Origin of the sequence: Flavobacterium panici (genome assembly GCF_024499525.1) — a bacterium.
Taxonomy (GTDB): Bacteria; Bacteroidota; Bacteroidia; order Flavobacteriales; family Flavobacteriaceae; genus Flavobacterium; species Flavobacterium panici.
Genome location: NZ_CP100437.1, coordinates 1,038,088 through 1,153,430, shown reverse-complemented (window position 1 = coordinate 1,153,430; position 115,343 = coordinate 1,038,088). Strand labels below are relative to the sequence as shown.

Annotated in this window: 115 protein-coding genes (2 of these 115 only partly in view); 48 read left to right on the top strand and 67 right to left on the bottom strand. The window is 34.1% G+C overall.

Features of this window, described 5'->3' with window-relative positions; genetic code table 11:
• From NLJ00_RS05260 to NLJ00_RS05220, 9 genes are all read left to right on the top strand, one after another.
• Window positions 1-245 carry the final stretch of a pirin family protein gene (locus NLJ00_RS05260; RefSeq protein ID WP_256636480.1) on the top strand. 454 nt of this gene lie to the left of the window's left edge, so the window shows 245 of its 699 coding nt (coding positions 455-699); the start codon falls outside the window, past its left edge; it ends in the stop codon at window positions 243-245.
• Window positions 246-752 (top strand): hypothetical protein, encoded by a 507-nt coding sequence (locus NLJ00_RS05255; RefSeq protein ID WP_256636479.1) that lies wholly within the window; start codon window positions 246-248, stop codon window positions 750-752.
• Between the two features lie 176 nt (window positions 753-928).
• Complete coding sequence (locus tag NLJ00_RS05250) at window positions 929-1,336, top strand: XRE family transcriptional regulator (RefSeq protein ID WP_256636478.1); 408 nt, start codon at window positions 929-931, stop codon at window positions 1,334-1,336.
• 96 nt (window positions 1,337-1,432) lie between these two features.
• Window positions 1,433-1,834, top strand: a complete 402-nt coding sequence (locus NLJ00_RS05245; RefSeq protein WP_256636477.1) for an XRE family transcriptional regulator — start codon at window positions 1,433-1,435, stop codon at window positions 1,832-1,834.
• 276 nt (window positions 1,835-2,110) lie between these two features.
• A complete protein-coding gene (locus tag NLJ00_RS05240) occupies window positions 2,111-3,298 on the top strand; it encodes a phosphoglycerate kinase (protein WP_053474372.1) in 1,188 nt (395 codons plus the stop codon).
• A gap of 110 nt (window positions 3,299-3,408) precedes the next feature.
• Window positions 3,409-5,262 carry a LysM peptidoglycan-binding domain-containing protein gene (locus NLJ00_RS05235; protein WP_053474373.1) on the top strand — a complete coding sequence of 618 codons (1,854 nt, stop codon included), beginning with the start codon at window positions 3,409-3,411 and terminating at the stop codon, window positions 5,260-5,262.
• 46 nt (window positions 5,263-5,308) lie between these two features.
• On the top strand, window positions 5,309-6,277 hold the full coding sequence (locus NLJ00_RS05230; protein WP_180856232.1) for a DUF4837 family protein: 969 nt from the start codon (window positions 5,309-5,311) through the stop codon (window positions 6,275-6,277).
• Between the two features lie 239 nt (window positions 6,278-6,516).
• Complete coding sequence (locus NLJ00_RS05225; protein WP_256636476.1) at window positions 6,517-7,158, top strand: DUF1579 domain-containing protein; 642 nt, start codon at window positions 6,517-6,519, stop codon at window positions 7,156-7,158.
• A 234-nt stretch (window positions 7,159-7,392) separates the two neighbouring features.
• Window positions 7,393-7,839, top strand: coding sequence for a GNAT family N-acetyltransferase (locus NLJ00_RS05220; protein ID WP_256636475.1), 447 nt, complete (start codon window positions 7,393-7,395; stop codon window positions 7,837-7,839).
• A 65-nt stretch (window positions 7,840-7,904) separates the two neighbouring features.
• On the opposite strand, the gene NLJ00_RS05215 is transcribed toward NLJ00_RS05220, so the two are convergent.
• From NLJ00_RS05215 to NLJ00_RS05185, 7 genes are all read right to left on the bottom strand, one after another.
• Complete coding sequence (locus NLJ00_RS05215) at window positions 7,905-8,405, bottom strand: hypothetical protein (RefSeq protein WP_256636474.1); 501 nt, start codon at window positions 8,403-8,405, stop codon at window positions 7,905-7,907.
• Between the two features lie 145 nt (window positions 8,406-8,550).
• Window positions 8,551-9,354 (bottom strand): OmpA family protein, encoded by an 804-nt coding sequence (locus NLJ00_RS05210; protein ID WP_256636473.1) that lies wholly within the window; start codon window positions 9,352-9,354, stop codon window positions 8,551-8,553.
• A 4-nt stretch (window positions 9,355-9,358) separates the two neighbouring features.
• Complete coding sequence (locus NLJ00_RS05205) at window positions 9,359-10,996, bottom strand: S41 family peptidase (protein ID WP_053473164.1); 1,638 nt, start codon at window positions 10,994-10,996, stop codon at window positions 9,359-9,361.
• A 2-nt stretch (window positions 10,997-10,998) separates the two neighbouring features.
• The gene (locus NLJ00_RS05200) at window positions 10,999-11,823 is read right to left on the bottom strand and encodes a DUF4349 domain-containing protein (RefSeq protein WP_256636472.1); all 825 of its coding nucleotides are present in this window, start codon (window positions 11,821-11,823) and stop codon (window positions 10,999-11,001) included.
• 80 nt (window positions 11,824-11,903) lie between these two features.
• Window positions 11,904-12,308 (bottom strand): ribonuclease P protein component, encoded by a 405-nt coding sequence (gene rnpA, locus NLJ00_RS05195; protein ID WP_256636471.1) that lies wholly within the window; start codon window positions 12,306-12,308, stop codon window positions 11,904-11,906.
• Window positions 12,309-12,310: 2 nt separating this feature from the next.
• Window positions 12,311-13,063 carry a zeta toxin family protein gene (locus tag NLJ00_RS05190; protein ID WP_256636470.1) on the bottom strand — a complete coding sequence of 251 codons (753 nt, stop codon included), beginning with the start codon at window positions 13,061-13,063 and terminating at the stop codon, window positions 12,311-12,313.
• Window positions 13,051-13,320, bottom strand: coding sequence for a hypothetical protein (locus NLJ00_RS05185; RefSeq protein ID WP_256636469.1), 270 nt, complete (start codon window positions 13,318-13,320; stop codon window positions 13,051-13,053). Before NLJ00_RS05185 ends, NLJ00_RS05190 begins: the two co-directional genes overlap by 13 nt.
• Window positions 13,321-13,526: 206 nt before the next feature.
• Between NLJ00_RS05185 and NLJ00_RS05180 the strand changes: the two genes are divergently transcribed.
• From NLJ00_RS05180 to NLJ00_RS05170, 3 genes are all read left to right on the top strand, one after another.
• Entirely contained in the window at window positions 13,527-14,273 is a 747-nt protein-coding gene (locus tag NLJ00_RS05180) for a lysophospholipid acyltransferase family protein (protein ID WP_053473161.1), read from the top strand.
• Between the two features lie 45 nt (window positions 14,274-14,318).
• Window positions 14,319-15,311, top strand: a complete 993-nt coding sequence (locus NLJ00_RS05175) for an acyl-ACP desaturase (protein ID WP_256636468.1) — start codon at window positions 14,319-14,321, stop codon at window positions 15,309-15,311.
• Window positions 15,312-15,510: 199 nt separating this feature from the next.
• The gene (locus tag NLJ00_RS05170; protein WP_256636467.1) at window positions 15,511-16,164 is read left to right on the top strand and encodes an HD domain-containing protein; all 654 of its coding nucleotides are present in this window, start codon (window positions 15,511-15,513) and stop codon (window positions 16,162-16,164) included.
• 409 nt (window positions 16,165-16,573) lie between these two features.
• On the opposite strand, the gene NLJ00_RS05165 is transcribed toward NLJ00_RS05170, so the two are convergent.
• The 5 genes from NLJ00_RS05165 to NLJ00_RS05145 all read right to left on the bottom strand — a co-directional run bounded on the left by NLJ00_RS05165 (window position 16,574) and on the right by NLJ00_RS05145 (window position 20,940).
• A complete protein-coding gene (locus NLJ00_RS05165; protein WP_073486019.1) occupies window positions 16,574-16,696 on the bottom strand; it encodes a FeoB-associated Cys-rich membrane protein in 123 nt (40 codons plus the stop codon).
• 6 nt (window positions 16,697-16,702) lie between these two features.
• Window positions 16,703-18,802 (bottom strand): ferrous iron transport protein B, encoded by a 2,100-nt coding sequence (gene feoB, locus NLJ00_RS05160; protein WP_256636466.1) that lies wholly within the window; start codon window positions 18,800-18,802, stop codon window positions 16,703-16,705.
• A complete protein-coding gene (locus tag NLJ00_RS05155; protein ID WP_053473157.1) occupies window positions 18,802-19,041 on the bottom strand; it encodes a FeoA family protein in 240 nt (79 codons plus the stop codon). The genes feoB and NLJ00_RS05155 overlap by 1 nt, the downstream gene beginning before the upstream one ends.
• 104 nt (window positions 19,042-19,145) lie before the next feature.
• Entirely contained in the window at window positions 19,146-19,811 is a 666-nt protein-coding gene (locus NLJ00_RS05150; RefSeq protein WP_053473156.1) for an SCO family protein, read from the bottom strand.
• Window positions 19,812-20,016: 205 nt separating this feature from the next.
• Window positions 20,017-20,940 carry a DMT family transporter gene (locus NLJ00_RS05145; protein WP_256636465.1) on the bottom strand — a complete coding sequence of 308 codons (924 nt, stop codon included), beginning with the start codon at window positions 20,938-20,940 and terminating at the stop codon, window positions 20,017-20,019.
• A 202-nt stretch (window positions 20,941-21,142) separates the two neighbouring features.
• Here NLJ00_RS05145 and NLJ00_RS05140 point away from each other — a divergent pair, with 202 nt between their 5' ends.
• Complete coding sequence (locus NLJ00_RS05140; protein ID WP_256636464.1) at window positions 21,143-23,203, top strand: M13 family metallopeptidase; 2,061 nt, start codon at window positions 21,143-21,145, stop codon at window positions 23,201-23,203.
• Window positions 23,204-23,262: 59 nt separating this feature from the next.
• Here the strand turns inward: NLJ00_RS05140 and NLJ00_RS05135 are convergent, their stop codons facing one another.
• From NLJ00_RS05135 to hemA, 14 genes are all read right to left on the bottom strand, one after another.
• A complete protein-coding gene (locus NLJ00_RS05135) occupies window positions 23,263-23,661 on the bottom strand; it encodes a c-type cytochrome (protein WP_256636463.1) in 399 nt (132 codons plus the stop codon).
• Between the two features lies 1 nt (window position 23,662).
• Complete coding sequence (gene hemB / locus NLJ00_RS05130; RefSeq protein WP_053473151.1) at window positions 23,663-24,655, bottom strand: porphobilinogen synthase; 993 nt, start codon at window positions 24,653-24,655, stop codon at window positions 23,663-23,665.
• Window positions 24,656-24,773: 118 nt separating this feature from the next.
• On the bottom strand, window positions 24,774-25,670 hold the full coding sequence (locus NLJ00_RS05125; protein WP_256636462.1) for a fructose bisphosphate aldolase: 897 nt from the start codon (window positions 25,668-25,670) through the stop codon (window positions 24,774-24,776).
• Between the two features lie 22 nt (window positions 25,671-25,692).
• A complete protein-coding gene (locus tag NLJ00_RS05120) occupies window positions 25,693-26,619 on the bottom strand; it encodes a DUF4421 family protein (protein WP_256636461.1) in 927 nt (308 codons plus the stop codon).
• A 2-nt stretch (window positions 26,620-26,621) separates the two neighbouring features.
• Window positions 26,622-27,524 carry an oxygen-dependent coproporphyrinogen oxidase gene (hemF, locus tag NLJ00_RS05115; protein ID WP_256636460.1) on the bottom strand — a complete coding sequence of 301 codons (903 nt, stop codon included), beginning with the start codon at window positions 27,522-27,524 and terminating at the stop codon, window positions 26,622-26,624.
• Between the two features lie 4 nt (window positions 27,525-27,528).
• Entirely contained in the window at window positions 27,529-27,813 is a 285-nt protein-coding gene (locus NLJ00_RS05110) for a hypothetical protein (RefSeq protein ID WP_256636459.1), read from the bottom strand.
• Between the two features lie 158 nt (window positions 27,814-27,971).
• Window positions 27,972-28,523 carry a GNAT family N-acetyltransferase gene (locus NLJ00_RS05105; RefSeq protein WP_256636458.1) on the bottom strand — a complete coding sequence of 184 codons (552 nt, stop codon included), beginning with the start codon at window positions 28,521-28,523 and terminating at the stop codon, window positions 27,972-27,974.
• A 2-nt stretch (window positions 28,524-28,525) separates the two neighbouring features.
• Complete coding sequence (locus NLJ00_RS05100) at window positions 28,526-28,903, bottom strand: hypothetical protein (RefSeq protein WP_256636457.1); 378 nt, start codon at window positions 28,901-28,903, stop codon at window positions 28,526-28,528.
• Window positions 28,904-29,022: 119 nt separating this feature from the next.
• Window positions 29,023-29,574, bottom strand: coding sequence for a transposase (locus tag NLJ00_RS05095; RefSeq protein WP_256636456.1), 552 nt, complete (start codon window positions 29,572-29,574; stop codon window positions 29,023-29,025).
• A gap of 128 nt (window positions 29,575-29,702) precedes the next feature.
• Window positions 29,703-30,728, bottom strand: a complete 1,026-nt coding sequence (hemE, locus tag NLJ00_RS05090) for a uroporphyrinogen decarboxylase (RefSeq protein ID WP_053473145.1) — start codon at window positions 30,726-30,728, stop codon at window positions 29,703-29,705.
• Between the two features lie 103 nt (window positions 30,729-30,831).
• Window positions 30,832-31,497: a uroporphyrinogen-III synthase gene (locus NLJ00_RS05085; RefSeq protein WP_256636455.1), complete on the bottom strand. Its 666-nt coding sequence runs from the start codon at window positions 31,495-31,497 to the stop codon at window positions 30,832-30,834.
• Complete coding sequence (hemC, locus tag NLJ00_RS05080) at window positions 31,497-32,423, bottom strand: hydroxymethylbilane synthase (RefSeq protein ID WP_256636454.1); 927 nt, start codon at window positions 32,421-32,423, stop codon at window positions 31,497-31,499. Before hemC ends, NLJ00_RS05085 begins: the two co-directional genes overlap by 1 nt.
• 100 nt (window positions 32,424-32,523) lie before the next feature.
• A complete protein-coding gene (locus NLJ00_RS05075) occupies window positions 32,524-32,928 on the bottom strand; it encodes a GxxExxY protein (protein ID WP_053473142.1) in 405 nt (134 codons plus the stop codon).
• Between the two features lie 139 nt (window positions 32,929-33,067).
• Entirely contained in the window at window positions 33,068-34,318 is a 1,251-nt protein-coding gene (hemA, locus tag NLJ00_RS05070) for a glutamyl-tRNA reductase (RefSeq protein WP_256636453.1), read from the bottom strand.
• A 226-nt stretch (window positions 34,319-34,544) separates the two neighbouring features.
• Here hemA and NLJ00_RS05065 point away from each other — a divergent pair, with 226 nt between their 5' ends.
• From NLJ00_RS05065 to NLJ00_RS05040, 6 genes are all read left to right on the top strand, one after another.
• Window positions 34,545-35,417: a helix-turn-helix domain-containing protein gene (locus NLJ00_RS05065; RefSeq protein ID WP_256636452.1), complete on the top strand. Its 873-nt coding sequence runs from the start codon at window positions 34,545-34,547 to the stop codon at window positions 35,415-35,417.
• A 231-nt stretch (window positions 35,418-35,648) separates the two neighbouring features.
• Window positions 35,649-36,662, top strand: coding sequence for a ferrochelatase (gene hemH, locus NLJ00_RS05060; protein WP_256636451.1), 1,014 nt, complete (start codon window positions 35,649-35,651; stop codon window positions 36,660-36,662).
• Window positions 36,663-36,744: 82 nt separating this feature from the next.
• Complete coding sequence (locus tag NLJ00_RS05055; protein ID WP_053473139.1) at window positions 36,745-37,293, top strand: CopD family protein; 549 nt, start codon at window positions 36,745-36,747, stop codon at window positions 37,291-37,293.
• Window positions 37,294-37,573: 280 nt separating this feature from the next.
• Entirely contained in the window at window positions 37,574-38,989 is a 1,416-nt protein-coding gene (locus tag NLJ00_RS05050; protein ID WP_053473138.1) for a sensor histidine kinase, read from the top strand.
• Window positions 38,990-38,999: 10 nt separating this feature from the next.
• Window positions 39,000-39,782 carry an enoyl-CoA hydratase/isomerase family protein gene (locus NLJ00_RS05045; protein WP_053473137.1) on the top strand — a complete coding sequence of 261 codons (783 nt, stop codon included), beginning with the start codon at window positions 39,000-39,002 and terminating at the stop codon, window positions 39,780-39,782.
• A gap of 168 nt (window positions 39,783-39,950) precedes the next feature.
• A complete protein-coding gene (locus NLJ00_RS05040; RefSeq protein ID WP_053473136.1) occupies window positions 39,951-40,349 on the top strand; it encodes a hypothetical protein in 399 nt (132 codons plus the stop codon).
• A gap of 163 nt (window positions 40,350-40,512) precedes the next feature.
• Here the strand turns inward: NLJ00_RS05040 and NLJ00_RS05035 are convergent, their stop codons facing one another.
• The 3 genes from NLJ00_RS05035 to NLJ00_RS05025 form a co-directional block, all read right to left on the bottom strand.
• On the bottom strand, window positions 40,513-41,166 hold the full coding sequence (locus NLJ00_RS05035; protein ID WP_053473135.1) for a metal-dependent transcriptional regulator: 654 nt from the start codon (window positions 41,164-41,166) through the stop codon (window positions 40,513-40,515).
• Window positions 41,167-41,266: 100 nt separating this feature from the next.
• Window positions 41,267-43,135, bottom strand: coding sequence for an Nramp family divalent metal transporter (locus NLJ00_RS05030; protein ID WP_053473134.1), 1,869 nt, complete (start codon window positions 43,133-43,135; stop codon window positions 41,267-41,269).
• Between the two features lie 74 nt (window positions 43,136-43,209).
• Window positions 43,210-43,602 (bottom strand): Fur family transcriptional regulator, encoded by a 393-nt coding sequence (locus NLJ00_RS05025; protein ID WP_053473133.1) that lies wholly within the window; start codon window positions 43,600-43,602, stop codon window positions 43,210-43,212.
• A gap of 94 nt (window positions 43,603-43,696) precedes the next feature.
• Here NLJ00_RS05025 and NLJ00_RS05020 point away from each other — a divergent pair, with 94 nt between their 5' ends.
• The 7 genes from NLJ00_RS05020 (at window position 43,697) to NLJ00_RS04990 (ending at window position 50,540) form a co-directional block, all read left to right on the top strand.
• On the top strand, window positions 43,697-44,050 hold the full coding sequence (locus NLJ00_RS05020) for a MerC domain-containing protein (protein WP_053473132.1): 354 nt from the start codon (window positions 43,697-43,699) through the stop codon (window positions 44,048-44,050).
• Between the two features lie 11 nt (window positions 44,051-44,061).
• Window positions 44,062-44,982 carry an NAD(P)/FAD-dependent oxidoreductase gene (locus tag NLJ00_RS05015; protein WP_256636450.1) on the top strand — a complete coding sequence of 307 codons (921 nt, stop codon included), beginning with the start codon at window positions 44,062-44,064 and terminating at the stop codon, window positions 44,980-44,982.
• Window positions 44,983-45,248: 266 nt separating this feature from the next.
• A complete protein-coding gene (locus tag NLJ00_RS05010; protein ID WP_256636449.1) occupies window positions 45,249-47,510 on the top strand; it encodes a TonB-dependent receptor in 2,262 nt (753 codons plus the stop codon).
• Between the two features lie 188 nt (window positions 47,511-47,698).
• On the top strand, window positions 47,699-48,163 hold the full coding sequence (locus NLJ00_RS05005) for a thioredoxin family protein (RefSeq protein ID WP_256636448.1): 465 nt from the start codon (window positions 47,699-47,701) through the stop codon (window positions 48,161-48,163).
• Between the two features lie 18 nt (window positions 48,164-48,181).
• On the top strand, window positions 48,182-49,363 hold the full coding sequence (locus NLJ00_RS05000; protein WP_256636447.1) for a lycopene cyclase family protein: 1,182 nt from the start codon (window positions 48,182-48,184) through the stop codon (window positions 49,361-49,363).
• A gap of 207 nt (window positions 49,364-49,570) precedes the next feature.
• Complete coding sequence (locus NLJ00_RS04995) at window positions 49,571-50,002, top strand: ArsR/SmtB family transcription factor (RefSeq protein ID WP_053473128.1); 432 nt, start codon at window positions 49,571-49,573, stop codon at window positions 50,000-50,002.
• A 127-nt stretch (window positions 50,003-50,129) separates the two neighbouring features.
• On the top strand, window positions 50,130-50,540 hold the full coding sequence (locus NLJ00_RS04990; RefSeq protein WP_053473127.1) for a BrxA/BrxB family bacilliredoxin: 411 nt from the start codon (window positions 50,130-50,132) through the stop codon (window positions 50,538-50,540).
• Between the two features lie 402 nt (window positions 50,541-50,942).
• Here the strand turns inward: NLJ00_RS04990 and NLJ00_RS04985 are convergent, their stop codons facing one another.
• The 3 genes from NLJ00_RS04985 to NLJ00_RS04975 are packed head-to-tail and all read right to left on the bottom strand — an operon-like array spanning window position 50,943 to window position 56,608.
• Entirely contained in the window at window positions 50,943-52,307 is a 1,365-nt protein-coding gene (locus tag NLJ00_RS04985; RefSeq protein WP_256636446.1) for an efflux transporter outer membrane subunit, read from the bottom strand.
• Entirely contained in the window at window positions 52,304-55,450 is a 3,147-nt protein-coding gene (locus NLJ00_RS04980) for an efflux RND transporter permease subunit (RefSeq protein ID WP_256636445.1), read from the bottom strand. Before NLJ00_RS04980 ends, NLJ00_RS04985 begins: the two co-directional genes overlap by 4 nt.
• Before the next feature lie 3 nt (window positions 55,451-55,453).
• On the bottom strand, window positions 55,454-56,608 hold the full coding sequence (locus tag NLJ00_RS04975) for an efflux RND transporter periplasmic adaptor subunit (RefSeq protein ID WP_180856165.1): 1,155 nt from the start codon (window positions 56,606-56,608) through the stop codon (window positions 55,454-55,456).
• A gap of 281 nt (window positions 56,609-56,889) precedes the next feature.
• Here NLJ00_RS04975 and trhO point away from each other — a divergent pair, with 281 nt between their 5' ends.
• From trhO to NLJ00_RS04955, 4 genes are all read left to right on the top strand, one after another.
• Window positions 56,890-58,248, top strand: coding sequence for an oxygen-dependent tRNA uridine(34) hydroxylase TrhO (gene trhO, locus NLJ00_RS04970; protein ID WP_180856163.1), 1,359 nt, complete (start codon window positions 56,890-56,892; stop codon window positions 58,246-58,248).
• Window positions 58,249-58,272: 24 nt separating this feature from the next.
• The gene (tnpA, locus tag NLJ00_RS04965; RefSeq protein WP_180856161.1) at window positions 58,273-58,707 is read left to right on the top strand and encodes an IS200/IS605 family transposase; all 435 of its coding nucleotides are present in this window, start codon (window positions 58,273-58,275) and stop codon (window positions 58,705-58,707) included.
• A 677-nt stretch (window positions 58,708-59,384) separates the two neighbouring features.
• Window positions 59,385-60,626: a peptidase U32 family protein gene (locus NLJ00_RS04960; RefSeq protein WP_256636444.1), complete on the top strand. Its 1,242-nt coding sequence runs from the start codon at window positions 59,385-59,387 to the stop codon at window positions 60,624-60,626.
• A complete protein-coding gene (locus NLJ00_RS04955) occupies window positions 60,626-60,856 on the top strand; it encodes a ferredoxin (protein WP_256636443.1) in 231 nt (76 codons plus the stop codon). The genes NLJ00_RS04960 and NLJ00_RS04955 overlap by 1 nt, the downstream gene beginning before the upstream one ends.
• 109 nt (window positions 60,857-60,965) lie before the next feature.
• Here NLJ00_RS04955 and NLJ00_RS04950 read toward each other — a convergent pair whose 3' ends face one another.
• The gene (locus NLJ00_RS04950) at window positions 60,966-61,778 is read right to left on the bottom strand and encodes a hypothetical protein (RefSeq protein WP_256636442.1); all 813 of its coding nucleotides are present in this window, start codon (window positions 61,776-61,778) and stop codon (window positions 60,966-60,968) included.
• A 339-nt stretch (window positions 61,779-62,117) separates the two neighbouring features.
• Between NLJ00_RS04950 and NLJ00_RS04945 the strand changes: the two genes are divergently transcribed.
• The 7 genes from NLJ00_RS04945 to NLJ00_RS04915 all read left to right on the top strand — a co-directional run bounded on the left by NLJ00_RS04945 (window position 62,118) and on the right by NLJ00_RS04915 (window position 71,804).
• Window positions 62,118-63,497 carry a PSP1 domain-containing protein gene (locus NLJ00_RS04945; RefSeq protein WP_180856156.1) on the top strand — a complete coding sequence of 460 codons (1,380 nt, stop codon included), beginning with the start codon at window positions 62,118-62,120 and terminating at the stop codon, window positions 63,495-63,497.
• Window positions 63,481-63,960, top strand: a complete 480-nt coding sequence (locus NLJ00_RS04940) for a gliding motility lipoprotein GldH (protein ID WP_053473118.1) — start codon at window positions 63,481-63,483, stop codon at window positions 63,958-63,960. Before NLJ00_RS04945 ends, NLJ00_RS04940 begins: the two co-directional genes overlap by 17 nt.
• Before the next feature lie 10 nt (window positions 63,961-63,970).
• Window positions 63,971-66,277, top strand: a complete 2,307-nt coding sequence (locus NLJ00_RS04935; protein WP_256636441.1) for a penicillin-binding protein 1A — start codon at window positions 63,971-63,973, stop codon at window positions 66,275-66,277.
• A 413-nt stretch (window positions 66,278-66,690) separates the two neighbouring features.
• Window positions 66,691-67,392, top strand: a complete 702-nt coding sequence (locus tag NLJ00_RS04930; RefSeq protein WP_256636440.1) for a CoA transferase subunit A — start codon at window positions 66,691-66,693, stop codon at window positions 67,390-67,392.
• 96 nt (window positions 67,393-67,488) lie between these two features.
• A complete protein-coding gene (locus NLJ00_RS04925) occupies window positions 67,489-68,142 on the top strand; it encodes a 3-oxoacid CoA-transferase subunit B (protein WP_256636439.1) in 654 nt (217 codons plus the stop codon).
• A gap of 127 nt (window positions 68,143-68,269) precedes the next feature.
• Complete coding sequence (locus NLJ00_RS04920) at window positions 68,270-68,707, top strand: hypothetical protein (protein WP_256636438.1); 438 nt, start codon at window positions 68,270-68,272, stop codon at window positions 68,705-68,707.
• A gap of 325 nt (window positions 68,708-69,032) precedes the next feature.
• Window positions 69,033-71,804 carry a M4 family metallopeptidase gene (locus NLJ00_RS04915; protein WP_256636437.1) on the top strand — a complete coding sequence of 924 codons (2,772 nt, stop codon included), beginning with the start codon at window positions 69,033-69,035 and terminating at the stop codon, window positions 71,802-71,804.
• 397 nt (window positions 71,805-72,201) lie between these two features.
• Here NLJ00_RS04915 and NLJ00_RS04910 read toward each other — a convergent pair whose 3' ends face one another.
• Window positions 72,202-74,856 carry a TonB-dependent receptor gene (locus tag NLJ00_RS04910; protein WP_256636436.1) on the bottom strand — a complete coding sequence of 885 codons (2,655 nt, stop codon included), beginning with the start codon at window positions 74,854-74,856 and terminating at the stop codon, window positions 72,202-72,204.
• Window positions 74,857-75,046: 190 nt separating this feature from the next.
• On the opposite strand from NLJ00_RS04910, the gene NLJ00_RS04905 reads away from it, so the two are divergent.
• Window positions 75,047-75,934, top strand: coding sequence for an SAM hydrolase/SAM-dependent halogenase family protein (locus NLJ00_RS04905; RefSeq protein WP_256636435.1), 888 nt, complete (start codon window positions 75,047-75,049; stop codon window positions 75,932-75,934).
• An 82-nt stretch (window positions 75,935-76,016) separates the two neighbouring features.
• Here NLJ00_RS04905 and NLJ00_RS04900 read toward each other — a convergent pair whose 3' ends face one another.
• Complete coding sequence (locus tag NLJ00_RS04900) at window positions 76,017-76,547, bottom strand: DUF6646 family protein (protein WP_256636434.1); 531 nt, start codon at window positions 76,545-76,547, stop codon at window positions 76,017-76,019.
• A gap of 47 nt (window positions 76,548-76,594) precedes the next feature.
• The gene (locus NLJ00_RS04895) at window positions 76,595-77,329 is read right to left on the bottom strand and encodes a metallophosphoesterase family protein (protein WP_053473109.1); all 735 of its coding nucleotides are present in this window, start codon (window positions 77,327-77,329) and stop codon (window positions 76,595-76,597) included.
• Between the two features lie 138 nt (window positions 77,330-77,467).
• Between NLJ00_RS04895 and dinB the strand changes: the two genes are divergently transcribed.
• Both dinB and NLJ00_RS04885 read left to right on the top strand, forming a co-directional pair.
• Entirely contained in the window at window positions 77,468-78,550 is a 1,083-nt protein-coding gene (dinB, locus tag NLJ00_RS04890) for a DNA polymerase IV (protein ID WP_256636433.1), read from the top strand.
• A 106-nt stretch (window positions 78,551-78,656) separates the two neighbouring features.
• Window positions 78,657-79,157, top strand: a complete 501-nt coding sequence (locus NLJ00_RS04885; protein WP_256636432.1) for a PAS domain-containing protein — start codon at window positions 78,657-78,659, stop codon at window positions 79,155-79,157.
• 127 nt (window positions 79,158-79,284) lie between these two features.
• Here the strand turns inward: NLJ00_RS04885 and NLJ00_RS04880 are convergent, their stop codons facing one another.
• From NLJ00_RS04880 to NLJ00_RS04835, 10 genes are all read right to left on the bottom strand, one after another.
• Window positions 79,285-80,889 carry a fumarate hydratase gene (locus tag NLJ00_RS04880; protein WP_073485910.1) on the bottom strand — a complete coding sequence of 535 codons (1,605 nt, stop codon included), beginning with the start codon at window positions 80,887-80,889 and terminating at the stop codon, window positions 79,285-79,287.
• A gap of 320 nt (window positions 80,890-81,209) precedes the next feature.
• Window positions 81,210-81,671, bottom strand: coding sequence for an IS200/IS605 family transposase (tnpA, locus tag NLJ00_RS04875; protein ID WP_256636431.1), 462 nt, complete (start codon window positions 81,669-81,671; stop codon window positions 81,210-81,212).
• A gap of 283 nt (window positions 81,672-81,954) precedes the next feature.
• Window positions 81,955-82,698 carry a hypothetical protein gene (locus NLJ00_RS04870; protein WP_256636430.1) on the bottom strand — a complete coding sequence of 248 codons (744 nt, stop codon included), beginning with the start codon at window positions 82,696-82,698 and terminating at the stop codon, window positions 81,955-81,957.
• 183 nt (window positions 82,699-82,881) lie between these two features.
• Window positions 82,882-84,321, bottom strand: coding sequence for a nucleoside recognition domain-containing protein (locus tag NLJ00_RS04865; RefSeq protein WP_256636429.1), 1,440 nt, complete (start codon window positions 84,319-84,321; stop codon window positions 82,882-82,884).
• A gap of 110 nt (window positions 84,322-84,431) precedes the next feature.
• A complete protein-coding gene (locus NLJ00_RS04860; RefSeq protein ID WP_256636428.1) occupies window positions 84,432-85,505 on the bottom strand; it encodes a winged helix DNA-binding domain-containing protein in 1,074 nt (357 codons plus the stop codon).
• 136 nt (window positions 85,506-85,641) lie between these two features.
• The gene (locus NLJ00_RS04855) at window positions 85,642-86,355 is read right to left on the bottom strand and encodes a 3'-5' exonuclease (protein WP_256636427.1); all 714 of its coding nucleotides are present in this window, start codon (window positions 86,353-86,355) and stop codon (window positions 85,642-85,644) included.
• Window positions 86,356-86,539: 184 nt separating this feature from the next.
• Complete coding sequence (locus NLJ00_RS04850; RefSeq protein WP_180856138.1) at window positions 86,540-87,016, bottom strand: methylated-DNA--[protein]-cysteine S-methyltransferase; 477 nt, start codon at window positions 87,014-87,016, stop codon at window positions 86,540-86,542.
• Window positions 87,017-87,222: 206 nt separating this feature from the next.
• Complete coding sequence (locus tag NLJ00_RS04845) at window positions 87,223-88,056, bottom strand: NAD-dependent epimerase/dehydratase family protein (protein WP_256636426.1); 834 nt, start codon at window positions 88,054-88,056, stop codon at window positions 87,223-87,225.
• Window positions 88,057-88,209: 153 nt separating this feature from the next.
• Window positions 88,210-88,662, bottom strand: coding sequence for a GNAT family N-acetyltransferase (locus tag NLJ00_RS04840; RefSeq protein ID WP_256636425.1), 453 nt, complete (start codon window positions 88,660-88,662; stop codon window positions 88,210-88,212).
• On the bottom strand, window positions 88,647-89,549 hold the full coding sequence (locus NLJ00_RS04835) for a LysR family transcriptional regulator (RefSeq protein ID WP_256636424.1): 903 nt from the start codon (window positions 89,547-89,549) through the stop codon (window positions 88,647-88,649). Before NLJ00_RS04835 ends, NLJ00_RS04840 begins: the two co-directional genes overlap by 16 nt.
• A gap of 146 nt (window positions 89,550-89,695) precedes the next feature.
• On the opposite strand from NLJ00_RS04835, the gene NLJ00_RS04830 reads away from it, so the two are divergent.
• Window positions 89,696-90,091, top strand: a complete 396-nt coding sequence (locus NLJ00_RS04830) for a rhodanese-like domain-containing protein (protein ID WP_256636423.1) — start codon at window positions 89,696-89,698, stop codon at window positions 90,089-90,091.
• Window positions 90,092-90,241: 150 nt separating this feature from the next.
• On the opposite strand, the gene NLJ00_RS04825 is transcribed toward NLJ00_RS04830, so the two are convergent.
• From NLJ00_RS04825 to NLJ00_RS04810, 4 genes are read right to left on the bottom strand one after another with little or no spacing between them, the layout of a single operon-like run.
• Window positions 90,242-90,661 (bottom strand): SRPBCC family protein, encoded by a 420-nt coding sequence (locus NLJ00_RS04825; RefSeq protein WP_256636422.1) that lies wholly within the window; start codon window positions 90,659-90,661, stop codon window positions 90,242-90,244.
• A gap of 19 nt (window positions 90,662-90,680) precedes the next feature.
• The gene (locus tag NLJ00_RS04820; RefSeq protein ID WP_256636421.1) at window positions 90,681-93,077 is read right to left on the bottom strand and encodes a M28 family peptidase; all 2,397 of its coding nucleotides are present in this window, start codon (window positions 93,075-93,077) and stop codon (window positions 90,681-90,683) included.
• A 9-nt stretch (window positions 93,078-93,086) separates the two neighbouring features.
• Window positions 93,087-93,434 (bottom strand): hypothetical protein, encoded by a 348-nt coding sequence (locus NLJ00_RS04815; protein WP_256636420.1) that lies wholly within the window; start codon window positions 93,432-93,434, stop codon window positions 93,087-93,089.
• Between the two features lie 3 nt (window positions 93,435-93,437).
• Window positions 93,438-94,961: a carbon-nitrogen hydrolase family protein gene (locus NLJ00_RS04810; RefSeq protein ID WP_053473171.1), complete on the bottom strand. Its 1,524-nt coding sequence runs from the start codon at window positions 94,959-94,961 to the stop codon at window positions 93,438-93,440.
• 175 nt (window positions 94,962-95,136) lie between these two features.
• Here NLJ00_RS04810 and NLJ00_RS04805 point away from each other — a divergent pair, with 175 nt between their 5' ends.
• Window positions 95,137-95,466 carry a single-stranded DNA-binding protein gene (locus NLJ00_RS04805; protein ID WP_154785089.1) on the top strand — a complete coding sequence of 110 codons (330 nt, stop codon included), beginning with the start codon at window positions 95,137-95,139 and terminating at the stop codon, window positions 95,464-95,466.
• 107 nt (window positions 95,467-95,573) lie between these two features.
• Here NLJ00_RS04805 and NLJ00_RS04800 read toward each other — a convergent pair whose 3' ends face one another.
• From NLJ00_RS04800 to metG, 12 genes are all read right to left on the bottom strand, one after another.
• Window positions 95,574-96,266 (bottom strand): DUF2461 domain-containing protein, encoded by a 693-nt coding sequence (locus NLJ00_RS04800; protein WP_256636419.1) that lies wholly within the window; start codon window positions 96,264-96,266, stop codon window positions 95,574-95,576.
• An 89-nt stretch (window positions 96,267-96,355) separates the two neighbouring features.
• Window positions 96,356-96,541 carry a hypothetical protein gene (locus tag NLJ00_RS04795; RefSeq protein ID WP_053473091.1) on the bottom strand — a complete coding sequence of 62 codons (186 nt, stop codon included), beginning with the start codon at window positions 96,539-96,541 and terminating at the stop codon, window positions 96,356-96,358.
• Window positions 96,542-96,622: 81 nt separating this feature from the next.
• Window positions 96,623-97,141 carry a ferritin gene (locus NLJ00_RS04790; protein WP_053473090.1) on the bottom strand — a complete coding sequence of 173 codons (519 nt, stop codon included), beginning with the start codon at window positions 97,139-97,141 and terminating at the stop codon, window positions 96,623-96,625.
• Between the two features lie 94 nt (window positions 97,142-97,235).
• Entirely contained in the window at window positions 97,236-98,693 is a 1,458-nt protein-coding gene (locus tag NLJ00_RS04785; protein WP_256636418.1) for a hypothetical protein, read from the bottom strand.
• A gap of 156 nt (window positions 98,694-98,849) precedes the next feature.
• The gene (locus tag NLJ00_RS04780; protein WP_180856125.1) at window positions 98,850-99,980 is read right to left on the bottom strand and encodes an OmpA family protein; all 1,131 of its coding nucleotides are present in this window, start codon (window positions 99,978-99,980) and stop codon (window positions 98,850-98,852) included.
• A 108-nt stretch (window positions 99,981-100,088) separates the two neighbouring features.
• A complete protein-coding gene (locus NLJ00_RS04775; RefSeq protein WP_256636417.1) occupies window positions 100,089-100,721 on the bottom strand; it encodes a chloramphenicol acetyltransferase in 633 nt (210 codons plus the stop codon).
• Window positions 100,718-101,428 carry an HAD family hydrolase gene (locus NLJ00_RS04770; RefSeq protein ID WP_180856122.1) on the bottom strand — a complete coding sequence of 237 codons (711 nt, stop codon included), beginning with the start codon at window positions 101,426-101,428 and terminating at the stop codon, window positions 100,718-100,720. The genes NLJ00_RS04775 and NLJ00_RS04770 overlap by 4 nt, the downstream gene beginning before the upstream one ends.
• A 200-nt stretch (window positions 101,429-101,628) precedes the next feature.
• Window positions 101,629-102,513: a DMT family transporter gene (locus NLJ00_RS04765; RefSeq protein WP_256636416.1), complete on the bottom strand. Its 885-nt coding sequence runs from the start codon at window positions 102,511-102,513 to the stop codon at window positions 101,629-101,631.
• A 259-nt stretch (window positions 102,514-102,772) separates the two neighbouring features.
• Window positions 102,773-103,051 carry a hypothetical protein gene (locus NLJ00_RS04760; protein WP_256636415.1) on the bottom strand — a complete coding sequence of 93 codons (279 nt, stop codon included), beginning with the start codon at window positions 103,049-103,051 and terminating at the stop codon, window positions 102,773-102,775.
• Window positions 103,052-103,297: 246 nt separating this feature from the next.
• On the bottom strand, window positions 103,298-103,720 hold the full coding sequence (locus NLJ00_RS04755; protein ID WP_256636414.1) for a hypothetical protein: 423 nt from the start codon (window positions 103,718-103,720) through the stop codon (window positions 103,298-103,300).
• 43 nt (window positions 103,721-103,763) lie between these two features.
• Window positions 103,764-103,967: a hypothetical protein gene (locus NLJ00_RS04750; RefSeq protein ID WP_256636413.1), complete on the bottom strand. Its 204-nt coding sequence runs from the start codon at window positions 103,965-103,967 to the stop codon at window positions 103,764-103,766.
• Between the two features lie 100 nt (window positions 103,968-104,067).
• Entirely contained in the window at window positions 104,068-106,125 is a 2,058-nt protein-coding gene (metG, locus tag NLJ00_RS04745; protein ID WP_256636412.1) for a methionine--tRNA ligase, read from the bottom strand.
• Between the two features lie 385 nt (window positions 106,126-106,510).
• Here metG and NLJ00_RS04740 point away from each other — a divergent pair, with 385 nt between their 5' ends.
• The gene (locus NLJ00_RS04740) at window positions 106,511-106,738 is read left to right on the top strand and encodes a CDGSH iron-sulfur domain-containing protein (protein ID WP_035632488.1); all 228 of its coding nucleotides are present in this window, start codon (window positions 106,511-106,513) and stop codon (window positions 106,736-106,738) included.
• Between the two features lie 55 nt (window positions 106,739-106,793).
• Here the strand turns inward: NLJ00_RS04740 and NLJ00_RS04735 are convergent, their stop codons facing one another.
• From NLJ00_RS04735 to NLJ00_RS04715, 5 genes are all read right to left on the bottom strand, one after another.
• Window positions 106,794-107,288, bottom strand: a complete 495-nt coding sequence (locus NLJ00_RS04735) for an SMI1/KNR4 family protein (RefSeq protein WP_256636411.1) — start codon at window positions 107,286-107,288, stop codon at window positions 106,794-106,796.
• A 3-nt stretch (window positions 107,289-107,291) separates the two neighbouring features.
• Window positions 107,292-108,194, bottom strand: a complete 903-nt coding sequence (locus NLJ00_RS04730) for a PhzF family phenazine biosynthesis protein (RefSeq protein WP_256636410.1) — start codon at window positions 108,192-108,194, stop codon at window positions 107,292-107,294.
• Window positions 108,195-108,357: 163 nt separating this feature from the next.
• A complete protein-coding gene (locus NLJ00_RS04725; RefSeq protein WP_256636409.1) occupies window positions 108,358-108,915 on the bottom strand; it encodes a YdeI/OmpD-associated family protein in 558 nt (185 codons plus the stop codon).
• 19 nt (window positions 108,916-108,934) lie between these two features.
• Window positions 108,935-109,213 (bottom strand): hypothetical protein, encoded by a 279-nt coding sequence (locus NLJ00_RS04720; protein WP_256636408.1) that lies wholly within the window; start codon window positions 109,211-109,213, stop codon window positions 108,935-108,937.
• Window positions 109,210-109,608, bottom strand: coding sequence for a hypothetical protein (locus NLJ00_RS04715; protein ID WP_256636407.1), 399 nt, complete (start codon window positions 109,606-109,608; stop codon window positions 109,210-109,212). The genes NLJ00_RS04720 and NLJ00_RS04715 overlap by 4 nt, the downstream gene beginning before the upstream one ends.
• Before the next feature lie 409 nt (window positions 109,609-110,017).
• Between NLJ00_RS04715 and NLJ00_RS04710 the strand changes: the two genes are divergently transcribed.
• From NLJ00_RS04710 to serS, 5 genes are all read left to right on the top strand, one after another.
• Window positions 110,018-110,560 (top strand): DMP19 family protein, encoded by a 543-nt coding sequence (locus NLJ00_RS04710; protein ID WP_256637458.1) that lies wholly within the window; start codon window positions 110,018-110,020, stop codon window positions 110,558-110,560.
• A gap of 325 nt (window positions 110,561-110,885) precedes the next feature.
• Window positions 110,886-112,436, top strand: coding sequence for a patatin-like phospholipase family protein (locus tag NLJ00_RS04705; protein ID WP_256636406.1), 1,551 nt, complete (start codon window positions 110,886-110,888; stop codon window positions 112,434-112,436).
• Between the two features lie 91 nt (window positions 112,437-112,527).
• Complete coding sequence (locus NLJ00_RS04700) at window positions 112,528-113,421, top strand: hypothetical protein (RefSeq protein ID WP_256636405.1); 894 nt, start codon at window positions 112,528-112,530, stop codon at window positions 113,419-113,421.
• A 24-nt stretch (window positions 113,422-113,445) separates the two neighbouring features.
• Entirely contained in the window at window positions 113,446-114,840 is a 1,395-nt protein-coding gene (locus tag NLJ00_RS04695) for a tetratricopeptide repeat protein (protein ID WP_256636404.1), read from the top strand.
• Window positions 114,841-115,019: 179 nt separating this feature from the next.
• On the top strand, window positions 115,020-115,343 hold the 5' portion of the coding sequence (gene serS / locus NLJ00_RS04690; RefSeq protein WP_256636403.1) for a serine--tRNA ligase. The gene runs 948 nt beyond the window's last position; 324 of the gene's 1,272 nt are visible here — the first part of the coding sequence; it begins with the start codon at window positions 115,020-115,022; the stop codon falls past the right edge of the window.

Genomic DNA, 115,343 nt, shown 5'->3' with positions numbered 1-115,343 from the left:
TTGAAATTGAAAATGCATTTGGATTTATTGGTATTTATGACGGAAGAAAAGAAGGAACCTTTACTTTAAAGAATACTGATAACGGCTTTTTCGTCTTCGTAATTAACGGCGCTTTTGAAATCGAAAACCGACTTCTGGAAGCAAAAGATGGTTTAGCAATCTCCAAAACAGAAACTATAGAATGGGAATCGTTGTCGCAAAATGCGATGCTGCTTGTAATTGAAGTTCCTCTAAATTCAAATTAAATGAAAATAACGAAAATAAAACTCGCTTATCGTATCGTAATAGACAGTTCGTCAACTTTGCTTTGGGATAAATATGTTTTTGAAGATACGTTCAAAGAATACCAAATGCAGTCTCAGCAGTTTAATTCAGGATCGAATCCAAAAAACACATTTAGAGAATTATTAAGTGAAAACGAAAAAGCAAATCAACTACATTTTCTAACCGGAATCGCTGCCAGCGGTTATGTAGAGCAGTTAAAAGGAAATTTCCATCGTGTAACAGATGTTTTAGGAAACAACTATTTTCCATTTATCAATTATCAGTTAGATATTATTAATACAGACATAACTGATGCATCAAAACATAGAATCGGGATCACATTTTATTCGCCTTTATTAAATTACTTCGGAATTATTGAAGGCAATTATCTCATTTCAAAAAATACCGAAAACTCAAATGAATATGAAACTATTATGTTTCCCGTTCAGCATAATTTGTCTATTTGTTACATTCAAACAGAAGACTAATTCAAGATCCAAAAACAAAAAATAATCTAATTCATTTTTTACCTTTTCTGTTTTTCTGTTAACAGGAAAGGTTTTTTTATAAAATGGATTTTTGCAGGATATTTTTTATCTTTGAAATTCGGGCTTTTAATCCAAATGGCTTTATCTTTGAGCCTTTAGAAAAATTGATATTCATTATGGAACAGAAAATTCATCAGGGAAGAAATGTGAAACGTTTCAGAGAAATGCTTAATATAAAACAGGAAGGATTAGCTTATGATCTGGGAGAAGACTGGAATCAGAAGAAGATTTCTTTGTTAGAACAAAAAGATGTAATTGAAGACAACCTGCTTAAACAGATTTCTGCAGTTCTGAATATTCCTGTTGAAGCTTTTAAAAATTTTGATGAAGAACAAGCGGTGAATATTATTTCGAATACTTTTAATATTGAAAAAGATGCTTACATAGGGAACGCTAAACCTGTATTCAACATCAATCCATTGGAAGAATTAAAAAAACTGCACGAAGAAAAAATTGCATTATACGAGCGTATGTTGAAAGAGAAAGATGAAATGATGTTGAGGCTTGAAAAATTAATTAAATAAACCCTTATCTCTCCGACTTTAAAAACGATTTAGAAATAAGCGACTTTTTAATCCAAATGGCTTTATATTTGAGCCTTTAGAAAAATGACACTCATTATGGAACAGAAAATTCATCAGGGAAGAAATGTAAAACGTTTCAGAGAAATGCTTAATATAAAACAGGAAGGATTAGCTTATGATTTGGGAGAAGACTGGAATCAAAAGAAGATTTCTTTGTTAGAACAGAAGGATGTAATTGAAGAAAACTTGCTGAAACAAATCTCTGCAGTTCTTAAAATTCCTGTTGAAGCTTTTAAAAATTTTGATGAAGAGCAAGCGATAAATATTATTTCTAATACTTTTCACGATACTCAAGGTTTGATAAATTATAACCCAACTTTTAATAATGAACCAATCGACAAATTGATTCAACTTCACGAAGAAAAAATTGCTTTATATGAGCGAATGTTGAAAGAGAAAGATGAAATGATGTTGAGGCTTGAAAAATTAATTAAATAAACCCTTATTCTCTCCGAGTTTAAAATGATTTAGAAATAAACGACTTTTTAATTCAAATAGATTTACCTTTTCTGTTAACAGAAAAGGTTTTTTTCATTTCATCAGGTATTAAATTACTATTGATAATTGTTTTTAATCCTTAATAAACCAATTTATTTGTGAATTTATAACGTTTTCGTTGTTTTTGTTGTCTCTTTTTTAGTTTATCCGAATTTATTAGTACTTTAAAAGTCCTATATTTGTTTTTCTTTCTAAAAAAACTAAAAAAAATATCAAATGAAAACTTTAAACGATTTCGACTTTAAAAATAAAAAAGCAATTATCCGTGTAGACTTTAATGTGCCTTTGGATGAGAATTTTAATGTAACTGATACGACACGTATTGAAGCTGCAAAACCAACTATCGATACTATTTTAGCTCAAGGCGGAAGTGTAATCTTAATGTCGCATTTAGGAAGACCAAAAGGTGCTGAAGAAAAATACTCTTTAAAACATATTTTAAAAACAGCTTCAGAAATTTTAGGAGTACAAGTTAAGTTTGCTGAAAACTGCGTTGGAGAACCAGCTCAAACAGCTGCTAAAAACTTACAGCCTGGAGAAGTTTTATTACTTGAAAATTTACGTTTTCACGCAGAAGAAGAAGCTGGAGATGTTGCTTTCGCAAAAGAATTAGCTTCACTTGGAGATATTTATGTAAACGATGCTTTTGGAACAGCACACAGAGCGCACGCTTCAACAACAATTATTGCACAGTTTTTTCCAAACGATAAAACTTTTGGAACTTTATTGGCAAAAGAAATTGACAGTTTAAACAAAGTACTTAAAAATAGCGAAAAACCAGTAACAGCAGTTTTAGGAGGTTCTAAAGTTTCTTCTAAAATCACTGTAATCGAAAATATCTTAGACAAAGTTGACCACATGATTATTGGCGGCGGTATGACTTTTACATTTATTAAAGCTCAAGGCGGAAAAGTAGGAGATTCAATTTGCGAAGATGATAAACTAGATCTAGCACTTGAAATTTTAAGATTAGCAAAAGAAAAAAATGTTCAAATTCATATTCCTGTTGATGTAATTGCTGCAGATGATTTCTCAAATTCAGCAAACACACAAGTTGTAGACGTAACTGCAATTCCTGATGGATGGCAAGGTCTTGACGCAGGTCCAAAATCATTAGAGAACTTCAAAAAAGTAATTTTAGAATCAAAAACTATTCTTTGGAACGGTCCATTAGGAGTTTTTGAAATGGAAACATTCTCTAAAGGAACAATTGCATTAGGAGATTATATTGCAGAAGCAACTGAAAAAGGAGCATTTTCTCTAGTAGGAGGAGGGGATTCTGTTGCAGCAGTAAAACAATTCGGTTTTGAAGACAAAATGAGTTATGTTTCTACTGGTGGAGGCGCAATGCTTGAAATGTTAGAAGGCAAAGTTTTACCTGGAATTGCTGCAATTTTAGACTAAAAAATCACAATTAACATTTTTTTGCGTATATTTAAGCCTTAAACTTTTTAAGTTTGCAAAAATAATGATTCTATAATGAGTTGATTTATAGAATTTTAAAAAAATGTTATATGATTGTAAAGAAAATATCATTAGCGGTAACCGTTTTGTTTTCTCTATCGATGTTCTCGCAGGAAACTGCAGAAGTATCAAGAGAAATTAAGCCCGAAGTAAAGCTGTCTTATTTAGATTCTATCAAAAGCACATTCAAGAAAGATGATCTGGCAACAAAAGTTGACAGCCTTTGGATGAATGAGTTAGTAAGTTTAGATATCTACGATGATTTGACAAAAGATATTCAAACCATTAACAAGGACGTTACGGTTGATGAAGAATTGCCAACAGAACTGCTTAAGCAGCGTTTGGCGGCAATGAATGCAAAATCGCCTTTTGAAATTGAATACAATCAAGGATTAGAAAACATAATAAAGTCATTTCTTAAGAATCGAAAAAAATCGTTTTCCCGATTAATGGCTTTATCAGAATACTACTTTCCAATATTCGAGGAAACTTTCGCTAAAGAGAAAATCCCGTTGGAAATAAAATATTTGGCCGTTGTAGAATCTGCTTTAAACCCTAAAGCAGTTTCTCAAATGGGCGCTACCGGACTTTGGCAGTTTATGTACGGAACCGGAAAACAATACGCTTTAAAAATCGATTCTTATATCGATGAAAGAAGTGACCCTCTTAAAGCTACAGCTGCTTGTTCAAATTACATGACAAAAATGTTTAATGTATTTAATGACTGGGAACTTGTTTTAGCATCTTATAATTCAGGTCCTGGAAATGTAACAAAAGCAATTCGTCGTTCTGGCGGAAAAACAGGTTACTGGGATATTCGTAATTACCTTCCAAAAGAAACTCAAGGTTATGTTCCGGCATTTTATGCTACAATGTATCTTTTTGAATATCACAAAGAACACGGAATCAACCCTGAAAGAGCGGTTATTAAAAACTTCGAAACAGATACAGTAGCGGTTAAAAATCAAATGTCTTTTAAACAAATTGCTGATTTGTTAGACATGCCGCAATCACAGTTACAGCTTTTAAATCCATCTTATAAATTAAATGTGGTGCCGGCTTACCAAGGAGAACAAAATTTCCTTCGTTTACCAAAAGATAAAATCGCAACCTTTGTTTCAAATGAAGACAAGATTTATGCTTACGTAAAACACGAATCAGAAAACAGAACTATTCCAACACGTTTAGCAATGAAAATTGCTCCAAAAGGAAAACCGGTTAGAGATACTAAATCTCTGGAAGTATCTAAAGATAAAGAGATTAAAGATATTCAGTTCTATAAAGTTCAAAAAGGAGATAACTTAGGCAGTATCGCAGATAAGTATAATGTGAATATTTCAGATTTAAAAAAATGGAATAACCTTAAATCAAATGCAATTGCGTTAGGAAAATCTTTAAAAATTAAATCAGATGTTGATACTTCTGCCAAAGTTATTAAAGAGCCGAAAGTATTACCTGCTGTAGAGAAAAATACAGAAGAAGCAGTTGCTTCTGCAGAAGATAATGATAAAGTTTCAATACAAACTGTAGAGTACGTTGTATTGGCCGGAGACAATTTAGGAAGCATTGCTAAAAAATTCGGTACGACTATTGCGGACTTAAAAGAGTTAAATGATCTTAGCTCTAATAATATTGGTTTAGGAAAAACATTAGTAGTTTCTAAAATAGTTACAGAGATCCACGAACCGGTTTCTACTGCTATTGCTTCTACTTCTGTTGACTCTTTCAAAAAGAAAGCTCCTTCAGCAAAAACTGCAGCGGAAGATTATTACGTTAAAAAAGGTGATTCTTTATACAGTATTTCTAAAAAATATCCTGGAGTAACAATTTCAGATATTAAAAAATGGAATGGTATTAAAGATGAAGATATAAAACCCGGAATGAAACTTAAAATAAACGGATAATAAAAAATCTTATTTAAATTTGGGTTTTATTTCATAAATTAAGAAAATGAATAAAACCCATTTTTTATTTATAATACTTCCGTTTCTATTGATTTCTTGTTTAAAAACAGATAAACAAGAAGAACCTGTTTCCGGAAAAACAAATACAATTTCCATCATCATCGACGATCAGTTGTGGTATGGAGAAGTTGGCGACAGTATCCGAAATAAATTTGCATCGCCAGTTCTGGGCTTAACTCAGGAAGAACCTCTGTTTACAATCAATCAATATCCTGCCAAACTTCTGGAAGGATTTGTTACCGACAGCCGAAGCATTATCGTTGTTAAAAAATCAGCTGTAGATAAGTTTGAAATAACCCACAATAAATCACTGCCGCACAACACTTTTCGTATTTACGGAAAATCTGTTGATGACATTATTTGCAGTATCGAATTGAATTCGGCACAAATCATCAAAATGATTCGCGATGCCGAAATCGAGAAAATTCAGGAAGACAACAGTGCTTCACTTTTAAATCCGGCTGTTATCAAAAACAAATTCCATATTGATATCCAGATTCCAACCGGATATGAATATATGCTTCACAAAAAGAATTTTATCTGGCTCAAAAAAGATATTATTAGTGGAAACACCAGTTTATTAATATACCAGATTCCGCTGCACAACTTCAAAAGCCGTGGGAATGTGGTTGGCAATATCATAAAAATGCGCGACTCAATTGGTTACTACATCAAAGGAAGAGAGCCAAAAACCCGAATGATTACCGGAGAAGCGTATGCACCGTATTTTTCGAATACTTCATTAGACGGAAAAGAAGCTTTTGAAACCAAAGGAACATGGGAACTGAAAAATGACTTCATGGCCGGACCTTTTATTAACTACGCAATTGTAGATCCAGTCTATAACCGAATCCTGGTTATCGAAGGATTTTGCTATTCACCCTCAAACCAAGAACGCGACTTAATGTTCGATCTCGAAGCCATAATTAAATCTGTGAAAATAGATAAACGATAAAAAGTTTATTTCAAGTTTCAAGTTTCAAGTTTTCTAAACGAATATTAAACCATATAAGTATATAAGATAATTTAAGTCAGGTTCTTAAAAAATAACTTTGCGTTTCTTTGCGTAACCTTAGCGAACTTTGCGGTAAAAACCACATAGCATAACCTGAAACTTGAAACTTTAAACCTGAAACAACTCTAGTTATTATTTTTCTTACTTTTGTTTTATAACAAACATAAAAACAAATACTTATGAAAAAGGTAACCACAACATTAGTAATTATTGCATTATGTTTTATCTCTTGTAAAAAAGAAGTAAAAACCGAAGTTGATACACCAAAAGATTTGGACAGTATTAAAACTGAAGAACCAGCAGCCGAAGCACCAGTTGATTCTGCGGCACAAATGAAAGCCTGGCAGGCGTATGCAACTCCAGGCGCACCGCACAAATTAATGACAGACGAAGTTGGAACGTGGAATTGTGAAATGACTTTTTGGCACGAACCAAACGGAAAACCAGAAAAATCAACTTCAGTTGCCACTATCAAAATGATTCTGGGCGGACGTTATCAGGAAGGTAATTATATCGGAAAAATTATGGGCGCACCATTTGAAGGAAAAAGTACATTAGCTTATAACAACGCGAGCAAAGAATACACCACAACTTTTATCGACAATATGGGAACCGGAATGATGGTTGCCACGGGAAAATATGATGAAGGAAAAAAAAGTATGGAATTTAAAGGTGAAGTAGTAAATCCGGTAACAGGAAAGAAAGCTCCTTACAGGGAAATTTATACTATTGTAGATGTCACAACCCGTAAAATGGAAATGTTTGATGTCAAAGACGGTGCTGAATATAAAAGCATGGAAATTGTCATGAAGAAAAAATGATAAAGTAAAGCAGTTCTCACTCCTGCAAGGTTTCCAAAACCTTGTAGGTGTAATTGACAAAGTAATAAAATAGATAATAAAGATTAAATGCCTACAAGGTTTTGGAAACCTTGAAGGAAGAGAAAAGTAACTTTTAGTAAATCCCGATTATAGTTTTATAATCGGGATTTCTATTTGATAATATTTGACGTAATTTTGTTTTTAGGATTATTAAAATTAAAAGAGATATACAAAATGGAATTAAAATGGAAAATTAAGCCATTTGAGGCATTAACTGTAAATGAACTATACGATTTACTTAAACTAAGAAGTGAAATCTTTGTAGTAGAGCAAAACTGCGTTTATTTAGACATTGACGGCAAAGACAAGAAAGCGTTGCACCTAATTGGAGAATATGATGGTAAAGTTGTAGCCTATTCTCGTTTATTCGATGCCGGAATTAGTTTCGACAATGCATCGATTGGAAGAGTAATTGTTGATGCCAATTATCGTGATAAAAAATGGGGACATGATTTAATGCGTGAAGCAATTGCAGCAATAAAATCTAATTTTGGAAAAGATCAAATTACAATTGGTGCACAATTATACTTAAAGAAATTTTACGAAAGTCATGGTTTTGTCCAATCAAGCGAAATGTATCTTGAAGATGACATCGAACATATCGAAATGATTAGGGATTAATCTTTAGCAAAACTAAGTATAGAATTAATTGATTTATCTGGCAAAGTTTTAGAATGAGCTTTAAATTACAGAATAATATTTTTATGATTATTCAGAATTTCAGTTTCAATTTCTTTTAACCTTTTGTCATATAAATCTTTTTTTATTTTGAAATAATTCACTTTTTTACTCTGATTGTTTAAATCCGTGAAAATTGTTTTATTAGAAAGTAACTTCCATAAAACATGAATTTGATTATTATTTAAAAAGGAAAAGATGATAAAGTCATCGCAAAAAGTTCCAAAAGAAATTAAATACTTATACGTATTATCGTCAGTTTCGTTTTCTAATTTTTCGACTAATAAATCAAAAAGAAGGTTTTGATCTTCAATTATAAAATCTGAAATTGTTTTAGAATTACTAATTTCTCTTAAGCCATTTAGTAAATAACCATCCATATAAATCAGGTCTTCAATTGTACCAATAGAATTTCCGCCAAGCCAAATTTTCGAAAAACCCATAAGATTTTCAAAATTGATTATTTCATATTCAACAGCGAATATGTTTTTGTCTCCTGCTATATTCATTCTCTAATGAAATATTGTTGCGTTAATAAAATTTGATCTTTTATTGTTTGTGTAATTACCTTTAAAAGAAATAATTAATAACATAGTTTAGAGTAAAACTTTAAGTAAAAAACTTTGCGCTTTAGCGTCTTCGTAACAAAAAGATTTAAATTTTCGTAATCAAAAATTCAACGCGGCGATCATAAATATCACCTCTTTTTAAAGGAAATTTGTTTCCGCAGCCTTGATAACGCATTCTGTTTTTAGAAACTTTCTTAGAACTTAAATAGTAAAAAACTGTTTTGGCCCGGTTCCAGGAAAGTTTTCTTTCTTTAGTGTCTTTGTCAATTGCGTCAATGTAAATTTGTGGTGTACAGCAAACGTGACCTCTAATTTCGAACTGTATATTTTTTTGTTTTTGAAGTATAACAGAAATCTTATCCAATTCCTTTTTAGAATTATTAGTCAGTCTCGCACTTCCCATATCAAACAATATGTTTTCCAGATATATTTTATCGCCAACCTTTAATTTGTCTTTAAAAGAGGAATAACCTTCTTTATTAAAACTGTTTCGTTTTACCACAATCAAATCAACCCGCCGATTGCGTAATCGTGTTTCGTATAAATTTTCGACTGTATCAGGACGAACTACAACACGCCCTTTTCCTTCAAGAATAACAATTTTACTTTCTTTAAAGCCAAACGAAAGCAATAAGTTTTGAATGGTATTAACCCTGTCGTGAGACAATTTAAAATTGTAGTCGTCAGTGCCGCGATCGTCGCAGTAACCGTAGATTTGTATAGATTCGACTTTAGCGGTGTCAATTGATTTGATAAAATTATTTACAACTCTGCTTTGCGGTTCAGTAAGATCATACTTGTCGAAATCAAAATAAACTGTTTCGATTGGTTTCTGCTGTGCCGATAGATTGTAAATAATAAACAAAAACAGGACCCGGGAAAGTTTCATTTTTCTACATTTTTAAAATCGTTTTATATTCAGTCTGATTATTTAATACGTTTACTGCTCTTTTAATCTCTGAATTGTTCTTAATATAAAACTGATACAAACCTTCTTGGTATTGGTATCTCTTGATAAGCTCTTCCTGAATTAAACCACGAATTTCTTTTTGGTTTTTATCCAGCAAAGTGTTTTCACTTCTCTCTAATGCGGCTAATAATTGTTGATATTCCGGAGCAATCGTTTCGTCAATTTTTTCAGTTTTGGCTGCAGCCAAAGTATTTTTCAGTGCAACCTCTGTTTCCGTATCAAAACTAATTTTGTTTGTTTTCAGGTATTGTTTGAAAGCACTATAATCAGTATCTGAAACGACAGGGATTTTATCGCCCAAATTTGGGTTTTTATAATAGTAAGTAGTGGCGTAATCAAATATTCCGTCATTTTTCAAAAGAGCGCTTGTAATAGGGCTCATTTTGGCTTCTTCTAACTCAATGTCCGGTAAAACTCCTCCGCCGTCATAAACCGTTCTTCCTTTTCTGGTTTTAAAAGCATTAAAGTTTTTAGAATCTGTTTTTTGGGCAACACCGTTTTTATCCTTGTGTGCATAATCAAGCGCTTGTATACAACGGCCAGATGGTGTGTAGTAACGCGAAATAGTAACTTTTAACTGCGTTCCGTAAGTCAGGTCAACAGAACGTTGCACCAAACCTTTTCCAAAACTACGGCTTCCTAAAATCACAGCACGATCTAAATCCTGTAATGCTCCGGAAACAATTTCAGATGCCGAGGCACTTCTTCCGTTAACCAAAATAGCAAGCGGAATCTCAGTATCAATAGGTTCTTTCGTGGTTTTATAGGTATTGTTATGTTTTTCGATTCTCGATTTCGTCGTTACAATAACTTCATTCTTTGGAACAAATAAATTACAGATATCAATCGCTTCATTCAAAAGTCCGCCTGGGTTTCCTCTTAAATCTAAAACAATCTGTTTTGCACCGTCGGCTTTCAATTTTTCCAAAGCATCTTTAACTTCGGCGGAAGCCTTTCTGCTAAAATGTGCCAAAACGATATATCCGGTTTTCTCATCGATCTTTCCGTAAAACGGAACCGATTTAATATCCACTTCATCCAAAACCAATTCAGTTGTAAAAGTTTTTCCCTGACGAAGATATTTTATAGCAATTTTAGTGTTTTTAGTTCCTTTCAATAATTGCGAAGCATCATCTTTAAAATCAGCAATCAAAACATCACCAATCTGAATAATTTCGTCACCTGCTTTTAGTCCGGCTTTATCTGCAGGATAATTTTTATACGGTTCGCGAACAATCAAACGGTCTTTTTTGCGTGCAATCATAGCACCAATTCCGGTATATTCTCCCGTATTGTTGATCTTGAAATTTACTACATCCTGCTCGTTAAAGTAAACCGTATAAGGATCTAAACTTCCCAACATGCTTTTAATGGCTTTATCCATTAAATCACCCGGATTTGTTTCGTCTACATAATTCGTGTTTACGGCTTTAAACAACGTTGTGAAGATTTCAATTTGTTTGGCAATTTCAAAAAAGTCCTCTTTGAAACTGGTTCCAATAAATAATAATCCTGCCGCAACAGTTGGTATGATAAATCTCTTCTTGAAATAAGGATACATGACTATGGTTTTTTTCTTTTAATTCTCTTTCTAATAAAATAGGCTAATACACAAATTATAATTATAAACGGCCAAATGCTGATAATCGATATAAAGAAACTCGACAAACTAAAAAATCCTGATTTTATAGCAGTCCAGACTTTTGATCCGTAAGATAATTGCACGGCTTCTTGTTCCGGCAGGTTTTTGTAAAACTCAATTGTAACCGTACTTTCAGAAACTCTGCTTTCTAAATATTTTAACTGGCCTTCTTTCGCTTCAATTTCTTCGCGGATAATTGAAATCTGTTTTTCGATTTCTAAGATCTCACTAATTTTAGTGGCTTTCTGTAATATTTGAAGATAACGTTCTTCGAGTTTTCTTTTATTTTTTAATCTTGTCGTTAAGTCGATATATTGTTCGGTAACATCTTCGGCAGTAATCTCTTTTCTCTCAAAATAAGCAACGCCTTTTGAAATTGTATTGATAAGATTGTCAAAATTCTGACTTGGAACTCTAATCGTTATATTTCGATAAAGCGTGCCGTAGTCTTTACCTTCAGAATCACTTTGAACTTTTCCCTGACTTTGTTTAACCGCTGTTTGAATCTGTTTGTATGTTTCTTCTAAATCATTGGTTTCAAATCGAAGCGATGCTTGTTTGATGATTTTTTGTTCAATTTGAGTTGAAGAACCATCTAGATTTTTATCTGCACCGCCTGATTCATATTTTTTTGGAGCTAATTTTATAGCACTAATCGAAGCTACTTGTTCTTCATTAGCAACTTCACTTTTGCTGCATCCAGAAAGAACACAAAAAATTACAGATAAAAAGAAAATGTATCGCATAAAATTTCAATTTAGTGCTAAAACTACAATTTTTTTATAATTTTTTATCTGATTTAGAGTACAAAGTTGACTTTGAAGCTTTATAAATCCTTTTTGATTTCAGAATCGGGAGTTTTGTTTAACTGCTGTACAAATTTCTCAAACAACTGAATCGTTTTGGTATTGATTTCTTCGTAAGATAATCTGTCTTTTGTCTGGTAGAAAAGCATGAAAGAATACGGCTGATTTAAATGATCCAGCAGCAAATGTTTATTGAGTCTATAAGTTTCTCTTAGCACTCTTTTAAAATAATTTCTGTCAACGGCTTTTTTAAAGTATTTCTTAGAAACCGAAACACCCACTTTTGTATTACCCTGGTATACAGCTTCCGCTTGACGGTAAACCAAACGAAGCGGATATTTTGAAACCGATTTCCCTTCAGAAAAAAGTAATCCAATCGTGGTTTTGCTCTTTAAGCGTTCATTTTTAGGGTAGGTGAAGTTCATTTTTATATGAAGTGATTTAATACAAATTCTCTAAACCAATTTGGGAAATCCTCTTCATTAATATGAAGTTTTAATGATTTACCCTCATTTATTTCAGCTATTAAAGTAAGTTTTTCAGTAGAATTATCAAACAAATATGCCTTGTTTGAAATTTCTATTGCAGGAAATAAATTATTTAAAGTTCGATTGTATCTGTTTTTTATAATTTCGCTGTCAACATAATGTCCGCCTTTCTGTACTCTGTTTTCAACCCGTGAAATATTAATTTCAGGATCATCTATACAAACAAAATATAGATATGATGTGTAACCTAGCGAATTTGCCTCTTTAATATCTTCTAATTTTGAGACATGGCTCATAACGGTTTCAAAACAAAAGCTTTTGTTTTCCTTGATGAGTTTTTCTCTTAAAAATGAGGAAATTAAAGATCCTTCGTAACTGTTAGGGTTTTTTGAAAGTGATATTATAAAGTTTTCTTTTATCTCTAAAGATATTTGAAATCCTTTTTCTTGGGCAGTTTCTATTAAAGTTTTTGTATTGGGTTTTTTAAAGAAATTTTCTAATTCTTCTTTTGAAGCTTTAATATCGTAAAAATCTAAATCGATTAAACCTTTAGTTTTTAAAATCTTTTCTAGATAATCTGCATTTATAAAATATCCGGTATTGTAATTTTTAGAGAATTCTTCAAAAAGAGTACTTTTTCCCGAACCGTTTGGTCCGGCAAATACTCGCAGTCTCTTTTTTATTTCCTGCATAGTATCATTCCTTTTTTCAAGCCATTGTTTGAAATGGATTTGTCTTGCAAATTTCGAAGTACTATAATTTCTCCGTTTGGAAGTTTTTCAATTAATTTTTTTCCTGATATAGATTTTATAGTCAGCCCTAAAGCTTTAGATTCTCTAATGGCATAATTAGAACTCCTTGAAGCAGATTTAATTAAAATATCTGTTTCATTAGCACTTAATTTTTCTTTATGTTGTTTTATGACAAAACGTGCGATCTTACTTTTCATGACTTTCTTCTAAAAAAGATATTGCCAAATTTACGATTTTATCTGATTTGATACATTCATTTAATGACTGTAAAGTTCATTTAATTCAGAAAAAATTTGCAATTTTAAGGGCAAAGGTACAATTAAACCATAAAAACGGTTATTGTTTTCAAATTTTCTAACGCTAAAAATATATTTACTACTTTTGACCTCAAATTTTTTCAAGCATGCAAAAGATAATCTCATATCCAATCTCCGTAATTTTTTATTTATGTTTTGGATTGTGTTTGGCTGTTTTTCACCCAATACAATGGATCTGCCTTAATCTTTTTGGTTATCAGGCTCACAAAAAAAGTGTTGATTATTTAAATTTTTGTCTTTTAAGCTGTACACGTTTAGTGGGTACAACTTATAAAGTTACAGGCGTTGATACAATTCCGAAAGGAGTTCCAATCATTTTTGTGGCGAATCATCAAAGTATGTACGATATCGTGACAATGATTTGGTACTTTAGACGTTTTCATTGTAAATTTGTAAGTAAGAAGGAGTTAGGAAGCGGAATTCCGAGTGTGTCTTTTAATTTACGACACGGAGGTTCTGTTTTAATTGACCGTAAAGACCCTAAACAAGCGATTCCAGTAATCAAAGGCTTGTCTGAATATATAGAAAAAAACACTAGATCTGCTGTAATCTTCCCGGAAGGAACCCGCAGTAAAACGGGAAAACCTAAAGAATTTGCCCAAAGCGGTTTAAAAATTCTATGCAAATATGCACCATCTGCATACGTTGTTCCGGTAAGTATTAATAATTCATGGAAGATGGTTCGTTACGGTATGTTTCCGGTTGGTTTAGGAAACCACTTAACTTTTACGGCACACAAAGCGATGGCAGTAAAAGATTATGATTTTGCCGAATTAATGGCATTAACAGAAAAAGCGGTTGTTGAAGGAGTAAACGAGTATAAACAGGATTAAGTTTTAGTCCGAGCTAAAATATAAATCCCAAATTTAAAATAAGTAATGTCTATAAAAAACATTAGATTAGAAGTGATGCAGTTTTTGGAAAAAAACGTTGACAGCTTCGTTGAACAGTATTTAATTCCGGTGGAAAAAATTTGGCAGCCGTCAGATTTCCTGCCTAATTCTGAAGGAGAAAATTTCTTTGAGGAGGTAAAGGAACTACGTGAAATTGCTAAAGAATTACCATACGATTTCTGGGTAACGCTTGTAGGTGATACAATTACCGAAGAAGCGCTTCCAACATATGAGTCCTGGTTAATGGATGTAGAAGGAATAGATCAGATTGAGAACGGCGGAAATGGCTGGTCGAAATGGATCAGACAATGGACTGGTGAAGAAAACCGTCACGGAGATCTTTTAAATAAATACTTGTATTTGTCTGGTCGTGTTAATATGCGTGAAATCGAAATGACAACGCAGCATTTAATCAACGACGGTTTTGATATTGGAACTGGAACTGACCCGTACAAAAACTTTGTATACACTAGTTTTCAGGAATTAGCAACTTATGTTTCACACAATAGAGTAGCGCAGATCGCGAAAAAATTTGGTGATAACAAATTGTCTAAAATGTGTAAAATGATTGCAGGTGACGAAATGCGTCATCACCATGCATACAGCGAATTTGTTACCAGAATTTTTCAGGTTGATCCAAGCGAAATGATGTTGGCGTTTCAATACATGATGAAACAAAAAATCGTTATGCCGGCTCATTTCTTAAGAGAATCTGGTCAAAAAATAAGTTCAGCTTTCGAACAGTTTTCTGATTCTGCACAACGTATAGGAGTTTACACAGCAAATGATTACGTTGATATTATGCAGAAATTAATCAACAAATGGGAAATTGATAAAATTACCAATTTAACAGACGAAGCTGAAAAAGCACGTGATTACTTAATGAAATTACCAGCTCGTATGGCCAGAATCTCAGAAAGAATTGTAATTCCACAAGAATCACACATCTTTAAATGGGTTGAACCTGCTAGATTGTAGATTTTAGATTGCAGATTTCTGATTTTAGATTTTAAAATTGATTTTTTGCAATTGATATTGATATTGAAAATATTGTTGATTGTTGAAGTTTAAAACCTTTAACAATCAACTTTTTTTATTTAAACCATAAAAAACACCAGCGCAAATCCGTTGAATCTGTAAAATCCGCGGGCCATTTCACCACAAACCAAAATACAATATGAGTAATCCTGAACTTATAAATAAAACCATAGCATTTGTAAAAGAGAAACTAAACGATGCCGAAGGCGGACACGACTGGTTTCATATCGAACGAGTTTATAAAAATGCACTCTTAATTGCAAAAGATACCGATTGCGATAAAACAGTTGTAGAATTAGGAGCATTGCTTCATGATATTGCCGATAGTAAATTTCATGACGGAGATGAAACAATTGGACCAAAAACAGCCCGTTTGTTTTTAGAATCACATAATGTTTTAGAAGATATTATTCAACATGTGGTAAACATTATCGAAAACATCTCTTATAAAGGCGGAAATTTCGAAAAGAAGTTTTCTTCTGTAGAATTAGATATCGTTCAGGATGCCGATCGTTTAGATGCAATTGGCGCAATTGGAGTAGCAAGAGCATTCAATTACGGCGGATTTAAAAACAGAGCCTTATATAATCCTGAAATTGCTCCGGTAACGAACATGACAAAAGAAGAATATAAAAAGAACAATGCGCCAACGATCAATCACTTTTACGAAAAGCTTTTGCTCTTAAAAGACAAAATGAATACTCAAAAAGGAAAACAAATTGCTGCCGAACGCCATCACTTTATGGAATCGTTCCTCGCACAGTTCTATGCTGAGTGGGAAGGGGTTAAGTGAGTTTGCAGTCATCATATTAAACTGAAAACTGAGACTGAAAACTTTTTTATGCTGTGTTTTAAATTTTAGATTTTAAAAGGCACATTATTCCAAAAGCACACAGGAATCCAAAAGAAAACCATAATAATCTGGTAACTCTATTATCTCTTACGATTTCATTTTTTTCGAACTTTGTCATTTTATTTGAATTTTATTGTGCAAAATTAATTTGCCTTGTATCGGTAACTAAGCCATAAAAGTTTTTTAAACATCAAAAAAGGGTATTTTCCTTGTCAGAAGACTTGTAGAGCATAAAAAAAGCTTCACAAAGAATTTTAAATCTCTGTGAAGCTTTATGTTTATTTGAGTGAAACTCTGTGAAATAAGAAAGTCTTAGAAGCTAAGAATCTCAGCACCTTAGTAACTTAAATCACGAACATCCACAATTGCCATCGCCACAGTCTTTTTTCTTTTTAGATTTCCAAAAGAATTTTCTAATCAAAAAACCAACGGCGATAAATAATATGACAAAAGCTATAATTTCTTGTATCATAACAGTTTACTTTAAAAATTGATACGCTAAAAGCGCGGTAATATAAGCAAGCCCAGTCATAAAGAAAAGCTGCATTACGGGCCACTTCCATGAATTTGTTTCTTTTTTTGTAATGGCTAATGTACTGGCGCACTGCATTGCAAAAGCATAAAACAACAACAATGAAATTCCAGAAGCAAAATTAAAGATTTTTTCTCCCGTTTCTGGATTTACCTCTTTCTGCATTTTACTCTTAATTGTCGATTCGTTATCGCTGTCTCCAACACTGTAAATAGTAGCTAGTGTTCCCACTAAAACTTCACGGGCGGCAAACGAACTGATAATCGCAATCCCAATTTTCCAGTCGTAACCCAAAGGAGAAATTACAGGCTCAATAGTTTTACCCATAATCCCGATATAAGAATTCTCTATTTTTTGAGAAGCCACTTCATTTTCAAACTGAACTTGATTTAAAGTTGTATTGGCAAATCTTTCTTTTACGATGTTTTCTGCATCGTTAAATTCTTTTCCAGGTCCGAAAGAAGCCAAAAACCATAAAATAACGGATATTGCTAAGATGATTTTACCCGCGCCCAAAACAAAAGCTTTGGTTTTTTCGACAACGTTGATTCCAACATTCTTGAAAAGCGGTAATTTATAACTTGGCATTTCAACAACGAAATACGTTTTTGAATCCAGTTTTAAAACTTTATTTAAAATATAGGCTGAGATTATTGCCGTTACAAATCCCAGTAAATACAATAACATCAACGAAAGTCCTTGCAGATTTAAAAATCCCAGAACTCGTTTATTTGGAATCACTAATGAAATCATAATCGCATAAACTGGTAATCTTGCAGAACAAGTCGTGAATGGCGTTACTAAGATCGTAATAAGGCGTTCTTTCCAGTTTTCGATATTTCGTGTCGCCATAATAGCCGGAATCGCACACGCAGTTCCTGAAATTAAAGGCACAACGCTTTTTCCCGAAAGCCCGAATTTGCGCATGATTTTATCCATCAGGAAAACAACACGGCTCATATAACCACTTTCTTCAAGAATAGAAATAAACAAAAACAAGAAAGCAATTTGCGGAATAAAAATAATAACACCGCCAATTCCCGGAATAATTCCCTGCGAAAGTAAATCGGTTAAAATACCGCTTGGTAATTCTTTTGCTGTCCAGCTGCTAAACGAAGCAAAAGTTGCATCAATAAAATCCATAGGAATGGTTGACCAGCTGAAAATAGACTGGAAAATGATAAATAAAATTCCAAGGAAAATTGCATAACCCCAAAACTTGTGCGTTAAAACACGATCAAGTCTGGCCCTGAAATCTGTCGCCGCTTCAGTATCAATTTTTAAACCTTCTTTTAAAACATCATTTATAAACTGATATCTTTTGATGGTTTCCTTTTGCTGCAAGCGTTTTAATTCTGAATGTGATTTGGTAAAGGTATTTCGGATTTCATTTCGGTCTAAATTCGAAAAATTGACATCCTGTGTAATTACAAGCCATAATTTGTACATCAATTGATTCGGAAATGCATGCTGCAGTTTTTGAAAATAGTCAGGATCAATTACTGATGCATTTAAACAAGGTTCGTGCGGAACCGTTTTATAAGAAACAATTAACTCCTTTAATTCTTCAATTCCTAAACCTTTACGGGAACTTACTAAAGCAATTTTGGTTTTTAGTTTTTCTTCTAAAAGCGGGATATCCAAAGAAATTCCTTTGCTCGCCATACGGTCAGACATATTGATAACCAAGATCGTTGGAATTTCAAGATCTTTTATCTGCGTAAAAATCAGTAAGTTTCTTTTTAGGTTTTCAACATCGGTTACCACAACAGCAACATCAGGATATAATTTGTCGTTTTTATTTAGCAAAAGTTCAATTACCACGCTCTCGTCCATCGAACTTGCGTTCAGACTATACGTTCCGGGTAAATCCAGAATATTGGCTTTTACGTTTTGAGGTAATTTACAAAATCCTATTTTTTTCTCAACCGTGATTCCGGGATAATTCCCAACTTGTTGATTTAAACCAGTAAGCTGATTAAAAACAGAAGTTTTACCTACGTTAGGATTTCCAATAAGGGCAACATTGATATTCTGAACGCTCATTATAAATTGTTTTGTAAAAGTTCAACTTCAATTTCACGAGCAGTTTCAACACGAATAGCAACATGCGAACCGTTAATATCTAAATATAAAGGATCTCCAAAAGGAGCAATTTGAAGTAATTCGACCATGCTGCCCGGCAAACAACCCATCTCTAGTAATTTTAAAGGAATCAAATCGATATCAAAATCTTTGATAATGGCTTTATCGCCTTTTTTCAAGGTATGGATAGTATTTTGCAAAGCTTATTTAGATTGAATTTAGATTGCAAAAATAGGCAATAAATCTTTACCCCATGGCAATAATAAGGTTTGAAAATGCTAAATCTTTCTAAAAATAAGGTATTTTATTCTTTTGATAAGAAATCTATGTCTTCTAATAATCTTGTGATATCTTCCTTTTTTGTTCCGTCATAAAATCCGCGAACACGTCTTTTTTGATCGACTAAAACAAAATTCTCCGTATGAACCATATCATACAACTGATCCGGGCGGCCTAATTTTACAGCCAGGTAAGATTTTCTGGCCATAGTGTAAATCTCTTTTTTATCTCCGGTAACCAAATTCCACTTGCTGTCTACAACTCCGTATTTTACTGCATAAGCTTTTAAAACCGAAACACTGTCAACTTCCGGGAAAACAGTGTGAGAAAGCAGCATTACTTTTGGATTATTCAAAACCGCTTTTTGAACTTCAACAAGATTGGTTGACATTTTTGGGCAGATTGATCCGCAGGTTGTAAAGAAGAAATCGGCAACATAAATTTTTCCTTCGTAATTTTTTTGGGTAATTGTGTCCCCGTTTTGGTTTATGAATGAAAAATCAGCAATCGTGTGGTATTTACTTTTGTATTGAATCGTACTGTCGACCAATTCCGGATTTACATCGGCTGGATTATAAATCGGAAGTGTTTTTTGTGGCTTTAAAGCCGAATAAAATAAAGATATAGTGACTACAGAAAATACAATTAATACAATGAAGAATTTGCGGTATTTATAAAGAAGCGATTTCATAAAAATAATTTGGCGCAAAAATACGAAAAGAGCATTTTAAAAGGGATAATTATAACGCTTTTTAACAGGTTTTTTTAATCTCGCAAAGCCGCAGAGGCGCAGAGTTAAATTTTTTAAGCTTTACGTTTTAAGTTTGCCAAGCGTATTAAAGATCAACGATCTTTAAACTTAAATAAAAACTTTGCGTCTCTGCGGCTTTGCGAGATTAATTTTTAGGCTTTCGAATAGATTTATTGACCATATATAATCCCGTTAAAGTTACGGCCGAACCAATTGCAATAGCCTGTGTAAGCGTTTCGCTAAAAATAATCGAACCCAAAATCATCGCAACAATTGGATTAATGTAAACATAAATACTGCTGATTTCTGTTGGAAGATGCTGCAGCGTATAAATAAAAGCAATGAAAGTTAAAACAGAACCAATAATCACCAGATATCCAATTGCCCACCACGACTCTGAAGGAATTTCGTTTAGCGGAATATTAACTCCAGTCGCTTCTGTAATTCCAAAAAGAAACACACTTGAAATCAGCATCTGCAGTCCCAAACTAAAATACGGATTAAAACTGGCTGCTTTTTTCTTCGTTTGTAAAATTCCAAAAGCCCAAGTAATCGTTGAAGCCGTCATTAAAATAATCCCGAACTGAAAATCAGGTCTTAGGAAGTCAGCAATATAATCGATGAAAATAATACAAATTCCTCCAAAGCTGATTAAGATTCCAAACAAAGCCATTTTTGCAATTCGTTCCCCATTAAAAAAATTAATGATAATAATCCAAATTGGGAAAAGGGCACTGATGATCGCGCCCAATCCGCTTGTCATATATTTCACGCCCCAGGTACTCAAACCGTTGCTGCAAACAAAATTCAAAAAACTCAAAACAAGAATCGTACGCCATTGTTTTCCTTTTGGCCAAGCTTCTTTTTTCAGCAAAAAATAGCCCACATAAATAAGTCCGCCCAAAAACTGACGAATTGTTGCCAATTGCAATGCCGGCATATGCTTAACACCCTCTTTTGAAGCTAACCAAGTTGTTCCCCAAAAAAAACTTACCCAGCATAAAGCCATAATGGGTAAACCAATAGCTTCAATTTTTCCTGAAACGGCATTCTGAATTTTTGCTCTCATTTTGACTTTAAATCTTTAAACAAATATTCCAAAAACAATTTCAATAATCCGTGAAAAACAAGGTTTTAATTCATGAAAATAATCGATGGTTTCCATTAAAATGTTATGGAAGAATACTTACACATTATTATTGCATAAATTTTAACATAGAGTTACAAATTTTAACGATATGTTTGTGTATACACTCGAAACACATTTATAAATGAAAAAACAACTTACTAAACCTTTGTTTTGTGCTTTTTCTGCAATGCTTTCTTTTACAGCAATCGAAGCGCAAACCACTGCAGCAAAAGAACCTGGTATCAATGTATCATACATGAATACCAAAATTAGTCCGAGCCAGGATTTTTTCCAATATGTAAACGGAACTTGGTTAAGCCAGACAGAAATTCCAAGCGACCGTACCACTTGGGGAAGTTTTAATGAATTGATTAAAAAGACAGACAAAGATGTAATGTCTATTTTAAAAGATGCATCAAAAAATCCAAAGTATAAATCAGATACGGATCAGGGAAAAGCTGTTAACTTATTCCTGACTGTTTTAGATACTGTTGGAAGAAACAAAGCAGGAATTAATCCTTTGAAACCGTATTTGAAAAAGATTGACGCCATTAAAAATGTGGCAGATCTTCAAAAGTTTTTGGTTGAAATGGAACCTGAAGGAGGTTCTGGATTCTTCGGAATTTACATTGGAGCCGATGAAAAAAACAGCTCTAAAAATTCAGTAAGTCTTGCAGTAAGTCAATTAGGACTTCCTGATAAAGATTATTACACTTCTGAAGATAAAGATTCTAAAGAAAAACGTGCTAAATACGAACTTCACGTAGCGAGAATGCTTCAGTTTATTGGAGAAACTCCAGAGAAAGCAAAACAAAGCGCTAAAGAAATTCTGGCTTTTGAAACAGAATTGTCAAAACCAAGATTAGACCGCGTTGAAAGTAGAGACAGTCGTTTACAGTATAACCCAATGACGGTTGCAGAACTTCAAAAATTAACTCCGGCTATAAAATGGGATGCTTATTTTGCAGGAATTGGTTTGGCGAAATTAGATACTGTTGTTGTTATTGAGCCAAAATACATGAAGGCTTTACAAACTGTATTTACTGAAAATAAAGTAGCACAGTGGAAAGAATACCTAAAATGGGATTTGTTAAACTCATCATCTACAAAATTATCAACGGATATTGAAACGGCTAACTTTGATTTTTACAGTAAAACTTTAAGAGGAGCTGTAAAACAATTACCAAGAGAAGAGAAAGCTTTGCAAGTTGTAAACCGCGGAATTGGTGAAGCACTTGGTAAATTGTATGTAGAAAAAGTATTTCCTGCTGAAGCAAAAGCCAAAGCTGTTGATATGATTCATAATGTTATTACGGCTTACCAAAACCGTATTAACAATTTAACGTGGATGTCTAAAGATACAAAGGCAAAAGCGATTGAAAAACTAAACAAAATAACCATAAAAGTTGGTTATCCTGATAAGTGGAAAGATTATTCGGCACTTCAAATTAAAAATGTTGTTGATGGCGGAAGTTATTTTGAGAATTCAAAAAGCTTAGCTATTTGGAATTTTAAGAAAGGTATTGCGAAATTGAACAAACCGGTTGATAAAACAGAGTGGGGAATGTCTCCGCAAACGGTAAATGCTTATTACAATCCATCTTATAATGAAATTGTATTTCCAGCTGCGATCTTACAGCCGCCATTTTACAATTACCAAGCTGATGAAGCTGTAAATTATGGTGGAATTGGAGCGGTAATTGGTCATGAAATCTCTCATGGTTTTGATGATTCTGGTGCGCGTTATAACGCAGAAGGAAATCTTGTTGACTGGTGGACGCCGCAGGATTTAGAGCAATTTACCAAATTAGGTTCTGAATTAGCAGATCAATACAGCGCTTTAGAGCCGTTACCGGGAATTCATGTAGATGGTAAATTTACTTTAGGTGAAAATATTGGAGACTTAGGCGGAATCAATGCGGCTTATGATGGTTTGCAATTGTATTTAAAAGCACACGGAAATCCGGGATCAATTGACGGATTTACTCCAGAGCAGCGTTTCTTTATTTCTTGGGCAACCGTTTGGAGAACCAAGTCTAGAGACGAAGCGATTAAAAACCAAGTAAAAACAGATCCGCATTCGCCGGGAATGTACAGAGCTTATGTTCCAATTCAAAATGTTGATGCTTTTTATGAAGCTTTCGGTATTAAAAATGGAGACAAAATGTTTGTAAGCCCAGAGAAACGAGTAAAAATCTGGTAATATCATAAATAGAAAACGGCGCTAAATCAGCGCCGTTTTTTTGTTTTATAGTAAATCAATTATTGCAAATGACTGTTGATGTAAGTTTCAATTGCTTTTAACTCTTCATCAGACATTGCTTTTGTCACAGGAAAATTAGTCTGCATTACCAAAAACTGACTCGGATCAACAATTGGATCTGCATTCCCTTTTAAGAAAGTAGGGATATCACCTTTTTTATCTTTGTAGATTTTGGCAATTTCCTTAATGCTCGGCCCAATAACTTTTTGATCCGGCTGATGGCATGAAGTACAATTTCCTCTTCCTTCAAAAATTTCTTTTCCTAAAGCTTCGGGTGTTGTGGCTTTCGCCGATTCTCCTTCAGAATATGCTTCTGTGGTTTGGTATGTACTTTCTGAAACTTCTTTTTTACACGATGCAAATGCTAAAACGGCAGATAAGAATAATACTTTTTTCATTTTATTTATTTAAAAGTATTGAAGCTTCTTTTGCAAAATAAGTCGAGATAATACTCGCACCCGCACGCTTAATGCAATAAAGTTGCTCTATCATGATTTTGTCGTGATCTAACCATCCTCTTTCTGCTGCGGCCTTTACCATAGCGTACTCACCAGATACTTGGTAAACTGCAACTGGCACATGAACGGCATTTTTTACCTCACGAACAATATCCAAATACGCAATTCCCGGTTTTACCATAACAATATCTGCACCTTCTTCAACATCTAATAAAGCTTCACGAATTCCTTCAATTCGGTTAGCATAATCCATTTGATACGTCTTTTTATCTTTTGGAATATTTTGCGAATCAACCGGAGCAGAATCTAACGCATCACGAAATGGTCCGTAAAATGCAGATGCATATTTTGCACTGTAACTCATGATTCCAACATTATGATGTCCGTTTTCTTCTAATGCTTTTCTTATTGCCAAAACGCGTCCATCCATCATGTCACTTGGAGCTACGAAATCTGCACCAGCTTCTGCATGGCTTAAACTCATTCGGGTTAAAGCATCAACCGTTGCATCGTTAATTAATTGACCATTTTCGATAATTCCGTCATGACCATAAATAGAATACGGATCTAAAGCCACATCTGGCATTACAATCATTTCCGGAACAGCATCTTTTATCGCTCGGATAGTTTGCTGCATTAAACCGTCTTTATTCCAGGCTTCAGTACCTTTATTGTCTTTTAAATTATCGCTTACTTTTACGTAGATGTTTACCGCTTTAATTCCTAAATCCCAAGCCTCTTTTACTTCTTTAATTGTATTGTCTAATGAATGGCGATAAATTCCAGGCATTGACGGAATAGCAGATTTGATGTCTTTTCCTTCGGCAACAAACATTGGAAGCATAAAATCTTGTGGACTTAAGCTAGTTTCACGAACTAAAGAACGAATTGATTCGTTGGTTCTTAAACGACGGTTTCTTTGTAATGGGAACATTGTTTTTGAATTTTAGATTTTAGAATGCAGATTTTAGATTTTTCTGCAATCTTATTTTTTGATTTTTATTAATTGATGTCAATAATTTTGACTTTATGACTTTAAACTTTCGACTTACTTATGTGATTGAAGCTTCATAAATTCCTTTAATGGTCTTCTCTAATTTGGTATTAAAAACATCATCAGACTGATTGGCAAAAAGCCCTTCAGACAATGCGCGTGAAAAACTGGCAATTAATCCGTGGTTTTGAGATAGTTTTTCATTGGCTTCTTCCTGACCATATCCGCCAGAAAGAGCGACAACTCTCACAACATGCGGATCAGATATTAATTCGCTGTAAAAGTCATTTACCGTTGGAATAGATAATTTCAGCATCACTTTTACATCTTTGTCTAATGCATTAAGCTGTTTTTGTATTTCTTCTTTTAGAATTTCTTCTGACTTTTCTTTGTCTGGGCTGTAAATATCAACTTCAGGTTCAATAATTGGGATAAGTCCTTTTGCAAAAATTTGTTTCCCTACTTCAAATTGCTGTTCCACGATTTCGCGGATTCCAACGGCGTTTGCTTCTTTAATAACAGAACGCATTTTAGTACCAAAAACATTTCTTTCTACAGCTCGATCCAATAATTCATCCAGATTTGAAATTGGTTTCATTAACTGAACTCCGTTTGCAAGATCAGCAAGTCCTTTGTCAACTTTTAAAAAAGGAACTATGTTTTTTCTCTTCCACAAATAATCAGCAGTCCATTCTCCGTCTATTTTGCGGTCCATTGTGTTTTCAAACAAAATGGCACCCAGAATATATTGGCTGTCAAAAGCCGGACTTTTAATAATTCTGGTTCTCATTTCATGTACAAGCGTGTACATTTCTTCATCATTTGTGTAACTGCTTTCTTCAACACCATATTGCGATAATGCCTTTGGTGTGCTGCCGCCGCTTTGATCTAGTGCTGCAATAAATCCCTTTCCGGAATTCATGCGGTTTAACTGTTCTACGTTTACCTTTTCCATAATTTGTTATTTAGATTAAACATTACAAACCTATTTTATCATTTACTTTATCATAAACCTTTTTCACTTCTTTTGGAGGATCAAATCGATAACCCAAAGAAAGTTTTAAAGTGGCAATATTATCGTTCAGTCGCGGATCGACTTTATCATCCTGAGAAAAACTTACCGAATTAAGGGTTGCATAACCAAAGAAACGGTCATTATTATAAGCCAGTTTTAAATTTAAATCTGCCTGATATAAAGCTGAGGTATCTCCGTCAACATCATTAATTCCCGCCCCCAAAGCAATTCCTGCCCCAATTAAAATACGATCACTAATTACAAAATTATAAAAATAGGATGGTGCCAGTGTAAAGACATAAATGTCACCCGGCGTTGTGTCGGGAGCATTTAAGTCTATGTTGGTGTAATAAAAGGAGAAAGTGGGGATAAAACTTCCGGAACTTTTAGTTTGCCATTCATTTTGGCTTATTAATGTTTTAAAAGAGAACTTATCATTAAAAACATAAGATGTCGTCCCGCCAATTTTCGTAGTACGCATTCTTGGCAGTTGTGCCGTTACATTATCATCACTAACATAAAATCCTTTTTGATTGATAAAAGTAAACGACTGCATCCATTTTTTATAGTAAAAACGGGTGTTAAAATTAAAATGCTTGGAATGAGAATCGCCTTTATTGCCAGAAAGAAATTTGGGCGCAAAACCAACCGAAATATCAATGATCTTGTAATTTAAATTAAAACCAATCTGCTCTCTCCGATTCGGAATAAGATTAAGATAGGTTTTAGGCTCCTGAGCATCTGAAGCAATTTGAAAACTATTAGAAGTATCTAAATAATAAATACTGGTGGTAATTTTATCATTATATGATTTAAAATACGGATTTCGCAGCGAATCATTCTGAGCAAAGCACCCAAAAATGCTGACAAAAAACGTTATATAAATCATTTTTAGATCCATTCTCGCTGATTTTCTAAAACATTTACTAATTTTTCTTCTTCACTTCCGGGTTCTGCATGATGATCATAAACCCATTGTACATGCGGAGGAAGACTCATCAGAATACTTTCAATTCGCCCATTTGTTTTTAAACCGAATAAAGTTCCTTTGTCATGAACCAAATTAAACTCCACATAACGGCCTCGGCGTATTTCCTGCCAGGTTTTGTTTTCTGGAGTATATTCTAAATTTTTTCTTCTTTCTACAATTGGCACATAAGCTTCAAGGAAACTATTGCCGACTTCGGTTACAAAGTTGTACCAATTTTCCATTGACATTGATTCATTTGCTTTGCAATAATCAAAGAATAAACCGCCAATTCCGCGCGCTTCATTTCGGTGTGCATTCCAGAAATACGAATCGCATTGTTTTTTATATTTCGGATAAAACTCCGCATTGTGTTTGTCGCAAGCCGTTTTACAAGTTTGATGAAAGTGTTTTGCATCTTCTTCAAACAAATAATAAGGCGTTAAATCTTGTCCGCCGCCAAACCATTGTTCAATTACATTTCCAGATTCATCGTACATTTCAAAATAACGCCAATTAGCATGCACCGTTGGCGTCATCGGGTTTTGGGGATGAATAACCAAACTTAATCCGCAGGCAAAAAAATCGGCTTCGCCTACGCCAAACATCTTTTGCATGGTTTCAGGAAGTTTTCCGTGAACAGCAGAAATGTTGACACCGCCTTTTTCAAAAACGGCACCGTTTTCAATAACGCGTGTTCTTCCGCCGCCGCCTTCAGGACGTTTCCAAAGATCTTCACGGAATTTTGCAGTTCCGTCAACAGCTTCTAATCCGGCGCAGATTTGATCTTGTAATTTTTGTATGTATGCGTAAAATTTATCTTTCATGATTTTATTTTTCATTTTCTTGTAAAGTGTCATGATATTTGAATGCAACATTCATATCAAGTACTATTGTAGTATCTTTTTTTAAAATCTTTACAAATCTTGAATTTGCTTTTTTAAATAATGAATCTCCTATTTCAGCTTTTTCCCAAATAATAGAATAACCAAATACTTGGCTTGAATCCTTCAGTTTAAAAGTAGGAGACATATGATTACGTTTATCTTTATATTTTTTTACAATTAATCCGGAAAAATTTTCATTAAACATATGTCTATATGCGTCTTTACTCATTTTAGCATCGTTTGAAAAATAGGAGCAAGTGCTAACAAATATTGCAAAAAAGCACATCACAAAAAAACCTTGATATATTGGGTTCAATTTCTCAAATTTAAAATCAAGTATGTTCGTTAAAAATTTTTCAAAAGAAGACATCCTTACCTTTTCTAAATTTATTTTTCATGAATATTATATTCTGCTTTAAGTAATCCGAAATAAACAGAATTTTGCAATTCGCCATTCCCGTTTCTAAATTCGTCCCTTAAAATTCCTTCTTGTTTAAAATTATGTTTTAATGCGATTCGCTGACTTGCCAGATTGATTTCAGAAGTACAGATAAAAACTTTATTCATTTCCAATTTATTAAAACAAAAGTCTAATGCATCAGAAACCATTTTGGATGTAATTCCTTTTCCTTGAAAATCTTCGTCAATAAAATAGCCCAGGTCACATTTCGAAATACGAAGATCAATACTCTTTATACATAAATACCCAATAAGATTATTAGTTTTTATATCTCGCGCATAGAAATAGTATCCCTCATTATTTTTCTCTTTATCCAAGCTGACAGATATAAAATCCTGTGTTTTTTCAAGAGAATCAGAATTAGCCAGAGTTACAGGAAAAGTTTGTCCAATGTGATTTTTATTCTTGTCAATTAGTTTATAGAACTCTTCAGGAAGAATGTTTTCAATTCGGTCTGTTTTCCAATCTGTAAAACTCATCTTTATTTGTTTTTTAGAAAAGCAATTTTAGCATTTATTCCAAAAGAAAAAACCTTGCTTTCCTGTTGAATATATTGATAAAGAGCCAAAGCTTTACCTTTAAAATCATAATTTTCAACTTTCGAAAAATCAATTAAAAAATCAGCAAATTGTTCTAATTGATTAAAATCTAAATGACAGCGAATTAATAAGGTTATCAGTTCTTCATTTTTATAATCAACTAAAGTTTGAAGGTTTAGTCCAAATTCTTTTAACTGATTTTCAACTTCGAATTTTTCGGTATCATTTACAGTTTTAGGCACAAAGTCTAGAGAACGCAATGTTTTTAGGACATTGTCAATTCTGATACTTTCTTCGTCTCTTAAACCTTTGTTTAGCATTATTTGTACGTTTCCTGCAAGGTTTCCAAAACCTTGTAGGTATTAATTGGATATATGATATGTAAAAATTATCTAAATAGACCTACAAGGTTTTGGAAACCTTACAGGACAGACCTAAATCATTCAAAAGTATAAGTTTCATTTAAAAGATTATTCTTTTGATTATGGCAAAAAATGAAATTTTCTAAATCACCAAATAAGGTTAAAACTTCGTCTCGCTCTATTTTTGTTTCCTTATCAGATAAGAAAGCCTGATATGATGAAAATTTGAAATCTTTAAAATCTAAATCAAAATGATGTTTCGGATTTAAATGAACATAAATAATCAGCTGTTTTAGATAATTTTCGTCTTTTAGTATTATTCTTTTAAAATGCTTTTCGAATAAACTTCCTGTTCTTTGAGTTTGTTTATTAAAAGCTTTAGCATAAGAATTGAATAAATTTGAAAAAGCCTGAGTTACCTCTTTTTCTTCAGCATTGAGGCGAATTACCAAGTGAAAATGATTATTCATCAAACAATAAGCGAAAATCGATATTTTATCTCCAGAATATTTTGCTAATTGCTTTAAAAAATAAAGTTTGTTAGCATCATTTTCAAAAATGTTATCTCTGTTAATGCCACGATTATAAATATGATAATAACGATCTTTTTCCAGAACTTCCAATTTCATTCTTTCTCATTTTCATCTCCTGCAAGGTTTTCAAAACCTTGTAGGTGTTCTTTCTTATTTCAATAGTTTCTTATTTTATACCTACAAGGTTTTGAAAACCTTGCAGGAAAGCCAATTGTGACTAAAAACTATTGCCCGTATTCCTTAACCGCGTCAATAAACGCTTTTGCGTGATCTACAGGGATATTTGGTAAAATTCCGTGACCTAAATTTACGATATATTTATCTTTTCCAAACTCATCAATCATTTCATGAACCATTTTTTTAATTGTCGGAATTGGAGATAGCAATCTTGAAGGATCAAAATTTCCTTGTAAAGTGATATTTCCACCAGACAAATAACGAGCATTTCTAGCCGAACAAGTCCAGTCTACACCAAGAGCAGAAGCACGGCTTTTACCCATTTCGCCAAGAGCGAACCAGCATCCTTTTCCGAAAACAATAACCGGTGCAACATCTGCTAAAGCTTCAACGATTTGGTTAATATATTTCCATGAAAATTCCTGATAATCAACTGGAGAAAGCATTCCTCCCCAAGAATCAAAAATCTGAACGGCATTAACTCCAGCTTTTACTTTTTCTTTTAAGTATAAAATCGTGGTGTCTGTAATTTTTTGTAATAAAGTATGTGCTGCAGCCGGATTTGAAAAACAGAATCCTTTTGCCATGTCAAAACTTTTAGAACCTCTTCCTTCAACAGCATAACATAAAATTGTCCAAGGCGAACCGGCGAAACCAATTAAAGGCACTTCGTCATTCAGCATTTCTTTAGTCAATTTAATGGCATCCATTACATAACCAAGACTTTCCTGAATATCCGGAACATAAACTCTATGAACATCTGCCATAGAACGAATCGGATTTGGAACAAACGGACCAATATTTTCTTTCATTAAAACTTCGATTCCCATTGCCTGTGGCACAACTAAAATATCCGAGAATAAAATAGCAGCATCCGGAGCAATTCTGCGAATTGGCTGAACTGTAATTTCTGCAGCTAATTCCGGAGTCTGACAACGTGTGAAAAAATCGTATTTATCACGTAATTCGATAAATTCCGGTAAATATCTTCCGGCTTGACGCATCATCCATACTGGCGGACGTTGAACAGTTTCTCCTTTTAATGCTTTTAAAAATAGGTCGTTTTTTAACATCTCTTATTTGTTTATCCTGCAAGGTTTCCAAAACCTTGTAGGTATTGTTGTTGATTAATATATACCTACAAGGTTTTGGAAACCTTGCAGGAAATCTCGTTTGTTACTTATATTCAGATAAAACATCTTCAATTACGTCTTCAACCGTTGGCTGATCTGCAATGATGATGTTTTTTGTAATTTTATGTAAAGCTTCTGCGGTGGTTTCTCCGATACAGAAACAAGTTTCTTTTTTAATTGAATTATCCTTTAAATAACTCTCAACACCAGACGGACTAAAAAATAAGATAGCGTCAACTGGAGATTTTATTTTTTGAGGCTGTAATGAAGTTTCGTAAACCTGAATTTCGTTCAGTTTTATTCCGGCTTCTTTTAAAGCGCTTGGCAAAGTATCTCTTCTCAGGTTTCCGCTGAAAAAAGTATAGCTTTCATTACGATAAATTAAAGTGATAATTTCTGCTAAATCTGAAGCATAACCCGTATAAGCCACAACATTAAATCCATTTTCAGATAAAAGGATTTTTGTTTTTAAGCCAACGCAATACACGTTTTTACTTTTAAGTTCTTCTGATTTTGGATTTGATAAAACGCTGTGAACGGCATTTTGGCTTGTAAAAATCAGACTTTCGTTGAGGTTTTTAAGTTCGAAAGGTTTGTTTTCGGTTTTAATGAAATCGGCTTCGATTACTTCGATGCCAGCTTTTGTCAACTCTTGTTTTTGAAGAGGAGATAATATTTTCGTAGATAATATCTGAGTTGATTTTGCCATTATTTTTTCAGGGATTCTTTAATCTTCTGCATTAATTCTGTTCCGCCATTGTTTAAAATCTCCTGCGCAGAGTGAAAACCTAACTTTTTCCATTCTGATATATCAACAGTTTTATTGATTTCCAATTTTTGTTTTCCATCAATAGAAAGTAAAACGCCTTGAAAATGCAAAGTATCTTCGTCTTCATTATAAGTTACCAAAGCTCCAATTGGCGCCGTGCATCCGCCTTCCAGCGTTCTTAAAAACTGACGTTCGATATAAGTGCAGATTTCAGTTTCAATATCATTTAACTGCGAAAGCGCATCAAGCGTATAATTGTCATTTTCCATTGCTACAACAAGCATTGCTCCTTGTGCCGGCGCAGGAATCATCCAGTCTAAATTAATGTAGTTTTCTGGTTTTAAGTTAATTCGCTCTAAACCTGCAGCAGCAAAAACAGCTCCGTCCCAATCATTGTCTTTTAGTTTTTGCATGCGCGTATTCACGTTTCCACGTAAATCAACTACAGTATGATTTGGGTATTTGTTAAACCATTGCGCCTGACGACGTAAACTTCCAGTTGCAATAGTACTTTGTTTATTATCAAAATCAGGATTTCCTTTATGAACCAAAATATCCAGAACATTTGCTCTTGGTAAAACTGCCGCCTGAACAATTCCTTTTGGCAAAGCCGTTGGAACATCTTTCATGGAATGCACCGCAATATCAATATCACCATTGATCATGGCAATGTCCAGCGTTTTAGTAAAAATTCCGGTAATACCGAGTTCGTAAAGCGGTTTGTCCAAAATAATATCACCTTGAGATTTAACAGCAACAATCGAAGTTTTATAACCTAAATCATTTAGTTTTTTCTCGACAGTATGTGCCTGCCAAAGTGCTAATTCGCTATCGCGCGTTCCAATTCTGATTGTTTTTTCAGCCATTTTTTATTTTTTTACCATTAAGATATTAAGGTAATTAAGCCTTTCTTTGTCAAAGAACATTAAACTTAACTTTTTTAATATCTTAATGGTTCAAATTTATTTAATCCATTAGTCTTGCGAAATGATCATTCACAAGTGGTTTCATTGATTTTGTAATGTTTGTTGTGTTGAAATTTATCAATAGTCCTTGAGGTCTTTGTAATAATTTCATGTATGTTAATAATTGTGCTTCGTGAATGGGCAATAAATTTTCTATTGCTTTTAATTCTACAACAACACAATCATTTACAAGTAAATCAATTCTTAAATCAGACTCTAATTCAAGGTCGTAATAATCTATTTTAACAACTAATTGTTGTTTAACATCATATCCGTTTTGTTCTAATTCGTATTTGAGGCATTGTTCATAAATGCTTTCTAAAAGTCCAGGTCCCAAAGCTTTATGCACTTTTATAGCAAAACCTGTAATTTCATAAGCTAATTGAGTAACCTCTTTTTTTGTCATAGAACTTTTTTATTTTTGACCTAATATATTAAGAAAGTTAAGTTTTGCTTTGTACATACGCAAAGCTTAATCTATCTTAAAAATTTAATGGTTTCTATTTCTGCATTTAATCTTAATTACCTTAATGGTAAAATTAAATTTAAGATGCTTTTATTTTGAAGACTTTCTCGATCCATTCGATGCTTTCATCAACCATGGTATCGTCGTCTTTTAAATGATTTGCGAAATGAGTAGTAATTTTTTGAATGATTCTGTTGCTGATGATTTCCGCTTGGGCTTCATTAAAATCAGCGATTTTTTTACTTTGAAAATCTAATTCCGAAACTTTAATCGCGTTTAGTTTTTCTTTTAAAGCATTAATCGTTGGCGCAAATTTTCGCCCTTTCATCCAGATAACGAATTCCTCTTTGATTTCTTCGATAATTGCTTCTGCTGCCGGAATGTGTAATTTTCTGTTTTCCAAAGTTTCATCTGTCAACTGAGACAAATAATCCATGTGAATTAAAGTTACACCTTCTATTTCTTCTACATTTTCATGAACATTTTTCGGAATCGACAAATCCAGAATCAACAAAGGTTTTTTAAGATTTAAAATAGCTTTGTCAACCGTTGGGTTTTGCGCGCCGGTTGCTACAACTACAACATCGGCATTTTGAAGTTCTAAATGTAATTCAGAATAATCTTTAACAATCAGATTTAGTTTTCCAGCCAGTTTCTCAGCTTTATCTTTAGTTCTGTTGATTAAAGTAATGTGTTCGTTTTTAGTATGTTTTACTAAATTCTCACAAGTATTTCTACCGATTTTTCCAGTTCCAAAAAGTAAAATGTTTTTTTTACTGATATCTTCAACATTTTTAAGAATGTATTGTACCGATGCAAAAGAAACCGAAGTAGCGCCAGAGCTGATTTCCGTTTCATTTTTAATTCTTTTGCTCGCCTGAATTACTGCATTCACCAATCTTTCCATAAAAGTATTGGCCAATCCCATTGATTTTGAATGAGCAAAACTGGTTTTAATTTGAGATATAATTTCGAAATCCCCCAGAATCTGACTGTCTAAACCAGTTCCTACGCGAAATAAATGATTAATTGCTTCTTGATTTTTGTAAACGAAACCTACTTTTTGAAACGCATCAACAGAACCATTGCTGTTGTCGCAGATAAGTTTGATTAATTGAAATGGATGTTCTGCAAAACCGTAGATCTCGGTTCTGTTACAGGTTGAAGTAACTAGTAAACTTTCTATTCCATCGTTTTTAGCTTGTTCCAATAAGCGAGTCTTCGCAACGGCATCCAAACTAAATTGACCTCTCACCTCTGCATCAGCTTTTTTATAACTCAGACCAACTGAATAAAAATAAAGGTGTTTCGGTACATTATTGTTTTCCATAAATTCACTTTCATAAAGTGCAACAAAATTATTACTATACTGTTTATAAAAGTAACGCTGAAAGTACTTTTTGTATCGCTGCATGTTTTTTTGATTCTAAACGTCTCATTTTATTCAAAAAGAAGTACTTTTGTAGTAAAATCAACTTGTTTGAAATAATTTGTTTAGAGTCATTCTAAATAACATTTTGCTTTTCTTTTGATTTTAGTTTCAAAAAAATATCGCTATGAGTTCTCAAGAAGTTATAAAAATTGAAGACGACTTTACGCTGATCCGTTTTCAAAACGATGGTCCGGAGCCTTTTTATGCACAGCACGAAATAGGTACAGGTCTGATACAGTTTCACTTCGGGATAAAAGGTAATGCTAAATTTTTGTTCAATCAGGGCAATTATGCTTTAGAACTGAAAGAAGAAAAATCGCTGCTTTTATACAACCCGCAGAAAGAATTGCCTCTTAATTTAGGATTGGCACCTAACTCGTGGGTGATTTCCGTAATTGTTTCCATCAAAAAATTTCATGCGTTGTTTTCTGCAGAAGCAGATTATATTACTTTTTTAAGTCCTGATAATAAGGACAAAAAGTATTATAACGAAGGAAATATTAGTCCCTCAATGGCTATTGTATTAAGTCAGCTGTTTCATTACAACCTTCATCCGTCCATAAAAAACCTTTACTATAAAGGAAAAGGATACGAATTATTGAGTTTGTATTTTAACCGAACCGAAGATCCAAATGCAGAACAATGTCCGTTTTTGATTGATGAAGATAATGTTCTAAAAATCAGAAAAGCTAAAGAAATCATTATCGCCAATATGGCTGAACCTCCTGGATTGCAAGAACTGGCAGATGAAATTGGTTTAAATTTGAAGAAACTAAAAATGGGTTTTAAACAAATTTACGGCGATACAGTTTACGGTTTCCTTTTCGATTATAAAATGGATTTCGCCAGAAAACTTTTAGACAGCGGTTCTTATAATGTAAACGAAGTTGGACTTAAAATTGGCTACAGCACCGGAAGTCACTTTATAGCAGCATTCAAGAAAAAGTTTGCCACGACTCCTAAAAAATATTTAATGTCGATTAATGCGAATGTTTAAGTTTTTGCCACGAATTTCACGAATCAACACGAATTAATGATCTGCGAAAATCTGTTAAACCCGTTAAATCGGTGTGCCATTACACCAACAAATTGATTTTCGATATTCAACAATAAATAAAAAGTAATAATTATCATATTTACAAAAAGAAGCAAGTTCTACTTTTGACGAAATTTTTAAAAACAAATAAAAGCTTAAAGCCTAATGCTTAAAGCCTAAAGCAAAAAAATAATGAAAGGCGTATTATTAGTAAATCTAGGATCTCCCGATAGTCCAACAACAAAAGACGTAAAACCTTATTTAGATGAATTTTTAATGGATAAATACGTGATCGACGTTCCGTATTTATTGAGAGCATTATTAGTTCGCGGTATTATTTTAAGAAAAAGACCAGAAGAATCAGCGCATGCTTACGCGAAAATTTGGTGGGAAGAAGGTTCTCCATTAGTTGTGCTTTCAGAAAGAATGCAGAAAAAAGTGCAGCCTCTTGTAAACGTTCCAGTTTCTCTGGCAATGCGTTACGGAAGTATGACCATCGAAAAAGGACTTCAGGAATTAAGCGATAAAGGAGTTACAGATGTAATGCTTTTTCCTTTATATCCACAATATGCAATGGCTTCGACTTTGACTATTTTGGTAAAAGCTGAAGAAATTCGTAAAAAGAAATTCCCCCACATGACTTTTACAGATGTTCCGGCATTTTACAATAAACCGGATTACATCAAGAATTTAGCAGATTCGATTCAAAAACATTTAGTTGGTTTTGAATATGATCACTTATTGTTTTCTTATCATGGAATTCCTGAGCGTCACATTCGCAAAACCGATATTACAAAATCACATTGTAAAATTGACGGTTCTTGCTGCAACACGCCATCTCCGGCGCATGATTTCTGTTATCGTCATCAATGTTACGAAACAACAAGACAGGTCGTTAAGTTATTAGGACTTCCCGCAGATAAATATAGTCTAACATTTCAATCGCGTTTAGCGGGAGACAAATGGTTAGAACCTTATACTGATGTTGAAATTGATAACATGCCAGCAAAAGGAATCAAAAAATTAGCAGTTGTAACACCAGCTTTCGTTTCAGATTGTTTAGAAACTTTAGAAGAAATCGCCATGCGCGCCAAAGAAGATTTTGAGAAAAATGGAGGTGAAGAGTTTCTTGCAATTCCATGTTTAAATGATGATGATGAATGGTGCCAAACTGTGAGTAACTGGATTAATGATTGGGCTCAATAATATTGTTTCACGTTTAAAGTTTAAAGTTTTTCTCAAAGTTGATAACTTGAAACTTTAAACCTGAAACTTTAAACAAATAATAATGGAATACTATAATTACTTAAAATCACTGCATCTTATATTTGTGATAACCTGGTTTGCAGGTTTGTTTTATATTGTGCGTTTGTTTGTTTACCAAATCGAAGCAAATGAAAAACCATCTCCGGAAAAAGAAATTCTGCAGGCGCAATACAAAATAATGGCCTACCGTTTGTGGTACATTATTACATGGCCGTCGGCGGTTTTGGCGAGTATTTTTGCTTTTTGGATGCTGTTTTTTACAGATGCTGGACACATTTGGCTCACACAACCTTGGATGCATGTAAAATTATGTTTCGTTTTCCTTCTATATTTATATCACGGAAAATGCCACCAGATTTTCAAACAATTACAAAACGATGAGGTAAAATATTCCAATAATTTTATGCGTTTATGGAATGAAGGCGCAACGATTATTTTATTTGCCGTTGTCTTTTTAGTAGTTTTAAAAAGTGCCATCAACTGGATTTTCGGCGTAATCGGGATTATTTTATTCTCGGTTTTAATAATGCTGGGATTTCGTTTTTACAAACGAATTCGAGAAAAAAAATAAAAAGAGTTTGCCACTAATTACACGAATTTTCCCGAATTTCTTTTTGTAATTTTTTGCCACAGATTAAAAGGATTATAGAGGATTAAAAAAAATCATTTAAATCCTTTTAATCTGTGGCAAAAAAAATAATTAGTGTAAATTCGTGAAATTCGTGGCAAAAATAGTATTCAGTCATAGTTTCCACTCTGACACTGAAAACTGCGACTGCGACTGTAAACTAAAATTTATGCTAAACATTAAAATGACAATGCTCTCACTTCGTACCAGGATTTTCCTGTCGATGATTGTATTGATTGTTGTGGCATCTTTTTTATTAGCTTCGATTTCGATTATTCAGTTTAAAACCGAAGCCAAAGAATATCACCAGGAAAGACTAGAACGAAAAGAAAATGCGGTAAAAGAACACATCAATTATGTGCTTTCTACAACGACTTATCCGCTTAAAACTCAAAACTTAGATTTAATCTTTAAAGATAAAATTCACGAATTAGCACAGATTCACAAAATTGAAATTAACATTTACAGCCTTGATGGGAAACTGTTGAAATCTTCTAAAGAATCTTTCGCCGTTGATAAAATTGCGCCGCCAATTCCGGAATATATTTTAAAACTGGTTCGTTCTTCCATCGAAAAACGTTTTGTAGACATTAAAACTATCGACGGAGTCAAAAACAGATCATCATACAGTTTAATAAAAGACGAAAAATTCAAACCACTCGGAATCCTGAATCTTCCGTATTTAGAAGACGACGGTTATTACGATAATGAATTGAATACTTTCCTGATTCGCTTAAGTCAGGTTTATTCTTTTATGTTGATTGTAGCTTTTGCCTTGGCGTATTTCCTTTCGACCTATATCACAAAATCATTAAAAACGATTTCAGATCGTTTGGAAGAAACCAATTTGGATCAGAAAAACGAAAAAATTGTTTTAGAAGCCAACAGCAAAGAAGTCAACTTTCTGATAAAAGCGTATAACGGAATGGTTGACAAACTGGAAACCAGTGCGATTAAATTAGCGCAAAGCGAACGTGAGGAAGCTTGGCGCGAAATGGCGAAACAAGTTGCACACGAAATTAAAAATCCGCTTACGCCAATGCGATTAACGGTGCAGAGTTTCCAAAGAAAGTTTGATCCCAATGATCCTGATGTAAAGCAGAAAATGAATGATTACTCTGAAACCTTAATTCAGCAGATTGATACCATGACGGCGGTGGCTTCGGCATTTTCAAACTTTGCTTCTATGCCGGCACAGCAAAATGAAACCTTGAATGTTGTTGAGGTTGTGGAATTGGCTTTGGATATTTTCAACGAAGAATATATTTCTTTTGAAAGCGATGAAGAAGAAATTATTTCGAAAATGGATCGTACGCAATTGATTCGTGTTATTACCAATTTGGTTAAAAATGCGACACAGGCAATTCCGGAAAGTCAGTTTCAAAAATCAATTGTGGTTACCGTAAAAAGGCGAAATAACAATGTTGAAATTGCCGTAAAAGACAACGGAATCGGAATCCAGAAACAAGATATCGGCCGAATCTTCGAACCAAAATTTACTACCAAAACCAGTGGTATGGGACTCGGACTCGGAATTATCAAAAACATTATAGAAAATTACAAAGGAACAATTACCTTTGAATCAACTTACGGAAAAGGAACCACATTTAGGGTTTCTTTACCTATTACAAACTCTTAAATTCATCGTCATGAACTACGAAAATATATTAATTTCTATTGAGGAAAAAGTTGCCACAATCACTATAAACAGACCTACAAAACTGAATGCTTTAAACAAATCGACAATTAGCGATTTGAGCAATGCCATTAAGCTATTAGGGAAAAGTGACGATGTTCGCGTTATTATTTTAACCGGAAGCGGAGAAAAAGCTTTTGTAGCCGGAGCAGATATTTCAGAATTTGCAAACTATACAGTTGTTGAAGGCGCACAATTAGCAGCCGAAGGTCAGGAATTATTATTCGATTATATCGAAAACCTTAAAAAGCCAGTTATTGCAGCTGTTAATGGTTTTGCTTTAGGCGGAGGATTAGAACTGGCAATGGCGTGTCATTTTAGAATAGCTTCAGACAATGCAAAAATGGGATTGCCAGAAGTAACTTTAGGATTGATTCCGGGCTACGGTGGAACACAGCGTTTGCCACAATTAGTGGGGAAAGGCCGTGCAATGGAAATGATTATGACCGCAGCGATGATTTCTGCAGAAGAAGCAAAACAATACGGTTTAGTAAATCACGTAGTGCCGCAGGAAGAACTTTTATCGTTTACAAACGTAATTGCTCAAAAAATCATTAAAAACGCTCCGTTTGCGATTGCAAAAGCAATTAAAGCAATCAATGCTAATTTTGAAGATGGCAAAAACGGATTCGATACTGAAATAAAATCGTTCGGAAAATGTTTTGGAACGGAGGATTTTAAAGAAGGAACTTCAGCATTTTTAGAAAAACGTAAAGCTGAATTTACAGGAAAATAAGTTATTCCACAAAGTTGCGCAGAGATAGCACAGTCCCGATAGCTATCGGGACACAAAGAAAATTTATATAATCTTTGTGTAACTTTGCTAAATCTTTGCGCAAAATAATAGACAAGATTATAAAAACTTAGAATCTCAGGATCTCAGAACCTTAGCAACTTAAAAAAAATGTACGAACCAATATTTGCCCTTTTTTGTGAACGAGTTAAAGAAAGTATTCAAGCTGGAACTTTCGCAAAACTGACTTTGGCTAAAACTATGGGCGATACCGAAATCAAAAATATTTATTTCAGATTGGTTTTAAATGAAGACAATACTTTCTCGATTTCATTAACTACTCGCTATAAAACAGAAGAAATCGAAAGCATTCACACTTTAGATGAGGCTTTATTGGTTTTAGGTTCTTATATCAAAAAACCGTTTCTAACTGCACTTTTATTTACTACAGATAACGATGTTACTTTCAAAGTAAACAAAAAGAATGCAGGAAGTATTATCGAGCAGCCACCGACATTTAAAAATGCATCGCCGGTTATGCTGGAAATGGTTGAAAAGGGAATTGTTTAAATAATAATTTTTAGAAATAGATATCTGAGTTGTCAGGCTGAGCGAAGTCGAAGCCTCGTTTACTGAATCACTTTGCGGGCTTCGACTTCGCTCAGCCTGACAAAAGATAAAATCTTAGTGTATCTCTGCGAAACTTCTTCGCGAATCTCTGTGAAATAACTCGCTAAACCAGCTTCACAAACAAGTTAGAAGCAATTTTATTAGAAATAGACAATTCCTTCCCATCAACCTTAATTTTTACCGATAAATCGAAGGATTCTTTAGAAAGAAATTCAATTTTAGAACCCAAAGCGATTCCTTGTTTATCCAGATATTTTAAGAACTCTGAAGAAGTATCTTTTACGCCGACACAAACTCCGGTTTGATTTTCTGATAATTCAGAAAGCAGTTGTTTCTCAATTTTAATAATTCGGCCATTAGCATCCGGAATCGGGTCGCCATGCGGGTCTTCTGTAGGATTTCCAAGAAAATCATCCAAACGGTTAATCAATTGCTCAGATTTGATATGTTCTAACTGTTCCGCAATATCGTGAACTTCATCCCAGCTGAAGTTTAATTTCTCTACCAAAAAAACTTCCCATAAACGATGTTTTCTAACAATCATTTTAGCAGCCAGTTTTCCGTTTTCGGTTAGCGAAACACCTTGGTATTTTTTATAATTTACTAAATCTTTATCAGCCAGTTTTTTAAGCATATCCGTTACAGAAGAAGCTTTTGTTTCCATGATTTCTGCAATGGCATTCGTGCTAACTTCAGTTTCTAAAGCCGCCGTTAAGTGATATATAGATTTTAGATAATTTTCTTCTGAAAAGGTCATTCGGTTTTAGATTTTAGAGTGTTGATTTTAGATTTTAGATTGAGAGAAAACCTTTGTCACTTTGCACCTCTGAACCTTTGTCCCTCTAAAAAGAACTATTTTATTTAACAATCAGCAAAGGTATTGAAATTTTATGTCTCAATTTATCTACCGTTGTACCAAAAAGAATATCTTTTAATCCAGTGTGGCCGTGGGTTCCCATTACCAAAATATCGAAAATACCGCTGTTGATGATTTCCGGAATTATTTTGTTTGGTTTTCCAAAACCAAGCTCTGTTTCAATGTTAAATCCTTTTTCTGAAAGCATTTTTTTATACTCTAATAATAGTTTTTCATCAATTGTAGTTTCGTGATCATGAATGTGAATTCCATACATTAAGGCACCAACTGTTTCGACAACATGTATAAGAGTGTATTTTGCATCCATTCCGCCTAATTCGAAAGCATGATTAAGTGCAGCTTCATCGGCATGAGAAAAATCCACAGAAACAGCGATGTTTTTTACTTCCTGAGTTTTCTTTTGAGAAAAATGAAGTTTCAGGTTATGAGGCGAATGATTTATAGTTTTTGATTTGGCTTTAGCAATAAAAGGTTTAAAAACAATGTAAAGAAGTAAGCCTAAAAAAGCAAAAGCAAGCGGCACAACCGTAAGCCATAAAATTATTGGATGACTTGAACTTGCAAGCCACGATGTAATTTCATCATAAACCAACTTTGCATTTAATGAAACAATAATAGCTGCAATAATCCAGGAAACAACCTGAGTAGTTCTCGAAATATGAAAACCATTCATTTTTGATTTATCACTGACAAAATGAATCAGCGGAATAATCGCGAATCCTAATTGTAAACTCAAAATCACCTGACTTAGAATTAAAAGCTTTCCGGTTACACTTTCACCATAAACCCAAATAACGATTAAAGCAGGCACAATCGCAATTAAACGCGTTATGATTCGGCGAACCCACGGCTGAATACGCAAGTGCAAATAACCTTCCATCACAATTTGTCCGGCAAGTGTTCCGGTTACAGTTGAGCTTTGTCCCGCGGCAATTAAAGCAACTGCAAACAATATTGGAGCCCATTTCGTTCCTAATAATGGTTCCAGAAATGTGTGCGCATCCTGAATCTCGGCTACTTCAAACATTCCATTTTTGTGGAAAGTTGCGGCAGCAAGAATTAAAATCGCAGCATTTACAAAAAAAGCCAAATTCAAGGCAATTGTCGAATCTATAAAATTGTATTTTAAAGCCTGTTTGATTCCGGCTGGACTTCTATCGAATTTTCTGGTTTGAACCAAAGATGAGTGTAAGTAAAGGTTGTGAGGCATTACAGTTGCTCCAATAATTCCGATTGCGATATATAAAGCAGCTGAATTTGGAATAGAAGGAATAAGTCCGGCAAGGATTTTTGGAACTTCAGGTTCTGCAAAGATCATTTCGAAAATGAAAGAAAATCCAATAATGGCGACCAAAACAATAATAAAAGCTTCCATTTTACGAATTCCTTTATTGATTAAGAAGAGTAAAAGGAAAGTATCTAAAACGGTAATCAAAACGCCTTCAAAAAGTGGAATTCCGAATAAAAGATTAATTCCAATCGCCATTCCCAGAACTTCGGCTAAATCGCAGGCTGCAATTGCAATTTCGGCGAGAAAGTATAAAATGTAGTTGATGTATTTTGAATAGGTTTCTCTGGAAGCCTGCGCTAAATCGCGCTGCGTTACAATTCCAAGTCTTGCACTTAAACTCTGCAAAAGCAAAGCCATTAAGTTACTCATTAATAAAACCCAGACTAAAGTGTAGCCAAACTGGCTTCCACCGGCAATATCTGTGGCCCAGTTTCCGGGATCCATATAACCAACGCTTACTAAATATGCCGGGCCTAAAAAGGCTAATATTTTCCTGAAACCTGTTTTTTTATGTTCTGTAGCAACCGATTGGTTAACTTCTTCTAATGATTTAGTCATTTCTAATATATTGATTTACCAAATATATTGAAAAATTATATTCGCTCAACAATATTTTTAGACTTGTCTAAAACTTAAATGTTAGAATTCAAACATTTTGGACATAATCCCGAAAGGGTAAAGTTTATTTCGTTTACTTTATAATTATGAGGCATAATATAACTTGGCTTTACAGTTTCGAGACAAGTAATTTCATGGCAGTTCTCACAACTAAAATGAGCATGATTATGAATGTGTACTCTTTGATGTGAATGATTGCATTTTGCATATTTTACTGTTCCATCAAGATTCGAAATTTTATGAATAATATCGTCGTTAACCAAACGATCTAAAATTCTATAAATAGTAACGCGATCGCAGACATCGTTCAATTGTTTTTGAATTTCGGTGTGGGACAGTGCTGTTTTAGATTTCTCAAAAACCTCTAAAACGGCTGTCTTTGCTGTAGTGTTACGTGTAGCTTTCATTTTATTTTGAATTAAAAAATTTAACGCAACAATGTTGCAATTGATTTTAATGTGTATATTTGCAACAAAATTGCATTAAGCAAATGTACAAGAAATGAAGAAAACTACCTCATCCTTTTACGATATTTTAGGAATTTCGAGCGCGACGATCTGCCTGGTTCATTGTTTGATTTTTCCACTTTTAACAATCCTTCCTTTGGGCATAAGTCACAATCCAATTATCGATTTAGTATTTGCTTCGATAGGCTTATTTGCAATTCTCAAAATTACGAAAAAATCAAGTCTTTTGGTTTCGTCAATTTTGATTGTTTCAATGAGTTTAATCTGGATTAGTATTTTGACTGAAATCTTCTTAGAGATTCATCTGGACCTGATTTATTTTGGCGGAATCGGGATGATCATCGGGCATTTGATTAATTACAAATTACACAAAAAACAAAATCATTAAAAGTATTAGTTATGGAACAGAAGAATTTTGATGTGATTATCATTGGCGGAAGCTACAGCGGATTATCTGCTGCAATGAGTTTAGGACGTTCTCTTCGTCAGGTTTTGATTATTGACAGCGGTTTGCCTTGTAACCGACAAACGCCGCATTCGCATAATTTTATTACACAAGATGGTGAAAAGCCCGCAGTGATTTCGGCGAAAGCCAAATTACAAGTGGATCTCTATAAAACGGTTCATTTTTATAACGGACTAGCTGTAAAAGCGATAGGGAAAGAAAACGGATTTGAAGTTTCAACAGAATCTGGTGAAACTTTCAATTCAAGGAAAATCCTGTTTGCAACCGGAATTAAAGATCTGTTTCCCGAAATTAATGGTTTTGCTGACTGTTGGGGAATATCGGTTCTACATTGTCCGTATTGCCATGGTTATGAAGTTAAAAATGAAAAAACAGCTATTATTGCCAATGGCGAAATGGCATTTGATTTTGCCAAACTGATTTCGAACTGGACAAAAGATTTGAGATTATGCACGAACGGAAAATCAACTTTGACTTTAGAACAAACCGAAATACTTAAGAAACATGGAGTTCAAATTTTTGAAGAAGAAATAGATTCCTTTGAACACAAAGAAGGATATGTCAAAAACATTATCTTCAAAAATCAGGAAAAAGTTGAAGTCAAAGCCATTTATGCAAGACCACCATTTGAACAGCATTGTCCATTACCACAAGATTTGGGTTGTGACATAAACGAACAAGGTTTGCTAAAAGTTGATTTTATGCAAAAAACAAATATTGTCGGTATTTATGCGAGCGGAGATTGTACCACTCAAATGCGATCTGTGGCCATTGCGGTTTCTACAGGATCTTTTGCCGGAGCTGTAATTAATAAAGATCTTATTGACGAGGATTTTGAAGTTTATAAAGTTTAATAGCCCCTAGCTTCAGCTAGGGGAATTAGATTTGAATCGAAACAGGTTTTAGCCAAATCGTATCGGTTTGGCTAAAGCCTATTGGTTTCGTTTATATTTTCATCCAGCTAAAGCTGGACGCTATTGAACTTGTTTTATTTCTCTTTAGATTTTAAAGCAAATAGAAATATAACATATTGACATAACTAAAGTTATAAATTTCTAAATTTAAAATGATTATTTGTCAAATTTAATTTTTAGTTTTGTCTAAAATTAATTTTACCACGATGAAAAATTCAATTTGGATATTGATATTATTTAACTTACACTTTTCTTTTGCTCAGGAAACTTCTAAAATCTCTGGTTTTATAACTGGCAACGGACAAAAATTACAAGCCGCGAATATTCAGTTATTAGGAACAAAACAAAAAACAGTTTCAGACAGTTTAGGTTATTATGTTTTTGAAAATGTTAGTATTGAAGAAGGAAAAATCCAGGCAACTTCGACAGGATTCAAACCCGTGACTCAAAGGTTTTCAATTACAAAAGGACAAAACCTAAATCTTGATATTGATTTAGAAGACAACGAAAACCAGCTTAACGAAGTAGTTGTTTCTGGAACTTTAAAACCGGTGAAACGTTTAGAAAGCGCCGTTCCGGTTGAGGTTTATTCACCGGTTTTCTTCAAAAAAAATCCAACACCAAGTATTTATGACGCACTTCAAAATATAAACGGCGTTCGGCCGCAGCTCAATTGCGGGGTTTGTAACACGGGCGATATTCATATTAACGGCCTCGAAGGTCCGTATACGTTGGTTTTAATTGACGGAATGCCAATTGTAAGCAGTCTTTCGACAGTTTATGGTTTATCCGGAATTCCGAATTCTTTGGTGGAACGAATAGAAATAGTAAAAGGCCCAGCTTCGTCTCTGTATGGAAGTGAGGCCGTTGGAGGTTTGATTAATATTATCACCAAAAACCCAACAAATGCTCCAATGTTTTCTGCGGATTATTTTACAACGACTTATTTTGAAAACAATCTTGATTTGGGAATGAAGTTTAATGTTGGACAGAAAGCAACTTCTCTTTTAGGGATTAATTATTTCAGCTATAATCAGGTTATTGATAAAGATCATGATAATTTTACTGATGTAACGCTTTCTGACCGTATTTCGGTTTTTAATAAATGGAATTTTCATCGAAATAATAATCGTCTTTTTACGATTGCAGCACGTGGAATGTATGAAGATCGCTGGGGCGGCGATGTTCGCTGGGAGAAAAAATACCGAGGAGGAGACGAAATTTATGGTGAAAGCATTTATACTAAAAGAGCAGAATTAATTGGAAGTTATCAATTGCCGTTTGAAGAAAAACTAATGCTTTCCTTCTCTGGAAACGTGCATTATCAGGACAGTCGTTACGGAACAACATCATTCATTGCGAATCAAAAAATTGGTTTTCTGCAATTGACTTGGGATAAAAAGATTGGCCGTAATGATTTACTTGCCGGAATTGCAAATCGATATTCGTATTATGACGACAATACTCCGGCAACAAAAGATGCTGAAAGTACCTGGTTACCGGGGATTTTTGTTCAGGATGAAATTACGTTTTCGCCAAAAAGCCAGATTTTGCTGGGAGCTCGCTACGATTATAACTCTATCCACGGTTCTATTTTTACACCCAGATTTGCGTATCGCTTTAAAGCAAATGAGAACACAATTTTCAGATTAAATGCCGGAACGGGATTTAGGGTTGTGAATTTATTTACCGAAGATCACGCAGCGCTTACTGGTTCACGAGAAGTTGTAATTAAAAATGATTTGAAACCGGAACAATCTGTAAACGTAAATTTGAATTATATTCAGAAAATAAATCTTAATAACGGAACTTTTATAGGAATTGAAACGACGGCTTTTTATACCCGTTTCAGCAATAAAATCATTTCAGATTACGAAACTGATCCTAATAAAATCATTTATGATAATATTGATGGTTATGCTATTAGTCAGGGAATCAGCACAAATGTCGATGTTAATTTTACCAATGGTTTAAAGTTTATTTTGGGAGCAACGGTTTTAGACAATAAAAATGTTCAGGACGGAATTTCAGAAAGACCTTTTCTAACTGAAAAATTCACAGGAACATGGAGTGTATCTTATAAAATAGAACCTTGGAATTTATTGCTGGATTATACCGGAAATGTTTACAGTCCAATGAAACTGCCTTTGCTGAATGAATACGATCCGAGAAATCCGAATTCGCCTTGGTACAGCATTCAGAATATTCAGTTTACATACACAGGCTGGAAAAATTTTGAACTTTACGGAGGTGTCAAAAATTTGCTGAACTTTACTCCAAAGCAGAATAATCCGTTTTTGATTTCGAGAACGAATGATCCTTTTGATAAAAATGTGCAATACGATGCGGCAGGAAAAGTACTGAGGACTCCGGATAATCCATACGGATTAACTTTTGATACAACGTATGTTTATGGGCAAAACCAGACTATTCGTGGTTTTTTTGGGTTGCGATATACTTTGAGGTAAATTTATGGGCGACAATAATGCAATTCATAATTAAACTGGACTGAAGTCCAGCTCTACAATATGAATCGAGCCTATGGCTCTTGAAGTTCCAACGCAACGAACTATGTTGTAGGGCTGGACTTCAGTCCAGTTTAATGGTACGAAAAGACATAATAATCTGTAAAATCTGTGGGCTAAAAAACAACAAAATGAAAAAGCTATTTTTCCTAATCTTCTTCTTCGGAATAACTTCAACAGGATTCTGCCAGTTAAAAAGCAACACTTTTGAAGAAGTAGATAGCTTGCAACAAATTCAAAAACGAAAAATCATCGTTTTCATCCATACCGATTGGTGCCAGTTTTGCCAGCGAATGAAAGCAACGACATTTAAAAACCAGGAAATTACCGAAAAACTAAACTCAGATTTCTACTTCATTGATTTGAATGCCGAAGAAAAGCGAGATATTACTTTTAAGAATCAGATATTTAACTACAAACCTTCAGGAAATAATGTGGGTGTTCAAGAACTGGCTTTACAACTCGGAACAATTAATAAGCAAATTGTATATCCGGTTTTATGCATATTGAATGAGAAAAATGAGATTATACTGCAGTATAGCAATTATTTGAGTCCAAAGGATTTTAACCTTCTTTTAGAAAAACTGAAAGAATAAATTTTCTTATTTTTGAGAATGAATTCTTCGCAAATTAAACACTTCGATTACATTTTTACAGGAACCGGACTGGCGTCTTTAATGACAGTTTATAAAATGGTTTTATCTGGAAAATTCTCTGATAAATCAATTTTGCTCTTAGATCAGGATTCGAAGAAAACAAATGACAGAACCTGGTGTTTTTGGGAAAAGGAAGATTCAATTTGGAATCCGATTATCTCTGAAAAATGGGATTTGGCTTTGTTTGCTAATGAAAACTTTAAACGAGATCTTCAATTAAAACCCTATACCTATAATAAAATCAATGGATTAGATTTTTATAATTTCGTTTTCGATGTTATTTCAAATCAACCGAATATTACTTTTGTAAATGAAAAAGTAACCGACATAAACGAACTCGAAACGCATGTTTTTGTTGGTACAGAACAAAACAGATATACCTGTAATTATTTATTCAACAGTATTTATACAAAGGCTTTCGCCGAAAGTCAACCGAAATATCCGGTTTTACAGCAGCATTTTGTGGGTTGGTTTGTAAAATCAGAATCAGAAGTTTTCAATCCTGAAGAAGTTATTTTCATGGATTTTTCGGTAGAACAAAAAGGGAATACAAGATTTATGTATGTTTTGCCAACTTCTAAAACTGAAGCTTTGGTTGAATATACTTTGTTTTCGGAGAAACTGCTTCCTACGGAAGAATACGAAAATGAAATTCAAATCTATTTGCAAAAACTCGGAACACACCAATTTGAAATTATCGAAAAGGAGCAGGGAAGTATTCCAATGACTTCTTATCCATTTTGGAAGAAAAACACTAAACGTGTTTTAAACATTGGAACTGCCGGCGGATGGACAAAAGCAAGTACGGGTTATACTTTCAAAAATTCAGATAAAAAATCCTCAGAATTAGTAAAGTTTCTTAGTGATAATAGTTCTCCAAAAATCCCGGAATCGTTCAATATCAAGGCATTTCATAAAAAAAGCCGATTCTGGTTTTATGATTTATTGCTTTTAGATATCCTGTATCATCATAATGAATTAGGAAGTTCTATTTTTTCTTCTTTATTCAAAAAAGGAAATCCCCAATTGATTTTTAAATTCTTAGATGAAGAAACCAATTTATTTGAAGACCTTCAAGTGATTTTAAAATGTCCAAAATTGCCTTTTATAAAGGCATTGTTTAGAGTTTTATTCAGTTAAGATAAAAACTCAGCGTGCATAGTCTAAATCTGTAAAATCTGCTGGCCATCTTATTCTAATTTTTTTATCGTAATAAGTAGTGCATACTTTGAGAACTGTGATGTGAACGCATAAAAAATACCTTATTGTTCTGTTTTTATGACTTTTTGAAGCGATTCAAAAGATGACCTGCCAATTAATTTTGTATTTGAAAAATTGAAGAGGATTATGGGAACTACAAAGAATTTAAAATTTGATATAGAAACAGAAGCAATAGGGAAGATTTGCAAGGCACTCGGGCATCCAACAAGAATTCAAATTATGACCCTTTTATGGAGAAAAGATAATAGAACTTGCGGTGAAATAGTTGATTTAATTCCTTTGGCACAATCCACAATATCAAAACATTTACTTGAATTAAAAAAAGCAAATCTGGTCGAGATAAAATATGAAGGTAAAAAAACGATATATTCTATAGAAGTCGATAATATAGAAGTTCTTAAAAGATTTGTAAGTAATTATCTTTCAACTATTGAGATTTCTGAACAGGATAAGGAAACGGTTTTGACGACAAAACGTAAAATGCGAGGCAGAAACAGACATTTAAAACAATATAATTATCAATTTCCTGAGAAAAAAGTAAAACAAGCAGCAGTTTAAATATTCTGAAATACAAGGCTTAGAATTTTATATCGAACTATAACAAAACTTTATACTTCAAATTAAGTAGTTGCGAGTAAACTTTGTAACTTTGCAGTTCAAAAGTAAAATTTAAAAGAATAAAAATATGTATCCAGAAGAAATGGTAAAACCAATGCAGGCTGAACTTACAGCTGCTGGGTTTCAAGATTTACATAGTGCCGAAGCTGTTGAAAATGCTATCAAAGCTGAAGGTACCACTTTAGTTGTTGTGAACTCTGTTTGCGGATGCGCTGCAAGAAATGCACGTCCGGGAGCAAAAATGAGTTTAGAAGGCGCTAAAAAACCAGATCACCTTATTACAGTTTTTGCTGGTGTTGACAAAGAAGCGGTTGATGCTGCAAGACAACACATGTTTCCTTTTCCTCCATCATCGCCATCTATGGCTTTGTTCAAAAACGGAGAATTGGTTCACATGTTAGAGCGTCACCACATCGAAGGTCGTCCAGCTGAAATGATTGCTGAAAACTTGCAAGATGCGTTTAACGAATTCTGCTAATTAAGGGGCTAAGATTCTGAGGTTTAGGCTCAAAGTAGAAAAGGTACATAGGTACAAAGATTTAAAAGAGGGGTGTTTCAATTTTGAAACACCCCTCTTTTAAATTTATATATTTCCTTGTTCCCTAGGAACATCTCGTTGGTAGAAAATTATATTGTTATCATTGTTTTACGTTCCGTAGAGACATTTGATTTTGGTATCGTTTTTATAATCTGATAATATCAAACGTCCCTACGGAACGAAAATATGGGCGATCGCTATTTTTTTCTACCGATGAAACATTCCTACGGAATGATAACTAGATATAAAAGAAAAAAACTTAGAATCTTAGCGTCTCAAATCTTAGCAACTTAAAAAAACCTTTGAACCTTTGCCACTCAGTACCTTTGAGCCTCAAAAAAACTAATTCCATCCTCCGCCAAGGGCTTTATATAATTGAACCATTGAACTTAATTGTTTTTGGGTTAATTGGGAAAGACTTAATTGCGCTTCAAACAAAGATCGCTGCGCATCCAGAACTTCTAAATACGAAACATAACCATTGTAATACCTCGCATTTGAAAGATCATAGTTTTTTTGTGCAGCAACAACCTGTCGGTTTCTGGCTGTCCATTCCTCTTTAAACATAGCCACATTTTGAAGGGAGTTTTCGACTTCGGCAATTGCAGTTAAATACGTTTTCTGGAAATTGAATTTTACTTCTTCCGCAATTTGTCGGTTGACATCAACGCGGCGTTTGTTTTTTCCGAAGTTAAAAATTGGACCGGTAACGCCTGCACCAACATTCTGCATATACGAACCATCGTTAAATAAATCTCCAACCATAATACTGGTAAAACCTGCAACGGCAGCAATATTAAATGACGGATAACGCAATGCCTGCGCAACACCAATTCTCTCATAAGCCGCTTTGTATAAATATTCCTGACGTTTTACATCAGGTCTGTTTTCTAATAAAGCTGACGGAACTGAAGTTGGAAAAGTCGTTAAAATCAACAATTCACTATTCGTTTTTCCACGCTGAATTGGCTGTGGAACTTGTCCGACTAAAATCGAAATCGAATTTTCCAGAGCCGTAATCTGTCTTTTGATTAACGGAATATTCGCTTCGGCAATTGCAACCTGCTGTTCAATTTGTACTTTATCCAATTCGGCAACATAACCGCTTATAAAACGTTCGTTAATAATGTCGTACGCCTTCTGTCTGGTTTCTAATGTATGTGTCGTAATTTCCAGTTGGTTATCAAAATCCCGCAATTCAAAATAAGAAATAGCTATAGTGCTCACAATATTTGACAGAATTACTTTTCGGGCTTCATCGGTTGCTAAAAGTTCATTTTGCAACGCTTTATTCTGATGACGGTATTTACCCCAGAAATCCAGTTCCCAAGACATATTGGCGAATGCCGATGAAGGCTGCATAAAAGTTTCGGCACTATTTACCTGACCGGAATATTGAAAAGCAGGAAATAAATCAGCTTTTGCGATTCCAAGATTAGCTTTTGCTTGTTCTAAACGTGCCAAAGCAATTTTAAGATCGTAATTGTTTTGAATTCCTTTTTCAATCAGACCAATTAAGACATCATCGTTAAATATCGATGACCATTTTATGGTGGTAACAGATTTTGTTGTGTCTCTGGTTTGATCGCCAAAACGAAAAGTATCTGCCTGAGGTTGTTCGGGTTTGACATATTTTGGTCCAACCATGCATCCGTAAGGAAAAACAACCATCAAAAATAACGCTGAAAGTATTTTTAGATTTTTCATTTTTCTTCGTCTTTAGGTTCATCGATTTCCTCCGGTTTTTTCTTTCCGAATGTTTCAATAAATACAAATAACACCGGAATCAGACAAACACCTAAAATGGTAGCGACAAGCATTCCGCTAAAAACCGTCATACCCATTACTTTTCTGGCTTGTGCTCCGGCTCCGCTCGCCGTTAACAACGGAACAACTCCCAAAATAAAAGCAAAAGCTGTCATTAAAATTGGTCGAAAACGTAATTTGGCGGCGTACAATGCGGCTTCTTTTGCCGGCATTCCTTTTTCATATTCTTCTTTGGCAAATTCTACAATCAAAATGGCATTTTTGGCAGCCAATCCAATCAGCATTACGAGACCAATTTGCGCAAAAACATTATTTACATAATCGGGACTTAATAATCTGCAGAGATACAATCCGAGGAAAGCACCAAAAACGGCAAAAGGAGTTCCGAGTAAAACGCTGAAAGGTAATTTCCAGCTTTCGTATTGTGCGGCGAGAATTAAAAACACGAAAAACAGCGCCATGATAAAAACGGTATTCCCTTTTCCTTCGGCTTGTTTTTCCTGATAACTCATATTCGCCCATTCGTAGCCCATTCCGGCAGGCAACACTTTTGCAGCGGTTTCTTGCAATGCTTTCATGGCTTCCGCCGAAGTAAATCCGGGCGCGGGCGTTCCTCCAATTTCTGCGGCACGATACAAATTAAAACGCGTTGTAAATTCGGGCCCGCTTTCTTTTCGAATGGTCGCAATACTCGTAATTGGAATCATTTTGTTATCCCGACTTCGAACGAAAATTTTATTAATATCTTCGGGATTTACAGTAAAACTTGGATCTGCCTGAAGTAAAACAATATACTGTCGTCCGAATTTATTGAACTCGTTTATATATTGTCCTCCCAAACTGGCACCAATGGCAAGATTGACATCGGATAAAGAAAGATTCAGTTCTGAAACTTTTTCTCGATCAATATCCAGACTAATCTGAGGAACATTTGGATTGAAGGTCGTTCGAATCGTTCCAATTTCAGGCCTTTTTTTAGCTTCAGCCATAAACCTTTGGGCATTCTGGAAAAGATATTGTGGTGTGTTTCCTTCTTTATCCTGAAGCATCATCGAGAATCCGGCGGCGTTCCCAATTCCCGTAATCGGCGGAGGCCCAAAAGCAAAAACCGTCGCTTCGGGTATTCCGAAAACTACTTTTCCATTGACTTCTTTTAAAATCTGGAAAACATCTTGTTCACGTTCTTTCCATTCTTTTAAGGCCACGAAGAAAAATCCGTTATTGGTGGCAACCGAGTTTTTGATTAAACTGAATCCGGCAACCGAAGTGTAATATTCAACGCCCTGATTTTTAGATAAAATATGTTCTACTTTTTGAATGACTTTACTAGTTCTTTCCAAAGAAGAAGCTCCGGGAAGTTCAATATTGACAAACATATAACCCTGATCTTCTTCGGGAACGAACCCGCCCGGAATTTTTCCTCCCAAAAGAATAATGGCTCCAACTACAATTCCGATAAAAATTAAACTTCGGGCTGTTTTCTTGATTAAGAAACCTGAAAACCCTGTGTATTTATTGGTGAAATTTCCAAACTTAACATTAAACCATTTGAAGAATTTCCCGAGCCAGCCTTTTGCTTCCTGATTAGGTTTTAGTAATAATGAACATAAAGCCGGACTTAAAGTTAAAGCACTTAATGCAGAGAAAATCACGGAAATAGCAATTGTAATAGCAAATTGCTGATACAATCTTCCGGTAATTCCCGGAGTTAATGCAACCGGAATAAATACGGCAGTTAAAACAATCGCAATCGCAATTACTGGTCCCGAAACTTCACGCATGGCTTGGTTTGTCGCTTCTCTCGGTGACATTCCCTGCTCAATATGGTGCATTACAGCTTCAACAACTACAATGGCATCGTCGACGACAATCCCAATGGCGAGAACCAATCCTAAAAGAGAAAGTACATTTATCGAAAATCCGAGTAACGGAAACAGCATAAATACCCCAATCAGGGAAACTGGAACGGTTAAAAGCGGAATTAAGGTCGCACGCCAGTTTTGCAGAAAGATAAAAACTACCAGAATTACGAGAATAATGGCTTCCACTAAAGTATGCATGATTTCGTTAATTCCTTCAGAAATGGCTAAAGTCGTATCTAGAGAAACGGCATATTTTAAATCCTGAGGAAATCTTTTACTGAGTTGTTCAATCGTATTTTTTACGTTTTCAGCAACTTCAAGAGCATTCGAACCCGGCATTTGTTTAATTCCGATAGTTCCTGCGGGATTTCCATTGAGTTTGGCAACCGAAGCATAACTTTCGGTTCCGAGTGTTACTGTTCCAACATCTTTCAACCGAACCTGCTGATTGCTGATGTTTGATTTTAAAATGATGTTTTCGAAATCTTCTGGATTTACCAAACGATCTTTCAGCATTACGTTATACGTAAATTCATTGTTTTGTGTTGCTGGCGGAGCGCCAAATTTTCCTCCGGGTGCAATGGCATTTTGTTCCTGAATAGATCGAATAATATCGGGAACTGTTAAGTTGTATTTGGCCATAATATCGGGCTTGACCCAAATTCGCATGGCATAATTACTTCCTCCGTAAAGTGTAACTTCTCCAACACCTTTAATACGAGCGAGCGCATCTACAAGATTAATGCTCGCATAATTGGTCAAAAAGTTATTATCGAAAGTTTTGTTAGGAGAATACAAAGACAAAATCAGCATAGGCATTGATAATGACTTTTTGGTTGTAACTCCGGTTGTTTTTACATCGTTTGGGAGTTTGTTGGTCGCTTCGGCAACTCTGTTTTGAGTTAACATTGTTGCATTATCCAAATCTGTTCCCATATCAAAAGTGATCGAAAGCGTCATACTTCCGTCTCCAGTATTCGTCGACTGCATGTAAAGCATATTTTCGACACCATTTACTTTTTGTTCGATAGGTGTTGCAACGGCTTGCTCCACATTTAGCGCATTGGCTCCGCGGTAACTCGTAGAAACCTGAACGAGAGGCGGGGCAATTTCGGGATATTGTGCAATGGGCGTTGACAGAATCGAAAGTCCTCCAATAAGAACTATAAATATGGAAAGTACGATTGCAACGATTGGTCGTCTTACAAAGAAATTATCCATAGCCTAGTTGTTTAGAGATGATGCAATTTGCTTTTTATCTTTCTCGGCTACGTAGGGAACTGGAACTACTGTTGATCCAGGCTGAATAAACTGATTGCCAATAATGGCGACTTTTTCGTTGGGTTTTAAACCTTTAGTAATAATCCAATCAACTCCAATTTTCTGTCCAACTTCAACCATTCGGGTTTGAATGGTGTTTTTATCGTCAATAATAGAAACCTGGAATAATCCCTGAATTTCGGTTACGGCTTTTTGAGGAACTACAATCGCATCTTTTTGGGTTCGGAGTAAAACACGGACTTTAGCAAATTGTCCGGATCGTAAAGTTCCTTCCGGATTTGGAAATTGTGCTTCGATAGTTACGGTTCCGGTTGTTGGGTCTATTTTGGTGTCAGAGAAATTGAGAGTTCCTTTGTATGGATGTGTACTTCCATCAGAAAGTATAAGTTGAAGATCAGTAATTCGTTCTCCGTCTTTGACTTGTTTTTGATATTGCAGATAATTTGATTCGCTGACGGTAAACTGAACTCTGACTTTTTCTAGTTTTGAAACGGTGTTTAATTTAGACTCATTTCCAATTTTGGTAATATAATCTCCTAATCGGGCATTCGAAAGACCAATAACACCGTCGATTGGTGATTTTATATTGGCATAGCTTCTTTCTATCTGCTGATTTTTTAAACTTGCCTGAACACTGGTGTAGTTTGATCGGGCTGCTTTTTCTTTGGCTACAGCCGCGTCTAATTCTCTTTTACTAACAGCGTTCATATCTGCAAGCGGCCGAATTCGTTTTAATTCTTCTTCGGCATTCACTAAATTACTTTGTGCAGCGGCAACCTGACCACGTACTTGTTCCACTTTTGTATCGTATTCCAGCGGATCAATGGTGTATAATAATTGCCCTTTTTTAACGCGCTGACCTTCTTTAAAATGAATTCCAGTTAGAATTCCGTCAACTCTGGCGATTAATTCAATGTCTAAATCTCCAAAAGTCTGTCCGGCAAAATCTTTGTAAATGGGGACATCCTCACTCTTGACGGTTACAAAAGGCGCCTGCATGGGAGGAGGGGCTTTCGGTTTTTCTTTTTTACAAGAGATGAAAATTATTAAAAGTAAAAGAATTGGGAAGAGTGGTTTGGGTAGTTTTAAAGCATTCATAATCATAAATGTTAAAATTGTGCCTTATAAATTTAGTGAAATTTTCATAACGTATTGATAAGCAGTGTTTATTTTTTACTAACGCAATAAAGTTGCAAAATAAAATATGTAAAAACTACATCCAAAAACAAAAAATTAAATGAACTTATATCACTTATACGGTTTAAAACAGGGTTAGTTAATTGTTTTTTGAAATCGAAAAGAAAAACCTACCTTTGCGCCCGAATTCACTCAGAAAATAGAATTCGATTATATATTCTTAACTTAAAACTGTTTATAGCATGCAACTGTACAACACTTTGAGCGCAGAAGAAAGAGCAATCATGATCGATGATGCAGGTAAACAACGTCTTACGTTGTCTTTCTATGCGTATGCCAAAATTGAAGATCCCAAAAAATTTCGTGATGATTTATTTTTAGCTTGGAACGCACTTGATGCTTTAGGCCGAATTTATGTTGCCAATGAAGGAATTAATGCTCAAATGAGTATTCCTGAAGAAAATTTGGAGGCTTTTAGAGCAACTCTTGAAGTTTATGATTTCATGAAAGGCATTCGTTTAAATGAAGCTGTAGAACATGATGACCATTCGTTTTTAAAATTGACTATTAAAGTGCGTCACAAAATCGTTGCCGACGGTTTGAATGATGATACTTTTGATGTAACTAATATAGGCGTTCACTTGAAAGCTAAGGAATTCAACGAGATTCTTGATGATCCAAATACGATTGTGGTTGATTTTAGAAATCACTACGAAAGTGAAGTTGGACATTTTAAAAATGCGATTACTCCAGATGTTGAAACATTTAGAGAGAGTTTACCCATAATTAATGATCAGCTTAAAGATCACAAAGAGGATAAAAATCTGGTAATGTATTGTACTGGAGGAATTCGCTGTGAAAAAGCTAGTGCTTATTTTAAACACCAAGGTTTCAAAAACGTATTTCAGTTAGAAGGCGGAATCATTAATTACGCTAAACAACTTAAAGAAGAAGGTTTAGAAAGCAAATTTATCGGGAAAAACTTTGTATTTGATAATCGTCTTGGTGAAAGAATTACAGATGATATTATTTCACAATGCCACCAATGCGGAAAACCTTGCGACAATCACACAAATTGCGAAAATGACGGTTGTCATTTATTGTTTATTCAATGTGATGATTGTAAAGCTGCAATGGAAAACTGCTGTTCTACAGAATGTTTAGAAATTATTCATATGCCTTTGGTTGATCAGGTTCGTTTAAGAACTGGAAAACAAGTTGGAAACAAAGTGTTTAGAAAAGGTAAATCGGAGAATCTAAAATTCAAACATTCAGGCGAATTGCCAAATACAGCTTTGGCGGCAGCCGAAAAACAAGTTGATATTCGTCAAAAAGTAAAAGTAAAAAAAGTACTTCTTGGAAAAGCAGAGCATTATTATGTAAAAGCACAAGTGGGACAATTTACTATTGAAAACCAAGAGTTAAACAGCGGTGATAAAATCTTAATTTCCGGGCCGACAACTGGTGAACAGGTAATGGTTTTAAATAAATTTATCGTTGATGGCGCAGAAACCCAATCTGCTAAAGTTGGTGATAAGGTTACTTTTGAGGTTCCTTTTCGTATTCGTTTGTCAGATAAGTTGTACAAAATAGTAAATTAGCATAAATTTTATGCTAATTTATTTATGTCACAATCCTATACCAAATTATGGACTCATGCAATTTGGGCAACCAAAAATCGTCAGGAATTAATTGATTTTTCAATTGAGAAAACATTGTATGATTTTATTTGGCAAGAGCTGACTGAACTTGGATGTCCCGTTAGAATCATCAATGGAATGCCAGATCATGTGCATGTCTTATTTTTACAAAATCCACAAAAAACTGTTTCAGATATTGTTAAGCAAATTAAAGGAAGTTCTTCTCATTTTATGAATAGAGGAGAATTTATCCTTGAAAAATTTGCTTGGCAAACTGGTTTTGCGGCATTCTCTGTCAGCGAATCCCAGTTAGATGCTGCTTACAATTACATTAAAAATCAAAAGCAACATCATCTTAAGAAAAATGGTCAAGATGAATTTGATGAATTTATAAAATTGCATGGGTTGGGAGATAAATGATTGCTTGACTTAACGACTTGGCTCAACAATGCGTTTCCCGTGGTTGAAACCACGGGCTATATTGAAATAATATAAGCAAAAGAAAAACATAGCCTGCGGTTTCAACCGCAGGAACACAATGAATATCCACAACGAAAATACGTCTTGTAAAGTTGAACTTTCCGTTGTTTTGAAAACGATAAATAATACCACGCTATAATCATTGCCAACGATTTCAATTGTTAACGAGTATAAAATACGTAACAATACGTTTCCCATGGTTGAAACCACGGGCTATATTGAAATAACATACGCAAAAGAAAAACATAGCCTGCGGTTTCAACCGCAGGAACACAAAGAGTATCCACAACGAAAATACTTCTTGTAAAGTTGAACTTTCCGTTGTTTTGAAAACGATAAATAATACCACGCTATAATCATTGCCAACGATTTCAATTGTTAACGAGTATAAAATGCGTAACAATGCGTTTCCCGTGGTTGAAACCACGGGCTATATTGAAATAACATGCGCAAAAGAAAAACATAGCCTGCGGTTTCAATCGCAGGAATACAATGAATATCGACAACGAGGAGACATCTTCTAAAGTTGAGTTCGGTTATCTTGAAAAAGAATAAAAAATACCACGCTATAATCATTGCCAATGGTTTCAACCATTAGCAAAAAAAATACAATAAAAATGACACTTACTAACAAAATTGAACTCATGGCTCCCGCAGGGAGCTTTGAGTCACTTCAGGCTGCACTAGATAATGGTGCAGATTCTATTTACTTTGGAGTAGAACAACTCAACATGCGCGCGCGTTCAACGGTTAATTTTACCATTGATGATTTAAAAGAAATAGCGAATCGCTGTGAAGCTAAAAATGTTCGAAGCTATCTTACTTTAAACACCATTATTTACGATCACGATTTATCAGTTGTAAAAACATTATTGAATAAAGCGAAAGAAGCAAACATTACGGCCGTAATTGCATCTGACCAGGCTGTAATTGCCATGGCGCGATCAATAGGAATGGAAGTTCATATTTCAACACAGCTGAATGTAACCAATATCGAAACCATAAAATTTTACAGTTTATTTGCAGATACTATGGTTTTAAGCCGAGAGTTAAGCTTGCGTCAAGTAAGGAACATTACAGCTCAAATCGAAAAAGAACAGATAAAAGGCCCAAACGGAAATTTAGTCGAAATTGAAATTTTTGGTCACGGTGCTTTGTGTATGGCCGTTTCAGGAAAATGTTATTTGAGTCTGCACTCGCATAATTCATCGGCAAATCGTGGAGCATGCAAACAAAACTGCCGAAAAAAATATACTGTTATAGATCAGGAAACCGGTTTTGAAATTGAACTTGATAACGAATACATGATGTCGCCGAAAGATTTATGTACGCTGGATTTCTTAGATCAGGTTATAGATTCGGGAATTCAGGTTTTAAAAATTGAAGGACGCGGACGCGCGCCGGAATATGTGGCAACAGTTATCAAAACGTATCGCGAAGCTATTGATGCGTATTACGAAGGCACTTTTACAAAAGAAAAAATCGTAGTTTGGATGCAGGCTTTAGAAACCGTTTACAATCGCGGATTCTGGTCAGGATATTATCTGGGTCAGGAATTAGGCGAATGGAGCAATATTCCGGGATCTGCAGCAACACAGAAAAAGGTGTATGTTGGAAAAGGAACACATTATTTTCCAAAAGCCAATGTTGGTCAGTTTAAAATTGAAGCTTACGATATTAAAATTGGAGATAAAATTTTGGTTACAGGTCCAAGTACTGGTGCTCAGGAAATGATTATCGACGAAATGTTTGTAAATGATCTTGAAGCTGAAAAAGCAACAAAAGGTGACGATTGTACTTTTAAACTTCCGTTTAGAATCAGAATGTCGGACAAATTATATAAAATTGTTGAGGCATAATGGTTATTGTTACTTTACAAAGAGATAAATGCATTGGGTGTAATTACTGTGTCGAAATGAATCCGGTACATTTTCAGATGTCAAAAAAAGACGGGAAATCGGTTTTGATTCATTCTGTAAATGCAAAAGGCTTTTTTACATTAAAATCTCCTAATCATACAATTGTAGAAAGTTGCGAATTGGCAGCAAAAGCCTGTCCGGTTAAGATTATTACAGTCAAAGAAACTTAGGAAAATAGTATATAAAAATGAAAAACCCATATTTGTTATTTACAAATATGGGTTTTTTAATATTTATTTTAATCCTTGATGCTTCTTTAGAATTGCTTGATCTCCAGAATTATTCTATTGTTACAGAAGGCTTAATCTGAATATAATCATGTTTGTTTTCGACCTCTTTGTCTAGAAAAATGATATAATTGCTTAAATAGTTCGAGAGATTACGATCTTCTATTATTTGCTTTTCTGCATTATAAAATCGGGTTGAATGTATAAAGTTTTCTAAATCAAGTGATTTTTTAGATTTGAATCTGGGCCTGGTTTGCTCGTCAAATTCTTCAAAGAAAAAAGTCCCATTTTTAGAAGTCCCGCTGTCTTTTAATAAATACCGTTTAGGGTTAACTGCCGGATAAGATTCATAGATGTATTTATTATCTAATTTAAAAAAAAGAGTATCCTTTCTTTTATTCTCAATAATTTTCGAATCTTTCTGTATAGGATAATAAGAGATATATTCTAAACTTTTAGCCTGTATTAGTTGATTGCAATCATCAAAAAAAATCACATATTTATCAGTTAAAGAATCTTTTAATTTCCATTTGTCCACAATTTTATTAGATTTTCCGTCATGATAAAACTTTCTGTTTTCAATATAATCTTTTATGGAGATTATATTTTTGGGTTTAATGTTTTTTGCTGCAACAGAATCACCGCTAAAAAAAACATAACCATCTGTATTTGTCTGTCTAAACTGCATTTTTTCGAACGCCAGTTTCTTGTTGTAATTCTCATTTGATAATTTTAATTCAATCGAGGGAGATACAGTGTAATACTTATCTACGCTAAAAAACAATGTATCCTTTCTATTATCATTAACTTGAGCTGTCAAATTAATGAAAGGAAGCATTGCTATAAATAATAAATATGTTTTCATGTTTGAATAATCAATCATTATCTTAAATATTGGTTTGCATAATTTTTTGTCTCAACCGTAATACAATTTTGACAAGCGTGCAAAGTTATTTCTAAATTTTTATTGAAGTAAGAATAACGTTTTAAAATTTATAAAATTGTAAGTTAAATATTTCAAAACAAAACAATCAAAGTGCTATAGGCAATTCAATTACAATATTTTCGCTTAATAATCAGTTGTTTAGTCTTTTAACACCCCTTTAGAATTAATGTATAAATAGCCAAATAAAAAAAATACTATCTTTACCGATCAAACGTTTATGAACTTAAGCTGCGCTTTAGCGGCACTACATATATAATTATGGCATGTACAAGTTGTTCAACCTCAGATGGTGGCGCACCAAAAGGTTGTAAAAATAATGGGACTTGCGGCACCGATAGCTGCAATAAATTGACGGTTTTTGACTGGCTTTCTAACATGAGCCCGTCTAATGGAGAGGCGATTTTTGATTGTGTTGAGGTTCGTTTTAAAAATGGACGTAAGGAATTCTTTAGAAATTCAGAAAAATTAACGTTAAGTATTGGTGATATTGTAGCAACTGTTGCTTCACCAGGACATGATATTGGAATTGTTACTTTGACAGGCGAATTGGTTAAAATTCAAATGAAGAAAAAAGGAGTAAATCCGGAGAGTAACGAAGTTCCTAAAATTTACAGAAAAGCATCTCAAAAAGACATCGACATTTGGTCTGTAGCGCGTGATCGTGAAGAACCAATGAAAGTTCGCGCACGTGAATTAGCAATTCAGCATAAACTGGAAATGAAAATATCTGATATTGAATTTCAGGGAGACGGATCAAAAGCAACTTTTTACTACACGGCAAATGACAGAGTCGATTTTAGACTTTTAATTAAAGATTTCGCAAAAGAATTCAGTACCAGAGTAGAGATGAAACAAGTTGGTTTCCGTCAGGAAGCGGCTCGTTTAGGCGGAATTGGTTCTTGCGGAAGAGAACTTTGCTGTTCAACATGGCTTACAGATTTTAGAAGTGTAAATACATCTGCAGCACGTTATCAGCAATTATCACTAAATCCGCAGAAATTAGCGGGACAATGTGGTAAACTAAAATGCTGTTTGAACTATGAGTTAGATACTTACATGGACGCATTGAAAGATTTTCCGGATTACGATACAAAATTGGTAACCGAAAAAGGAGATGCTGTCTGCCAAAAACAAGATATTTTTAAAGGATTAATGTGGTTTGCCTACACGAATAATTTTGCAAACTGGCACGTTTTAAAAATTGATCAGGTAAAAGAAATTATTGCCGAAAACAAACAAAAAAATAAAGTTTCTTCTTTAGAAGATTTTGCAATCGAAGTTACTTCTGAGCCTGAAAAAGACTTTAATAACGCAATGGGTCAGGAAAGTTTAACCCGTTTCGATCAGCCAAAAAGAAAGAAAAAACCAAACCGCAAGAAAAAGCAAAATGCTGAAACGGCAGCTGTTGCGACACCTGAAAAACCAAAACAAGCACATAATCAAAATAATAAACCTGCGGGAGGAAATCCAAATCCGAATCAGCAGCAGAACAAACAAAACAACCCAAATAAACCAAATCATAAGAATAAGCCGAATCCGAATAAAAACAATAATTCGAACAAGCCAGCTTCAAATGAAAATAAACCAGCTGAACCTAGAAAACCTATAATTATCACAAAAAATGAGAATAAAAAATAGCGTGATTCTTCTTTTGGCGGCGGTACTTCTTTTTTCGTGCGATAAAAAAAGAGTATTCGACGAGTACAAATCTGTTGGAAGTGCCTGGCACAAAGACAGTATTGTAACCTTTGACCTGCCAGTTTTAGATTCTACCAAAAAGTACAATTTGTTTGTAAATTTGAGAGATAACAACAATTATCCTTTCAATAATTTATTTTTAATTGTGGCTATTGAAACGCCAAGCGGTTTCACAAAAGTGGATACTTTAGAATACCAAATGGCAAATCCGGATGGAACATTGATGGGGAATGGTTTTACTGATATCAAAGAAAGTAAGCTTTTTTACAAAGACAATGTAACGTTTAAAGGAAAATACAAAGTTCATATCAAACAAGCCGTTAGGGAATCAGGTAAAATTCCTGGAGTCGAGGCTTTAGAAGGTATTACAGACGTAGGTTTTAGAATAGAACAAAAAGATTAGAAAAATAGTTATGGCCGCTAAAAAAAACAATCAAACCAATACCGTAAAGGATATTAATTATTACAAAAAGAAATTCTGGCGAATTTTTGCCTATTCACTTTTAGGAGTTCTGGCTTTCTTTTTATTTGCCTCTTGGGGATTATTTGGCTCAATGCCTTCTTTTGAAGACTTAGAAAACCCGGATTCTAATTTGGCTACCGAGATTATTTCTTCAGATGGAGTTGTAATTGGTAAATATTTCAAAACCAACAGATCACAACTTAAATACTCTGATTTACCAAAAAGCTTAGTTGAAGCTTTAGTCGCTACCGAAGATGCTCGTTTCTACGAACATTCCGGAATTGACGGACGCGGAACTTTAAGGGCTGTTTCTAGTTTAGGAACAAATGGTGGAGCGAGTACATTAACGCAACAGCTTGCAAAACAATTATTTCACGGAGAAGGTTCTAAGTTTCTTCCTTTTAGAATTGTACAAAAAATAAAAGAATGGATTATTGCCATTCGTCTGGAAAGACAATATACAAAGAACGAAATTCTTGCCATGTACTGTAACGTATATGATTTCGGAAATTATTCAGTTGGAGTAAGTTCTGCGGCGCAGACTTATTTCTCAAAAGATCCAAAAGATTTAACAATGGATGAATCAGCTATTTTAGTTGGAATGTTCAAAAACTCAGGATTATACAATCCGGTTAGAAATCCGGAAGGAGTAAAAAACCGTCGTAATGTTGTGCTTTCGCAGATGGCAAAAGCAAAAATGATTACAGAATCTGAAAAAGAAAGATTACAAGCTTTACCAATTGCATTAAAATTCAAATTGGAAAGCCACCGCGAAGGAACTGCTACTTATTTTAGAGAATATCTTCGTGATTACATGAAGAAATGGGTTACAGAAAACAAAAAACCAGACGGATCTGATTACGATATTTACAAAGATGGTTTGAAAATCTATACAACCATCGATTCGAGAATGCAGTCTTATGCAGAAGAAGCTGTTTCTGAACACATGAAAAATTTACAGCAGCAATTTTTTATTGAAATGAAAACCAATAAAAATGCGCCTTTCGTAAATATTACACAAGCAGAGACAGAAAGAATCATGATGCAGGCCATGAAAAATTCTGACCGTTGGGCTCAAATGAAAGATGCTGATAAAAGTGAAGATGATATTATTGCTTCTTTCAAAGTAAAAACAAGAATGCGTGTGTTTACATGGAAAGGCGAGCGTGATACAATCATGACGCCGCTAGATTCTATTCGTTATTACAAACACTTTTTACAATCAGGATTAATGGCAATGGAACCTCAAACAGGTAACATTAAAGCTTGGGTTGGAGGAATCAATTACAAATATTTCCAATACGATCACGTAGGTCAGGGAGCAAGACAAGTAGGTTCTACATTCAAACCTTTCGTTTATGCAACCGCTATCGAAGAGTTAAATATGTCTCCTTGCGACTCGATTCTTGACGGGCCATTTATGATTCATAAAGGACGCCACCACGTAACAGAAGACTGGGAACCAAGAAACTCTGATAACAGATACCGTGGAATGGTAACGTTAAAACAAGGTTTAGCAAACTCTATCAATACAGTTTCTGCAAAATTAATTGACAGAACTGGTCCGGAAGCCGTTGTAGATTTGACTAGAAAATTAGGTGTAAAAACTGAAATTCCGGTACAGCCTTCAATCGCATTAGGAGCTGTAGATATTACAGTGGAAGATATGGTTGCTGCATACAGCACATTTGCAAATCAGGGAGTTTATGTAAAACCTCAGTTTTTAAGCCGAATTGAAAATAAAAGCGGTGAGGTTATTTACGAACCAATTCCGGAATCTCACGACGTTTTAAATAAAGATATTGCTTTTGCAGTAATCAAATTACTGGAAGGTGTAACCGAAACCGGTTCTGGAGCACGTTTACGTACGCAGGGCGGTGGAAGCGGAGATAACCGCTGGACAGGATATCCATATATGTTCAAAAATCCAATTGCTGGTAAAACAGGAACAACACAAAATCAGTCAGATGGTTGGTTTATGGGAATGGTTCCAAACTTAGTAACTGGAGTTTGGGTAGGATGTGAAGATCGTTCGGCACGTTTCAAAAGCTTAACTTACGGACAAGGAGCTACGGCAGCATTACCGGTTTGGGCCTACTTTATGAAAAAATGTTATGCAGATGAAGGACTTCAAATCTCAAAATCAGAATTTGAACGTCCGGCAAATCTTTCTATAAAAGTAGATTGTTACCAAAGACCAGCTGTTGTAAAAGACACAACGCAGACAGAACAAAATACAGACGAATTTGAACTATAATTTAAGTTCGGTTTTTTAAATAATAAATCCTCTTGTGATCTTCTAAGTATGGAAGAATACAAGAGGATTTTTTTTAGAATACAATCGGTTTTATTTTCAAGCAATTAAAAAACATATTGTTTATACTCCGTTAGGAGTTAAATATCGGTAGCGAGTAATAGTGACAAAACTTTGAAGATGTCCCGTAGGGACTACATCTTTTAAGATTCTTGATGAACTTGATATATAGTCCCTACGGGACAAAAAATATTACTATTAATAAATTTTCTACCAATATTTAATCTCTACGAGATATGTTTCTATGTGTTAGAATTAAATAACTATTTTTAAATTTTATTTTTTACGAAATCGTTATAATTCAATCTAAAAATCTTATTTTTATCAAAAATATACGGTAATAAAGACAGTTTGTTATGATAACAAAAAAAGTTAAGAATGTTCAGGATGCTATTGCAGGAATTGAAACCGGAATGACAGTTATGTTTGGTGGATTTGGTTTATGCGGAATTCCGGAAAATACAATTGCAGCATTGGTAAACACTCAAATTTCAGATTTAACTTGTATTTCAAATAATGCAGGTGTAGATGATTTTGGTTTAGGATTGCTTTTGCAAAAGAAACAGATTAAAAAAATGATTTCCTCTTATGTAGGTGAAAATGCAGAGTTCGAACGTCAGATGCTTTCGGGAGAATTAGAAGTTGAATTAACGCCGCAAGGAACTTTAGCAGAAAGATGCCGCGCCGCTCAAGCCGGAATTCCAGCCTTTTTTACTCCAGCCGGTTATGGAACTGAAGTTGCAGAAGGAAAAGAAGCCCGCGAATTCAACGGAAAAATGCACATTATGGAAGAAGCTTTCAAAGCCGACTTTGCGATTGTAAAAGCATGGAAAGGTGACGAAGCCGGAAATCTAATTTTTAAAGGAACAGCCAGAAACTTTAATGCTTGTATGGCTGGTGCCGGAAAAATTACCATTGCTGAGGTTGAAGAACTAGTTCCCATTGGAACTCTGGATCCAAATCAAATTCATATTCCGGGAATTATGGTACAGCGTATCTTTCAGGGAGAAAAATTTGAAAAGAGAATTGAGCAGCGCACCGTAAGACAGAGAGCGTAATTTGATAATTAGAAAATGTGATAATTAGATAATTATTAGATTGCACAGAGATTGCATTATCTAATTATCTAATTTCCAAATTGACACATTAGAGATATGTTAACAAAAGAAGATATAGCGAAGAGAATCGCAAAAGAAGTTAAAGACCGATATTTTGTAAACCTTGGGATTGGAATTCCAACTTTGGTTGCCAATTATGTTCGAGAAGATATTGCCGTTGAATTTCAAAGCGAAAACGGAGTTTTAGGAATGGGACCTTTTCCTTTTGCAGGAGAAGAAGACGCTGATATTATCAATGCAGGAAAACAAACCATTACAACATTGCCCGGAGCTAGTTTCTTTGATTCGGCTTTTAGTTTCGGAATGATCCGAAGCCAAAAAGTAGATTTAACTATTTTGGGCGCAATGGAAGTTTCTGAAAACGGAGATATCGCCAACTGGAAAATTCCGGGAAAAATGGTAAAAGGAATGGGAGGCGCAATGGATTTAGTGGCTTCCGCCGAAAATATAATTGTTGCGATGATACATGTGAACAAAGCAGGAGAATCTAAAATCTTAAAAAAATGTACTTTGCCACTAACAGGCGTAGGATGCGTTAAAAAGATTGTAACAGAACTTGCAGTTCTGGAAGTAACAGAAAAAGGTTTTAAGCTCTTAGAACGAGCGCCAGGCATTTCAGTTGAGCACATTGTTGCTTCAACCGAAGCAGATTTGATAATTGAAGGTGAAATTCCAGAAATGGACATCTGATTTTAATCTTCCAATTAATTTATATAAAAGAGAATCTTCAACCATGAAGATTCTCTTTTTTTATAATTTTAGAGCAAACAAGAAGTAATCTTTTATTTAGATTTGTGGTGAACTAAAAAACACACATTTGGAAAAGTTTGAGATAGATATTAAATGGGGAAGCTATTTTTTTATAGCAAATATGACCATTTCGATTATAATAGTGTTGTTAATGTTTTTAATTAATAGTTACAGCCTAATATATTTATATGATTTTCTTATACCTGTTTTCATAATTCAGCTGATTTATTTTACTATTAAAGCAGCCAGAGAAAACAATCAATATCATTTAAGTAAAGGTTTTCGAAAGATTTTTGTTTTTGTTAGACTTTTGGTTTTCTATTACTTATTGGCTATGTTTCCAAGTACACCAACAAATGATACAAATAGTTCGATTTTCTTCTTATTTCTTCCTCAAAGAAAAAAGGATATTTCAGAATTAGTTGAAGATTATTCAGATGAAGATGACGATATTACTTTGAAAGAGTTTATTGTTAGATTAAAAAGAAAATTTTCCAGAGTATAACCATTTGTTCATATATAAGAAATAAAAAAACCGCCTTTTGGGCGGTTTTTTTATTTCTTTTTGGCTCTATTTCAACTGTTTTGTCTGTATTTCAGTACATTAAAAATAATTGATATATTAATTTTCGCACATATTTGCTGCTTAATTCTTATGCTTTGTTATATAAAAGTTAAATTTACGTAAAAAATGTTGCATTTTATCGATTAACGGCAAATTACATCGATTATCTAACAAAATTAAAATACTTTTATCTCAAATTTAAGTATTTACTTACTTTAATTGATTTCAAAAATTATTTTTAACCAAACTAAAACCCCCACTTATTATGAAAAAAAAATTACCAAAGATTATTGTGACCGCAATTGTTCTTAGTTTTTCTTTTTCTGCCTTTGCACAAGTCCAAAAAGATGACAAACGTGTAGAGGAGAAAAGCGTTTCAGAAAACGGACAGCCCAACTTAATTAAGTTTAATGAACTTTCAAGTTATAAAAGTTCAGAATCGCAAAAGGTTTTTAAAGAACAATTAGGTTTAAAAGATTCTCAATCCTTCACAAAAATTAAAACAGAATCGGATAAACAAGGTTACACGCATGAAAAATTTCAATTGTATGAACAAGGAATTAAAGTAGAATTTGCCAATTATACTTTACATTCAAAAGATGGAAAATTAGTTTCGATGAACGGTGAATTCTATAACATCGAAAACGTGAAACTTGCTCCGTCACTTTCTGCACAAGATGCTTTTAATAAAGCATTGGGTTACACCCGCGCAACCGAATACCTTTGGGATAAACCGCAAGACGCCCGCGAACTGGGTTATGAAAAACCAAAAGGAGAATTGGTTCTGCTTCCAGACATGGAACAGCAAGGTCAAAAAAGAGGAAGCGACAAAGTTCGTTTAGCTTATAAATTTGATATCTATGCAACAAAACCATTAAGCCGTGGAGATCTTTACATTGATGCCGAAACTGGAAAAGCATTGTTTTATAATGCTACTATAAAACACTTGAACGATAATGTTCATGGAAGTAAAACTTCAGATGTAGCTAAAAAGAATGAAACAGCTTCAAAAATGGCATTCGTTGCAGAAAATGCAGCAACACGTTACAGCGGAACGCAGACCATTCAAACTACGTTAAACGGTTCATCTTATATCTTACTGGATGGAACTCGTGGTTTAGGAATCCAAACTTATAATTCTGCGAGAACAGCAACTTATCCAACAACAAACTTTTCTGATGCAGATAATAACTGGATAGAATATAACAACACCAACAAAGACAATGGAGCACTTGATGCACATTGGGGAGCTGAAATGACGTACGATTATTGGTCAGCTGTTCATGGAAGAAACAGTTTTGACAATGCTGGCGCAAAAATTAAAAGCTACGTGCATTATAATTTAATTGCTGCTGGATACTCAAGCAATAATAATGCTTTCTGGAATGGAAGCGTTATGACTTACGGCGATGGAAGCGGTACCGGAGGATTTGATATTTTAACTTCACTTGACGTTGCTGGACACGAAATTGGTCACGCTGTATGTACTTACACAGCAAACTTAGCGTACCAAAAAGAATCAGGAGCAATGAACGAAGCTTTCTCTGATATTTGGGCAGCCTGTATTGAATATCATTCAGCGCCAACAAAATCAATCTGGCTGGTTGGAGAAGATATTGAAAGAAGAAGCGGACACGTTGCTTTACGTTCTATGAGTGATCCAAATGCTGAAGGACAGCCGGATACTTATGGAGGAACATATTGGGTAAACGTAAACTGTACACCAACAAACAATAACGACCAATGTGGAGTACACACAAACTCTGGTGTTTTAAATCATTGGTTTTACATTCTATCTGTAGGTAAATCAGGAACAAATGATCTTGGAAACGCTTACAATGTAACAGGAATCACTCTTGATAAAGCAGAAAAAATTGCTTTTCGTTTAGAAGATTTCTATTTGGGAGCAAACTCAACTTATGCTAACGCAAGAACTTACGGAATACAATCGGCTATTGATTTATACGGAGCTGGTTCTGCAGAAGTTATTGCAACAACAAATGCGTTTTACGCAGTAGGAGTTGGAGCCGCATATTCTGGAGGAGGTTCTGATACAATTGCACCATCTGCACCAACTAGTTTAGCAGCTTCTGGAACAACAGGAACTACTACAAACTTAACTTGGACAGCTTCTACAGACAATGTTGCCGTTACAGGATATGATATTTACCAGGGAGCAACACTTAAAGGTTCTTCAACTACAACTTCATATACAGTAACTGGATTAACTCCTTCAACAGCTTATACTTTTAGCGTAAAAGCTAAAGATGCTGCGGGAAATATTTCTGCAGCGAGTAATACAGTAAACGTAACAACTACAACAACTTCTGTATCATATTGTTCATCTCAAGGAAACGACGCAACTGATGAAAGAATTGGTAAAGTTGTTTTTGGAACGATTAATAATACTTCTACAGCAACAACAGGTTACGAAAACTTTACTGCTATTTCTACAAATGCAGCTAGAGGAAGTGCCTATACTATAACAATTACACCAACATGGACATCAACTGTTTATAATGAAGGATACGGAGTATTCATCGATTATAACCAAGATGGTGATTTCTCAGATTCTGGAGAAACGGTGTGGACAAAAACAGCATCAAAAACAACTCCGGTAACAGCAACAATCACAATTCCTGCTACAGCAGCTTTAGGAACAACAAGATTAAGAGTTTCTCTGAAATACAACGGAGTTCCAACGGCTTGTGAAAGTTTCTCTTACGGACAAGTTGAAGATTACTCTATAAACATTACAGCTTCTGGAACAGTTGCAGAAGAAATCACAGCAGGATTAGTTGAAACTACTGCACCAGCTGGTTTTGCAGTATATCCAAATCCGGTTGAAAGCGAATTAAACGTTTCAATTTCAGAAGAAAATGGATATTCATATAAAATCTTAAATACATTAGGGCAGCAGCTTGGTTCAGGTCAAGTTGCAGGAGCAATTGATGTAAGTAAATTAAGCACAGGAATTTATCTTATCGAATTAAATAATGGCGATAAGAAAATCGTGAAGAAATTTGCTAAAAAATAAAAACCCGAATTAGTAGATAAAAGGCCTCGCAATTTGCGGGGCTTTTTTCTTTTTTTACCGTTAAAGGTTTTTAACGCAGAGGGCGCTAAGGTTTTTCGCAAAGTTTACAAAGTTTTTTTTAAGCTTTAAGAAATAATCTCGCAAAGTCGCAGAGTCGCAAAGTTTATTCTTTTAGATTCAATAGCGTCCAGCTTTAGCTGGATGTAAAAGTAATCAAAAGGAAAAGGCTTTAGCCAAACATAATCGTTTGGCTAAAGCCTTTTTGTGTATAAATCTTAAACTTCCTCCAGCTAAAGCGGGAGGCAATTAATAAAAACTTCGCGACTCTGCGACTTTGCGAGATTAAAAAATCCCTGCGAACTTTGCGAAAAACTTCAGCGCTCTTTGAGTTAAAAACTTACAAACTAAAACTCATTCTTCCGAAATAGTAAGCTCCTGTAGTTCCCATTTGAACCGGTGCATATTTAAACACTCCGAAATAACTGTTCTCATAGATTTGTTTATCCGGGAAAACATCAAATAAATTATTCGCACCCAAAGCAAACTGAAGCTTTGGAGTTATTTTGTAAGCAATAGTCAAGTCAGTAACCACTTTTCCGTTATGTCTCTGGATTCCGCCAAAAGGGAAACCATCACGAACAACTTCACCAAAATAAGTATTTCTTAATAAAAAGTTCCATTTGTCAATATTGTAATTTACAGCAAAAGTTCCTTTATGTTTTGGTGTATTCGATTCAATCAAACTTCTTTCCTGAGGTCCATAATACACATCTTCCTGACCAATAAATATCGACGGAATATTGTTCAATTGATTATCAACCTGATTGTTGTTGTAATTATACAATAATGAAAGATTCAATTTACCACGTCCCGCATTTAAATCATAATCAATAACCACATCAAGACCATTTGTAGTAGTATTAATTGCATTTGTAAAAAAACGCCCCGTTTGCGCACCATATTGAGCAAACAAATTACGAAGTTCCGGAACAGGTTCTCCATACGCATCATTTCCTAAATTTCCGGTTAAGATGATTCTGTTATCAATTCTGATATGATAATAATCAGCTGTAATATGTAATTGTTTTGTTGGAGAAAAAACAACACCAAAACTGTAGTTTCTTGAAGTTTCTTCTTTCAATTTCGGAATTCCAAGCTGTTTTGCAACTTCGCTGTCATTTCTAAAAATACCCGAATTCAAAAGTTCCCCGTCAACAACATCTGTTGCGATATTATTAAAATATTGCTGATGCAGAGAAGGCGCTCTAAAACCAGAACTAACGGCTCCACGAACAAAAAGATTATCCAAAATTTTATATCTCAAAGATAATTTTCCATTAATCGTATTTCCAAAATCAGTATAATCTTCATAACGGCCGGCAATTCCAACTAAGAATTTATCTGTAATATCCGCTTCAACATCAGCATAAACGCCTACACTGTTTCTGTCTTCGTTTACTTCATTCAAAGGAGAAAAACCAGGAAAAGATTGTGCGCCGCCGTTGATATAAGAAGCTTCTTCGCCGGGAACAATTTTGTATTTTTCATATCGGTATTCAGCACCAAAAGCAACATTCAATCCGCTGAAAATATCTTTATACAATCTTGAAATATCTGCATTTACCGTATTTTGAAGAAAAGAATGATTTCCCGCTTTAAATTCTGTCGGACTTGCATCACCTAAAGAAAAGTTGTTTGTGTTTGAAACATCATAAACAAATTTGTTTTCACCGATAGTATTGCTCAAATCCAGTTTCCATTCGCCAAATTTAAATTTGAAACCAAAAGAAGAAGAAAGATCGGTTACAACCGAGTTTAATTCGGGCTGAAATCCAAAAGGAAATATTGAAGCAACAACACTTTCTGTTTCACTTGGTAAACGTCTGAATCCGTAACCCGTTCCTTTTCTGTGGCTCACACCGCCAGAAGCATAAAACTCAATTTGATCGTTTAACGGAATTGAAGCATTAAAGAAACCTTGAATGTTCTGGATTTTTGCATCACCAATCTGAAAATTAAAATCATCACGTTTCAAACCATTTTGAGCTAATAAATTATCATCAATTTGACGAGATTGAGCCGGATCATCTGCATATTCATAAGCAAAGAAGTTGCCTTGTGCCGATTGATCAAAAATAATAAGATTATGATTTTGAGAACGATTCGTTTTTTGACGGTCATTAAATTCACCCGTAAAGTTGATAAAACCGCCTTTGTTTCCAATTTTTGTTCCGTAATTCAGGTTTAAATTGGTAGTTTGTCCGTCATCTCTCGATGTTGAGCCATAAGTAGCATTTGCTTCTAAACCTGCATTATCTTTCAAAACCAAATTTATAACACCCGCAATAGCATCAGATCCATATTGTGCCGCAGCTCCATCACGCAAAACCTCAATTCGTTTAATTGCCGAAGCAGGAATCGCACTCAAATCTGTACCAACAGAACCGTTTCCAACGGTATTTTGATAATTTACCAAAGAAGTTGTGTGTCTTCTTTTTCCATTAATTAAAACCAAAACCTGATCTGGGCCTAAACCTCTTAGAGAAGCCGGATCAATATGTTCTGTTCCATCGGCAGAAGATTGTCTGTTCGAATTAAAAGACGGAATCAAATACGTTAAAATATCATTTGTTGTAGTCTGCGGTGTTGTATTTCTAATTTTTGCCAAATTCACAACGTCAACAGGAACCGCTGTCTCCAATTTGCTTTTCTTTGGGTTTCTGCTTCCAACAACCACAATTTCATCTAAACTATTATTTTCTAAAACCAGCTGAATATCTACAAAATGATCTTTGGCCACAATTTCTCTGGTTTGATAGCCAAATAGCGATACAATAAGTGTTGGGTTATTTACTGCAGATGATATTTTGAATTTTCCCAGCGCATCGCTTGTTGTACTTGTTTTAGAATCTTTTACAAGAATCGTAGCAAATTCTAAAGGAATTCCTGTTTCGGTTGTAATGGTTCCGCTGATTTCGTGATTTTGGGCAAAAAACAAACTGCTCGACAAAGTGAGAACGAGTGTTATAATAAATTTTAGTTGGTTTCTCATAATAAAATGGTTTTGAAATTAAAGAAAGGCAAAAAATAAATTACCTACTATTTATATAGGATAAAGAATAAAATGCAAATGTAATTGTAAAAAACTAAAATCAATTTATATAATCTTGTTTTTTCTAAGATATGCATGTCAATTTTTGGTTTTAATGAAATATCTTTGCATAAATTTAAAAAGAGAAAAAATGAAATTAAGAGTATTACTTTTTTTGCTTGCTATAACATTTAATGGTTTTTCGCAAAATAATATATTGGTTTTTCAATCAGATTTTGGTTTGAAAGATGGAGCAGTTTCTGCCATGAAAGGTGTTGCAATGGGTGTTTCGACCGATTTGAAAATATTTGACTTAACGCACGAAATTCCGGCTTTTAATATTTGGGAAGCAGCATATCGTTTATCGCAGACAGCTCAATATTATCCAACGGGAACTGTTTTTGTTTCAGTTTGTGATCCGGGAGTTGGTACTGCAAGACATTCTGTAGTTTTATTGACAAAATCAGGACATTATTTTGTAACTCCGGATAACGGAACTTTGACTTTAATTGCAGAACAATTAGGAATTCAGGAAGTTCGTGAAATTGATGAGGTAAAAAACCGTCGCCAAAACTCAAATGAATCGTATACGTTTCACGGACGTGATGTATATGCTTTTACCGGAGCGCGTTTAGCATCAAAAACAATTACTTTTGAAGAAGTTGGACCAAAATTACCAAGCGAAGTAGTTAAAATTGATTACCAAAAACCAGTATTTGAAAACGGCGTTATAAAAGGCGGAATTCCAATTTTGGATATTCAATACGGAAACGTTTGGACAAATATTGATAAAAAGACCTTTGCTAATCTTGGTTTGAAAGCAGGAGATTTTGTTAAAATCCAGATTTTCAACGGAACTAAAAAAGCTTACGAAGGAAAACTAAAACTAGTAAATACTTTTGGAGAAGTTCCTGTTGGAACAGACGTTACGTATTTTAACAGCCTTTTGAATTTTTCATTGGCCGTAAATCAAGGCAGTTTCTCAGCAAAACATAAAATTTACAGCGGAGCAGATTGGACTATTTTACTTAGCAAATAAGCTGAAATTATCATATAAAAAGAAAAACCGCTCAATTGAGCGGTTTTTTTATAAGTATTGCAATCTTGTTGCAGTTAAAAACTTAGTTCAAATTGAAAGAAGCTCCTAAACTAAAAGTAACCTGATTGTTTAAATGATCGAATACGTCATTGTTACTTCCGTATTTTGCAATTGGAAAAGCAAGTTCTGAAAACACACCAAATCCGTCAGTAAAGAAATAACGTCCGCCAATGTGCCCGCCAAAATTATGTAAACCTAAATTTAAACCAGGATAAACATCTAATTGCTCAACACCAATAACGCTGCTTAAATTAGCATTAATTCTTGCTTTTGCATCAAAACGATCTTTAAACTCTGGTTTGTAATCGTTGTATGGAGTTGGATTGTTGTGGTAGAAACCATTGTAATTATCTACACCAAGTAAATAACTGGAAACAAATCCGAAAGAGAAATTTTCTCCTAAACCAAAATCAATAGATCCCTGAATTCCTGAACCTCCATCTTGTAGATTAGCACCTACGTTTACTCTCATGTCACCTTTTCCAGTAAAAGCTTTCTGTGCATGAATAAATCCGAATGATACCAAAAACAATAATGTGATAACTTTTTTCATAACTTAAATATTAATTATTTTGCTGTGCAAATTTAAATTTTTATATATCAATTCCTACCTTTTTCGTTAGAATACAATTCATTTAACGGTTCACTTTGCCAGAACTCCTTGGTATCCACATTCATAATCGTTAAAGGACCTTTAAAAGCAGCACCCGTATCTACATTCCAAACGCATGCTTTATTTATGGGCACCGTTTCTCCAATTCTGGTAACGGGAGTATGTCCAATATAAATTTCTTTATAAACCGTAAAACGTTTCGGATAATATAAATCATCAGGTTTTAAATTTGGGTCTAAAGCCAATGCCGATTCCCAAAGTGTTCTGTCCCAATAAAATAATTTTGGAAAGTATTCCCAGACAACGCCATTTAAATTCGTAAATCCGGCATGAACGAAAAGTCGGTTTTCATCATCCAGATAATAATCTTTCAGAGATTCAAAAAAAGCGATATGTTCTTTTTTTCGTTCAGGCGAAATTTTAGAATATCCTTCAACAGTAGCTTTTCCGCCATGTTTGTACCACATTTCTTCATCCAGATCTTCATGTCTGTTCTCCAGCCAGTCAAGAGCCAGCTGATCATGATTTCCTCTAATGAAAATACAGTTTTGCGTTTTTTTAAATTCTATAAGAAAGTCGATAACTTCTGCCGACTGGCTCCAGCCGTCAACATAATCACCTAAAAATATAAGAGTATCTTGTGTAGTAACTTCGGCTCTTTTCAACACTTGCTCAAGTGCGAGTAATCCTCCGTGTATGTCGCCTATAACAAATGTTCGCATTGTTTAATATTTCGAGTAAACTACAAAAATAATTAAAATGATTCGTTTGGAATCATTTAGTTGTTAATCTTTAAAAATTGATACTATTTATAACTATAGCACCGTTCTTTTTATTGCTTTACTGTTTAAATTTGCATAATGTCAGATGTGCCAACATATCGAAAAATCATCCATATTGATATGGATGCTTTTTATGCTTCGGTAGAGCAAATGGATAATCCTGCTTTACGCGGAAAACCTGTTGCTGTTGGCGGTTCAGAAAATAGAGGAGTAGTTTCGGCCGCAAGTTATGAAGCCAGAAAATTTGGTGTCCGCAGTGCAATAAGCGGGGTTTTGGCAAAAAAATATTGTCCCGAAATTATTTTTGTCCGACCAAGATTTGATCGGTACAAAGAGATTTCTTCTAAAATCCATAAAATCTTTCATGAATACACAGATTTAGTTGAACCGCTTTCGCTGGATGAAGCTTATCTCGATGTGACCCAAAATAAAAAAGGAAATCCAAGTGCCAGTTTATTGGCCAAAGAAATCAGACTCCGAATTTTAAATGAAGTTGGGCTTACGGCTTCAGCAGGAATTTCTGTAAATAAGTTTGTAGCCAAAATTGCCAGCGATGTCAATAAACCAAACGGACAGAAAACGGTAAATCCAGATGAAATTATACCTTTTTTAGAAGAATTGCCTATCCGAAAATTTTATGGAGTTGGAAAAGTTACAACTGAAAAAATGTACCAGCTCGGAATTTTTACCGGACTGGATCTCAAAGGTAAATCGCTGGAATTTCTGGAGAAACACTTCGGAAAATCAGGTACTTTTTATTATAAAGTAGTTCGGGGAATTCATAACAGTGAAGTGAAATCACACCGAATTACAAAATCTGTCGCTGCAGAACATACTTTTGATGTCAATTTATCTTCAGAAATCTTTATGCTCGAACAATTGGAAAGAATTGCAGTTTCATTAGAAAAAAGATTGAAAAAACATAATATTTCTGGTAAAACAGTTACGCTTAAAATCAAATACAGCGACTTTACCCAGCAGACGAGAAGTAAAACACTGCCTTATTTTATTTCAGATAAAAGCTTGATTATGGAAATTGTGGAAGAACTGCTGTATCAGGAAAAAATGAAAGATTCTGTTCGTTTACTCGGAATTTCGCTCAACAATTTAAATAACGAAGAAAAAAAAGCCGTTGTTGTACAGCTAAAGTTTGCATTTTAAATTTAGAAAAGTTTTAGTAAAATTTTACTAAATGAGGTTTTCCCGTAATTTATTTTGTAACTTTAGTAGTAAGTTTGAGAGAAAAGATTTCTAAAATTCATTTAATATGAAAAAGAATAGCTCTGATGATACAGCAAACCGGACTTGGTTGCCTATTTTGGCCTTAGATCTTCATTATGAGTATTTAAATGAATTGAAGGCTGTTTTTGCCGACATGAAAAAGGTAAATAAAATCTCCAATCAATTTACCTGGAACGATAAAAACCTTAAAATCGAGGAAAGAATCAAAGACGAAGTAGTGCTTATTACTGATTTAGATTTAAAAATCGTCTTTGCATCCAACAGAATCAAAAGAATGACGGGATATAAAGAAGATGAAATTTTAGGGAAAACGCCTAAAATGTTTCAAGGCCCGGAGACTTGTAAAACTGTTTTAAAAGAAATTCAGGAAGCAATAAAATTGCAAGAACCTTTTAAGAAAACCATCCAAAACTATAAAAAAGACGGCAGAAGCTATAAATGCAGCATGGATGCAGCTCCAATTTATAATTTGAAAGGAGAGCTATCACATTTTATAGCTTTTGAAAAAGAAGATAAAAGCGCTTAGGTTTTTAAATGCCAAAAAGGCACTTAGACGCGAAGAAATTTTTAAGCAAAACATAAATAAAAACCGCCCAATGATGCGGTTTTTATTTTAAAAAATCTTTGTGTCTAAGTGCCTTTGTGGCAAAAACTTATAAATTTTCAAAGAAATCATTTCCTTTATCATCAGTAATAATAAAAGCAGGGAAATCTTTTACGGTGATTTTACGAACGGCTTCCATTCCTAATTCTTCAAAATCAACAACTTCAACTTTTAAAATATTGTCTTGTGCTAAAATAGCAGCGGGACCTCCAATAGAACCTAAATAGAATCCGCCATATTTATTACAAGCATCTGTAACTTGTTTAGTACGGTTTCCTTTAGCAAGCATAATCATACTTCCGCCATGTTTTTGGAATTCATCTACATAAACGTCCATACGTCCGGCAGTTGTCGGTCCAAAACTTCCCGAAGCCATTCCTTCCGGAGTTTTTGCAGGTCCTGCATAATATACCGGATGGTTTTTAAAATATTCCGGCATTGGTTTTCCGGCATCCAATAATTCTTTAATTTTTGCGTGTGCAATATCACGGGCAACAATTACAGTTCCGTTTAGTTTTAAACGTGTTTTGATAGGATATTGAGATAATTTAGCCAAAATATCTGCCATTGGCTGATCTAAATCAACTTCAACCGGAGCTTCTAAATGCGGAGCTGTTTCTGGTAAAAATTGTTTTGGATTTACTTCCAATTGTTCAACGAAGATTCCGTCTTTAGTGATTTTTCCTTTGATATTTCTATCCGCAGAACAAGAAACTCCTAATCCAACCGGACAAGAAGCAGCGTGACGCGGTAAACGAATTACACGAACGTCATGTGTGAAATATTTTCCTCCAAACTGAGCTCCAATTTCACTTTCCTGACAGATTTTTTGAACTCGTGCCTCCCATTCTAAATCACGAAATGCCTGACCCGCCATATTTCCAGAAGTCGGCAAGTGATCATAATATCCCGCAGACGCTTTTTTAACGGCACTTAAGTTTGCTTCCGCAGAAGTTCCACCAATAACCAAAGCCAAGTGATAAGGAGGACAAGCCGAAGTTCCTAAATCTTTGATTTTTGCTCTCACAAAAGCATCCATAGATTTATCGTTTAATAGAGATTTGGTCTGTTGATACAAGTAAGTTTTATTTGCAGAACCACCACCTTTTGCCATAAATAGGAATTCGTATGAAGTTCCTTTTTTAGCATATATATCAATTTGTGCCGGAAGATTTGAACCTGAGTTTTTCTCTTCAAACATCGAAATTGGCACAATTTGAGAATAGCGTAAATTGCGTTTTTGGTATGTATTGAAAATACCACGGCTTAACCATTCAGCATCATCAACACCCGTAAAGATGCTTTCGCCTTTTTTTGCCATTACAATTGCTGTTCCGGTATCCTGACAGCTTGGTAACTGACCTTCGGCAGCAACCGAAGCATTTTGAAGTAAATTGTAAGCTACAAAACGATCATTGTCTGTTGCTTCAGGATCGTCAAGTATGTTTCTTAGTTTTTGCAAATGTGTCGTTCTAAGCATAAACGAAACATCCGTTAAGGCTTCTTCAGCTAGTAATTCTAAACCTTTTGGATCAACGGTTAAAACTTCGCGTTCTCCAAATTGTTCCACTTTTACAAAATCAGAGGTGATTTTGCGGTACTGCGTATCATCCTTTAAAATTGGGTAAGGATCCTGGTATATAAAATCAATCATTTCTTTGTTTTTTTACAAAGTTAGAAATTATTTACCTAAGAAAGAATTTGAATTAGGGGCTTGTATTTATATTTTAAACTGGACTGAAGTCCAGCCCTACAATATGATTCGAGCCGTTGGCTCTTTTTTTTAGTTCTTCAGGAACAATTTATTTTGTAGAGTGTATTTTAATGTATTTATATAACATCAAAGATGGAGATGACTCTACATAAAGTTCCGAAGGAACGATCCATATTGTAGGCCTGGACTTCAGTCCAGTTTTAATACGGGATGATTATTTGACGAAACGTAATTGTTTTGATGAGTTTGCAATTATAGAATCATATTAAATTTTCAAAAAGATATCGTTCATCAAATTTAGCATTGTGTTTGCTTAAAAAAGAAGAATATTCCTCTTTGAAATTTTGCTTTTTATGATGCTCTTCTTGATTTTCAATATATTTATACACAGCATCAATGTGAGATTTACTATATGAAAAGACACCATAACCTTCCTGCCATTCAAATTTGCATTTTGTCAATTGATGATCATTGATGTATTTTGAAGATTTCCCTTTTACAGCTTTCATCAAATCCGAAACAGAGATTGTTGGTTTAAGAGCTAGAAGACAATGAACATGATCTTCGGTTCCGTTTACTATTATGGTTTTGCAGCCAGTTTCATTTATTAAATTCCCTATTACGCTTAACATTTTAGATTTGCAATCATTTGTAATTTGTGCTTCTCTGTATTTAACTGCAAAAACGGCTTGTATATAAACTTGATGAAAGGTGTTTGACATTTTATATTATTAACGATTAAAAATTCGTTGTAAATATATAAATTTTCTTACAATTATATAAACCCTTTTGTCATGTTATATTTAAACTGGACTGAAGTCCAGCCCTACAAAATGAATCGTTCCTTCGGAACTTTATGTAGAATTATCATTAAGCTTGATGTTATGGAAATGAACAGAAGTGCAACTTAACAAATAAATTGTTTTTGCAGAACTAGAAAAAAAGAGCCAACGGCTCGAACAATATTGTAGGGCTGGACTTCAGTCCAGTTTGTTTGTGACAAGTTTAATCTTGCTGATGAAATTCATTAAAGGTCATTTTCTTTTCAAAGTAAGGTTTGTCTTTTGCCGACAGTAATTTCTTTTTGCAATGATTTCCTTTTAGTGAAAATGAAGTTGAATCAGAATAAGTTACAATTCCCGAATCTTCAGAATCGTCATCTGTTGGGTCATAAGAAACAATTTTGCAATAAAAATTTTCGGGATCTTTTCCAGAAACATCACCCATAAATTCCGTCCAGGTTCCCCAGCCGCTGTCTGACATGGATTCCCATTCATGTACAAGCTGTAAATTGCCGTTTTTGAAATAAAACAAATAATTTTCATAGGTATATCCGCAGGCCGGATATCCGAAATCAATTTTTATAAAAGAAGAATTTTTGTCTGAAGTATAAGTTAAACCGTTCGATCCGCTCCATTCAGAACCTTTTTCGTAGTTTTTGATACTAACTTTTGAAGACGCTACTTTGTTTTTATTCTGATAAAAGTCAAGTCTGAATTTTGAAGTAACAACACTGTCTTTATCTGCTTTTTGCTCGATAAGATTGGCTAAAATATGAGTCACTTCAGCATCTTTTTCGTTTGAAAGAAGAATTGTATCTGTTTTAAGAGAACGTTCTTCGGTTTCTTTTGTATCTGGAACAGCTATTTCTGGAATTTGCGTATGATTTAAATCAGCTATTTTAGGTTTCGTTTGTTCTTTTTGACAGCTTGCGAAAACTAATAGAACGAAAAGATATTTCAATTTCATTAATTATATTTTTGATTTGTTAGATGAATATAAAAAGAAGAAAATAAAAGCCATAATTACAAATCTAATTATCTCATTGTCTTCTTTTGCAACTTCATTCATCGGCTTTTTTCCTCCATAATAAATCCATTTAATACCATTTCCAATAAAAAAACAGATTAATTTTGATACTTACGACATAATTTAAAAAAACCAAGTCGCCACAAAAATTGCCGTAATTACACAAATAAGATCCACTAAAAGCATAGTGCCTAAAGCATAACGGGTATTTTTGATATTAACCGAACCAAAATAAACTGCAATTACATAAAAAGTACTTTCGGCGCTGCATTGAAAAATACTGCTCAGTCTCGCCGTTAACGAATCGGCACCAAAAGTATTCATCGAATCGATTAAGAATCCGCGGGAACCAGCAGAACTAAACGGACGAAGCATAGCAACTGGCAACGCATTCGTAATTTCTTTGCTTACTCCCATATTTGAGAAAACAAAAGCAATTCCATCGCTGATAATTTCAAATAAACCGCTGTTTCTGAATAAAGAAATAGCAACCAGCATTCCCAATACATAAGGGAAAATAGTTACTCCGGTTTTAACACCATTATTTGCACCAACAACAAAAGTGTCGAAAACAGTTGTGTTTGCCTCGCTGAATTTCTTTTCGTTTTTGAAAGAGAATATCAAAGTAAAAGCAATAATGGCAATTAAAATTAATCCCGAAAGGTTAGAAGTAAAATAGTTTTTTCCAATTAAGTCCAAATGATTAACATACATCAACAAACCAACAATGGCGGCGATTAATCCCATTAAGACGATAAGAAGAGAAGCACTTTTGAAATTGATTTTTTGCTTAATTCCAACAATTAAAAACGCAGCAATAGTTCCGATAAAAGAAGTAATGATACATGGCAGCATAACATCGGCAGGATTACTTGCATTTGCTGCGGCGCGATATCCAATAATCGAAGTTGCGATTAAAGTTAAACCCGAAGCATGAAGACACATAAACATAATTTGGGCGTCACTCGCTTTGTCTTTATCGGGATTTATTTCCTGTAAACTTTCCATGGCTTTCAATCCAAATGGTGTTGCAGCCGAATCTAATCCGAGGAAATTAGCAGCAAAGTTCAAAGTCATGTAGGATATTGAAGGATGGTTTTTAGGAATACTTGGAAACACTTTTACAAAAACTGGACTTAATAGTTTTGCCAGATTTCCAGAAGCTCCCGAAACGATTAAAAGTTCCATTAATCCGCAGAAGAAAGCCAAATAAGCAATAAGCGGCAGAATTAAATCAACTAAAGTGCTTTTACAAGTTGGCAGTAAACCATCAGACTTTTGAAGACCGCTGTATATTTTTACAGTTTTGCTTTTATAAACATAAGTCGTGTCGGTATTAAGCGTATCACGATTGATAATCATGGTTTGATCCGGTGCTTTTTTTATACTGTCTTTAATGAAAGCCGGAAGTTCATGAATGTATTTTTCAGAAACTAAAACAGGATCATCTTTCTTTCCATTTAAAACAGAATCAATCGTATAAGTATTGGCAGTAAATAAACTGACTACAATAAAAACAATCGAAGAAATAAAAATAACTAACCAAAATCTACTTAATACCATAATGCTATTTTTTTGTAAATGTAATTATTTAGGCAGAATATGCACAAAGATTTTATTCTCGAAAGGAGAAGTATTTCTAAGAAAGTGCAGACTTTTAGTGAAATTTCAAATTATTCAATAACAATTTTAGTTTCTAAGTAGTTTTCAAAAGCTTTAATTCCTTCAAATAGAATTTCTTTTTTCGAGTTTTCAGTTTCATTAAAAAACTCCGTTTCGATTTTGGCGTGATCTTTTTTGAAAGTCCGTTTCCATATTCCGATGACTTTTCCATTTTCAAGAATTATGGGTTTAAAGATGCCATTATTGGTAAAAACTCTAGTTTGATGTTCTGATAAAAAAGAAGCTTCTCTAGTTTTATACGAAATCAAAATCTCATCAAAAGCTGGAAGAAAGTGAATGCTTTCCTTGAAGTTAACCTTTTCAATGTTTTGATTTACAAAGTAATAATTTTTATTATCAATTTCAAAAAACTCTAATTGCAACTTAATTGCATCAATAATTTTTTGACAGATAGTAGGTGGAAAACCAGACCACCACGAAAAATCTAGCAAAGTTGCTGGGCCGTGACTTTCAAAATAGCGTTTAGCTAGTTTTGCCAAACCTTCTTCTTTTGTTAATTGTGTTTTAGGTTTTTGAACTCGTTCTTCAAGCAAGGCGTATGTGATTTTTTTGCCTTTCATTCTGCCGTTGCAAACCAAACCATCTTGTTCTGCATGCATCATAATTGCAGCACTTAGAAAATCTTCTTTTGAAGTTCTTTTAATGCCAAGTTCCTGCATAATTTCATCCCGGGTCAAATGATTGTTTCCAGACAATAGTTTTTCGATAGCATTATTAGCCTGATCCAGTTTTTTTGCATCAAAACCAAATTTTTTAGCTCCGGATATAGTCATTCTTTTTACTTGAGGCCCGGCAAGATCTAACATCCAGTAAATGTCTTCTGGAGAAACAAAGTGCCAGGTTGGCCGTAAAATATGAGTTCGAATTATTTTTCCTGAATTAATGTCTTCTTCAATTTCTTTTTCAGATGCATCACAACGGGAACCAATCGCCCATTTTGCCATTGCATAATCCTGCGCTTGCATCGCTCCAAAATGATGCACAATTTCTTGTGGAGAACATTTGTCTGTTTTATACAACTTCTGCGAAACAAGACGATGATGTGAAATTTCCGAATGTGTCATCTTTTAAAAATTTATTAAACCATATAAGTTATATAAGTTCATTTAATTTTGTTCTGTGCCTCTAGACCTTAGAAATATAAGCTCATTTAGGTAAAACTTTGTCCCTCTGAACCTTTGCACCTTTGTCACTCAAAAATCACACATGAATAATTTCATCATCAATCAATAAATCCTCACGGCGTAAACGAAGGAAAATCTGCGCTACGGCGATTGTATCTTTTTCACAATATGTTATAATTCGGTCTATGTCTTTTTCGACATAATAAACGTGTGCGACCTGACTTCCATCAATATCGCCTTTTGGCGATGGAACTCCAAGAATCTTGGTCAAAAGCTTTAAAGAAGTAAAATGCTTATAATCGCCAAACTTCCATAATTCTAAAGTATCAAGATGTGCAATTTCCCAAGGTTTTTTACCGAATAAATTCAGTTTGTCGGGAATTGCGATTTGATTTATGATCATTCGGCGCGCAATAAACGGAATATCAAATTCCTTTGCGTTATGTCCGCATAAAAGATGCTGCGGCTGATTGAAATGATTGTTCAGCAGATTATTAAAGTCTTTCAGAATCTTTTTTTCTTCTCCAAAAAAGGAAGTTACTCTGAAATTTCTAACGTCGCCTTTGATTGTAAAATAACCAACCGAAATACAGATTATCTTTCCGAATTCTGCCCAAATTCCGGCACGATCGTAAAATTCTTCCGGTGTATAATCGTCTTTTCGCTGATACTGCGTTTTTAAATCCCAAAGAGACTTCATTTCTTCGTCAAGAGAATTGAAGTTTTCTTCCTCCGGAACGGTTTCTATATCAAGAAAGAGAATGTTATTAAGGTTTATTTTTTCAATCATATTTTTTTGCCACGAATTTCACGAATTTTCACTAATTCTTTGTGGAGATAAATGTACAATAATTTGAATTTTTTTCGGGCACGAATTTATTAATTGAATGAATTTTCTTTAAATAAAGAGGTTTTTTGAGTCATAATAAAGAAAAAAATTCGTGAAAATTAGTGAAATTCGTGGCTAACACTTTTTAGAATAAACTCTGTTGTGCAGAAGGACTTTCGTGTTCAAGCAGCCATTTTTTGCGGGACAATCCTCCGGCATAACCGGTTAATGAACCATTTGTACCGATAACTCTGTGGCAGGGAACGACAATCCAAAGCGGATTTTTACCATTTGCAGATGCTACTGCACGAATTGCTTTTATATCGCCCAGTTTTTTGGTTTGATCCATGTAACTTACTGTTTTTCCATACGGAATTTCCAGTAATGCTTTCCAGACTTTTTGTTGAAATTCTGTTCCTTGTGGATTTAGTTTTAAATCGAAATCAGTTCTTTTTCCTTCGAAATATTCCTCAAGCTGCGAAACGGCGTCTTTTAAAACTTTTGGTATTTTCTTTGAAACTTCGTTTGTTCCAACATCAGAAACGGAGATTATTGCAATACCATCTTCATCTCCAACTATCTTGGTGATTCCTAAAGGTGAATTAACATAAACTGTTTCCATATTTTACTACTGAGTTTTTTTACCGCAAAGACGCGAAGGTTTCGCAAAGTTCGCAAAGTTTTTTTTAAACCATATAAGTTATGTAAGTAATTTAAGTTTTTATTGTTTAACTAAGCTCACAAAGTTTACACTATTGTCACCCTGAGCGAAGTCGAAGGTTTATGCAAACAAAAGGGCTTCGACTTCGCTCAGCCTGACATTTCAGTTTAATAATCCTTCAGCTTAAATTGATAATTTAAAAAGGTTTCAATTTTCTTGCTTGAGATAATCTTTTTGATGTTTGATTTTTCAGAACTGAATTTTGGTAAAACTAAGTTTTGTTCTTTTGCTTTTTGAGTGTAATATTCCTCTCTACTTGGATGAAAAGGCGCAGCGGCGTTGAAAACTTCATTCCATTTTGATTGGTTTATGATTTCTTCAATAATTGCGATACAGTCATTTTGATGAATTAAATTTATTGGAGCATCGGGATTTTCAAGGTTTTCTTTTCCTGCTAAAAACTTTACGGGATGTCGGTCTTCGCCGATTAATCCGCCGAAACGCAGGATTGTGGTTTCGAAATTTTGATTTTTTTGAAGAATTACTTCTGCTACAACCAATTGTTTTCCACTTTCTGTTTCGGGATTTGGTATTGTTTCTTCTGTAATCAATTCGTTTTCATCTCCATAAACCGAAGTTGAACTCACAAAAAGGACTTTCGAAATCCCAGATTTCTCTATAAACGGAATTAGGTTTTCGATTTTCTGAACAAAAACCTTGTTAGACTCTGATGAAACAGCTCGCAATTTTGGCGGAATATCAATAATCAGGATTTCGCTTTCGGCTAAAAAATCAGTAATATTTTCAGATACACTTTCGCTTTCAAGTATTCCTTCGACTTCGCTCAAGATGACAAGAAATGGATTTATTCCGGCATCTTTTAAAATAGAAAGTTTGTTTTCTGAAGTTGTTGATCCGTTTACCGAATTTCCTTTTTCGATTAATTTTTTTGCTAAAGGTAGTCCGAGCCAGCCGCAGCCTAATATACTTATTTGTTTCATTTCTTTTTTGAGGTTCAAAGGGGCAAAGATACAAAGGTTCAAAGGTTCAAAGGTTTTTGTTTCTCGCAGATTCTGCAGATTTGAGCAGATTTTAAAATCCTTTTAATCTGTGGCGATAAATAAAAAATTTTGCGTCTTTGCGACTTTGCGAGATTAAATCAAATTTAGCGTAAATCTAACTTTGTTTTTTCCTTTTGCACCAATTCTATTGTAAAATTTAATAGCTCTAGTATTAAATTCAGGAGTCTGCCATTGAATGTTGATGCAGTTATTTTTTGTTCCAATTTCTTTTAGCTTTTCAATTAAAACTTCTCCAATTCCGAAACTGCGGGCCTCTTCTTCCAGAAACAAACAATCCATGTACATAAAAGTGGCGGCGTCCCAGGTTGAATAATCAAAAGTATAGGAAACATAACCCACAATTGTTTCTTTTACAGCTACGACCAAACAGAACAGTTTTGGGTTTTTGCTGAAAATAGCTTCTTTTAATTTTTCTTGTTTTCCTTCCGGAGAAAAATCAGCTTTCTCGAATTCAGCATGTTTTTGGCAAAGAATAACCAGTTTAGGTAAATCGGCTACTTCGCAATTTCTTATTGTATATTCCATTGCAGGTTAATTTCGTTTTGGAGAAAATTAATAAAATGTTGAAAATAATCCGGGTAGGTTTCGTTTGCTCTCGTCGCTATGAAATGTTTTCGTTTTAAGCCGTTTTTACCCACTTTTACCGCTTTAATTGGATTATTCTTTAAATGTGGCTGTAATGCCCATTTTGCCATCGACATAACGCCCATATCGGCTTTTACCATTTCAAGAGATGCTTCTGTTAACGGAAGCGGGGTTACCTTTTTCGGCGTTATTTTGGCTGGAGCCAAAACAAACTGATGAATCGTAACCGTTTCCATCGGAAGGGAATGAATAATTAAATGTTCATTGATAAAATCCTCGGCAACAACATACTTTTTATCTGCCCACGGATGATTTTCAGAAACGGCCATTACGACTTCATCCTGAAATAGCTCAGTATATTTTATATGATTGTCTTTTATTGTATCGCTTACAATGGCAATGTCAATCGTGTTTTCTAAAAGTTTTTGCAGCGGAATATGAGTTGCTTCGGTTATAATTTTCAGCTCTACATTTGGGTATAAAAGATGAAACTGTTTTAAAACCGGCGGAAGCCAGTGATAACTGGAGAAACATTCGGTGCTGATTCTGATTTCACCATATTCACCATAAACCATTTGTTTGATCTGTGTTTGAGCCTGCGAAAGTTTATCCAGAATTTCATTAGCCAAATCATAGATTTTTTCGCCTGCTTTTGTGAGCACAAGTTTTTTATTGGTTCTTAAAAAAATGGCCGTACCCAATTGATATTCTGCTTCTTTGAGCTGATGACTCAAAGCCGATTGTGTCAAATGAAGTTTGTCAATAGCTTTTGTAATGCTTCCTTCTTCAACAATTGCTTTTATCAATTTTAGGTGGCGTATTTCCATTTTTTGAGATTTATATACAAAGGAACAAAATTTTAGACTGGCTTTTGCATGAAAAAAACTAATGCGGTTCATGAATTCTTTTCGTTTTTATGGCACTATATGAGCTGCTACTTTTGAAAAAACAAAATCATTAAAACTACATTGACATGGAAGAGCAAATTAAATTTTATGAGCATAAACTAGCATTCGAAATGGATCCGTCTGATTTATTTGATGCTTTAAATAGTGGTGAAAAAGTAATGGCGCTCGATGCCAGAAAGGCTTTTGGATTTGAAGCAGAACATATTCCGGGTGCGATTAATATTCCGCATCGCGAAATGACAGCAGAAACAACAAAGCATTTAGATAAAGATATTTTGTATGTTACGTATTGCGATGGAATTGGCTGTAATGCTTCGACTAAAGGTGCTTTGAATATGACAAAATTAGGATTTAAAGTAAAAGAGCTAATTGGCGGAATCGAGTGGTGGAAGTTTGACGGATATGCAACAGAAGGCACAAAAGGAATTAAAACAGGTTTAAAAATTGAATGTGCGTGTTAAAATTGACAAAGGTTCAAAGGTGCAAAGGTACAAAGGCGCAAAGGTTTCTCAACATGCCTAAAAAAGCACTATGAAAATAGTGCTTTTTGTTTTTATAGATATGTTGAGAAACCTTTGCGCCTTTGTTACTCTGTCTCTTTGAACCTAATTTTAAGCTTCGACTACAGTTTTAAGAGCCTGTAGAATTGGATTTTCTTCACCTTGAGGTTCTTCCTGAACTGCTCCCGGACGATTGTCTTCCTGAATTATTTCGAGTTTTACTTTTTGATTTTCTTCAGATAAAACATAACTCATTATAAAATAATTTTCGGGTTTGTCTTCTAGTTCGGGTCTCGGGAAAAACAATGAATATTTTATTTTTTGATTTGGAGAAACTTCTAAAACTGTTCCCCATTGTTCAAAAACCTGATCTTCCCATTCATTCCTGAACCTGATTTCATTTCCAACTTTCCAATCGGTAATTAAATCACTTCCGTATTGCCATTGTTTGACCAATTCTGGTTTTGTCAATGCATTCCAGACTTTTTCTATTGGCGCACTTAAAAATATTGTAGAAACATTTGTAGCCATAGTAAATGGTTTTTATGGTTTATTCAGGTTTTATAACTGGTTTTATTAAACTGTCTTTTGCGATTACAGTACTATCCTGAACAGGCGCGGGCTGTACCGGCGGATTTACAGGAGCAGTATATCTTTTAATTTTCTGCTGAACCATAATGGCATCATTTAAAACAAATGGCGTTGGCATCATCCAGTCGCTTCTTGGTTTCACTTTCAATAAAGGATTTGTCATTAAGTCGAATGAACTTTCAATTAAATCCATATCAAAAATAGACGATTTATTGATGTAGAAATCCATCACCAGCGGTTCGTTGCCTATAACATAATAGCAGATAACACGCATTCCGTCGCGTTCTAAACGATTTGTTTTTTCGCCAGAAGTTGAAACGCCGTTTGCTTTAAAGTTGTAAAACGTCATTTTTGGATTGGCGTAGATATCGTAACGGTTTACTTTTCTATTTGGAGTTATCTGGATTTTGATGTATCTGTTATTACCCACAACACTATCTTTTAAGAAAGAAATAGTAGGTTTTGGAATATCCACAACCGGAGCAATGGCGCTGTATGTAAAAGCAGAATTGTATTTACTTGCAATAGGAAGACTGTTTAAGCCTACCGCTTTTTGGTTTTTTTGACCTAAATAGGATTTCGTCCAGTCGTCCAGGTTTACATCATAAGTTGCCCAAAGTGCTGAGTTTGTATTAGCATTATAAACGTAAAGTAAGCTGTTTGATTTTGCTTTTCCGTGTTCGTATCCAGAATGATATCCTGCGTAGATAAAAAATCCAATCGACGCTGCAAAGAAAACCATAATCCATGCGCCTTTTTTAGCAAAAGTATTGAATATTGGCAGTAATAATCCGAAGAGAAGAACGGTTAAAACAGCACTTCCAAAAAGTATTTTTAATCCTAAACCAATTGGGAACATTACAATAAACGGTGCAATAATGGCTAAAGCCGGAATACTGAAAATTAAATTTACACCTAAACTGTAATGCTGTGTAAAAACAAAAATTCCGAATAAAAGAATTCCGAAATAAACCGGAATAATTAAAAATCCGGCTCCGGTTAAACTGTTTGCTAAAAATGCGTTTATAATAATCCAAAGCAGCAAAGGCGCTACAAAGTGGTTCATCGTAATTTTTGCATCAGAAAAATGATGGTAAAAAGCGAAACAAATGGCAATGCTTAAGGTTACAAATGCACCAATATAAGCGTGGCCGTTATATGTAAATCCGTTTAAGAGATCGGAATACTGCGGATAGATTTCTAAAATAATTTTCCATCCTAAAAAGGTCACTAAACCAGCAATAATTAAAGATCCTAAAAGCGGAACAAATCCTTTAAATATTTCTCTTAAAGTAATCATTCTTTTGGCTTTTCCGATAAACATGAAAAGTACTAATAGACCAAAAGCGATTAAAGTCATTGGCATTACCCAGGAAAACGGATAACTGATGAAAGAAAAAGGAGCGCTGAAATAAACATAATCTTCTGTTGAAGCCGTTTGGTTTAAATCAGCATTTGCGAAGTATCGTAATAATGGCATCAAATAAGAACCTTGATGTGCCAAAGTCATTTTATTTAAATGCTGAACATCGTCCTGCTGTGTGTGATAATTGTAATGTCCGTCGATAAAAGCGAAATTAAATCCCTGGATATTTCCCTGTTCTCTAAAAACGGTTAAGTCGGTATCATTTGGAAGCATTTTATAAATACTGTACATCAATGAGTTTGATACCGGATAAGATGCTTTTGCTTTTGTAAATTCCTTTACAAGTGCCTGGTTTCCTTTGTTGGTTTCCATCAGCATATAACTTGGCCCGGAAGTTCCTCTTGCTTCGAAGTTTAAAACCAGACCTACATCTTTTGCCCACGGATGTTTGTTTACAAAAAGGGCAGCTCCGTTTAAACCTAATTCTTCAGCATCTGAAAAGAGAATAATGATGTCATTTTTTTGAGGTTCTTTAGCATATAAAAAAGCTCTGATTCCTTCCAGAATTGTAGCAACTCCAGAGGCATCGTCGCTTGCGCCTTTTGAAAAAGAATGCGGTGCACTGTCATAATGAGAAAGTAATAAAAGTGCTTTTGAACTATTTGTTCCTTTAATTCTTGCAAGAATATTTTTAGATTTGACTAAAAGCCCTTTATCGTTTAGAGTAAAACCTTCCTGAACACTTGTTTCTAATCCAATTCTGTTTAGCTCCAGTTTAAGATAATTGGCTACCAATTCATGATTTGTCGAACCCACATAATGCGGTTTTTGCGCAATAATTTCAACTTGGTTTAAAGCTCGTTCCGTCGAAAAATCAGCCAGAGCTTCATCATTTTTTGAAATGTATTGCGGCATCATTGTGGCATAAATGATACCTAAAATGGCTAGAATTAAGACAACTGCCAGAATCGAGGTGGGGTTTTTTCTCATGATGAATAACTAAATTTCTTTTTTAACAAGCATATAATAATCATTGTCCAAAGACCTATATCCTTGGTCATACAAGAAATAGTAGGTATTTCCTGTTTTGGTTTGCAAGATATTAGTAAAGAAATCAAAATCAAAACCTTTATTAATCATTTTATCCCTAGTTGCTTTTGATTTTCCGTCAACATTCAGCTCTGACAAAATACGGTAATTTTTTCGTAATTTGTTGTTTACATTTCGCATGAAATTGTTGCTGTCTTTATTTATTTTATTGTTGTAGGCATTTCGACAGTTGTCTGAACAAAACTTTTTATCTTCCCGGCCTACAAGTTTTTCCGAGCATTCAAGACATGTTCTCATCGATTACAATTTATTAATTTGATATAAATCTGTTCGTCTGTCTTTTAAAATTCGCACACTTCCATGTTCATGAAGATGTTTTAATAAATTTAAATCAACGTCAACGATAAGTGTCATTTCAGTATTTGGGGTTGCTTCTGCTTTGATTCCGTTACTTGGAAAAGCAAAATCAGAAGGTGTAAAAACCGAAGCCTGTGCATATTGAATGTCCATATTATTTACCTTCGGAAGATTTCCAACGCAGCCGGCAATGGCAACGTAACATTCATTTTCAATTGCGCGCGCCTGTGAACAATGCTTAACTCGTGTATAAGCATTTTGGGTATCGGTTAAAAATGGAACAAAAAGAATATTCATTCCTTCATCGGCCAGTAATCTTGAAAGTTCAGGGAATTCGACATCATAGCAAATTAAAATTCCAATTTTACCGCAATCTGTGTCATAAGTTTTAAACTCAGATCCGCCTTTCATTCCCCAATGATGCACTTCATTTGGCGTTATATGTATTTTAGAATACATTTCAGAAGTTCCGTCTCTTTTACATAAAAAGCCAACATTGTATAAAATACCATTCTCGAGATGTGGCATACTTCCGGTAATAATGTTGATGTTGTATGAAATAGCAAATTCCTGGAAACGTTTTCGAATAGGATCTGAATGTCTTGCCAATTCCCGAATTGCTTCCGCTTCAGATAAATGATTGTAATCGGCCATTAAAGGAGCGATAAAAAGTTCCGGGAATAGTGCAAAATCACTTCCATAACCGGAAACGACATCAATGAAAAATTCGGCCTGTTCAAAAAGAGCTTCAACATTATTAAGCTGACGCATCTGCCATTGAATTAGTCCCAATCGAATAATACTTTTTTCAGAATTAATCAATTTCGGACTTTCATCATAATAAACGTTGTTCCATTCCAGAAGAACTGCAAACTCTTTTGATTCTTCGTCTCCTTCCAAATAATTTTTGATGATGCGGAGAACATGAAAATCATTACTTAACTGAAAAGATAGAACAGGATCATGAAGTTCTTTGTCTTTTACTTTTTCAATATAAGTTCTAGGAGAAAATTTTTTAGAATATTGATTGTAGTTCGGGATTCTGCCTGCAAAAACAATAGCTTTTAAGTTTAATTGTTCGCAAAGTTCTTTTCTGGCATCATAAAGACGTCGGCCCAAACGCAGGCCGCGATAGTTGGGATGAATAAAAACATCAATTCCGTATAAAATTTCTCCGTCAGGATTATGGGTGGAGAAAGAATAATCACCAACAATTTGTCTGTAATTGTGTCGTTTATCGACTAATTTTTCATCGACAATAAGCGATAATGCCGAGCCTACAACAACGCCGTCGACTAAGATTACCAATTGTCCTTCGGGAAATATTGAGAGTAGTTTTTTTATATCATTTGATCTCCAGTAGGAGTTCGCCATTTCTGGATACGATTCAACCATTGAATTTTTCAATTGTTTGTAATCTTCAAACGCAAGGTTTCGTAACTCAACTTTTTTAATTTCTTTCTGCATATATGTACGATTTCTCTCAAATATAGCAAAAATAACTTCCATTTACAAACGCTTACAAATATTTACAACCGAAAGTAAATAGTTTGCAACCGAATATTTCAGGAGAACGACCGCACTTTTGCCTCGTTGAAATTAATCAGCGAATTTTTATAGAAACATTTAAATAGTATACGCCATGAATGCAATGAAAAACAGAGTACAACTTATTGGTAACGTAGGACAAGATCCTGAAATTAGAACATTAGAAAACGGAAGAAAACTGGCTCATTTGAGTATCGCAACAAACGAGATTTACAAAAATGATAAAGGCGAAAAAGTAGAACAAACCGAATGGCACCGAGTTACAGCCTGGGGAAAAACTGCCGAAATCATTGAGAAATTTGTAGTGAAGGGAAAAGAAGTCGCAGTTGACGGAAAGTTAACGCACAGAAGTTACGATGACAAAAATGGAGAAAAAAGATATGTTACCGAAGTTGTTGTAAACGAGATTTTACTGCTTAAATAATCTCTCATTAAACGCCACGAAACCCGACAGGTTTATTCCTAACTTGTCTTTACAACAAACCCGAAAGGTTTTTAAAAACCTGTCGGGTTTAACTTTTGTGTTGAAATTTATAAAACCGAAGCTCCATTTATATCTGTCGAAAGGACTTCACTCATATAATCGAAAAAGGGTCTCATATTTTTGAAAGTTTCTAAAGCATGTTCTAAAAACTGTGGACTCAAAACTTCCTCATCTGTAAATCGTTTGATGATTAAATATTGTTTGAAACGAAGTAAATCTATGGCTTCGTGATCTTTGTCAAAACCTTTTGGTGCTGTTTTAAGCTGTTCGCCTTGCAGAACTCCAAAAGTGCTTTTAAAAGATTTTGAGTTTAATATTTTTTGGAATGTTTCAGGATCGTGGGCAAACTCACTTCTTATACGTTTTAGATCAGCAGCATTTGGTCCCCAAAAACCACCGATTAATGAAGTGTTTCCTTTTTCGATATGAAAATAATATCCGCCTCGGCGTGCGCTTGTGGCTCTTTTATAACTTCCGCCCCAATAAGCTTTAAATGGCGTTTTATCTTTAGAGAAACGAATGTCGCGATAAATTCTATAAACGCTTCTCTTTCCAGATTGAGTTTCTAGAACATCTGTTTTTGAAAGTTCTTGTAGAAGTGCTTCTGCAAAAGTTTCAATGTGATTTAATTCGATTAAATACTTTGGTTTATTCTCTTCAAACCAGGGTTTGTTGTTGTTTTGTTTCAGTTGATATAAAAAATCAAGACTTGATTTTGGTATAATGATTTGGTTTTTCATAATGCAATAGCGACTTTTTTAAAATCAGAAGACGAATATAATTAAAATTAAAAACCCACCAGATTTCCTGGTGGGTTTTCTATATTTCGTTAAGCAGTTTTTTTGAATAAATCAAACATAGGACAGCGTGAGCAGCGTTTCTTTTCACTCTTTTTATATTTCTCACAACAAGAAGATTTACAGTTTTCAATCTTCTTGATTTTATCAAGGATAACAGCGTTCTTTTTTTTCTTTTTATCCTTTTTCTTGTCCTTATCTTTCTCTTTCTTGCCCAATTTCCTCTGTATTATTAAAAACAGAGACAAATATAAAAGAAAAAAGTTATTTTTAAGTGTTCTAAATAAACTTTAACTTTTTTATTTTGGGTTGATGGCAATCGAACTTGTAACTGTTAATTGCTGAATATCACGGTCAAACAAATAAAGTCCGCCTTTATCTTCACCAATCAAATTGATTTTATCTAAAATAGATTTAGCTGTAGCTTCTTCTTCGATTTGTTCAGAAACATACCATTGTAAGAAATTATGTGTTGCATAATCTTTTTCTTCAAAAGTTATGTGTACTAATTCGTTGATAGATTGCGAAACAAAAATTTCATGATTATAAAGCTCCTCAAACATTTCTTTAAAAGTAGAATAGGTTATTTTAGGTGCTTTTAGATCTGTGATAAGAGCATGTCCTCCGCGTTCGTTCACATATTTTACTAATTTAAGCATATGTGCACGCTCTTCATCTGATTGTGTGTACATAAATTGAGAGATTCCTTCTAATCCGTGTACTTCAGCCCAACAAGCCATAGAAAGATAAGTTTGCGAAGATTCTGCTTCTATGCGGATCTGCTTATTTAAAGCTGTTTCAATATTTTTTGATAGCATAATGATGTCTTTTTTGTAAAATTAACTAAAATATTCCAAACCATTTTTTCAAACCTCTAAAACATTGAGACATTTGGGTTAATTATTTATAAATTTAATGGGTTTTGATTTGCCCAAAAGATGCCGGTTTCGAGAATATAGACTTGTTCATAATTGGGTTTCCGTTGTCTTCTCTTATAAAACCATCTGTGAATTTACGAATTATAAATTGCTTTTGAGTATCATCATAATAGCTCAAAATGGAGTAGTCTTTTAATTTTATAATGTTTTGAAGCAATACATTTTTATTTGTACTTAAATAATAGAAAATGTTATCAATTGCCAGAGGTTCTGATTTTACTGCAGTCAAAAAATCATTGTTTTCGTTCAGTACAGCATCAAAGAAAACCATTTTGTTTTGTGAATAATAGGAGTTTCCGCCATCATAAAAATCATTTTGCCCGTATTCAAAATTCGAAACAATATATTCTACATAACCTCCAAATGTCAAATAACTGTTTTTTCTGTTTTCTAAAACAGAAACTCCAACGCTTAAGTCTGCTAATTGTTTCAGGAATTTAGCCGTAGTTTTTAATTCCTGAGGTTTATTATTATTTGTTTGAAGAAACAAAGGCGAGTTTTTAAAACGGATAGTATCATTTTTTGAAACCGAAATGTTTTTAATCACTTTTCCTGACTCGAAATCTTTTATATCAAATAAAAACTCGTCGCTGTTGGCCTTAATTTGGTAGAGTTTGTTTTGATTATAAAAGGAATTGGAAGTTTTAGATGTTTTAAGAGAAACGGGCTGATTAAAATTTTTCTCTGTAATTTCAAGTGTTTTTATGTTAAGATCGAAAACCTGTGTTTTTTGAAAACTATAGTCAAATGTCAAAATGATATGATCGTCGAGAACATACATTTTGTTTATGCTTGAAGCTTTATCAAGAGGATTAAAATCATTTAACTCCATTTTTTGAATGGGATAATATCGAATAAGAGAATTAAAAGTTAAGTTTTGTCCTTTTTCGGTTTGAAATTTAAAACCTGAAAAGTCAAACATTTTTATTTCACAGTTTCCGTTTTTAAATTCATAAAGCAGAAGATGCTGCTGGCTTTTTTCTTTGGCCAGAACATAAAAATTATTATTTTTTTGAAAACTCGTTATAATATATTCATTTCCTTCCGGGAAATCGAAATTTAAAGATCGCGAAGTTTTTGTTTCCAAAAAATATTTAACGATTCTGATATTTCTTAAATTCTGAGAACTCCAATAAAGCAGGGGATTACCATCTTCATTAATGCTGCAGCCAATTAGGGATCTCTTTTCTACACTTTTTATAGAATCCGTAAATTGATTGGTGAGAAATAGTGATTTGTTATATTTTAAAATGTTGACCTTTTTATCATCGGCGGCAAAAACATAAATATTATGCGTTTTTACATCTTCAATATTTAAAATCTGACCATCTTCCAGAGGGTTGTTTAAGTTTAACGGAAATGAATTCAATACTGTCTGGCTTAACAATACTGATTTAGAAAGTAAAAGCAAAAAAAGTACAAGTTTTTTCATGGGTTTTTACGGGCAAATATTATTCCAAATTTAATCAAATAATTGTGATTATAATTTATGAATAGAAAGCGGAATAGATATTTTGACACAATAAAAAACAAAAAAGCCCGAAAGAATTAACTTTCGGGCTTTTGAATTCATTACTTTTTAAAGGAATTATTTTACTTTAAAAGTTACTCTTCTAGCTAATCTTCTAGCTTCATCTGAATCTTTTTGGATTGAAGTATCGGATCCTGCAGCAACAACATTTAATCTTGAAGAAGCAATTCCAGCTTGAGTTAGAATCTTTTTCACGTTTTCTGCTCTTGCATTTGATAATTTCTCATTGTAGTCTGCTTTTCCAACTTGGTCAGCATATCCGATAATATCAAGAGACGCTGAAGGGTTTTTTCTTAAGTAAGATAAAACAACATCAATTGCAGCAGTTGAATTTTCAATAGGAGTTGCTTTGTTGAAATCAAAGTATACACTGTAATACTTGTCATTAATCAAATCTTTAACAACATCTCTGTCATTAACAACATTGTTTGTAACCGGTTTTTCTACGATAACCTGTTTTTCCGGCATGTTTTTGATTCTGTTTTCAAGATCAGCGATTTTGTTGTCATACGCAGAAAGATCAACATTTTCAGAAACTACAGTCCAGTCAGCATGTTTAGTGTTTTTACCTAAATAAACAGTTAATCCAACTGTACCGTTGAAAATTAATCCAGAGTAACCTCTGTTTTCAGGAAGATAAGCTCCGTCAAAAGAACGATCCTGAGATGCGTTAAAGATTGTAGAGAAATCTCCGGTTAAAGCAAGTCTGTTTGATAATTTTATTTGACCAGTTACACCAGCAATAAAGTTACCCATTTCGTCTGCTCCTCTAAAATTGTCATTTCTCAATTGAGAATAACCAAAACCAGCATGTCCTAATAAACCAATAGTGTTAGTCCATGTTTCAAAATTCATGATACGCCCTAAGTTCGCAACAGCTTGTAAATCTACTCTGTAGTATTTTGAATCAAAATCTAAAGAGTTGCTTTTACCTTTGAAGCTGTTATAACCAAAATCAGCTTTCAAACCAAATTTGTTATTGAACATGTAACGTACTCCTAAATCACCAACCCATGGACTTGGGGTACTTGTAAAGTAACCGTCAGAAAATGGTTTTTGAGGCTTGTTTACACCACCAGCAAATTCTATAGACCACTTATTGTAATTGTTCGAAGAATTTGTTTCTGTTTGTGCATTTACGCCTGTTAAGCCTAAAGCAAATGCGAGAATAATTACAGATTTTTTCATTGTAATTTGAGTTTTAAAATTTTCCCCAAACCAACGAATTTAATACTGCTTAGCTATTCCAATAAAAGGTTTTAAAGTATTAAAATAAGACAAAAAGTAAGATAAGGATTATTTTTTATTCATCTGATCCTGAAGCAAATCTACAAATTGACCTACGTGTAAGCCGTCCATTAAACCATGATGTACATGAACAGACATTGCAATGGTGCGTTTTCCGGTCTCAGATGTTATCATTTTACCAAAGGAAACTTTAGGGCAGCTGTCTGGAAATGTATAACTCCTGGCGTGCGAAAGTGAGGTGAAATTCAACCACGGTATTGCCGAAAAATGAATCACATTATCATCATCAAAAGATCTGGTAAAAAGTCCGGTTGTATTTTGAATGCGTTCGATTTCTTCAAGGGCATTTTTCTCGAAGATTTTAAAATCAGGATTGTATTCAATTAATGAAAATCCGAAAGTGCCGTCTTCTCGGCCAATTGTTGCCGAAACATCGATACGGTCATTAATATATATTTTGTCATCGGCAATTCTGTATCTGAAATTTTCGATCGCATTTACACCAACCAGTGTTTTATGCAAGTAGAAAAGGAAAAAGGAAACCTTAAGTTCTTTGGCAGTTTGATACGCTTTGGTGCAGTCAATTTCGACAGTTGCACCAAAAAACGGCTCTTCCATTTGTTTAAAATGTGCAAAATGCTCTTTTCTGTTCCAGTTTTCTAAGTCTAAAAGTGTTTTCATTTTATTAAATTATGGACTACTTCTGTAATCTTTTCGAATGAACTAAAATGTTCATGTTCAACTTTATGGTTTATTTTTTCGTGTTCCCAAGTGGTATGAAACGGAATATGAACGGCATAACCGCCAATTTCTAAAACTGGCAGTATATCTGATTTTAATGAATTTCCGATCATCAAAAATTCATGTGCCTGAATATCTAAACGCCCAAGTAGTTTCTCGTAATCGATTTCCTGTTTGTCTGACATAACTTCGATATGGTGAAAATAATGACCCAAACCAGAACGATGCAATTTGCTGTGCTGATCTTTTAAATCGCCTTTTGTAGCAACTACCAATTTATATTTTCCGTGTAAAGCCTGCAGTGTTTCTTCGATTCCGTCAAGAAGCTCAATTGGTTTTTCAAGCAGTTCTTTTCCGTATTGAATTATCTTTTCGATCACTTCAACCGGAATTGTATTGTTTGAAATGTTCATCGCCGCTTCGATCATCGAAAGAATATAACCTTTAATTCCGTAACCGTATAAAGGTAAATTTGCAATTTCGATTTTAAATAATTCCTGTGAAATGCCCTGATGCGAAAGATAATCTTCCATCAAAGCGCAAAACTTGTGTTCTGTTTCCTGAAAATAAGGCTCGTTTACAAATAAAGTATCATCGGCATCAAATGCGATTACTTTTAAGTTTGGTATTTTGCTTTTATGTAACATATATTTTTGTTTCAGGTTTTTTTTTGTTTCAGGTTTTTAGCCACGAATTGCACTAATTTCCACTAATTTTTTTGCCACAGATTAAGAAGATTAAAATGATTTTATCTGCCTGATCTGCCAAATCTGCGGGAGAACTTTTCAGAAGTTAATTAAAAAAAATCAGCGTAAACCGGTTTAATCCGTAAAATCAGCGGGCCAAATTATTTAGAAAACAACCTCTTTAAAGAAATAGTCTTATCGTAAAATGTAATTCGGATTCCGAAAAGTAAAACGATTCCGCCGAAAACCATTTGTAAAGTTATTTTTTCTTCTAAAAATAACCAAGCTAAAATAGAGGTAATTACAGCCTGACTCAATAAACTCAATGAAACTCGTGTCGCGCGCATGTGCTGCGTGGCATAACTTATCGAAAGCCAGGCGCACAATTGACAAATTACAGCTTGAAGAATCAGTACAAACCAGCCTGTATTGGAAAATCCTGTAAAAGGTTCATTTAATGAATAACAAAGAATTCCCAGATAAATGCTCGAAGCCAATAAACTAATGGTCATAAAGGATAAAACATCGACTTGAGAAAGTACATTTTTGCTAATCAAAAGATAAATCGAATACAAGATTCCGGATAAAACGGCAAACAGAAATGCCTGATTGAAATTGAGATCAATAAAAAATTCAAACCCAACCAAAGTCACCATTCCGAATAAAGAAACAATTGTTCCAATCCAAAAGTTTGTTGCTGGTTTTGATTTCAGAAATAAAAAGGAACCAATTCCAACCCAAACCGGAGATAAATTAGTTAACAAAGAAGCCTGAGTTGCACTCGAATCCTGAATGGCAATATTCCAAACCGCAACATCCGAAGAAAATAAAACTCCGCAAAGCATTGCCAAAAGAGCAAATTTCAAACTCGGAAGTTTAAAGTTTTTACTTAAAACAACATAAGGCAAAAGCAAAACGACTGCAAAAAACATTCGGTAAAAAGCCGAAATTAATCCTGGCGTTAAACGTAATTTAACCAATATAGGAAAAATCGAAATGCAGAGTATACCGCAGATTAAGGCTAATCTTGGTTTGGTGATTTTCATTATTATATTTTTTGCTAAGTTCTTGTTTTTAATAATGAGAATCAAGGAAAAATGTGCCGTTAGGCACATATCATTGGCAGCTAATTAAATTTTGAAATTCGTTAGCGTGCCGTAGGTACGCATCAATATCATGCGTACCTATGGCACGCTGGATTTATTTCGTATTTATATTTCTACCAATGATATGTGCCTAACGGCACATTTTTTCTTGAATTTGTATTAATTTAAAAATGAGGATTAAATTTGTTTTTGTGTGGTATTATGCATTCATGATTTTTCTGCAGGCATTGTTAATTTCCGTATCAGAAAAAGATCCGAGCGTTTCTGCCAGCATTTTACTGGTTCTAATGGAGTTTATCATTCTGATTCTCAGATCTTGATCATCGCCCATTTCAGTTAACAGAATTGTCTCGAAAATTTCGGACAAACATTCGGGTTGATCTCTAAAATCATCTACAAACCAAAGGTCTGAAAGGAATTTTGCCATTGCTGTCATTACAGCCGTTTCTTTTGTTTGTTCATTTTCTTTTTTTTGCATAAACCTGAAAATATTAAACGCACGAATCCCTCGTTTTAGATGTGCAAAAAATACCCCATAGGGATAGGTTTTCCCATTGTTTCCTCAGGGACATCATGACAAGGGATTCGCTTATGTTAACTTTTATTAGAAAGTTCCTAAATAAATCCTATAGTGTATTTTTTGCAGAACAAACTTACAAAATGTTTTAAAAAATCAAACAAAAAAGAAAGTTATTTCTTTCAAAAAATAATATCTTAGGTATTGTTAATTTTTTGCATTTAATTTTTCGACATAATTTTTTGCATTTGCTAATAGTATATTTTCTAAAGGTTCTTTGTTTTTTAATTTTTCCAAATATTCCTTACATTCCCAACATCCGCCTTCTTTATAAGCAATATTCCAATAACGTTTTGCTGCTTTTAATTCATTTGTTCTGTACATATATGCACCAAGTAAATAATAAAAATCACCGCTTTTAAATCCATCTTTTTGAGATTGATCAATAAAATATTTTGACTTTTCAATATTTCCATCTGCGTAAGCAATGTAAGCTTGATCTGTATATTTTTTTGCAATATCCATTTTGCTTTGAGTAGTTGCTGAATTCTGTGGAACACCAAAGATATTTTGCTGTGCATGTGAATTTGTTATTGTTAGAAATAAAATAAAAAGGATAGTTTTTTTCATATATAATTTTAGAATTTAATTTACCACAGCAAAGAAGACCAAACTATTTCTTTTTTAACCATTCTCGCATTTCAGAAATCACATCTTCATTTTTATGAAAACATCCATTTTCAATCTCTATTCGGCTCTTTTCAATTGCTATTTCTTGATCATTAGAAATTTTATAAAGTTCTTTTTCGGATGAATCGGAGATATTTTGAGGTGTATTTATAAAATTCAAATCCATAATATTACTTGATGTATTCAAAATTATAATTATTTATTGAATGATATCTAAATAAAGAAAGTTATCTGCCAGATATTTTAGGTAGATAACTTTCATTGAGTTATTGTTGAAATAAATTAAATTAATTTACAGTAGCTCCATTTGGCGCATCAGCATCAGGGTTTACAAAAACTAATTTTCCTTCGGTATTTGTTGTCATTAAAATCATTCCCTGACTTTCAACTCCGCGTAAAGCTCTTGGTGCTAAATTAGCTAAAACAGAAACACGTTTTCCGATGATTTCTTCTGGAGAAAAACTCTCGGCAATTCCCGAAACAATTGTGCGAACGTCAATTCCTGTATCAACTTTAAGAACCAAAAGTTTGTTTGCTTTTGGCATTTTTTCGGCCTCAAGAATAGTTCCAATACGAATATCCATTTTGGCAAAATCATCAAACTGAATTAAATCTTTTTGTGGTTCAGCTTGTTTGTTTTCAGCAAGATTAGCAGTTTTTGTAGCTTCCAATTTATCTATTTGTTTTTGTATTTCTTCGTCTTCTATTTTTGCGAAAAGCAATTCTGCTTCACCAATTTTGTGTCCTTCTGCAATTAATTCTGAATTTTCAGCAACGTCATTCCATTTTAATTGACCTTCATTTTTCAGAATTCTTGACAATTTAGCCGCTGTAAAAGGTAAAAACGGTTCAGACAAAACGCTCAATGCAGCAGCAATTTGAAGTGCAACATACATTTGAGTTTTTACACGTTCCGGATTATCTTTCATAACTTTCCAAGGCTCTTCATCAGCAAGATATTTGTTTCCTAAACGGGCAATATTCATCAATTCACCTAAAGCTTCACGGAATCTGTAACGCTCAACAGAACTTGAAATAACCGCCGGATACGCTTTTAATTCTGCTAAAGTTGCTTCGTCAATTTCTGAAAACTCATTTGGGGTTGGAATAACACCTTCGTAATATTTGTTAGTTAAAACCACAACACGATTAATGAAGTTTCCAAAAATGGCAACTAATTCATTGTTATTTCTAGCTTGGAAATCTTTCCAGGTAAAATCGTTATCTTTTGTTTCCGGAGCGTTTGATGTTAAAGCGTAACGCAAAACATCTTGTTTCTCTGGGAAATCTTCTAAATATTCATGTAACCAAACCGCCCAGTTTTTTGAAGTCGAAAGTTTATTTCCTTCTAAATTCAGGAACTCATTTGCCGGAACGTTGTCTGGTAAAATATAGCTTCCTTCGGCTTTAAGCATTGCAGGGAAAATGATACAGTGAAAAACAATATTGTCTTTCCCAATAAAGTGAACCAGTTTCGTGTCTTTATCTTTCCAATACGGTTCCCAGTCTTTTCCTTCGCGTGCTGCCCATTCTTTCGTAGAAGAAATATACCCGATAGGCGCATCAAACCAAACATATAATTTTTTTCCTTCGGCACCTTCAACCGGAACATCAATTCCCCAATCAAGGTCGCGCGTTACGGCACGAGGCTCAAGTCCGCCGTCGATCCAGGATTTAACTTGTCCGTAAACATTAGGTTTCCAGTCGTTTTTATGTCCAACCAAAATCCATTCTGTTAAAAAATCAGAATAACGGTCTAAAGGTAAAAACCAGTGTTTTGTTTCTTTTAAAATTGGAGTTTCTCCTGTAATTGTTGATTTCGGGTTAATCAAATCAGTCGCATTCAAAGTAGATCCGCAATTTTCACATTGATCTCCATAAGCTCCATCATTACCGCATCTTGGGCAAGTTCCTACCACAAAGCGATCTGCAAGAAACTGATTTGCTTTTGCATCATACAATTGCTCCGTTACTTCTTCAATAAAATCACCTTTATCATACAAAGTCCTAAAGAATTCCGATGCTGTATCATGATGAACTTTTGCCGAAGTTCTTGAATAATTATCGAATGAAATTCCGAAATCAGAAAATGATTTGCGAATAATTCCGTCATATTTATCTATAACTTCTTGTGGTGTAATTCCTTCTTTTTTTGCTTTCATCGAAATTGCAACACCGTGTTCATCGCTTCCGCAGATAAAAGCAACATCTTTATTTTGCAAACGCAAATATCTCGAATATATATCGGCAGGCACGTAAACCCCCGCCAAATGGCCAATGTGGATTGGTCCGTTTGTATAAGGCAATGCCGCAGTAATAGTATATCTCTTTGGATTTTGTATCATAACTCAATTTTATTGAGTGCAAAAATAAGCAATAGAATTGAGATTTTGTTATTACACGGAGATTCACAGAGAGTTTTCGCAGAGATTCACAAAGATTTTTGTTGTTGTGGCGAAATAATCTCGCAAAGTCGCAGAGACGCAAAGTTTTTTAATTTTAGCCACAGATTAAAAGGATTAAAAGGATTTTTACTTAAATCTGCGCAATCTGCGTGAAACAAAACTTTGCGTCTCTGCGACTTTGCGAGATTCAAAAAATAAAAAACTCGGCGAATCTCTGCGGCAAAACCCCATAAAATAGAACCAGTTTAAACTAGCATTACAAGTAAAATCTTCAAGATTTATTTCGCAATCTTTGCTTTCCGAAAAAAAACAAAAAAACAAGTTTATGAGCAAGACAAAATTAATCATTAATAAAAACGGATCGATCAAAATAGAAGGTGATTTTGAAATCATGGATCCAGAAGGAGTACTTTACGGTTTACAAGGAAGATCTGCACTTGGGCTTTGCCGTTGCGGATTATCTAATAACAAACCATTTTGCGATGGAGGACACAGAAACAATTTCGAACATGATTCTGTTGCGTTTGATTTACCGCCAATGAAAACGAACTAAATTTTTACTTAGTTTGGAATATAAAAAAAGCTGCATTTTCTAGATGCAGCTTTTTTTATGGTTCGTGATTTTCGACTATAAATTGAAGAACGTCTTCAAAATATTCTTTTAGATTTTGATAAGGATATTCCCCCGGAAACCAATTAGAAAATTTCCAATATTTCCAATCGTCATCTTTTAATTCTGGTGGAAGTAATAAGAAATATTGTTCTTCGCCTATACCTGCAATAAGAATAGCGTTTTTTAATTCTGGCAGATATGAATATGCTTCAATTGCAAACGGTTCAATATTTTTTAAATAGTCAATATTTTCAATTGATTCAAAACTTGGTTCAATATCATTTGGAGCTGAAAAACCATCCGTTATTTTTAAAAATTCAACATAATCTTCCGGTAATTTTATCCCAAGTTTATTTTCAGTTTTATTTATTTGTTCTTGTGTAACAGAAATAGTTCCAAGCCAATTGTTTTCAATTTGTTCAGGCGTAAAATTAAAATCCTCGTATTTAATTGCTTTTTCAGATATAGCTTTAAGTAAATCTTTGATCATTTTTTATATATAAAGTTCCCCCTTCATCGTAATAATCGAAGAACCACCTACTAAAATATCTTCTTCCCGATTCATTACTTCGATCATTGACGCTTGTTTTAATTTTACGCCTTGAAGAATTTTATACTCTTTCTCAGATTTAGTGAATTTCTTTTGTGTTAAAAAGCCAATTAACGGGCCAGCAGCTGTTCCCGTTGCCGGATCTTCAAATATCCCGATTATTGGGTTAAAAAATCTCGTTTCGACTATATGTTCCTGACCTTCATCGGCAATGGTGAAACAATAAAAACCTTCAAAATTATATTCTTTTGAGATTTCGATTAAGAGTTGATTATCTGGAACACAGCTATTAAGTAATTGACTGTTTTTTATGGGAACCATTGTGTGTGCAACTTCTGTTTTAACTATTGTTGGCACAAAAGAATTCACATCTAAGTCTTCAATTTTTAAACCGAGGGCTACCGCAATTCTATAAGTTGGAATTTCTTGTTTGATAACTGCCGATTTTTGATGCATTTGAACAACAGGATAAAAAGTAACCGGATCAAAACTTACCGTTAACGGAATTGGGGAACGTTTCATAATTACAAAAGGTTCACTTTCGTTTTGTTCTTCAAAAATGGGCATTCCTTTTAACAAAGCACCGCAGACAGCGCCTAATAAGTTATGTCCTGCACCATCGATTTCAATTCCGGTTGGAGTAAATGAACGAACAGTCAGCGCTTTTTCGGTTGTAGAATAATAGACAAAAGAGGTTTCAGAATAGCCAAATTCTTTAGAAATATCCTTATAGGTTTCTAATTTTAAATTACCATCGGTAAAAACCACAGAAAGTGGATTCCCCTTGTAGCTTTCGTTTGAAAATACATCTAAAACGTAATATTCTAATGCTTTTCTTCCTTCCATTCTTTATTTCTTTTATTTTTTTTGAGGCAATAAAATTACGGTTTATTATTGTAATTAACCTACAGGAAAAATACCCATTTTTATAGTTATTTTATTAAAACAAGCTCACTTTCAAAATTCAAAATTTCGGGTTGAACTGTTGGTAAAATAGGTTTTTATTATTTTACAACATTCGCTTTCCTTCGGCACTAAATTTTATTGCTTTTTCTAATCTTGCAAGTTTGGTTTTTTCTTGTTTGGCGCTCATAATTACGTGAATTATTACTTTTTTGTATGATGGCGCCTGATTGCTGAAATATTCCCAAGCTGTTTCATTAGCTTTAAATTGCTTTTCGAACTCAGGATCGAGAACGTACGCTTCATTTTCATGCGAGTAAATTTTAGATCTTTCTTCAGATCTGTGTTCGAAAGCTTTTATTCCAGCTTCTTTCATCAATCCGGCTTTTGTGAGCACTTCGACTTTTTTAATGTTTATAACACTCCAAATACTCGACTTTTTTCTTGGCGTAAATCTAATCGTATAACTTTCCTCGTCAATAGTTCTTCGAATGCCGTCAATCCAGCCAAAACAAAGTGCCTGATCTACAGATTCTGACCAGGTCATAGATGGTTTTTTGGTGCTCACTCTATAGAAACCAACTATAAGTTCGGTTTCTTTTTGATAATGCTTTTCTAACCATTCTCTAAATTTTTCCTGGGTTGGGAAGAAGGTTGGGGTCATGTGGATTGGTTAATATTGTTTACAAATTAGCAATAAATCTAACAATCCATAAAAGTATAATAAATAACAGAAAAGAGAATTGAACTTTATTGACTTTTTGATTTCCAAACTTTCTAACCAATAACCGATCTATCAATATAACTAGAAAAACAGGAATCAAACCGAATAAAATATAAATTCCCAATAAACCATCTTGCGCTGAATTTCCTGTTATCAGGATTATGGCATAAGTTATTCCTGCTAAAATGGAGAGAATTCCTAAAAGGAAAAATAGAGTTAGTTTTTTTGGGAGGTTCATATAGTTCTGCTGATTATTCTTCTTGCACGAAAGAAAATTACAATTGAAATAATAAAGTTAGCAAAAAGATAAAGTTCAGCGATGCCTTCGTATGCCATTATTTCAAAGCAAGTTGTTAAAACAAGTGTTATTGAAAAGAAAATATTAAGCCAATCAAATAGTATTAGAAAAAAAACTTTTGATTGGTTTGATTTCCAAATCTTTAAAAATGAAAACAAAAGAATTAATACGCCTAATCCGGAACTAATCCAACAACTCCATAAATAAATTCCAAGTGTTCTAAAGCCACTAAAAAGACCGGGACTATCAAAATAGTAAATAAAAAATATAACGACTGACCAGATATTGGTGATCAAAAGAGAAAGAAGTAAACTTTTGTAAATAGTGTTTTTCATGATTTTGGTGGTTTTTGGTTAAATGTTAAAAATCACATTATTACATTTATCATGCCGAAGGTTTTGCCATTTGATTTTATCGAATTATATGCAGCCATTATCCCGAAATCAAAGTAGTTTTAGTGTTGAAAAATTCCAGAGAATAATATAGTCTTTAAGAAAAGCAGTAAATTTGTATTTACTGCTTTTTTTATTTTGAAAAATTAAATAATACAAATCATGGCAAAGGGACCCGAAAAAAATACCAAAAATAAGGCCTTGCACACTAAGTTGCTGAACAGAAAAAAGGCGAAGCTTCGAAAAAGAAGCTCAGGCTAAAAGATTAAAGGCTTTAACAGCTAAAATAAATGAAAAAAATAACGGCGAAGATCTTGATCTCAGCAAAAACAAATCTCAAAACAAAACCCAAATGGAGGAATTCGGTAGAATAATAGTTTCTGAAACAGCAATGAAAAGTGAAAATCCGCAAGATGTTATTCACTCTAATATTTCGGTAATTAATTTAATGCGCGAAGAAGGTGTAGACGACGAATTTATTCACGAAGACGCCTTGACGAGTTACTATCTCGATTATTACTATTCACAATATACCGAAGGAAATTTTTCGCAGTTTGTCTACAATTCAGGCTGGAACAAGGAACTAAACGAACTTATTGAAGAAGGTTTGGCTTTAATTGGTGCCGAAAAACACTTAGAATTGTTTCTGGAGCAAAGCAAAAAAGTGAAATTAATAAGCAATATCAAGCTTGGTAAATTCCTGAAAGCGAAATTAGAAGGCGTAAATCCAATTCGTGATTCATTGAACAATGACACTTTTTTTGAATTAGAAGAAAATCTAGCCGAACTAAACGCCAATTTCTTAAAAAATCATCCCGATTTTGAAGTACTTTCTGTAGACGAAATGTTTGCGGATTTAGAGGAATATGTTGGGCACGAGATTAAACGTGCGTAGTTTTTTCTGCCGCAAAGATTCACAAAGTTTATTCGCAGAGATTCGCTAAGGTTTTATGTTTTAATCTCGCAAAGTCGCGAAGTCGCAAAGTTTTATTTCTCTGCGACTTCGCGACTTTGCGAGATTAATTCACACTACTTTAAATATTCTTTGCGAATCTCTGCGAAAAATCTCCGTGCAGCTTTGTGGAATAAACTTTTTTCCACGTAAACACTTCTTTCTGAATTAATTGGTTTAAATTTAGTTCCGTATATTCTCTACGAACTCTAGTATATAGTCAGATTGTTTAATGTTGAATAAACAATATTAATTAAAAGAATTTAGCATGAAAATTAAAAGACTGCAGCTGGCAATGTTGTTTCTTGTTTTTTTAGACAAAGGATTTTCTCAAAATAAAATCAACCTTTTTTCAGAGATCAATTACAGTTCGATTCCCGCTGTTTCTTTATCGGATTATAAATCGGTTCAGGAAAGAGATCAAAAATTTCAAAACCCGCATATTGCACTCGGAATTGGGATTTCTGGCGGAGGCTCTCGAGCACAATTTTTTAGTATGGGCGTTCTTCTCGGACTGGAAGAAATTGACGAGAATTACTTGCAACGCAATTTTTTAAATGAAATAGATTATTATTCAACAGTTTCTGGCGGTTGTTTTTCGGCGGGATATTATTTAACCGTTTTAAAAAACAAACTGCATCACGACAATTGTTCCTTCAACGAATTTTACTTTTCAAAAGCTGATGCCTTCAAAGATTATGTAGATAAATCGGCCAATATTTTATCGCTTTTAAACAACAGCCGAAATGAAAAAGGCGATAAAATATCGATGTCGCAGCGTATTGATGCCGATATTTTGCAATATGATGTGACGAATCCTGACAACAAAGATAAATTTGATACTCAAATGCTTTTGTCTGATTTTTTTGTTCCAAAGGAAAGTAAATCAGAACCTTCGCTGCCTATGTTTGTTGCCAACGGAACCGCTTTTAATAACGGCGAACGCATTCCGTTTATGCCGCATATCATTAAAGGATTAGCTATAGATGAATCACTCGCGCCCAATAAAGCTGATCTTGTTTTGAATCAAAACAAAATAAACGACGGTTACAATTTTCCGGTAACTTACGGAATTACGGCAAGTTCTGCTTTTCCGGGCGTTCTCCCAAAGGTGAAATTCGGGATTAAAAATCAGGATAAAATTTTATGTATTATTGATGGCGGCGCTTCAGATAATACAGGTTATAAAACTTTGGTTGAGTTGCTCCATGCCGATACTACTGTTGATGATAAAAACAAAAAAGCGCTTTTTATTGATTGTCTCGGACAAGGTAAAAAAACACCATATATCAACGATACGAAAATTGGACTGCTTTCCCTTTTTGAAACGGCTTCACTTTATACTGTTCAAACCCGTTACATAACTTTTGACAGAGACGTAGAAAACACTTTTGAGCGCTATAAAATTCCGGTAAAAAATTATCAGGTTATTGGTTTTACTACCATTCGAAATCATTTGCAAAAAATGCAAAAAGATGAAAAGTACGAAGAACTGATAACAGAATTAAAAACCACAAATGACGATGCTGCCGGCTGGTTTAAATTATATACTGAATTTAAAACAGATATTGTAAACAAATTCGGTGAAAGCGCATTCAGAAAAAACAAAGACGGTGAGATAATCGCTGCAACACTTCAAAAAGATAAATTTTCAGAATTTACAGCCGGAGAAACTCTGTTAATGTATGAATACACCTCACACATTGAAACAAAACTCCGAATCAGGCCCGAAGAAAGAGATATGCTGCTTTTGGCAGGACGATTTGCTGTGTTTTTAAAAAGCAATGAATTAAGAGAATTATTAGTAGAATATAAATAATTTATCAATTTTATTAAATTTTTGATTTTAATTAAAAAGCTAACTAAGAATATTTTATATTTGATAGCCCCTAATTTTAAAATCAACACCAATGAAAATTAAAACCTACTTAATTCTCAGTGGCATTTTTCTATTTCTATATTCCTGTGGAAAAAATGAAAAACAGATCATTGACGAAAACGCCCCATCGTTAGCCGTTCAGTCTGAAAACCCAAAACCAGCAGAACAGCTTCTTTTTAGAAAAAGTGAAGACATTGTTCCTTCCGAAGAACTCAATTTGAGCCTGCTCAAAAAAACCGCCGAAAACCTAAACATCAAATATTCCGATATTAAAATTGAAGATGTAAGTTCAATTCGCTACAACAACGAAACAACCTTTTTTGTGATTTGTGTTATTAAGAAAAACAAAACAAAGTCGGGCGAAGAAGATTTAGGCAATTACTACGAAAGAAAATTCGTTTTTGTTAATAATGAAGACGGAAAAATTCTGACAGAAGAGACCGATAAAAATCTCGGTTATTACGAAAATGAAGGTTTAAGAGTTGCCAAAACCTATATTTTGAATAATGTATTACAGTTGAATGACAAAACTCCGGCCATAGCTTTTAGCACAGAAGTATATTCAAACAGCAGAGTTGTAATGTATTCTGAAGAAAAATTTACCATCGTTACTTTTGATGGAAACAGAATCAGGAAAGTTTTATACGAATACCCAATTCGCTCCGCAAACGGAGATTCAAACGGAGGAGGAACGTATCAAATAGAAACCTTAGAAACCGGAATTAGTCTTTCTGCCTCGCAAACAAGCGGTTTTTATGATTTATTAGTTTCAAAAATCTATACTTATGAAGACGCGGCCGAAGAAGATTTAGAAAACGACATTCAGCAAAAAAGCGACCTAAAAGTCAAAAAAGAATTCCAAAAACTGAAATTTGACGGAAAAACTTATTCGTTTAAAAAAGACGATCGAAATCGGTTTTTGTAAATTCGCATTCAATTGAAACAAAACATGTCAAAAAAAATCTTTTTTGTTGTACTCATTTGGCCTTTTTTCTTGCTGGCTCAGGAAAAACAAAAAGAGGCCGCAGATAATGTTACGCGCTATTATTATGATGATAAAGTAGTTTCGGTCGAAATTTGGTTCGGTGCAGATAAAAAGCAAGACAGTTCTAAAACCTATTATCCAAGCGGAAAGATCAACGAAGTTTTCTATTTTGATAAAGACGGATTAAAAGATGGCGATTGTTTTCAGTATAATTATCAAGGCGAAAAACTTGTAACCTGGAATTTTGCACACGGAAAAATGACGGGCAGAACAGATCATAAACTTCCGTTTAATAAAGACCGTGAAGAATCAGTCAAAAAAGCTTTAAAGATGCTGACAGATATTAATGCAAGAACGAATTTTAATCCAACAACTATTAACGATTTGTATAATCGAGGTGTTTTAGGAGTAAGTCTTGGCAATAATACTTTGGCAATTGAAGATTTAAAAAAGGTTGAATTTGCCATCGACAAAGACCCGAAAAACAAAAAAGTAGTAGAGTCAGATTCTGCACAAAAGAAAACCGCAGTCTTTCGAAGTAAACTTTATGACCGAATGGGAAGTGTATACGCCACGCTCGAAATGGAAGGTTTTGCGTATAACTATTATTTTAAAGCAATCAATAACGCACCTACGGATTATCGCATTTTATACAACTTTGCAACATTGTTGCAAAAACGAAAGTCGTATGATTTAGCGCGCTATTATTTAGAGAAAATTATAAAAGAAAAACCAGATCATGCCCAAGCATATTGGGCACTTGCCAGGTTATTGAGTGATGAAGGCGAGTATGAAAAAGCATTTGAAAATATCGAAAAAGCTTTTCAATATGACAAAGGAAATATAAAGGGTGGAAGAGATTTAAAAACAACCCGAGGTCTACTTTATCACAAACTGGGAGAATCTAAAAAAGGAATTGCTGATTTAGAAGCTGCATTAGAAATGGATAAAAACAATTCGTATGCAATGAAAAATCTTGGAATAATTTATCTCGACAAGAAAAAATATGATGATGCCTGCCAATTATTTCAAAAAGCAAAAGAACTTCATTACACTTTGGTATACGATGAAAATGACCTGGATTCGCTTTTAGAAAGTGCCTGTAATAAACAGCCATTAGAAAAATCAGTTAAAAAGAAACCTTCTGTTTCGCCAAATCCAGTGCAGACAACCATTTCGATAGAAAACTTCGATGCTAAAAACTTTGATTTTGAATTCTTTAATTTCGAATCAAAATCAGTTTTAAAAGGAAAAACCAGCGACGGAACTATAAACATCATTAGTCTTGATTCCGGATTTTATATTTTGAAAACTACAGTAGGAGATGCTGTAGAAACTTTTAAGCTGATCAAAGAATAAATCTATTCTAAAAACTTCATTTAAAAACAAAAACACTCTGTGCATCTTTGCGCCAACTCCTTGTGTCTCTGCGAAATCCCCGAAATAACTTTAGACTAAACTTTGTACGTAATCTTAGCAAACATTTCCTTAAATTTGCTTCCGTTATTAAAAAATACAATAGTTATAAAAATCAAGCTATGTTACAAATCGCATTTATTAGAGAAAATCAGGAAAAAGTAATCAAGGCTTTAGCAAAACGAAATATCGATGCTAAAAGCGTTGTTGAAGAGGTGGTGCAATTAGACGAAAATCGTCGTGCAACTCAGGTGGAATTAGATAATACTTTAGCTGAATCTAATAAATTGTCCAAAGATATAGGCGAATTAATGAAAGCGGGTGAGAAATCTAAAGCTGCCATCTTAAAAGAAAAAACCGTTTCATTAAAAGAAAAAAGCAAAGAACTTGGCGAAAAAGCAGAAGCTTTAGCAGTTGAGTTAACCAATAAATTATACACTTTGCCA

Coding starts and splice junctions, on each gene's coding strand:
- NLJ00_RS04990 (WP_053473127.1), top strand. CDS start 50,130: ATGTATCCAGAAGAAATGGTAAAACCAATGCAGGCTGAACTTACAGCT.
- NLJ00_RS04995 (WP_053473128.1), top strand. CDS start 49,571: ATGGGAACTACAAAGAATTTAAAATTTGATATAGAAACAGAAGCAATA.
- NLJ00_RS05095 (WP_256636456.1), bottom strand. CDS start 29,574: ATGAAATTGGAAGTTCTGGAAAAAGATCGTTATTATCATATTTATAAT.
- NLJ00_RS04820 (WP_256636421.1), bottom strand. CDS start 93,077: ATGAGAAAAAACCCCACCTCGATTCTGGCAGTTGTCTTAATTCTAGCC.
- NLJ00_RS05100 (WP_256636457.1), bottom strand. CDS start 28,903: ATGCTAAACAAAGGTTTAAGAGACGAAGAAAGTATCAGAATTGACAAT.
- NLJ00_RS04830 (WP_256636423.1), top strand. CDS start 89,696: ATGGAAGAGCAAATTAAATTTTATGAGCATAAACTAGCATTCGAAATG.
- NLJ00_RS05190 (WP_256636470.1), bottom strand. CDS start 13,063: ATGCAGGAAATAAAAAAGAGACTGCGAGTATTTGCCGGACCAAACGGT.
- NLJ00_RS05170 (WP_256636467.1), top strand. CDS start 15,511: ATGAGTAATCCTGAACTTATAAATAAAACCATAGCATTTGTAAAAGAG.
- NLJ00_RS04765 (WP_256636416.1), bottom strand. CDS start 102,513: ATGAAAATCACCAAACCAAGATTAGCCTTAATCTGCGGTATACTCTGC.
- NLJ00_RS04755 (WP_256636414.1), bottom strand. CDS start 103,720: ATGAAAAAAACTATCCTTTTTATTTTATTTCTAACAATAACAAATTCA.
- NLJ00_RS05235 (WP_053474373.1), top strand. CDS start 3,409: ATGATTGTAAAGAAAATATCATTAGCGGTAACCGTTTTGTTTTCTCTA.
- NLJ00_RS04790 (WP_053473090.1), bottom strand. CDS start 97,141: ATGCTATCAAAAAATATTGAAACAGCTTTAAATAAGCAGATCCGCATA.
- NLJ00_RS04855 (WP_256636427.1), bottom strand. CDS start 86,355: ATGATTGAAAAAATAAACCTTAATAACATTCTCTTTCTTGATATAGAA.
- NLJ00_RS04900 (WP_256636434.1), bottom strand. CDS start 76,547: ATGAAAAAAGTTATCACATTATTGTTTTTGGTATCATTCGGATTTATT.
- NLJ00_RS04930 (WP_256636440.1), top strand. CDS start 66,691: ATGATAACAAAAAAAGTTAAGAATGTTCAGGATGCTATTGCAGGAATT.
- NLJ00_RS04880 (WP_073485910.1), bottom strand. CDS start 80,889: ATGATTGATTTTATATACCAGGATCCTTACCCAATTTTAAAGGATGAT.
- NLJ00_RS05145 (WP_256636465.1), bottom strand. CDS start 20,940: ATGAGAGCAAAAATTCAGAATGCCGTTTCAGGAAAAATTGAAGCTATT.
- NLJ00_RS05230 (WP_180856232.1), top strand. CDS start 5,309: ATGAATAAAACCCATTTTTTATTTATAATACTTCCGTTTCTATTGATT.
- feoB (WP_256636466.1), bottom strand. CDS start 18,802: ATGAGCGTTCAGAATATCAATGTTGCCCTTATTGGAAATCCTAACGTA.
- NLJ00_RS05055 (WP_053473139.1), top strand. CDS start 36,745: ATGGAATACTATAATTACTTAAAATCACTGCATCTTATATTTGTGATA.
- NLJ00_RS04695 (WP_256636404.1), top strand. CDS start 113,446: ATGTCAAAAAAAATCTTTTTTGTTGTACTCATTTGGCCTTTTTTCTTG.
- NLJ00_RS04735 (WP_256636411.1), bottom strand. CDS start 107,288: ATGATCAAAGATTTACTTAAAGCTATATCTGAAAAAGCAATTAAATAC.
- metG (WP_256636412.1), bottom strand. CDS start 106,125: ATGATACAAAATCCAAAGAGATATACTATTACTGCGGCATTGCCTTAT.
- NLJ00_RS05135 (WP_256636463.1), bottom strand. CDS start 23,661: ATGAAAAAAGTATTATTCTTATCTGCCGTTTTAGCATTTGCATCGTGT.
- NLJ00_RS04815 (WP_256636420.1), bottom strand. CDS start 93,434: ATGAGAACATGTCTTGAATGCTCGGAAAAACTTGTAGGCCGGGAAGAT.
- hemF (WP_256636460.1), bottom strand. CDS start 27,524: ATGAAAGATAAATTTTACGCATACATACAAAAATTACAAGATCAAATC.
- dinB (WP_256636433.1), top strand. CDS start 77,468: ATGTCAGATGTGCCAACATATCGAAAAATCATCCATATTGATATGGAT.
- hemA (WP_256636453.1), bottom strand. CDS start 34,318: ATGGAAAACAATAATGTACCGAAACACCTTTATTTTTATTCAGTTGGT.
- NLJ00_RS04760 (WP_256636415.1), bottom strand. CDS start 103,051: ATGCAAAAAAAAGAAAATGAACAAACAAAAGAAACGGCTGTAATGACA.
- NLJ00_RS05200 (WP_256636472.1), bottom strand. CDS start 11,823: ATGCGATACATTTTCTTTTTATCTGTAATTTTTTGTGTTCTTTCTGGA.
- NLJ00_RS04740 (WP_035632488.1), top strand. CDS start 106,511: ATGAGCAAGACAAAATTAATCATTAATAAAAACGGATCGATCAAAATA.
- NLJ00_RS04870 (WP_256636430.1), bottom strand. CDS start 82,698: ATGAAATTGAAATATCTTTTCGTTCTATTAGTTTTCGCAAGCTGTCAA.
- NLJ00_RS04910 (WP_256636436.1), bottom strand. CDS start 74,856: ATGAGAAACCAACTAAAATTTATTATAACACTCGTTCTCACTTTGTCG.
- NLJ00_RS05125 (WP_256636462.1), bottom strand. CDS start 25,670: ATGGAAAAGGTAAACGTAGAACAGTTAAACCGCATGAATTCCGGAAAG.
- NLJ00_RS04925 (WP_256636439.1), top strand. CDS start 67,489: ATGTTAACAAAAGAAGATATAGCGAAGAGAATCGCAAAAGAAGTTAAA.
- NLJ00_RS04710 (WP_256637458.1), top strand. CDS start 110,018: ATGGAGGAATTCGGTAGAATAATAGTTTCTGAAACAGCAATGAAAAGT.
- NLJ00_RS04865 (WP_256636429.1), bottom strand. CDS start 84,321: ATGGTATTAAGTAGATTTTGGTTAGTTATTTTTATTTCTTCGATTGTT.
- NLJ00_RS05185 (WP_256636469.1), bottom strand. CDS start 13,320: ATGAAAAGTAAGATCGCACGTTTTGTCATAAAACAACATAAAGAAAAA.
- NLJ00_RS05255 (WP_256636479.1), top strand. CDS start 246: ATGAAAATAACGAAAATAAAACTCGCTTATCGTATCGTAATAGACAGT.
- NLJ00_RS05175 (WP_256636468.1), top strand. CDS start 14,319: ATGTCTATAAAAAACATTAGATTAGAAGTGATGCAGTTTTTGGAAAAA.
- rnpA (WP_256636471.1), bottom strand. CDS start 12,308: ATGAACTTCACCTACCCTAAAAATGAACGCTTAAAGAGCAAAACCACG.
- NLJ00_RS04905 (WP_256636435.1), top strand. CDS start 75,047: ATGAAATTAAGAGTATTACTTTTTTTGCTTGCTATAACATTTAATGGT.
- trhO (WP_180856163.1), top strand. CDS start 56,890: ATGCAACTGTACAACACTTTGAGCGCAGAAGAAAGAGCAATCATGATC.
- NLJ00_RS05220 (WP_256636475.1), top strand. CDS start 7,393: ATGGAATTAAAATGGAAAATTAAGCCATTTGAGGCATTAACTGTAAAT.
- NLJ00_RS05045 (WP_053473137.1), top strand. CDS start 39,000: ATGAACTACGAAAATATATTAATTTCTATTGAGGAAAAAGTTGCCACA.
- NLJ00_RS05215 (WP_256636474.1), bottom strand. CDS start 8,405: ATGAATATAGCAGGAGACAAAAACATATTCGCTGTTGAATATGAAATA.
- NLJ00_RS05205 (WP_053473164.1), bottom strand. CDS start 10,996: ATGTATCCTTATTTCAAGAAGAGATTTATCATACCAACTGTTGCGGCA.
- NLJ00_RS04715 (WP_256636407.1), bottom strand. CDS start 109,608: ATGAAAAACACTATTTACAAAAGTTTACTTCTTTCTCTTTTGATCACC.
- NLJ00_RS05040 (WP_053473136.1), top strand. CDS start 39,951: ATGTACGAACCAATATTTGCCCTTTTTTGTGAACGAGTTAAAGAAAGT.
- NLJ00_RS04825 (WP_256636422.1), bottom strand. CDS start 90,661: ATGGCTACAAATGTTTCTACAATATTTTTAAGTGCGCCAATAGAAAAA.
- NLJ00_RS04980 (WP_256636445.1), bottom strand. CDS start 55,450: ATGGATAATTTCTTTGTAAGACGACCAATCGTTGCAATCGTACTTTCC.
- tnpA (WP_180856161.1), top strand. CDS start 58,273: ATGTCACAATCCTATACCAAATTATGGACTCATGCAATTTGGGCAACC.
- NLJ00_RS05245 (WP_256636477.1), top strand. CDS start 1,433: ATGGAACAGAAAATTCATCAGGGAAGAAATGTAAAACGTTTCAGAGAA.
- NLJ00_RS04935 (WP_256636441.1), top strand. CDS start 63,971: ATGGCCGCTAAAAAAAACAATCAAACCAATACCGTAAAGGATATTAAT.
- NLJ00_RS04945 (WP_180856156.1), top strand. CDS start 62,118: ATGGCATGTACAAGTTGTTCAACCTCAGATGGTGGCGCACCAAAAGGT.
- NLJ00_RS04950 (WP_256636442.1), bottom strand. CDS start 61,778: ATGAAAACATATTTATTATTTATAGCAATGCTTCCTTTCATTAATTTG.
- NLJ00_RS04955 (WP_256636443.1), top strand. CDS start 60,626: ATGGTTATTGTTACTTTACAAAGAGATAAATGCATTGGGTGTAATTAC.
- NLJ00_RS05035 (WP_053473135.1), bottom strand. CDS start 41,166: ATGACCTTTTCAGAAGAAAATTATCTAAAATCTATATATCACTTAACG.
- NLJ00_RS05110 (WP_256636459.1), bottom strand. CDS start 27,813: ATGAGTAAAGACGCATATAGACATATGTTTAATGAAAATTTTTCCGGA.
- NLJ00_RS04850 (WP_180856138.1), bottom strand. CDS start 87,016: ATGGAAACAGTTTATGTTAATTCACCTTTAGGAATCACCAAGATAGTT.
- NLJ00_RS04770 (WP_180856122.1), bottom strand. CDS start 101,428: ATGTTACATAAAAGCAAAATACCAAACTTAAAAGTAATCGCATTTGAT.
- NLJ00_RS05225 (WP_256636476.1), top strand. CDS start 6,517: ATGAAAAAGGTAACCACAACATTAGTAATTATTGCATTATGTTTTATC.
- NLJ00_RS04775 (WP_256636417.1), bottom strand. CDS start 100,721: ATGAAAACACTTTTAGACTTAGAAAACTGGAACAGAAAAGAGCATTTT.
- NLJ00_RS05250 (WP_256636478.1), top strand. CDS start 929: ATGGAACAGAAAATTCATCAGGGAAGAAATGTGAAACGTTTCAGAGAA.
- NLJ00_RS05075 (WP_053473142.1), bottom strand. CDS start 32,928: ATGACAAAAAAAGAGGTTACTCAATTAGCTTATGAAATTACAGGTTTT.
- hemC (WP_256636454.1), bottom strand. CDS start 32,423: ATGGCTGAAAAAACAATCAGAATTGGAACGCGCGATAGCGAATTAGCA.
- NLJ00_RS05005 (WP_256636448.1), top strand. CDS start 47,699: ATGAAAAAGCTATTTTTCCTAATCTTCTTCTTCGGAATAACTTCAACA.
- NLJ00_RS05030 (WP_053473134.1), bottom strand. CDS start 43,135: ATGACTAAATCATTAGAAGAAGTTAACCAATCGGTTGCTACAGAACAT.
- NLJ00_RS05210 (WP_256636473.1), bottom strand. CDS start 9,354: ATGAAACTTTCCCGGGTCCTGTTTTTGTTTATTATTTACAATCTATCG.
- NLJ00_RS05140 (WP_256636464.1), top strand. CDS start 21,143: ATGAAAAAACAACTTACTAAACCTTTGTTTTGTGCTTTTTCTGCAATG.
- NLJ00_RS05180 (WP_053473161.1), top strand. CDS start 13,527: ATGCAAAAGATAATCTCATATCCAATCTCCGTAATTTTTTATTTATGT.
- NLJ00_RS05065 (WP_256636452.1), top strand. CDS start 34,545: ATGAGTTCTCAAGAAGTTATAAAAATTGAAGACGACTTTACGCTGATC.
- NLJ00_RS04885 (WP_256636432.1), top strand. CDS start 78,657: ATGAAAAAGAATAGCTCTGATGATACAGCAAACCGGACTTGGTTGCCT.
- NLJ00_RS05150 (WP_053473156.1), bottom strand. CDS start 19,811: ATGAAATCGCTTCTTTATAAATACCGCAAATTCTTCATTGTATTAATT.
- NLJ00_RS04730 (WP_256636410.1), bottom strand. CDS start 108,194: ATGGAAGGAAGAAAAGCATTAGAATATTACGTTTTAGATGTATTTTCA.
- NLJ00_RS04940 (WP_053473118.1), top strand. CDS start 63,481: ATGAGAATAAAAAATAGCGTGATTCTTCTTTTGGCGGCGGTACTTCTT.
- hemE (WP_053473145.1), bottom strand. CDS start 30,728: ATGTTAAAAAACGACCTATTTTTAAAAGCATTAAAAGGAGAAACTGTT.
- NLJ00_RS04975 (WP_180856165.1), bottom strand. CDS start 56,608: ATGAATGCTTTAAAACTACCCAAACCACTCTTCCCAATTCTTTTACTT.
- hemB (WP_053473151.1), bottom strand. CDS start 24,655: ATGTTCCCATTACAAAGAAACCGTCGTTTAAGAACCAACGAATCAATT.
- NLJ00_RS04725 (WP_256636409.1), bottom strand. CDS start 108,915: ATGACCCCAACCTTCTTCCCAACCCAGGAAAAATTTAGAGAATGGTTA.
- NLJ00_RS04835 (WP_256636424.1), bottom strand. CDS start 89,549: ATGGAAATACGCCACCTAAAATTGATAAAAGCAATTGTTGAAGAAGGA.
- NLJ00_RS04705 (WP_256636406.1), top strand. CDS start 110,886: ATGAAAATTAAAAGACTGCAGCTGGCAATGTTGTTTCTTGTTTTTTTA.
- NLJ00_RS04805 (WP_154785089.1), top strand. CDS start 95,137: ATGAATGCAATGAAAAACAGAGTACAACTTATTGGTAACGTAGGACAA.
- NLJ00_RS05165 (WP_073486019.1), bottom strand. CDS start 16,696: ATGATACAAGAAATTATAGCTTTTGTCATATTATTTATCGCCGTTGGT.
- NLJ00_RS04810 (WP_053473171.1), bottom strand. CDS start 94,961: ATGCAGAAAGAAATTAAAAAAGTTGAGTTACGAAACCTTGCGTTTGAA.
- NLJ00_RS04700 (WP_256636405.1), top strand. CDS start 112,528: ATGAAAATTAAAACCTACTTAATTCTCAGTGGCATTTTTCTATTTCTA.
- NLJ00_RS05105 (WP_256636458.1), bottom strand. CDS start 28,523: ATGAGTTTTACAGATTGGAAAACAGACCGAATTGAAAACATTCTTCCT.
- hemH (WP_256636451.1), top strand. CDS start 35,649: ATGAAAGGCGTATTATTAGTAAATCTAGGATCTCCCGATAGTCCAACA.
- NLJ00_RS04785 (WP_256636418.1), bottom strand. CDS start 98,693: ATGAAAAAACTTGTACTTTTTTTGCTTTTACTTTCTAAATCAGTATTG.
- NLJ00_RS05240 (WP_053474372.1), top strand. CDS start 2,111: ATGAAAACTTTAAACGATTTCGACTTTAAAAATAAAAAAGCAATTATC.
- NLJ00_RS05025 (WP_053473133.1), bottom strand. CDS start 43,602: ATGAAAGCTACACGTAACACTACAGCAAAGACAGCCGTTTTAGAGGTT.
- NLJ00_RS04895 (WP_053473109.1), bottom strand. CDS start 77,329: ATGCGAACATTTGTTATAGGCGACATACACGGAGGATTACTCGCACTT.
- NLJ00_RS05010 (WP_256636449.1), top strand. CDS start 45,249: ATGAAAAATTCAATTTGGATATTGATATTATTTAACTTACACTTTTCT.
- NLJ00_RS04915 (WP_256636437.1), top strand. CDS start 69,033: ATGAAAAAAAAATTACCAAAGATTATTGTGACCGCAATTGTTCTTAGT.
- NLJ00_RS05085 (WP_256636455.1), bottom strand. CDS start 31,497: ATGGCAAAATCAACTCAGATATTATCTACGAAAATATTATCTCCTCTT.
- NLJ00_RS04720 (WP_256636408.1), bottom strand. CDS start 109,213: ATGAACCTCCCAAAAAAACTAACTCTATTTTTCCTTTTAGGAATTCTC.
- tnpA (WP_256636431.1), bottom strand. CDS start 81,671: ATGTCAAACACCTTTCATCAAGTTTATATACAAGCCGTTTTTGCAGTT.
- NLJ00_RS05120 (WP_256636461.1), bottom strand. CDS start 26,619: ATGATTTATATAACGTTTTTTGTCAGCATTTTTGGGTGCTTTGCTCAG.
- NLJ00_RS05020 (WP_053473132.1), top strand. CDS start 43,697: ATGAAGAAAACTACCTCATCCTTTTACGATATTTTAGGAATTTCGAGC.
- NLJ00_RS04985 (WP_256636446.1), bottom strand. CDS start 52,307: ATGAAAAATCTAAAAATACTTTCAGCGTTATTTTTGATGGTTGTTTTT.
- NLJ00_RS05015 (WP_256636450.1), top strand. CDS start 44,062: ATGGAACAGAAGAATTTTGATGTGATTATCATTGGCGGAAGCTACAGC.
- NLJ00_RS04960 (WP_256636444.1), top strand. CDS start 59,385: ATGACACTTACTAACAAAATTGAACTCATGGCTCCCGCAGGGAGCTTT.
- NLJ00_RS04780 (WP_180856125.1), bottom strand. CDS start 99,980: ATGAAAAAATCTGTAATTATTCTCGCATTTGCTTTAGGCTTAACAGGC.
- NLJ00_RS04840 (WP_256636425.1), bottom strand. CDS start 88,662: ATGGAATATACAATAAGAAATTGCGAAGTAGCCGATTTACCTAAACTG.
- NLJ00_RS05000 (WP_256636447.1), top strand. CDS start 48,182: ATGAATTCTTCGCAAATTAAACACTTCGATTACATTTTTACAGGAACC.
- NLJ00_RS04800 (WP_256636419.1), bottom strand. CDS start 96,266: ATGAAAAACCAAATCATTATACCAAAATCAAGTCTTGATTTTTTATAT.
- NLJ00_RS04845 (WP_256636426.1), bottom strand. CDS start 88,056: ATGAAACAAATAAGTATATTAGGCTGCGGCTGGCTCGGACTACCTTTA.
- NLJ00_RS04860 (WP_256636428.1), bottom strand. CDS start 85,505: ATGACACATTCGGAAATTTCACATCATCGTCTTGTTTCGCAGAAGTTG.
- NLJ00_RS05050 (WP_053473138.1), top strand. CDS start 37,574: ATGATTGTATTGATTGTTGTGGCATCTTTTTTATTAGCTTCGATTTCG.